This window comes from Hydrogenophaga sp. (assembly GCF_036675665.1).
Classification (GTDB): Bacteria; Pseudomonadota; Gammaproteobacteria; order Burkholderiales; family Burkholderiaceae_C; genus Hydrogenophaga.
The window spans coordinates 228,200-328,025 of sequence record NZ_JAKFEO010000010.1; the positions used below are offsets into that span (position 1 = coordinate 228,200).

The 99,826-nt window shown below is 65.4% G+C and carries 87 protein-coding genes, 1 tRNA gene and 1 pseudogene (1 of these 89 only partly in view); 37 read left to right on the top strand and 52 right to left on the bottom strand.

Annotated features, from left to right (window positions below; genetic code table 11):
- The 3 genes in view from V6M63_RS07190 to V6M63_RS07200 are tightly spaced (at most 26 nt apart) and all read right to left on the bottom strand, a layout consistent with a single transcriptional unit that may run on beyond the window.
- Nucleotides 1-306, bottom strand: the start of a protein-coding gene (locus V6M63_RS07190; protein WP_332740903.1) for a ribose-phosphate diphosphokinase. 609 nt of this gene lie to the left of the window's left edge; only the first 306 of its 915 coding nucleotides appear in the window; its start codon is at nucleotides 304-306; its stop codon lies off the left edge, out of view.
- A complete protein-coding gene (locus V6M63_RS07195; RefSeq protein ID WP_332740904.1) occupies nucleotides 306-1,871 on the bottom strand; it encodes a thymidine phosphorylase family protein in 1,566 nt (521 codons plus the stop codon). The genes V6M63_RS07190 and V6M63_RS07195 overlap by 1 nt, the downstream gene beginning before the upstream one ends.
- Before the next feature lie 26 nt (nucleotides 1,872-1,897).
- Nucleotides 1,898-2,617, bottom strand: a complete 720-nt coding sequence (locus V6M63_RS07200; RefSeq protein ID WP_332740905.1) for a GntR family transcriptional regulator — start codon at nucleotides 2,615-2,617, stop codon at nucleotides 1,898-1,900.
- 64 nt (nucleotides 2,618-2,681) lie between these two features.
- Between V6M63_RS07200 and V6M63_RS07205 the strand changes: the two genes are divergently transcribed.
- From V6M63_RS07205 to V6M63_RS07235, 7 genes are all read left to right on the top strand, one after another.
- Nucleotides 2,682-4,055 carry an aromatic ring-hydroxylating dioxygenase subunit alpha gene (locus tag V6M63_RS07205; RefSeq protein ID WP_332740906.1) on the top strand — a complete coding sequence of 458 codons (1,374 nt, stop codon included), beginning with the start codon at nucleotides 2,682-2,684 and terminating at the stop codon, nucleotides 4,053-4,055.
- Entirely contained in the window at nucleotides 4,052-5,530 is a 1,479-nt protein-coding gene (locus V6M63_RS07210; protein WP_332740907.1) for a glutamine synthetase family protein, read from the top strand. Before V6M63_RS07205 ends, V6M63_RS07210 begins: the two co-directional genes overlap by 4 nt.
- A 19-nt stretch (nucleotides 5,531-5,549) precedes the next feature.
- Nucleotides 5,550-5,873: a 2Fe-2S iron-sulfur cluster-binding protein gene (locus V6M63_RS07215; RefSeq protein WP_332740908.1), complete on the top strand. Its 324-nt coding sequence runs from the start codon at nucleotides 5,550-5,552 to the stop codon at nucleotides 5,871-5,873.
- A gap of 54 nt (nucleotides 5,874-5,927) precedes the next feature.
- Nucleotides 5,928-6,629, top strand: coding sequence for a fumarylacetoacetate hydrolase family protein (locus V6M63_RS07220; RefSeq protein WP_332740909.1), 702 nt, complete (start codon nucleotides 5,928-5,930; stop codon nucleotides 6,627-6,629).
- An 85-nt stretch (nucleotides 6,630-6,714) separates the two neighbouring features.
- Nucleotides 6,715-7,761 (top strand): TRAP transporter substrate-binding protein, encoded by a 1,047-nt coding sequence (locus V6M63_RS07225; RefSeq protein WP_332740910.1) that lies wholly within the window; start codon nucleotides 6,715-6,717, stop codon nucleotides 7,759-7,761.
- Nucleotides 7,762-7,938: 177 nt separating this feature from the next.
- A complete protein-coding gene (locus V6M63_RS07230; protein ID WP_332740911.1) occupies nucleotides 7,939-8,493 on the top strand; it encodes an NUDIX hydrolase in 555 nt (184 codons plus the stop codon).
- A gap of 30 nt (nucleotides 8,494-8,523) precedes the next feature.
- Nucleotides 8,524-9,726: an MFS transporter gene (locus V6M63_RS07235; protein ID WP_332740912.1), complete on the top strand. Its 1,203-nt coding sequence runs from the start codon at nucleotides 8,524-8,526 to the stop codon at nucleotides 9,724-9,726.
- Here the strand turns inward: V6M63_RS07235 and V6M63_RS07240 are convergent.
- Nucleotides 9,723-10,046: an ATPase with chaperone activity gene (locus tag V6M63_RS07240; protein WP_332740913.1), complete on the bottom strand. Its 324-nt coding sequence runs from the start codon at nucleotides 10,044-10,046 to the stop codon at nucleotides 9,723-9,725. The two genes, V6M63_RS07235 and V6M63_RS07240, sit on opposite strands and share 4 nt — an antisense overlap.
- Nucleotides 10,047-10,134: 88 nt before the next feature.
- Between V6M63_RS07240 and V6M63_RS07245 the strand changes: the two genes are divergently transcribed.
- The gene (locus tag V6M63_RS07245) at nucleotides 10,135-10,608 is read left to right on the top strand and encodes a hypothetical protein (RefSeq protein ID WP_332740914.1); all 474 of its coding nucleotides are present in this window, start codon (nucleotides 10,135-10,137) and stop codon (nucleotides 10,606-10,608) included.
- A 469-nt stretch (nucleotides 10,609-11,077) separates the two neighbouring features.
- On the opposite strand, the gene V6M63_RS07250 is transcribed toward V6M63_RS07245, so the two are convergent.
- The 5 genes from V6M63_RS07250 to V6M63_RS07270 are packed head-to-tail and all read right to left on the bottom strand — an operon-like array spanning nucleotide 11,078 to nucleotide 15,848.
- Nucleotides 11,078-11,896 carry a carbohydrate ABC transporter permease gene (locus tag V6M63_RS07250; protein ID WP_332740915.1) on the bottom strand — a complete coding sequence of 273 codons (819 nt, stop codon included), beginning with the start codon at nucleotides 11,894-11,896 and terminating at the stop codon, nucleotides 11,078-11,080.
- A gap of 10 nt (nucleotides 11,897-11,906) precedes the next feature.
- Complete coding sequence (locus tag V6M63_RS07255) at nucleotides 11,907-12,782, bottom strand: carbohydrate ABC transporter permease (protein WP_332740916.1); 876 nt, start codon at nucleotides 12,780-12,782, stop codon at nucleotides 11,907-11,909.
- A gap of 19 nt (nucleotides 12,783-12,801) precedes the next feature.
- Nucleotides 12,802-14,079: an ABC transporter substrate-binding protein gene (locus V6M63_RS07260; RefSeq protein ID WP_332740917.1), complete on the bottom strand. Its 1,278-nt coding sequence runs from the start codon at nucleotides 14,077-14,079 to the stop codon at nucleotides 12,802-12,804.
- A gap of 9 nt (nucleotides 14,080-14,088) precedes the next feature.
- Nucleotides 14,089-15,084: an ABC transporter ATP-binding protein gene (locus V6M63_RS07265; protein WP_332740918.1), complete on the bottom strand. Its 996-nt coding sequence runs from the start codon at nucleotides 15,082-15,084 to the stop codon at nucleotides 14,089-14,091.
- Nucleotides 15,081-15,848, bottom strand: coding sequence for a DeoR/GlpR family DNA-binding transcription regulator (locus tag V6M63_RS07270; RefSeq protein WP_332740919.1), 768 nt, complete (start codon nucleotides 15,846-15,848; stop codon nucleotides 15,081-15,083). The genes V6M63_RS07265 and V6M63_RS07270 overlap by 4 nt, the downstream gene beginning before the upstream one ends.
- Before the next feature lie 123 nt (nucleotides 15,849-15,971).
- Here V6M63_RS07270 and V6M63_RS07275 point away from each other — a divergent pair, with 123 nt between their 5' ends.
- The 3 genes from V6M63_RS07275 (at nucleotide 15,972) to V6M63_RS07285 (ending at nucleotide 19,280) form a co-directional block, all read left to right on the top strand.
- On the top strand, nucleotides 15,972-16,781 hold the full coding sequence (locus V6M63_RS07275) for a phosphodiesterase (RefSeq protein WP_332740920.1): 810 nt from the start codon (nucleotides 15,972-15,974) through the stop codon (nucleotides 16,779-16,781).
- A gap of 245 nt (nucleotides 16,782-17,026) precedes the next feature.
- Nucleotides 17,027-18,586 (top strand): methyl-accepting chemotaxis protein, encoded by a 1,560-nt coding sequence (locus tag V6M63_RS07280; protein ID WP_332740921.1) that lies wholly within the window; start codon nucleotides 17,027-17,029, stop codon nucleotides 18,584-18,586.
- Between the two features lie 340 nt (nucleotides 18,587-18,926).
- Nucleotides 18,927-19,280: a phosphatase PAP2 family protein gene (locus V6M63_RS07285; RefSeq protein ID WP_162258083.1), complete on the top strand. Its 354-nt coding sequence runs from the start codon at nucleotides 18,927-18,929 to the stop codon at nucleotides 19,278-19,280.
- A 76-nt stretch (nucleotides 19,281-19,356) separates the two neighbouring features.
- Here the strand turns inward: V6M63_RS07285 and V6M63_RS07290 are convergent, their stop codons facing one another.
- The 4 genes from V6M63_RS07290 to V6M63_RS07305 form a co-directional block, all read right to left on the bottom strand.
- Complete coding sequence (locus V6M63_RS07290) at nucleotides 19,357-20,328, bottom strand: SdiA-regulated domain-containing protein (protein ID WP_332740922.1); 972 nt, start codon at nucleotides 20,326-20,328, stop codon at nucleotides 19,357-19,359.
- A gap of 18 nt (nucleotides 20,329-20,346) precedes the next feature.
- Entirely contained in the window at nucleotides 20,347-21,018 is a 672-nt protein-coding gene (locus V6M63_RS07295) for a lamin tail domain-containing protein (RefSeq protein WP_332740923.1), read from the bottom strand.
- 177 nt (nucleotides 21,019-21,195) lie between these two features.
- On the bottom strand, nucleotides 21,196-21,771 hold the full coding sequence (locus V6M63_RS07300) for a PEP-CTERM sorting domain-containing protein (protein WP_332740924.1): 576 nt from the start codon (nucleotides 21,769-21,771) through the stop codon (nucleotides 21,196-21,198).
- A gap of 26 nt (nucleotides 21,772-21,797) precedes the next feature.
- Nucleotides 21,798-23,345, bottom strand: a complete 1,548-nt coding sequence (locus V6M63_RS07305; RefSeq protein WP_332740925.1) for an alkaline phosphatase PhoX — start codon at nucleotides 23,343-23,345, stop codon at nucleotides 21,798-21,800.
- A 324-nt stretch (nucleotides 23,346-23,669) separates the two neighbouring features.
- Here V6M63_RS07305 and V6M63_RS07310 point away from each other — a divergent pair, with 324 nt between their 5' ends.
- From V6M63_RS07310 to V6M63_RS07320, 3 genes are all read left to right on the top strand, one after another.
- The gene (locus tag V6M63_RS07310; protein WP_332740926.1) at nucleotides 23,670-25,052 is read left to right on the top strand and encodes an undecaprenyl-phosphate glucose phosphotransferase; all 1,383 of its coding nucleotides are present in this window, start codon (nucleotides 23,670-23,672) and stop codon (nucleotides 25,050-25,052) included.
- Nucleotides 25,053-26,294: an XrtB/PEP-CTERM-associated polysaccharide biosynthesis outer membrane protein EpsL gene (gene epsL / locus V6M63_RS07315; RefSeq protein ID WP_332740927.1), complete on the top strand. Its 1,242-nt coding sequence runs from the start codon at nucleotides 25,053-25,055 to the stop codon at nucleotides 26,292-26,294.
- A 242-nt stretch (nucleotides 26,295-26,536) separates the two neighbouring features.
- Nucleotides 26,537-26,791 carry a hypothetical protein gene (locus V6M63_RS07320; protein WP_332740928.1) on the top strand — a complete coding sequence of 85 codons (255 nt, stop codon included), beginning with the start codon at nucleotides 26,537-26,539 and terminating at the stop codon, nucleotides 26,789-26,791.
- A 24-nt stretch (nucleotides 26,792-26,815) separates the two neighbouring features.
- Here V6M63_RS07320 and V6M63_RS07325 read toward each other — a convergent pair whose 3' ends face one another.
- The 24 genes and pseudogenes from V6M63_RS07325 to phoB form a co-directional block, all read right to left on the bottom strand.
- Nucleotides 26,816-27,616 carry a DUF3047 domain-containing protein gene (locus tag V6M63_RS07325; protein ID WP_332740929.1) on the bottom strand — a complete coding sequence of 267 codons (801 nt, stop codon included), beginning with the start codon at nucleotides 27,614-27,616 and terminating at the stop codon, nucleotides 26,816-26,818.
- Nucleotides 27,617-27,686: 70 nt separating this feature from the next.
- Entirely contained in the window at nucleotides 27,687-28,340 is a 654-nt protein-coding gene (locus V6M63_RS07330; protein ID WP_332740930.1) for a hypothetical protein, read from the bottom strand.
- Nucleotides 28,340-29,200 carry an ankyrin repeat domain-containing protein gene (locus tag V6M63_RS07335; protein ID WP_332740931.1) on the bottom strand — a complete coding sequence of 287 codons (861 nt, stop codon included), beginning with the start codon at nucleotides 29,198-29,200 and terminating at the stop codon, nucleotides 28,340-28,342. Before V6M63_RS07335 ends, V6M63_RS07330 begins: the two co-directional genes overlap by 1 nt.
- Nucleotides 29,187-30,746, bottom strand: coding sequence for a putative porin (locus V6M63_RS07340; protein ID WP_332740932.1), 1,560 nt, complete (start codon nucleotides 30,744-30,746; stop codon nucleotides 29,187-29,189). Before V6M63_RS07340 ends, V6M63_RS07335 begins: the two co-directional genes overlap by 14 nt.
- Nucleotides 30,747-30,796: 50 nt before the next feature.
- The gene (locus tag V6M63_RS07345) at nucleotides 30,797-31,456 is read right to left on the bottom strand and encodes an energy transducer TonB family protein (RefSeq protein ID WP_332740933.1); all 660 of its coding nucleotides are present in this window, start codon (nucleotides 31,454-31,456) and stop codon (nucleotides 30,797-30,799) included.
- Nucleotides 31,457-31,568: 112 nt separating this feature from the next.
- A complete protein-coding gene (locus V6M63_RS07350; protein WP_291080831.1) occupies nucleotides 31,569-31,979 on the bottom strand; it encodes an ExbD/TolR family protein in 411 nt (136 codons plus the stop codon).
- Between the two features lie 279 nt (nucleotides 31,980-32,258).
- Entirely contained in the window at nucleotides 32,259-34,001 is a 1,743-nt protein-coding gene (locus tag V6M63_RS07355) for a DUF2341 domain-containing protein (protein WP_332740934.1), read from the bottom strand.
- Nucleotides 34,002-34,114: 113 nt separating this feature from the next.
- Nucleotides 34,115-44,329, bottom strand: coding sequence for a filamentous haemagglutinin family protein (locus V6M63_RS07360; RefSeq protein WP_332740935.1), 10,215 nt, complete (start codon nucleotides 44,327-44,329; stop codon nucleotides 34,115-34,117).
- A gap of 19 nt (nucleotides 44,330-44,348) precedes the next feature.
- On the bottom strand, nucleotides 44,349-45,962 hold the full coding sequence (locus V6M63_RS07365; RefSeq protein ID WP_332740936.1) for a ShlB/FhaC/HecB family hemolysin secretion/activation protein: 1,614 nt from the start codon (nucleotides 45,960-45,962) through the stop codon (nucleotides 44,349-44,351).
- A 131-nt stretch (nucleotides 45,963-46,093) separates the two neighbouring features.
- Nucleotides 46,094-47,566: a hypothetical protein gene (locus V6M63_RS07370; RefSeq protein ID WP_332740937.1), complete on the bottom strand. Its 1,473-nt coding sequence runs from the start codon at nucleotides 47,564-47,566 to the stop codon at nucleotides 46,094-46,096.
- A gap of 116 nt (nucleotides 47,567-47,682) precedes the next feature.
- Nucleotides 47,683-47,790, bottom strand: a pseudogene (locus tag V6M63_RS24550) (FxDxF family PEP-CTERM protein); the annotation flags it as partial.
- 1,103 nt (nucleotides 47,791-48,893) lie between these two features.
- Complete coding sequence (epsA, locus tag V6M63_RS07380; RefSeq protein ID WP_332740939.1) at nucleotides 48,894-49,682, bottom strand: XrtB/PEP-CTERM-associated transcriptional regulator EpsA; 789 nt, start codon at nucleotides 49,680-49,682, stop codon at nucleotides 48,894-48,896.
- On the bottom strand, nucleotides 49,679-50,215 hold the full coding sequence (locus tag V6M63_RS07385) for a type II secretion system protein (protein WP_332740940.1): 537 nt from the start codon (nucleotides 50,213-50,215) through the stop codon (nucleotides 49,679-49,681). Before V6M63_RS07385 ends, epsA begins: the two co-directional genes overlap by 4 nt.
- Nucleotides 50,202-50,588, bottom strand: a complete 387-nt coding sequence (locus V6M63_RS07390; RefSeq protein ID WP_442909556.1) for a type II secretion system protein — start codon at nucleotides 50,586-50,588, stop codon at nucleotides 50,202-50,204. Before V6M63_RS07390 ends, V6M63_RS07385 begins: the two co-directional genes overlap by 14 nt.
- Nucleotides 50,589-50,593: 5 nt before the next feature.
- On the bottom strand, nucleotides 50,594-51,070 hold the full coding sequence (locus V6M63_RS07395) for a type II secretion system protein (protein WP_332740942.1): 477 nt from the start codon (nucleotides 51,068-51,070) through the stop codon (nucleotides 50,594-50,596).
- Nucleotides 51,067-53,199, bottom strand: coding sequence for a secretin N-terminal domain-containing protein (locus V6M63_RS07400; RefSeq protein ID WP_332740943.1), 2,133 nt, complete (start codon nucleotides 53,197-53,199; stop codon nucleotides 51,067-51,069). The genes V6M63_RS07395 and V6M63_RS07400 overlap by 4 nt, the downstream gene beginning before the upstream one ends.
- The gene (locus tag V6M63_RS07405) at nucleotides 53,196-53,711 is read right to left on the bottom strand and encodes a hypothetical protein (RefSeq protein WP_332740944.1); all 516 of its coding nucleotides are present in this window, start codon (nucleotides 53,709-53,711) and stop codon (nucleotides 53,196-53,198) included. Before V6M63_RS07405 ends, V6M63_RS07400 begins: the two co-directional genes overlap by 4 nt.
- Nucleotides 53,711-54,250 (bottom strand): GspMb/PilO family protein, encoded by a 540-nt coding sequence (locus V6M63_RS07410; protein WP_332740945.1) that lies wholly within the window; start codon nucleotides 54,248-54,250, stop codon nucleotides 53,711-53,713. Before V6M63_RS07410 ends, V6M63_RS07405 begins: the two co-directional genes overlap by 1 nt.
- The gene (locus V6M63_RS07415) at nucleotides 54,247-54,768 is read right to left on the bottom strand and encodes a PilN domain-containing protein (RefSeq protein WP_332740946.1); all 522 of its coding nucleotides are present in this window, start codon (nucleotides 54,766-54,768) and stop codon (nucleotides 54,247-54,249) included. The genes V6M63_RS07410 and V6M63_RS07415 overlap by 4 nt, the downstream gene beginning before the upstream one ends.
- 2 nt (nucleotides 54,769-54,770) lie before the next feature.
- Entirely contained in the window at nucleotides 54,771-55,613 is an 843-nt protein-coding gene (locus V6M63_RS07420; RefSeq protein ID WP_332740947.1) for a hypothetical protein, read from the bottom strand.
- Nucleotides 55,600-57,282, bottom strand: coding sequence for a GspE/PulE family protein (locus tag V6M63_RS07425; protein WP_332740948.1), 1,683 nt, complete (start codon nucleotides 57,280-57,282; stop codon nucleotides 55,600-55,602). The genes V6M63_RS07420 and V6M63_RS07425 overlap by 14 nt, the downstream gene beginning before the upstream one ends.
- Nucleotides 57,279-58,466, bottom strand: coding sequence for a type II secretion system F family protein (locus tag V6M63_RS07430; protein ID WP_332740949.1), 1,188 nt, complete (start codon nucleotides 58,464-58,466; stop codon nucleotides 57,279-57,281). Before V6M63_RS07430 ends, V6M63_RS07425 begins: the two co-directional genes overlap by 4 nt.
- A 2-nt stretch (nucleotides 58,467-58,468) precedes the next feature.
- Nucleotides 58,469-58,900, bottom strand: coding sequence for a type II secretion system major pseudopilin GspG (gspG, locus tag V6M63_RS07435; protein ID WP_056277205.1), 432 nt, complete (start codon nucleotides 58,898-58,900; stop codon nucleotides 58,469-58,471).
- Nucleotides 58,901-59,090: 190 nt separating this feature from the next.
- On the bottom strand, nucleotides 59,091-59,777 hold the full coding sequence (gene phoB, locus V6M63_RS07440; RefSeq protein WP_332740950.1) for a phosphate regulon transcriptional regulator PhoB: 687 nt from the start codon (nucleotides 59,775-59,777) through the stop codon (nucleotides 59,091-59,093).
- 151 nt (nucleotides 59,778-59,928) lie between these two features.
- Between phoB and pstS the strand changes: the two genes are divergently transcribed.
- The 5 genes from pstS to epsG are packed head-to-tail and all read left to right on the top strand — an operon-like array spanning nucleotide 59,929 to nucleotide 65,097.
- Nucleotides 59,929-60,966 carry a phosphate ABC transporter substrate-binding protein PstS gene (gene pstS / locus V6M63_RS07445; RefSeq protein WP_332740951.1) on the top strand — a complete coding sequence of 346 codons (1,038 nt, stop codon included), beginning with the start codon at nucleotides 59,929-59,931 and terminating at the stop codon, nucleotides 60,964-60,966.
- A 43-nt stretch (nucleotides 60,967-61,009) separates the two neighbouring features.
- On the top strand, nucleotides 61,010-62,017 hold the full coding sequence (locus tag V6M63_RS07450; protein WP_332740952.1) for an EpsD family peptidyl-prolyl cis-trans isomerase: 1,008 nt from the start codon (nucleotides 61,010-61,012) through the stop codon (nucleotides 62,015-62,017).
- Nucleotides 62,017-62,850: a polysaccharide export protein EpsE gene (epsE, locus tag V6M63_RS07455; protein ID WP_332740953.1), complete on the top strand. Its 834-nt coding sequence runs from the start codon at nucleotides 62,017-62,019 to the stop codon at nucleotides 62,848-62,850. Before V6M63_RS07450 ends, epsE begins: the two co-directional genes overlap by 1 nt.
- Before the next feature lie 25 nt (nucleotides 62,851-62,875).
- Nucleotides 62,876-64,243, top strand: a complete 1,368-nt coding sequence (gene epsF, locus V6M63_RS07460) for a chain length determinant protein EpsF (protein ID WP_332740954.1) — start codon at nucleotides 62,876-62,878, stop codon at nucleotides 64,241-64,243.
- Complete coding sequence (epsG, locus tag V6M63_RS07465) at nucleotides 64,240-65,097, top strand: chain length determinant protein tyrosine kinase EpsG (protein ID WP_332740955.1); 858 nt, start codon at nucleotides 64,240-64,242, stop codon at nucleotides 65,095-65,097. Before epsF ends, epsG begins: the two co-directional genes overlap by 4 nt.
- Nucleotides 65,098-65,100: 3 nt before the next feature.
- Here epsG and V6M63_RS07470 read toward each other — a convergent pair whose 3' ends face one another.
- Nucleotides 65,101-65,511: a VanZ family protein gene (locus V6M63_RS07470; protein WP_332740956.1), complete on the bottom strand. Its 411-nt coding sequence runs from the start codon at nucleotides 65,509-65,511 to the stop codon at nucleotides 65,101-65,103.
- On the opposite strand from V6M63_RS07470, the gene xrtB reads away from it, so the two are divergent.
- The 17 genes from xrtB to V6M63_RS07555 are packed head-to-tail and all read left to right on the top strand — an operon-like array spanning nucleotide 65,510 to nucleotide 82,249.
- A complete protein-coding gene (xrtB, locus tag V6M63_RS07475) occupies nucleotides 65,510-66,415 on the top strand; it encodes an exosortase B (protein ID WP_332740957.1) in 906 nt (301 codons plus the stop codon). The genes V6M63_RS07470 and xrtB overlap by 2 nt on opposite strands.
- Nucleotides 66,416-66,419: 4 nt before the next feature.
- Nucleotides 66,420-67,130 carry an exosortase-associated protein EpsI, B-type gene (gene epsI / locus V6M63_RS07480; RefSeq protein ID WP_332740958.1) on the top strand — a complete coding sequence of 237 codons (711 nt, stop codon included), beginning with the start codon at nucleotides 66,420-66,422 and terminating at the stop codon, nucleotides 67,128-67,130.
- Nucleotides 67,127-68,245, top strand: coding sequence for a GDP-mannose 4,6-dehydratase (gene gmd / locus V6M63_RS07485; protein WP_332740959.1), 1,119 nt, complete (start codon nucleotides 67,127-67,129; stop codon nucleotides 68,243-68,245). The genes epsI and gmd overlap by 4 nt, the downstream gene beginning before the upstream one ends.
- Before the next feature lie 8 nt (nucleotides 68,246-68,253).
- Nucleotides 68,254-69,249 (top strand): GDP-L-fucose synthase family protein, encoded by a 996-nt coding sequence (locus tag V6M63_RS07490; protein WP_332740960.1) that lies wholly within the window; start codon nucleotides 68,254-68,256, stop codon nucleotides 69,247-69,249.
- Nucleotides 69,246-69,443, top strand: coding sequence for a hypothetical protein (locus V6M63_RS07495; RefSeq protein ID WP_332740961.1), 198 nt, complete (start codon nucleotides 69,246-69,248; stop codon nucleotides 69,441-69,443). The genes V6M63_RS07490 and V6M63_RS07495 overlap by 4 nt, the downstream gene beginning before the upstream one ends.
- Nucleotides 69,440-70,477 (top strand): CgeB family protein, encoded by a 1,038-nt coding sequence (locus V6M63_RS07500; RefSeq protein WP_332740962.1) that lies wholly within the window; start codon nucleotides 69,440-69,442, stop codon nucleotides 70,475-70,477. The genes V6M63_RS07495 and V6M63_RS07500 overlap by 4 nt, the downstream gene beginning before the upstream one ends.
- Nucleotides 70,474-71,775 (top strand): lipopolysaccharide biosynthesis protein, encoded by a 1,302-nt coding sequence (locus V6M63_RS07505; RefSeq protein ID WP_332740963.1) that lies wholly within the window; start codon nucleotides 70,474-70,476, stop codon nucleotides 71,773-71,775. Before V6M63_RS07500 ends, V6M63_RS07505 begins: the two co-directional genes overlap by 4 nt.
- Nucleotides 71,772-72,932 carry a glycosyltransferase family 4 protein gene (locus tag V6M63_RS07510; protein ID WP_332740964.1) on the top strand — a complete coding sequence of 387 codons (1,161 nt, stop codon included), beginning with the start codon at nucleotides 71,772-71,774 and terminating at the stop codon, nucleotides 72,930-72,932. Before V6M63_RS07505 ends, V6M63_RS07510 begins: the two co-directional genes overlap by 4 nt.
- Complete coding sequence (locus tag V6M63_RS07515; RefSeq protein WP_332740965.1) at nucleotides 72,929-74,569, top strand: hypothetical protein; 1,641 nt, start codon at nucleotides 72,929-72,931, stop codon at nucleotides 74,567-74,569. Before V6M63_RS07510 ends, V6M63_RS07515 begins: the two co-directional genes overlap by 4 nt.
- Nucleotides 74,570-74,572: 3 nt before the next feature.
- A complete protein-coding gene (locus tag V6M63_RS07520; protein ID WP_332740966.1) occupies nucleotides 74,573-75,775 on the top strand; it encodes a glycosyltransferase family 4 protein in 1,203 nt (400 codons plus the stop codon).
- Entirely contained in the window at nucleotides 75,772-76,938 is a 1,167-nt protein-coding gene (locus V6M63_RS07525; protein ID WP_332740967.1) for a glycosyltransferase, read from the top strand. Before V6M63_RS07520 ends, V6M63_RS07525 begins: the two co-directional genes overlap by 4 nt.
- Entirely contained in the window at nucleotides 76,935-77,885 is a 951-nt protein-coding gene (locus tag V6M63_RS07530; RefSeq protein WP_332740968.1) for a class I SAM-dependent methyltransferase, read from the top strand. The genes V6M63_RS07525 and V6M63_RS07530 overlap by 4 nt, the downstream gene beginning before the upstream one ends.
- Nucleotides 77,882-78,442 (top strand): putative colanic acid biosynthesis acetyltransferase, encoded by a 561-nt coding sequence (locus tag V6M63_RS07535; RefSeq protein WP_332740969.1) that lies wholly within the window; start codon nucleotides 77,882-77,884, stop codon nucleotides 78,440-78,442. The genes V6M63_RS07530 and V6M63_RS07535 overlap by 4 nt, the downstream gene beginning before the upstream one ends.
- Complete coding sequence (locus tag V6M63_RS07540; protein ID WP_332740970.1) at nucleotides 78,439-79,323, top strand: glycosyltransferase family 2 protein; 885 nt, start codon at nucleotides 78,439-78,441, stop codon at nucleotides 79,321-79,323. Before V6M63_RS07535 ends, V6M63_RS07540 begins: the two co-directional genes overlap by 4 nt.
- Entirely contained in the window at nucleotides 79,320-80,558 is a 1,239-nt protein-coding gene (locus tag V6M63_RS07545; protein ID WP_332740971.1) for a WcaI family glycosyltransferase, read from the top strand. Before V6M63_RS07540 ends, V6M63_RS07545 begins: the two co-directional genes overlap by 4 nt.
- A complete protein-coding gene (locus tag V6M63_RS07550; protein ID WP_332740972.1) occupies nucleotides 80,555-81,760 on the top strand; it encodes a glycosyltransferase in 1,206 nt (401 codons plus the stop codon). Before V6M63_RS07545 ends, V6M63_RS07550 begins: the two co-directional genes overlap by 4 nt.
- A 27-nt stretch (nucleotides 81,761-81,787) precedes the next feature.
- Nucleotides 81,788-82,249 carry a hypothetical protein gene (locus V6M63_RS07555; RefSeq protein WP_332740973.1) on the top strand — a complete coding sequence of 154 codons (462 nt, stop codon included), beginning with the start codon at nucleotides 81,788-81,790 and terminating at the stop codon, nucleotides 82,247-82,249.
- A gap of 6 nt (nucleotides 82,250-82,255) precedes the next feature.
- Here the strand turns inward: V6M63_RS07555 and V6M63_RS07560 are convergent, their stop codons facing one another.
- Entirely contained in the window at nucleotides 82,256-83,092 is an 837-nt protein-coding gene (locus V6M63_RS07560) for a trypsin-like serine peptidase (RefSeq protein ID WP_332740974.1), read from the bottom strand.
- A 292-nt stretch (nucleotides 83,093-83,384) separates the two neighbouring features.
- On the opposite strand from V6M63_RS07560, the gene V6M63_RS07565 reads away from it, so the two are divergent.
- Nucleotides 83,385-84,047, top strand: a complete 663-nt coding sequence (locus V6M63_RS07565) for a PEP-CTERM sorting domain-containing protein (RefSeq protein ID WP_332740975.1) — start codon at nucleotides 83,385-83,387, stop codon at nucleotides 84,045-84,047.
- A gap of 25 nt (nucleotides 84,048-84,072) precedes the next feature.
- On the opposite strand, the gene V6M63_RS07570 is transcribed toward V6M63_RS07565, so the two are convergent.
- The 13 genes from V6M63_RS07570 to thrS form a co-directional block, all read right to left on the bottom strand.
- Complete coding sequence (locus V6M63_RS07570; RefSeq protein WP_332740976.1) at nucleotides 84,073-84,840, bottom strand: PEP-CTERM sorting domain-containing protein; 768 nt, start codon at nucleotides 84,838-84,840, stop codon at nucleotides 84,073-84,075.
- Nucleotides 84,841-84,875: 35 nt separating this feature from the next.
- Entirely contained in the window at nucleotides 84,876-87,209 is a 2,334-nt protein-coding gene (locus V6M63_RS07575) for a 5'-nucleotidase C-terminal domain-containing protein (RefSeq protein WP_332740977.1), read from the bottom strand.
- A gap of 53 nt (nucleotides 87,210-87,262) precedes the next feature.
- Nucleotides 87,263-90,418, bottom strand: coding sequence for an ExeM/NucH family extracellular endonuclease (locus V6M63_RS07580; RefSeq protein WP_332740978.1), 3,156 nt, complete (start codon nucleotides 90,416-90,418; stop codon nucleotides 87,263-87,265).
- A 289-nt stretch (nucleotides 90,419-90,707) separates the two neighbouring features.
- Nucleotides 90,708-90,941, bottom strand: a complete 234-nt coding sequence (locus V6M63_RS07585; protein ID WP_332740979.1) for a hypothetical protein — start codon at nucleotides 90,939-90,941, stop codon at nucleotides 90,708-90,710.
- 400 nt (nucleotides 90,942-91,341) lie between these two features.
- Nucleotides 91,342-91,418 (bottom strand) — tRNA-Pro (locus V6M63_RS07590).
- A gap of 35 nt (nucleotides 91,419-91,453) precedes the next feature.
- Nucleotides 91,454-91,909, bottom strand: a complete 456-nt coding sequence (locus V6M63_RS07595) for a MerR family transcriptional regulator (RefSeq protein WP_332740980.1) — start codon at nucleotides 91,907-91,909, stop codon at nucleotides 91,454-91,456.
- Between the two features lie 226 nt (nucleotides 91,910-92,135).
- A complete protein-coding gene (locus tag V6M63_RS07600; RefSeq protein WP_056274982.1) occupies nucleotides 92,136-92,462 on the bottom strand; it encodes an integration host factor subunit alpha in 327 nt (108 codons plus the stop codon).
- A gap of 25 nt (nucleotides 92,463-92,487) precedes the next feature.
- Entirely contained in the window at nucleotides 92,488-94,920 is a 2,433-nt protein-coding gene (pheT, locus tag V6M63_RS07605) for a phenylalanine--tRNA ligase subunit beta (RefSeq protein ID WP_332740981.1), read from the bottom strand.
- Between the two features lie 21 nt (nucleotides 94,921-94,941).
- On the bottom strand, nucleotides 94,942-95,994 hold the full coding sequence (gene pheS, locus V6M63_RS07610) for a phenylalanine--tRNA ligase subunit alpha (RefSeq protein ID WP_332740982.1): 1,053 nt from the start codon (nucleotides 95,992-95,994) through the stop codon (nucleotides 94,942-94,944).
- A 120-nt stretch (nucleotides 95,995-96,114) separates the two neighbouring features.
- Entirely contained in the window at nucleotides 96,115-96,474 is a 360-nt protein-coding gene (gene rplT / locus V6M63_RS07615; protein WP_056274988.1) for a 50S ribosomal protein L20, read from the bottom strand.
- A 24-nt stretch (nucleotides 96,475-96,498) separates the two neighbouring features.
- Nucleotides 96,499-96,702, bottom strand: coding sequence for a 50S ribosomal protein L35 (gene rpmI / locus V6M63_RS07620; RefSeq protein ID WP_056275072.1), 204 nt, complete (start codon nucleotides 96,700-96,702; stop codon nucleotides 96,499-96,501).
- Between the two features lie 185 nt (nucleotides 96,703-96,887).
- A complete protein-coding gene (gene infC / locus V6M63_RS07625) occupies nucleotides 96,888-97,499 on the bottom strand; it encodes a translation initiation factor IF-3 (RefSeq protein WP_332740988.1) in 612 nt (203 codons plus the stop codon).
- A gap of 109 nt (nucleotides 97,500-97,608) precedes the next feature.
- A complete protein-coding gene (thrS, locus tag V6M63_RS07630; protein ID WP_332740983.1) occupies nucleotides 97,609-99,516 on the bottom strand; it encodes a threonine--tRNA ligase in 1,908 nt (635 codons plus the stop codon).
- Between the last annotated feature and the right edge of the window lie 310 nt (nucleotides 99,517-99,826).

A 99,826-nucleotide genomic window follows, 5' to 3' on the forward strand; every position in this document is an offset into this window, starting at 1 on the left:
GTCCTGCCGCATGTAGGCCAGGTAGGGCGACACCAGCGTGAGGTGCTTCGCGCCCAGCGTGCGCGCGGTCTGCGCGGCCAGCAGCACCTCCACCAGCTTTTCGTTGGGCTGCTGCAAGCCGCGCCAGAGCACCACGCGCGCGGGCAACTCGGCAGGCAAACGCAGGCGCATTTCACCGTCGGGAAAATGGTGGCGCTCCACCACGGCCAATGCCATGCCAAGGGCGCTGGCGGCCTGAGCGGCCAGTGCTGCCTCATCGTCGAAACAAAGCACACAACCCGCAACGGGTTTGCTTGAGGGGGGCATCAGAACTCCACAAAAACATGGGGGACCTGCGCAGCGGTGCCCAGGCTGAAACCGTTGGCGCGAGCGCAGGCCTGGCGCGCAAACTCAAGGTCGGCCGGGTAGCTGGCGTGCACGCGGTAAAGCACGTCACCCTGGGCCACGGGTGCGCCGAGTTTGACGCACAGGTCGACGCCCGCGCCCGGCGCCTTGGGCGCGCCGGCCAGCCGGGCAATCTGCGCGATCTGCAAGTTGTCGATGCCGATGACCACGCCCGCCGCGGGCGCCTTCACCTCCAGCGTGAGCGAGCCCAGCGCCGGTTGGTGATGGTCAAAACCGCGGTCCCCCTGGGCCTGCACGATCGCCCGCATTTGCGCCAGCGCCCTGCCCGAATCGAGGATGTCACGCGCAATGGCGAAGCCGTCGCCGCCCCGCACGTCGGGATTGCATTCGATCAGACGCCCGGCCAGGCGAAGCGATTTCTGCCGCAGGTCGTCCGGTGCCCGCGGGTCGTTTTCCAGCACCTGCATCACGTCGCGCGCCTCCAGCACCGGGCCCACGCCACGGCCGATCGGCTGGCGACCATCGGTGATCACCACGTCCAGCGAGAGATGCATGCGTTGCGCCACGTATTCGAACAAGCGGCGCAGGCGTTGAGCCTCGGGCATCGAGCGCACTTTGGCCGTGGGGCCAATGGGAATGTCGAGCACGAGGTGCGTGGCGCCAGCGGCGATCTTCTTGGACAGGATGGAGGCCACCATCTGGCCGGGTGAGTCGATCGACAGCGGCCGCTCCACGGAAATCAGCACATCGTCGGCCGGTGAGAGCATGGCCGCGCCGCCCCAGGCCAGGCACCCGTGGTGCTGGCGCACGATCCCGGTGAGCAGCTCGAACGGAAGTTGCACGTTCGCCAGAACCTCCATCGTGTCGGCCGTGCCGGCGGGCGAGGTGATGGCGCGTGACGAGGTCTTGGGAAACACCAGGCCATGGGCGGCGACGATGGGCACGACCAGCATCGATGTGCGGTTGCCCGGGATGCCGCCAATGCAATGTTTGTCGACCACCAGCGGCTCGTTCCAATCGAGCCTGCGGCCACTGGCCACCATGGCCTCGGTCAAAAAGAAGACCTCCTCGCGATCCAGCTCGCTGCGGTTGCAAGCCACGACGAAGGCGGTGAGCTCGATCTTGGAGTAGCGCAACTCGGCGATGTCGTGAATGATGTTGCGGAAGTCGTCGCGACCCAGGCGCTCACCGTTGATCTTGCGAAACAGGGCCGGGATGGACTCGGGCGGCTCTGCCGGCGACACCGCTGCCGAATGGCCGCCGGCCACGTCCAGCCGGGCAAACGCGTCTTCGGACACTCCAATTTCATTGCAACCCACGATGCTGCTGTCGTCAACCACGTTGAGCGTGGCCAGGATGCGCCGCCCGTTGGCCCGCACCTCCACCTTGGACAAGGCCTGAAAGCCTTCAGCCCGCACCACCTCACAGTCGCGGTGCAGGTAGGCCACGTTCTCGTGGTAGGTGTCGATGGCCACGCGCCGCAGCCTGAGACCGGGGGAGAGCGCGGGTTCGGTGGCGGGCTGCATGCCCGAGACGATACACCGCGGCAGTCTCAACCGACGACCAGACGCATGACCGGCATCACTCGCTCGGATTCCGTTCTTCGCTCCAGCGCCAGACGCATGTTCATCTGCGCCACCTCGGTGTGCTCCACCGCCAGCGCCTGTGCGCGCGCGCCCTCACCACGCTGCAACGCGTCGAACAGCATGTGGTGCTGGCGGTGCGCGTAGAGCATCCAGTCGCGGTCCAGCGCCACCGTGCCCTGCATGGGCAGCATGGCCGAGGCCGGTGCAAACGGCAGCTTGTCGTTGAGCGCCACGGCGCGCTGCAGCGCGCGGTTGCCGCAGGCCTCCAGCAGCAGCGCGTGGAAACGGTCGTTCATCACCGCGTACGCCGCGTAGCTCTCGATGGTCAGCGGGTTGTCGGCCAGCAGCCGGTCGCCTTCATCGAGACACGCTTGCAACTGCCCCTGCAACTGGCGCGGAACACCGTGCTCGGCCACCAACCGAGCGGCCATGCCCTCGAGGTGGCCACGCACCGCGATGGCGTCGCGCACTTCCTGCGCGGTGAACTGGCGCACCAGGTACTTGCCGGTGTCGTTGGCCTCGACCAGACCCTCTTGTTCCAGCGTCACCAATGCAGCGCGAACCGGCGTGCGTGAAGCACCCAGCCGCTCGGCGAGCTGCTGCTCGGCCAGGCGCTGACCGGGCTCGAACTGACCGCTCAGGATCAGGTCGCGCAGTTGCATCAACACGGTGTCTTGCAGGCTCATGGCGCAAACTGTACACTGAAACCACAAAACGGGATACCGTTTGAAATCCACCGATCGGAGCCCCATGAAAGCCGAACTCAACCAGCGTCTGACCCAGGTCGGTCCCCGCACCCCGGGTGGTGAACTGCTGCGCCGCTACTGGCAACCCGTGGCGTTGCTCGACGAATTCGACCCCGTGCTGGACCCGAACATGGCCGTGCGCCCGGTCAAAGCCGTGCGCGTGCTCGGGCAAGACTTTGTGCTGTTCCGCGACGCACAGGGCAGCTACGGCCTGCTCGACCGCGACTGCCCGCACCGCGGCGCGGACCTCGCCTTTGGACGCAATGAAGGCGACGGCCTGCGCTGCCCCTTTCACGGCTGGAAGTTCGACACCACCGGCCAGTGCATCGAGACACCCGCAGAGCCCGCGGGCAGCACGCTGTGCACGCGCATCAGGCAGCGAAGCTACCCGCTGGTGGAAAAAAGCGGCGTGCTGTTCGGCTGGTTCGGGCCCGAAGGCCAGACCCCGCCACCCTTCCCTGCCCTGGACTGCTTCAGCGCGCCTGCCTCGCACACCTTCGCATTCAAGGGCCTGTGGAACTGCAACTGGCTGCAGGCCTTCGAGGTCGGCATCGACCCGGCGCACGCCTCCTACCTGCACCGCTTCTTCAACGACGGTTCGCTCGAAGACAGCTACGGCAAACAGTTCCGCGGCGCCAGTGCGGGTGACGTGGGCGGCGAGCGCTGGCCCATGACGCGTGTGATGCGGGAGTTCGGCCAGCCATTGATTTCGTTCGAGGCCCGACCCCACGGCCTGCAGCTCACCGCCTTGCGGCCCATGACCGACGAACTCACGCACGTGCGCGTGACCAACGCGGTGTTTCCACAAACGTTCGTGATCCCGCTCTCCGAGACGATGACCATCACGCAGATGCATGTGCCGGTGGACGACACGCACAACCACTGGTTCGCCTTCTTCACCAGCTTCACCGGCCCGGTGGACAAAGCCGCCATGCGCGCTCCACGTCTGGCCGCCGTGACCCTGCCCGACTACACACCAAAGACCGGCCGCCACAACAACTGGGGTTTCAACCCGGAAGAACAGCAGACCCGCACCTACCTGGGCATGGGCGAGGACGACATCAACGTGCACGACCAGTGGGCCTGCGAGAGCATGGGCGCCATCCAGGACCGCACGCGCGAGCATCTGGGCACCAGCGACAAAGTGATCATGGCCAACCGGCGCCTGCTGCAGCAGGCCATCGACACGGTGGAGCAAGGCGGCACCGCACCCGGCATTGCCGACCCGGCCCTGCACGATCAGATCACCGGCCCCGAGACGGTGGACGGCATTGCGCCCGCGCAGGGCTGGCAGGACTGGTGGCAGGACGCGGTGCGGGCCCGGCGCGAAGGCGCGCCGTGGCACCACGCCTCCAAAGAAGCGGCGGACGTGAAATGACCCACTTCGCAGAACGCTGCGGCATCCACACCGCAGCGCGCGAAGCCGCTTGCGTGCGTCTGGTCAAACGCATCGAGGCCAGTGGCGTCGAGCTGGTGCGCATGGCCTGGTGCGACACCCACGGCATGTTGCGCGGCAAAACCCTCACCGCCACCGCCGCCATGCGCGCGTTGCTCGACGGCGTGGGCATGGTGGGCACCTTGATGCTCAAGGACACGGCCGACCGCACCGCGTGGAAGGTGTTCGAGCCCGGTGGTGCCACCGATCTGCCGGGCTTTGCCGGCGCGGCCAACCTCATGCTGCTGCCCGACCCCGAGAGCTTCACCGAGCTGCCCTGGGCGCCCCGCACGGGCTGGCTGCGCTGCCAGCCCTGGTTTGCTGACGGCAAGCCGGTGCCGCTGGACACGCGGCGCGTGTTGCAGTCCGCATTGGCCCGGCTGATGGATGCGGGCTACGGCCTGAAGACAGGGCTCGAAGTCGAGTTCCACATCTACCGCATCACCGACACCCGGCCCCAGCTCGACCCCGAGCTCGCAGGCTGGCCCGGACTGCCGCCCACGGTGGAAATGATCCACCCCGGCTACAACCTGCAGGCCGAGGCCATGATGGACATGGCCGACGAGCCGCTGCGCATCGTGCAGCGCACCGCGCAGGCGCTGGGCCTGCCGCTGCAGTCGCTGGAGATCGAGCTCGGCCCGAGCCAGGTGGAAGCCGTGTTCGACGCCACCGACGCACTCACCGCCGCCGACCAGATGGTGCTGTTCCGCAATGGCGTGCGCCAGGCGCTGCGCCGTGCCGGATTTCATGCCACCTTCATGTGCCGCCCGCCGTTCCCGCACATCATGTCCAGCGGGTGGCACCTGCACCAGTCGCTGGTGGACCTGAAGACCGGGCGCAATGCGTGCGCGCGCGACGCACCCGCGTCCGACACCACCGCACGGGATGCGCGGCACACCCTGTCCGACGTGGCCAGCCACTGGCTCGCCGGTCTTCTGGCGCACGCGCGCGGCATGACGCCACTGTGCACACCCACCATCAACGGCTTCGCGCGCTTTCGCCCCCACGCACTCGCCCCGCAGGCCGTGCTGTGGGGCCGCGACAACCGCGGCGCAATGCTGCGCGTGGTGGGTGCGGCGGGCGACAACGCCACCCGCATCGAGAACCGCATCGGCGAACCCGCCGCCAACCCCTACCTCTACATGGCGGCGCAGATCCACGCCGGGCTTGATGGCCTGCACAACCTGTTGCAAGCGCCGCCCGCCAGCGAAACGCCCTATGCCGAAGGAGGCGAGAAAATACCCACCTCGCTGTCCGAAGGACTCGACGCGCTGGAATCGGATCCGGCCTTGTGCGCGGGCCTCGGCAACGATGTCGTGCAACATTTCTGCCGCCTCAAACGCAGCGAGATCGAGCGCCACGCCCAGGCCGAGGACAAGACCGATTTCGAACGTCGCGAGTACTTCAGCCGAACATGAAACCCATCAAGTCGCCCACATGATTTCCATCCGGTTCATCAACCCCGACCAGACGCAACAAGACATCCAGGCCCGCCCGGGCGACAGCCTCATGAAGGCCGCGGTGGACGCCAACATCCAGGGCATCGAGGCCGACTGCGGCGGCAGCCTCACCTGCGCCACCTGCCACGTGATGATCGACGCACCGTGGTCCGATTTGCTGCCGGCCCCCGTGCCCGACGAGCTCGACATGCTCGACTTCGCCTCCAGCCCGGTGGTGCCGCAAAGCCGCCTGAGTTGCCAGGTCCGTCTCACCCCGGAGCTCGACGGTCTGGTGGTTCGCCTGCCGGCTTCACAACACTGATGGCACACTGACCGCGCCAGCGCCATCCACCGCAACCCACACACGCCGAACACCATGCCCGAGAACTACGCATTCGCCCCGCCCGTCACTGTCTCCGTGCCCGTGGTCGGCAGCACCGAGCGCTTCCCGGTCCACCGCATCTACTGCGTGGGCCGCAACTACGAAGAGCACGCCAAGGAAATGGGCTTCACCGGCCGCGAGCCGCCGTTTTTCTTTTTGAAGCCAGCCGATGCCATCGTGGTGGCCGAGCCCGGCCAGACCGCCAGCACACCCTACCCCAGCCTCACCAGCAACCTGCACCACGAGATCGAGCTGGTGGTGGCCATCGGCACCGGTGGAAAGAACATCAAGGCCGCCGACGCTGCCCGACACATCTACGGTTATGCCGTGGGCCTGGACATGACCCGCCGCGACCTGCAAGGCGAGATGAAGAAACAGGGCCGCCCCTGGTGCATCGGCAAGGCCTATGACCACTCGGCACCCATCGGGCCGATCACGCCGGCCGCCAACGCCGGTGACGTGAACAACGCGCCCATCTGGCTGCAGGTCAACGGCAGCGACCGCCAGCGCAGCAACGTCAACAAGCTGATCTGGAACGTGGCCGAAACCATCGAACATCTCTCGGCCGCCTGGGAACTGCAACCCGGCGACCTGATCTACACAGGCACCCCCGAAGGCGTGAATGCCGTGGTGCGCGGTGACACCATGGTCGGCGCCGTGGACGGCCTGACCCCGATCTCGGTGCAGGTGGTCTGAACCCGAGGGTAAGACCTCTGAAACGACCCTCGGTCCCCCGTTTATCCTTTCCCCACTTTTTCCACAGCTCTCAGGAGACCTTTTCATGATCCAACGCAGAACCCTGCTCCAGACCGGTGCCGCCGTGGCACTCGGCGCACCCGCCCTGGTGGGCATGGCCCAGCAGAGCGTCACGCTCAAGTTCCACACCTTCATGGCACCGCAGTCCAACGTGTGGCTGAACATGCACAAGGCCTGGATGGACAAGGTCGAGAAGGACTCGGGCGGTCGCATCAAGTTCGAGGCCTACCCCGCCATGCAGCTCGGTGGCTCGCCGGTGCAGCTGTACGACCAGGCGCGCGACGGCATCGTCGACGTCGTCTGGACGCTGCCGGGCAACACGCCGGGTCGATTCCCGCGCATCGAGGTGTTCGAGCTGCCGTTCATGATGAACAACGCCGAAGCCACCTCCAAGGCCTATTGGGAATACGTGCAGACGGTGGCCAAGGACGAGTTCAAGGAAGTCCAGCCCATCGCTTTGCAGGTGCACGGTCCGGGCATGTTCCACATGCGCAGCAAGCAGATCAAGACCGCAGAAGACCTGCGCGGCTCCAAGGTGCGCGGCCCCACCCGCCAGATCACCAAGATGCTCGGCTACCTCGGTGCCACACCCGTGGGCATGCCGCTGCCGCAAATTCCTGATGCCCTGTCCAAAGGCGTCATCGACGGCTGCGTGATCCCTTGGGAAGTCGTGCCCTCGGTCAAGGTGCAGGAGCTCACCAAGTTCCACAGCGAGTTCGACCCCGCCGGCGGCGCGCTCTACACCACCACCTTCGTGATGGCGATGAACCGCAACAAGTACGCGTCGTTGGCGCCCGACCTCAAGGCCATCATCGACAAGAACTCCGGCATCGAGACCTCGGGCTGGCTGGGCAAGGTTCAGCAGGGTGGCGATGCCGCAGGCCGCGAGTCCGCGGTGAAACAGGGCAACTCGATCTACACCATCCCGGCCGCCGAAGCGCAGGAATTCCGCCGCAAGGCGCGCCTGGTGGAAATCGAATGGACGCAGGACATGGACAAGCGCGGCTTCAACGGCAAGCAGTTGCTGGAAACCGCCAAGGCTCTCATCGCCAAGCACGGCAAGAAGGCTTGAGCCTTCCCGTGATGTGCACAGGCCGGGTTTGCGCCCGGCTTTTTCTTTGGTCGACACGAAACGCCACCCATCCAGAAACACCGCGGAACCGGCTTTGCCGGGCCGCAGGTGTTGCCCCCAAGGGGGTCGCGCGAAGCGCGGCGGGGGTGGGTCATCTTGTCCCGCTAAACTGACCCGATGCTTCGCCCACCTGCCAAACACTGCCGCAACTGCGGCACCCCGGTCGTGATGCGCCTGCCCGACGACGGCGACACCAAGACCCGTGCGGTCTGCCCGTCCTGCCACCTCGTGCACTACGACAACCCGCTCAATGTGGTCGGCACGGTGCCGGTGTGGGGCGAGTCGGGCCAGTACGTTTTGCTCTGCAAACGCAACATCGAGCCGCGCTTCGGCAAATGGACCCTGCCCGCTGGTTTCATGGAACTCAACGAGACCACCGCCGAAGGCGCGGCCCGCGAAACCATCGAGGAAGCTGGCGCGCAGTTCGAGATGGGCGAGATCTTCACGCTGATGAACGTTGTGCGTGTGGGCCAGGTGCACATCTACTACCGCGCCCGCCTGCTGAGCGACATCTTCGAGCCGGGGTACGAGACCATTGAGGCCCGGTTGTTCACGGAAGATCAGATCCCCTGGGACGAGATCGCGTTTCGCACCGTCAAGGAAACGCTGGAGCACTACTTCGCCGACCGCCGCCAAGGTCGCTTCGGTTTTCACGCGTTCGACATCACCTGACGTCGGGCAACCGCGCCAGACCTTCACCGCATGAGCACCCGCCCGGCCGCTCCACGCACCTGGCCCTTGGTGTTGCGCCTGGGCACGGCGCAAACGCTGGCCTGGGGCTCCACCTACTACCTGCCCGCGCTGCTGGCCAAGCCCATGGCCGATGGCCTGGGCCTGCCGATCTCGCAGATCTGGATCGCCTTCACAGTGGCCTTGCTGGCCTCGGCAGCACTGGGGCCCTTCGCCGGCCGCGCCATTGATCGCTGGGGTGGTCGACCGGTGCTCATGGGCACCAGCGTGCTGTTCGCCCTCGGTCTGGCCAGCCTGTCGCAGGTGCAAGGCACCACCAGCCTCATGCTGGCCTGGCTGCTGATCGGCGTGGCCATGGGCAGCGGGTTGTATGAGGCAGCGTTTGCCGCACTGGTGCGCCTGCAAGGCACCCAGGCCCGCGCCTCCATCACCGGCATCACGCTCATCGCCGGCTTTGCCAGCACCGTGGGCTGGCCCCTCACCGGCTTGCTGGAGACCGAGTTCGGCTGGCGCGGCGCGTGCCTCGCCTGGGCCGGCCTGCACCTGCTGGTGGGGCTGCCGCTGAACGCGAGCATTCCACGCGCCACCGCCTTGCCCGAGCCACCGCAGGCGCTGGGGGCAGCAGCGCCCGCCGCTTCAGCAGCTTCCCAAACACCGCCACCGACATACACCGCCTGGGTCCTGTCCTACGTGTTCGCCGCCACCTGGTTCATCAGCACCGCCATGGCGGCGCATTTGCCTCAACTGCTGGTGGCCAGCGGCGCCACGCTGGCCGGTGCGGTCGCCATCGGTGCACTGGTCGGCCCGGCGCAGGTGGCCGGACGCATGCTGGAGTTCGGCTTTCTGCGCCGCCTGCATCCGCTGCTCTCGGCCCGGTGCGCCGCACTGGCTCACCCGGTGGGGGTGGTCTGCTGGATGGTGTTCGGCCCGGTGGCCGGGCCGGCATTTGCGCTGCTGCACGGCGCGGGCAACGGCATCCTCACCATCGCCAAGGGCACGCTGCCGCTGGTGTACTTCGGCCCGGTCGGCTATGGCCAGCGGCAGGGCATCATGATGGCGCCATCGCGCGTGGCGCAGGCTTTTGCACCCCTGCTGTTCGGCCTGTGCATCGAGCGCTGGGGCGCCGGGGCACTGTGGATATCGGGCGGTCTGGGTCTCAGCGCGCTGGCGGCTCTGCTGTGGCTGCGCACCAGTCCCCCGGAAACACCGCACTAACGCGGCAACGCCTGCAGGCCTGCATCGCTCCAGCCGAGCAGCTCGGCCAGCCGTCGCGCCACCCACACCGACTCGACCTCACTCACCACCACAGGCTCCACCCGCAGACCTTGCAGGCAGCGCGTGAGCACATCGCTTTCGGCCAGACCGAGACTGAACTCCATGTTGCGCGCCGTTTCGGTCAACAGCTGGGCCATGTCTTCGCACAGCTCGTAGCGAGCGGCCAGTTCATCGCGCGGCAGGCTGGGCTTCTGGCGGCCGGGCTGCACATACAAGGCCACGAAGGAGGCGGGAATTTCGATCTGGTATTCGTCGGACATACCGCACTGTAATTGCACCGGCCTGGGTCCGGCGCCTGCGCCATTACAAGGTATGGTTGACCCATTCAACCGCTTGCCACAACGAAGAATGACCGACACCAACGAACCCGTACACGAAGACCGCCTGTGGAGCGATGGACACTGGACAGCCCGCGTGATCAAGAACGAAGACGACGATGGATGGGCAGTCGCCATGCACCTGGATGGCGGGTCAGAGCCTGCTTTGGTGGGGCCCTGGACCATGGGTCGCGACAAGAAGAATCCCAAACCACTGGACACGGCAGCCTTCAACACGCTGGTGAAGACAGCCAAGGAGGTCATCCGCCGCTCCGAGCAACAACTGCATGCACAGCTCAACAAGAGCGTCAACGTGATGGTCGACGGCAGCCGCCTGCGGATCGCGCTCTCCATCGTGCCCGACGAAGAAGGTGCGACCGCGACCCTGAGCGCCCTGGACGAATTCGACGAAGAACTGGCTCGTGTGCCGGTGCCGCCCACCTTCAAGCTGAATGTCGACAGCGCTCAGGCCTGGGTTGCGGCGGGGTTTGAACGTCCACGCTGAGATTCAGGCAGCAGAAACTGAAAAAGCCCACAACCTTTCGGTTGCGGGCTTTCAGTACGCAATGGTCGGCGTGGCGGGATTCGAGCAGGAGCTGTTGCCTGCGCGGTGATCTTGAGCAGACCTGATCGGCTTCAGTGCCGCCACCGGCGAGGCGACTTCATTCCCGGCTGCAAGGTGGAACTGCAATCACAGTGTCATGCGAGCCCGATACGCTCAAAACATTCCGCGGGTCCTGACGGGTAGAAAGTATCGGGACACCAGATTCCAACCGAACGCAGCCGCCTTGGCTCGGATGTTCGGGCCATGCTCAACGCTACCAGTGCCGACAGGGTTTTGGACCCGGGGCTCCCCGGGTTCGACCGAATGGATTTTCTGGCCGTTTTGGCTGCGAGCGTGTGACCTCCAACGATCAGTTGAATGACGACGCGGCACCAGCGGCCAGCAAGTCCTTGTGGGTTCATTTGAACGGTCAGCGGATGCCCGCACGCAGAAAACTCTGGACGAAGTGCCGTTGAAACAGAAGGAACGCCACCAGCAGGGGCGCGCTGGAGATCAGCGTGGCGGCGTTGATGATGGCCCAGTCGATGCCTTGGTCCGTGCCGGCAAACACCGACAGCCCGACCGTCAAGGGACGCGTCTCCACCGAGTTGGACATCACCAGAGGCCAGAGAAAGTTGTTCCAGTGGTAGCTCACGGAGACCAGGGCATAGGCCAGATAGACCGGTGTGGCGAGCGGGATGTGCACGCGCCACAGCACGCCCATGGCGCCACAGCCCTCGACACGCGCGGCCTCTTCCAGTTCCTTGGGTACGGTCTTGAACGTCTGGCGCAGCAGAAAAATGCCGAAGGCCGACGCCATGTAGGGCAAGGCCATGGCGCTCAGCGTGTCCGTGAGGCCGAGCTGGTGCAAGGTGCGGTAGTTCTCCACCAGCACCACGTCGGGCATCACCATGAGCTGCACCAGCACCAGACCGAAGGCGATGTCCCGGCCAGGAAACGAGAAGCGCGCAAACGCATAGGCGGCCAGGGTGCACAAGACCATCTGCCCGACCAGGATGCCGCTCACCAGGGCAAAGGTGTTGAGGAAATATCGAGGAAAGGGCGCGGCCGCCCAGGCCGCACGGAAGTTGTCCAGCGTGAGCGGTGCCAGCGGGTCAAAGCGGGCAGAAAACTCGGCGGCGTGGAACGCCGACCAGACCGCATAGGCCAAGGGCAGCAGCCACAGCATGGCCAGCGTCCAGGCGCCGGCGGTATTCAGCCAGGTGTCGGTGCGACTCGGGTTCAACATGGGGTTCGCGTCATTGGTAATGCGTGCGGCGCTCGAGCAGACCGAACTGGAGCAACGCCAGCAGGGCCAGCACCGCCAGCAGCACGGCGGTGAGTGCAGCGGCGTAGCTGGCGTCCCAGAATTTGAAGCCGGTCTCGTAGATGTGGAACAGCAGCAGCGAACTGGCGTTGTCGGGTCCGCCCCGCGTCATGACCACGATGTGGTCGATCAGGCGGAAGGCGTTGATCACCGCGTTGATCAACACGAACAGCGTGGTGGGCATGAGCAGTGGAAAGGTGACGCGCCAGAAGAACTGCCAGCGACCACATCCCTCCAGCGCCGCGGCCTCGCGCAGCTCGGGCGACTGCTGCTGCAGCGCGGCGAGGTAGAAGATCATGAAGAACCCGGCCTCCTTCCACACCGCCACCACCATCACCGCGCCCAGCACCGTCTCGCGCGAGCCCAGCCAGTTGTGGGCTGCGCCGCCGACCAGGCTGCGGATCTGGTCGAGCAGGCCGTAGTCGGGCGTGTAGAAAAACAGCCAGATGTTGGCCACCGCGATCATGGGCAGCACGGTGGGTGTGAAGTACGCCAGTCGCAAGAGGCCACGGCCAGCGAGCTTGCGGTCCACCCACAGCGCCATGACGATCGCCAGCGCGACCGCCGGCACGATGGTGCCCAGCGCGTACCAGGCGTTGTTGACCAGCGAGTTCCAGAACACCGGGTCGTCGGCCAGCGCGCGGTAGTTGTCGATGCCGATCCAGCGCGCCGGCCGGTTGGGACGGGCGGTGCTGAACAGGCTGTGCCACAGCGTGGCCACCGCCGGGTAGTGCGTGAAAGCCAGCAGCAGCAGCGCTGCGGGCATCAGCAAGAGCCAGCCCACCACGGCGCTGCGGCGATCAAGCATCACAACACCCGGCCGAGCTTCAGCGGTACGGCCGCAGGATGCGGTCGGCTTCGCGCTGGGCGTCCTGCAGGGCTTGTTGTGCGGGCTTGGCGCCGGTGAGCGCAGCCTGCAGGCCGTCGTTGAGCGCCTTGGTCACGCGCTGGTTCTCGTGGGTCGAGAGTTCGGCCACGGCGTGCTTGAGTTGGTCGCGCGCCACGATGGGTGCGGGGAAGTCGGTCAGGTACTTCTTCATCTCGGGGGTGTCCCAGGCTGCGGGGCTCACGGCCACATAGCCGGTGGCAATGGCCCATTCCGCCGCGCGCTTCGGCGAGGTCATCCACTGGATGAATTTCATCGACGCCTCGCGCTCGGCCGCGCTGGACTTCTTGAAGACGTAGAAGTTGCCACCGCCCGTGGGCGTGCCGCGTTGTTTGCCGGCCGGCAGCATGGCCACGCCGAAGTCGAACTTGGCGTTGCTGCGGATGTTGGTCAGGTTGCCGGTGGTGGTCCAGATCATGGCCGCCTTGCGCTCGAAGAAGTCCTTGGGCGTCGTGCCCCACTCCACCACGCCGGGTGGGTGAACCTTGTGCTTCTGCGACAGGTCCATCCAGAACTGCAGCGCCTGCACGACCTCGGGCTTGTCGTAGTAGGTCTGGGTGCCGGCGGGGTTCATGAGCTGCGTGCCGTTCTGGGTGGTGAAGCCCTGGAACAGCCAGTACGGAAAGCCCGACGAAGGCACCTGCACGCCCCAGGTGCTGACATTGCCGGCGGCGTCCCGCTTGGTGAGCTTCTGGCCGAAGTCCACCAGCTCGCTCCAGTTCTGCGGTGGCTTGTTCGGATCCAGGCCGGCTTCCTTGAACAGGTCCTTGTTCCAGTACATCACCACGGTGGAGCGCTGGAACGGAATGCCCCAGGTCTTGCCACCGGTCTGGCTGTTCTGCATGAAGCCGGGGTAGAAGCTGTTCATCCAGGTCTTGTCGGCGGAGCTCTTGGCCATCTCGTCGAAGGGCACCACCACATCCTCATCGATCAGGGTGTACATGTCGGTGGACAGCATCACCGCGACGTGCGGAGCGTCGCCACCCTTGGCTGCCGTCAGCACCTTGGTGATGGTGTCCTGGTAGCTGCCCGAATACACCGGCTTGATTTTGATACCGGGGTGCTCCTTTTCGAAGTCGGCCGCCATGCCGTCGATGATCTTGGTGACCGGCCCGCCCACGGCGACCGGGTAGTAAAAGCTCAGCTCCTGCGCGAGCGCAGGCACAGACAGGGTCGCGCTCAAGGCAACGGTAGCCAGGTTCAGGGTCCAGGGTTTCATGGTTTCTCCTCAGGGTTGGGGAAGTCGCAGACCGCTGTCGCGGTCGAATGGGTGCAAGGCAGCGTCTGGCCAGCCGAGGCCGACCGTGTCGCCTTTGCGGGGCAGGTCATGGCCGCCGACGCGCAGCACCACACGCGCCGATCCGGTTTCGCAAATCAGCAGACTCTCGGCGCCGAGGTACTCCACCGCCACCACGCGGGCGGGCAAACCTTCGTTGGCGGCACGCAGCAGCATCTGCTCGGGGCGCACGCCCCACAGCGCTTCGCCGTGGGGAGCAGGAAACAGGTTCATGGCGGGCGCGCCGATGAAGCCGGCCACAAAGGTGCTGGCGGGACGCTCGTACAAGTCTTGCGGCGTGCCTTGCTGCTCGATGCGTCCGGAGCGCATCAACACCACGCGGTCGGCCATGGTCATGGCCTCGGTCTGGTCGTGGGTGACATAGATCATGGTGATGCCCAGGCGCTGTTGCAGCTCGCGGATCTCGCTGCGCATTTGCTGGCGCAGCTGCGCATCCAGGTTGGACAGAGGCTCGTCCATCAGGCACACCGGCGCCTGGGCCACGATGGCCCGACCCAGTGCCACCCGCTGGCGCTGGCCACCCGAGAGCTGCGAGGGCTTGCGGTCGAGCAAGGCTTGCAGACCCAGAAGCTCCGCGGTGTGCGCCAGTCGCCGCGCGCGCTCGGCCTTGTCGACACGGCGCACCGTGAGGCCGAAGACGATGTTCTCGGCCACGGTGAGGTGGGGAAACAGCGCGTAGTTCTGGAACACCATGGCAATGCCGCGCTGGGCCGCTGGTGCTCGCGTGACATCGACGCCTCCGATGACGATGCGACCGGCATCGGGCTGCTCCAGCGCCGCGATCAGGCGCAGCGTGGTGCTCTTGCCGCAGCCCGAGGGTCCGAGCAAGGCAACGAACTCGCCCGCCTCGGCCACGAGATTCACATCCTGCACCGCGGCGTGGTCGCCGAAGCGCTTGGCGATGCCGTGCAGTTCGACGCGGCTCATGCGACGTGCACCTGCGGCCGAGACTGCTTCAGGAGCGCGCGAAACGCCGCGGCGGGTCGCTCGTCGATGAAGAGGTGGTCCATGTCCGCCAGGCGTCCGCCTCTGGCCATGGCCGCGCGTCCGAACTTGCTCGCATCGGCCACCAGCAACGACTGCCGGCAGTTCAGCCGCATGGCTTCGCGGGCGGCCACCTCGGCCGGGTCGAAGTCCAGCAGCATGCCGTCGGCATCGATGCCTCCCACGCCAAACACCGCGAAGTCGGTCTTGAACCCGTTGAAACAACGCACGGCCGCCTCACCCACCACGTCCAGATCGGCCGGGCGCAGAAAACCGCCGGCCACCGCGATTTCCAGCTCGTCGCTGCCAGCCAGCGCAAACACCACGCGCAGGCTGTTCGTCACCACGCGCAGGCGTTTGTGGGAGCGCAATGCCAGTGCAACCTGGTGCGGCGTGGTGCCCAGGCCGATCGACACCGACGCGCCGTGGGGAATGTGCGCCGCCACCGCAGCCGCGATGCGCCGCTTGCCTTCGAGCTGCTGGTCCTGGCGCGCCTCATAGGGCAAATTGACGCCCTTGACCGGCAGCGTGACACCTCCGTGCACGCGGCGCAGGAGCCCGAGCTCGCTGAGTTGGTTCACACCGCGACGGATGGTCTGCGGCGTGACATCGAACTGGCGCGCCAGCTCGTTGATGTCCACCAGACCCCGCCCTTTCACCAGGTCCAGGATCTGCTGGGCACGGGAGTCCTGCTTCAATTCAGGCATGTTCGAATGAATGCATCTGGCAAGTTCATACGAACAGCGTAGAAGCCGAATGTGACCCGTTGATGTCACTCGGGCCGTTGCGTTTCGGGTTCCAATGTGGTGCCCATTCAGGAGAACACCACCGTGCTTGTGCAACTGTCAGACCCCCACATCGTCGCGCCCGGGCGCCTGCTCATGGACCGCATCGACACCCCCGCTCTGCTGGCCAGCGCCGTGGCGAGTGTGCGAGCCCTTCAACCGCCGGCCACTGCCGTGGTGCTCACCGGCGACCTGGTCGATCGGGGCAGCGCCGACGAGTACGCGCACCTTCAGCGACTGCTGGCGCCGCTGACCTGCCCTGTCTGGCTGATGCCCGGCAACCACGACTCGGTCGAAGCGCTGCGGCTGGCCTTTGCGGACCACGCGGAGCTGAGGCCCGTGAACGATGAGGCGCTATCGCCCTACGTGCTGTGGGTGCGCGAGGTGGCTGGCATGCGCCTCATCGCGCTGGACACGGCGGTCGCGGGCGCGGCCCACGGCTCGCTGTGCGAACACCGCCTCGCCTGGCTGGACCGTACGTTGGGCCTGGAGCCGCAACAGCCCACGATCGTGGCCATGCATCACCCACCGTTTGCCACCGGCATCGGGCACATGGACGGCATCGGACTTCGGCAAGGATCCGATGCCTTGGCCGACGTGCTGCGCCGACACCCGCAGGTCGAGCGCGTGATTTGCGGACACCTGCACCGCCCCATCGTTCGGCGCTTTGGTGGAACGATTGCCATGACGGTGCCGTCCACGGCGCACCAGATCGTGCTCGATCTGCGCGCAGATGGACCACCCGCCTACCGACGCGAGCCCCCCGGGTATGCGCTGCACGCAATCGTGGGAGGAACGGTGGTTACACATGGGGTCACCGTGGGTGAGTACGGCCCTTCAGAGCTTTACGCTTGATCGCAAGGACCTGTCAGGCCGATTGTTCGGGTCGCGAAATCTTCTGGTCACCGTCGCCGGCAACGAGCGCGTGAGAGTGTCATGAAAACTTCATGAAAGCTATCAATTTCATAGCCTAAAGTCCATGCCAGCCGGTGACTTCAGGCACTTCAACCAGATCATCAAAACTCAAGATGTTGTGGTTCGAGTCGATATCCAAACCAAGCCGTCAATTGTTGAACCCCAAACCTCACCGACCCTTCACCATGAACTGGATCTCACACATCTCCACGCGAGCCAAGCTCATCCTGTTGGTCGGCGCATGCGCGCTGGGCATCGCCGTCATTGCCATCACCGCGCTGCGCGGCCTCCAGCAGGCCGTCGGTGCAGGTGAACAGCTCGCACAACAGGAGGTCTCAACCGTGCAGGTGTTGGGTGACCTGCGCGCGAACGTGGGGAATATGCGCCATCTTGAAAAAGACATGTTCCTCAACCTCGCAGATGAGGAAGCACTGAACCACGATCACAAACTGTGGCGCGAACAAGTTGCCCTGGGAGCTCAACGAGTTGAAGACCTTCGCCCCCTGCTGAGCTCCGAAGAGCGGCAGCTGACCGATGATTTGATCGCCGCGTTGGCGGGCTATTCGAAAGTTGTTGAATCCATCCATGTGGGTATCACCCGAGGTGAGGTGAATGACCCTTGGCGAGCCAACCAGGCACTTGAACCTGCCTTGGTGCAGGTGCGCTCCATCGATGAGGCGCTGAGCACCATCAGCAACAAGGTGTCAGCGCGCGTGGCAGTGACGACAACCCAGTTGTCGACGATTCAGAAAAGCGCGATTCAACTCACGCTTCTGGTGTCGGTCGCATCACTTTCCGTGATGCTGGTGCTGGGGTACGCCATCGGTCATCGCATCATCCTGCCGCTAGGTGCGGCTGCCGCAGCCATTGAACGAGTGGCTGAGGGTGATCTCGGCACGCGGGTGAGCTCTGGAGGCTCGGATGAGATGGGTCGCGTCCTCGGCGGCATTCAGCGCATGCAGGACAACCTCGGAATGCTCGTGACGGAAATTCGTGATGGCGTGCAGAGCATCAATGCGGCGTCGCTGGAAATTGCAACGGGCAACCAGGACCTGAGTGCTCGCACGGTGCAGTCGGCAACCAGCCTGCAGCAAACCTCCGCCAGCATGGAGAAGCTCACCAGCACGGTGCGCCAGAGCGCCGATGCCGCACGACAGGCCAATGAACTGGCGTCCAGCGCGGCGGCGATCGCCGCGCGCGGTGGTCGGGTGGTGGGACAAGTGGTTGCCACCATGGACGAGATCAATCACAGCAGCAAGAAGATCAGCGACATCATCGGCGTCATCGATGGCATCGCCTTTCAGACCAACATCCTTGCCTTGAACGCGGCGGTGGAAGCGGCGCGTGCCGGCGAGCAGGGTCGCGGCTTCGCCGTCGTGGCTGGAGAAGTGCGCAACCTCGCGCAGCGCAGCGCACAGGCGGCCAAGGAGATCAAGGAGCTGATCGGGGCGAGCGTGGACAAAGTGGAGGCCGGCAGCAAGTTGGTTGCAGACGCTGGGCTGACGATGAGCGAGATCGTCGGTTCGGTGCAGCGTGTCTCGGACATGATTGGCGAGATCACCGCTGCTGCATCAGAGCAGAGCGATGGCATCGGGCATGTCAACACAGCGGTCAGCCAGTTGGACAAGATCACGCACCAGAACGCGGCATTGGTTCAAGAAAGCGCGGCCGCTGCGCAAAGCATGCAGGATCAAGCCACTCGGCTCTCGGCAACCATGGGCCGTTTTTCAGCCGTTGCAAGTTGACCTGCATCCGTTCGAATGCTTTGAGGGAGACCCGCGGATGAGTGGGATTCTTCTGCACGGCCTTCAAACCACGCGCGACCCATAAATGCGAAGGAATCTCGCCTGATTCACGTCTTGGTCACAGGGCACCGGCACGCTCTGCTGCATGCAGAACCCGACACCCTATGCACTCCCCGCACCGGCTGTGACCTTGCTGAACCTGGATATCAGGTGCTTTCGGTGGATAGGGGCCGGCCGGCCGGATCGACCAAAACGGCTGCACCTTGCGATCCAGTTCGCGCGCTGGAGTTGGGTGCCCTTGCTGGCCGTGATCAGCGCAACCCTCGCCTTCAGAGACCACATGCTCCCACCCGTGCTGACCGCCCTGTTGAGTGCTGGCGTGCTGCAACTGCTGGTCAAACGTGCTTCAAAACGGTGGTGCGCGAAGCGCCCTTTTGCCGTCGGTCTGTGCGACAACCACCTGGGCCATTCGGACCGGGGCGGCATGCCCAGCACCCATGCAGCCGTCATGGGCTGTGTGGCGGGAGCCCTGATGCCGTGGGTGGGCGTCGGCTCCGAGCTGGTGTTGATACCTGTGATCGCGGTGCTCACGGGCTGGGCCCGCGTTCATGCCGGTGCTCATTTTCCTTCGGACGTGGTCGCCGGCCTGTTGATGGGCATGGCATTTGGCTGGGGAACGAGCCACTGGTTGTGATCGTTCGGCGGGGCCGGCGGGAAACACAATGCGCCTCCCACCGGTCAATCGACAACCGCTCACCGGCGCGGAGCTGTCACTTCTTGCTGCGTCGGCGCTGCGTCGTGGCACCCATCAGGAGCAGGCCTGCCAACAGCATGGCGTACGTCTCGGGCTCCGGCACGGGTGCTGCCAGCACGAACAGGCGCGAGTTGGCTGTGCCGGAGTCCTCGGCCACCAGGTACAGGTTGCCCAGATCGTCGACCGTCACGCCTTCGATGGCCTGGCTGGTGATGCCCGCCAAGTTCAGGCTGCTCAGCACCTGCCCGCTTCGTGTCACTTCCAGCAGCCTGCGCGAATCCAGGCTCAGGATCAGCAGGTTGTCGGCGCCGTCGGTGCCCGCCAGTGCCGAGACAGGTGAGAGTGTCTGCACATCGGACAGGCTGGTCACGCCCAGCAGCGCCGGATCAAACAAGGCACCCATGGTGGACGCACCGGTGGTGAAGTCCAGTGTGCCGCCCAGCACGGCCTGGGGCAGGGCCTGCTTCACAGACACAAAGCTGCCGTCGCGGGCATCGTACGAAAGGCCTTCAAGACCGTTGTTGCCCACACTGCCGCTGCCGATCGAGGCCGACGGCGCGGTGGCCAGATTGGCGCTGCCACCCGCCACGTAGGTGAATCTGAAAGCATCCTGCAGGCGCTCTTCGGCCACCACCAGAACGCCGTTGCCCAGGTAGGTCAGGCCTTCGGAGTCGCGGTTGGTGCTGGTGGTGGGCCAGCCGAGGTTGGTGCCGCCACTGAACGACATGCTGCTCAGCGTCTGGCCAGTGAGAGAAATCTCGACCACGCCGGTGCCTTCATCGCCCACGAAGAACAGCGTACCGTTGGTACCGCGATCGCGGGCGAACGTGATGGCAGAGGCTTCCAGGCCCGACACGCCGTTGCCCGGGTTGGCGTCCAGCGTGTAGTTGCCTGTGACCTGGTAGGCCGACAGATTGATGCTGGTGGCCGCAAATGCATTGAAGCCGAGCGCGCAGGACGCGGCCAACAGGGTTGAAATCAGTTTCATGGCAGTTCCCGGTGACGCTCAAGCCTGGCGGCGGCGGATGGCTGCACCCATCAGGCCCAGGCCAGCGAGCAACATGGCGTAGGTTTCGGGTTCGGGGACCAGGGAGGGCGAGCCGATCTCGAGGCCCGAAGCGATCACAAACGCGCCATTGACACCCGCCGTGCTGAGCGTGCCCAAGGTCACGTTGTTCAAGCCAGCCGAGTTGTCGAACGTCTGATAGGGCGACGAGGCGTCGGATGCACCGAAGTCAACACGGGCTTGAAGTGCGCCCGCTGCGTTGAAGATGTTCACCGCGTCGCCACCAGTGCCAAAACCAATGCCAGAACCGCTGTAGGTGCCGACCACCACGCCTGCAAAGGATGGGGAACCGAACCAGTTGCTCAGGAAGCTGCCGGCGGTCGCCGCGCTGCCTTCGATGAAGATCACCGACTGGCCTGCACCGATGCTGGACACACCGGTCAGCGCCAGCGCCGAGCCAAATGCATTCGAGTTGTCGTCCACTTTCCAGCCGGTGATGTCGACAGCGGAAGTGCCAAAGTTGGTCAGTTCGAACCAGTCGGCTGACACCACGGAGTTGCCGCTGCTCCAGGGCGCGACTTCGGTGATGCGGACTTGTGCCGTGGCGGCAGTGGCCGTGAGGACAAGCGCAGACAACAGGGCGGACAGGGAGAGTGAGGAACGCAGCGACATGGTGACCCTTGAAAAGGTGGTGGAATGAAATGGCGACGCCGCCGTGCACGGCCTGCCTAGACTAGGCGGGGAGTGCAACGGCGGTTTGAAAGAGTTCCCTCGGTGGAATGGTCCGAATGGATCATTCCCGAGGAAGGCCGACGGCCAACGCGTGCGCAAGGCGCCCGGGCGCTGAACTCAGCCCTGGCGGCGGCGGCGCGTGATCCAGCCCACCATGCCCAGGCCGCTGAGCAGCATGGCCAGGGTCTCGGGCTCCGGCACGGCCGACGTCACGGTGATGTTCAGGCTGTCGCCCACATTCAGACCCGCAATGGTCCAGTTCACACCACCATTGCCGAGCGGGTCACCGATTTCTACGTCCAAAAACTCCAGTGGCGAAAACGTCACGATGGCATCTGCGCCGTTGAACGCAATGTTGCTGCTGTAACCGAACTGCCGCGTCACGGTGCCCAGGTTGCCGAAGCTGCCCGAGCTCAGGCCGAATGTGTAGCGGTCGATGCCCCCACCCGTGTAGTTGCGCAGCACAGCGTTGAAGGACAGGCCGCTCAGCACATCGGCCGCGTCAATCGTGTAGCCCAGCGTGGCCGATGTGAGCGACGAGAAGTCGATGTCGAAGGAGATCAGGCCATCGGTGCTGAAGTCTGCAACGCCGGCTGAGGTGCTGCCGACGACACCGGTGAAGGTGGCGGCTTGGGCGGGAGCAAGGCCAGCCAGCGAGGCTGCCGCAACCAGGGCGAGAAGGTGTTTGTTCATGGTGGTCGGTCTTCTGTTGAGATGGTTCAAAGGGTGCCCTTGCTCCACGGGCCGGTGATGGCCAGCGTGACGCCGGTGTAGATGTTCACGAACAGCACACGGCCATCGGGGCTGAACACGCTGCCGGCCCATTCGGTGTTGAGCTGGTTGCCGCTGTTGGCACCCGTCTTGCCCACCGCGTCGAGCTGGGCGCGCGTGAAGTTGTAGTTGTTCTTGGCGAAGATGTAGCTGCGGCCGTTGGGCGCCAGCACCTTGAGGTGTTGCGACGCGATGGGGGCGCTGGTGGGGCTGCCGTCGCCGCCGTCTTCGTTGAACAGCAAGCCGCCGCGTGGGCTGATGCAGATGTTGTCGGGCGAGTTGCCCACCACACGATCGCGGCTCACGAAGATGGCCTTGAGCACCATGGTGGCCAGGTCCAGCGACCAGATCACGCCGGCGCGCGCCGGTGTCGTGGCGGTGGCAGAGCCGGTGGCCTTGTCGGTGAAGAACACTACGCCGTTGGCAACCCAGCAGCCTTCGTTGGCACCGAAGATGGCGCCACCGTTGGCATAGGCGCCGCGAAACGGGCCGCTGCCGGTGACGGTACTGACGGTGGTGGTGATGGACGCGCGGTCCGCATCGGGATCGGCCACTTCAACCCACTCGCACTGGAATTCCTGGCACAGCGTGGGGAAGCGCAGATCGGCGCCAGGCTGACCGGTCACGGCCAGACCTTGCAAGCGACCTCCTTCGTGCAGCGAGCCCAGGCCACCGTTGATGTTGTTGGGCAGGAAACGGTACAAGGTGTTCGCGTTGCCCGCGTCTTCGGTGAGATACCAGTATCCGGTGTCGAGGTCGAGGGCACTGGCCTCGTGCGCCATGCGTCCCATGTCGATGATGGGGTTCACGTTGGCCGCGTTCTGGCTGGTGTCGGCCGGAATCTCGAAGATGTAGCCGTGCTTCTTGCCGGTGGAGCTGATGTTGTTGCTGCCGATTTCCTCGTTGCTGAGCCAGCTGCCCCAGCTCGACGAACCGCCTGCGCAGGGGCGGTAGATACCGCCGAAAGATGCGTAGCTCTCCACCCAGTTGCCATCGCGGAACACCAGGTTGGTGTTGCCACCGATCTGGTAGCTGCCGCCCGTGAGGCCGGTGTCGTACTTGGCCACGTTGGCGCGGTCGTTGCCGATGACGTTGTTCACGTTGGTGGACAACGACTGCTCGTGGTTGCGCACAAGGATGATCTCGTTGCTGCGACCCACACGGCGAGACACCACCACACCCATGCCGTCGTGCGCACCCGGCGTTGGCAAGCCGTCGCTCATGATGTCGCCGCGCCAGCCATAGCTCTTGTAGGTGAAGCCAGCCGGCAGCTCGATCAGGGGCAGGCCGGTGGTCAGGTCTTTCACCGGCGCCGTGGGGCCGTAGGGGCTGGCCATCAGTGAGGAAGCATCGGCCGGCGCGCAGTTGGCGCCGTAGCCTTGGTCGATGGTGTTGGCCATCGCGGTGACGGGACCGGTGAACGCTGCGGTGATGGCCGCAGCGCCTCCGCCGATCAGCAGATTGCGACGGGAAAGTTCGGGTGTTTGGTCGGACATGGGGCTGACTCTTTCTGTGGGTTGAAGACAGCCACAAGCTTGCTTTGGTGTGTTGAAACTGCAGTGACATGCCCGCTGACGTTTGGACCTGCTCTTTGACAGCGTTTCACATTGCATGAGCCGATCGGCTCATGCCGGAGCGCCCATCACCAGCCAGCATTCATGCGACCGAATTCAAGGTGTCACATACGGCCTTCAAACTGCCTGCTCCGATCCGGCCGTCGTCGACGACAGACACCTGCATTCCCGCCCGTTGCGAACGTCCGCTGTACCGAGGGAGCGCCCTTGAACCACACAACTTCCTCAGCTCCCCCCTCCGGCACCATGGCACGCAGCGCACAGGGCGCGTCCAGCCGGGGCAGCCTGTTGCACGCGCTCGAGACATCGCTGAGTCCCCTGGTGGGCGTGAGCTGCCTTTGGGCGCTGGCCATGGGCATGGACGGAGGCATCCACACGGAGTATTTCCTGCTCGGTCTGGCGGTGTTCGCTCTCACCTATCCCGGACCATCACGCCTCACCCTGTCGGCACAGGCCACGTTCGTCGACCTGCTGCTCAGTTGGGGCACGACGATGGGCCTGCTGTTTGCCGCCGGCTGGGTGACCGGCTATGTGCGCATCTTCCCGCTGGACGTGATCCTCACCTGGTTGGCCGTCACGCCCGTGGTCGACTTCGCGGCCTGGATGCTGCTGCGCTGGAAGGCACCGACGCTGGTGCGCCTGCAGGGTCCTTCGGAGCGTGCACTCGTGGTCGGGATGAACCACCAGGGTCTGGCACTCGCCAGCAACCTCGCGGCCACACGATTCAACAACATCGAGGTGGTCGGCTTCGTGGACGACCGCAGTCGCGAGCGGTTGGAGGCAGGCGATCGGTTCACCCTGCTGGGCCGCTTCGATCACCTGGTCGAAGTGATCAACAGCCAACGCATCAACCTGATCTACATCTCGCTGCCCATGGCCTCGCAGCCACGCATCCTGAAGATTCTCGATGACCTCAAGGACACCACGGTGTCGATCTACTTCGTGCCCGACATGTTCGTCACGGACCTCATTCAGAGCAAGCCCACCGTGCTGTGTGGCGTACCCGTCATCTCGGTCTGCGACACACCCTTTCACGGAATCAACGGCGCGCTCAAACGAGGCAGCGATGTGGTGCTCTCCTCGTTCATCCTGCTGGCACTGGCGCCGCTGCTGCTGGCGATCGCAGCCGCGGTCAAGCTCGGCTCGCCCGGGCCCGTGATCTTCAGGCAGCGCCGCTACGGCCAGGACGGTGAAGAGATCGTTGTCTACAAGTTCCGGTCGATGACCGTGGCCGAAGACGGCCTCGAAGTCCGCCAGGCGCAACGCGACGACAAGCGCATCACCGCCCTGGGCGCCGTCCTGCGCAAGACCTCGCTCGACGAACTGCCCCAGTTCATCAACGTGCTGCAGGGACGCATGAGCATCGTGGGGCCGCGCCCGCACGCCGTGGCGCACAACGAGCTCTACCGCAAGCTCATCAAGGGTTACATGGTGCGTCACAAGGTCAGGCCGGGCATCACCGGCTGGGCCCAGGTCAACGGATTTCGGGGCGAGACCGACACCCTGGAAAAGATGGAGGGGCGCATCGAGCGCGACCTCGACTACCTGCGCAACTGGTCGCTCAAGCTCGACGTGTTGATCATCCTCAAGACCATCCGCCTGGTGTTCCGCGACCAGCAGGCCTATTGAATGAAACACCTCCCGCATCGCCTTCGGCCGCTCGGGATCTGCCGGACCATCTGGGTACCCGCACTGCTGGCCTGCGGCGTCCCGGGCACCGCCACCGCCCAGGAAGCCGATGGCCTGACCCTTCGGGCGGGCTATTCGCTGCAGCGCGACGACAACCTCTTTCGCCTGCCCGACGGGGTGGATCCGCAGACCGTGCTGGGACGCCCCAGCGCGGCCGAGAGTGTCGGCATCGGCACGCTGGGCATGAGCTATGCGCACAACCACAGCCTTCAGCGACTGGAGCTGGATGTCAGCCTGATGGACTACCGCTACCGCACCTACAGCCGCCTGGACCTGCTCGCCACCAACTACGACGTCACCTGGCGCTGGGCACTCACGCCGCGCTTTCGCGGGACCCTGACCGCCGAACGCGATGAAAGCGTCAACAGCTTTGATGACACCAGCGTCCTCACGCGCGGCAACCAACGCGTTCGCCGCCACGAGGGCTTCGATGCGCTCTACGAGCTGGACGGCGTCTGGCGACTGGTGGCGGGCGTCCAGAGCACACGCAACCAGAACGAGCAACCCCTGGTCGGGGAAGACAGCTATGTGTCCAGATCGGCCAATGTGGGGCTGCGATTTGACGCGCGCTCTGGCAGCTCGGTCACCGCGAGGCTGCGAAACGGCAGCGGCAACACCACCACTGGCGCGACGCTTCCCGCCCCGCTGAGCGACCCGGATTTCCATCAACGCGAGCAGGCGCTCGACATCCGGTGGCTGCTCAGCGAGAAGACCACCGCCGACCTCAGCCTGGTGCGAATCGATCGCACGCACGCACGCCTGGCCACCCGCGACTACAGCGGCACCAACTCGGCGCTGTCGCTGCGCTGGGCCGCCACCGCCAAGACCCAATGGACGCTGCAGTGGGCCTCCGATCTGTCGAGCTACCAGACCACCAACGCCAGCCACGCACGCACCGACCGCATCACCGCTTCCCACGTCTGGCAGATCGCGGCACGAACCAGCCTGCAAGCCAGTGTGAGCGAGTCGCGCCGCCGGTTCCTGGGCCCACCACCCGGGCAACTCCCCGACCCTCAGCGCGACACCACCCGCGACGCGTCGCTGGGCCTGCGCTGGAACGCCACCCGCAACATCGCACTCAACGCCTCGGTGCAGCACACGCAACGCCGCAGCAACCGGCCCGGGCTGGCGTTTTCGAGCACGCAAGCCGTGGTGGGTATGAGCGTCTTCACGAACCAGTGAACCACCCGTCGTCGTACATGGCTTGACGTCTCCCCCACATCCGGTCACTTCTCGACTGGCGTTGGGCAGCTTTCCAACTGTTGATCTGACCTCTTTCTGACGCACGGCACCGCAAGAACCGGTCGTCCAGAGCGGGTACTGGTAAGGGTTTACCCGGTTAGCATACAAACAGGGAGGCAGGAGCAGCCGTTCCGCACAATGCGTCCCCCCTTGGTCCCCCCCTTGTTCTCAGAGGAGCCCCCATGCTTGCTGTCAAGAAAGTCCGCAAACTCATTCACACCAACCCCGACAGCCCCAGCGCCAAAGTGCTTTCAGCGCTGGTGATTGCGCTGGAATCCAACCAGGCATTTCCCCTGAACCAGCTCTACACCTTGAACTACTCGCAGTTCGAACTGGCGCTTGAGGTTCTGTCTGAGTGGCGACTGGACCGTTACTACAGCAGCAAAGGTCGGTTGCTGGATCTGTCGGTGCAGGCTGCGGAACTTCACAGCGCATGAACCTGCGGGCCGGGTGAGCTCCATTCAGTCCCGTCGAGCTGCCACCCCGGCGTCAGAGCGAAGTGGCGACAGCACCAACGGACCGAACCAGGCACTGACCCGCTCACCGGTGTTGTTGGAGTCGGTCATCACTCCCATCGCCGTCACGGGGCCTGGCGGCTCGCCAAACACCAGACGGTAGTCGGCCTCGATGTCGCGTTCGTGGTCGACCCACTGGTTGAGCCGTCGCGGCCCCGAGTCGATCACCAGCTTGCGGATGCGCTGGGTGTGGGGGTTGGGAATCACGCTGCCCACGGGGTATCGGTGATCCCACACGTACATGAGCGTGGCAAACGGCAGGGGTTCGCCGGTGACCAGGTTCGCCAGCTCCGAGAGCATGTTGTCACGCACGCTCAGGCGGTCACGGTCGCCATCGAAGGTGACGATCACCCGCACCACCGCATCGTCGATGTCCTGGTCTCGCAGATCGGCCCGTTCGTTGAGCGCCGGAACGAACCACGAAAACGCCAGTCGAGCAGATGCGGGTTGGCCGTCAGCGGGCAGGCGAAGGCGCAAGGTGCTGTTGCCCGCATCGCTCTGCGCATGCACCGCCAGCCGACCCTGGTGCACCGTGGGCAGGTAGCGGGTCGGCCTGTGGTTGCCAAAGCGTCGGTGCACCCAGGTGCCCGTGGCGTCGCCGCCCAGGCTCTGGCTGGCCTTGGCCCAGGCCGATCCGGCCAGTTCCGCGGCCTCGGCTTCCCGCAGGGCATGTTGCGCGGCTTCATCGGCCTCTTCCAGATCTTCGTTCGACAACGACGCACAACCGGTCAGCAGGATGAGCGCCAAGGCAGGCATCCACCGCAGGCACCGCATACGCATCACGGAAGCTGGTGTGCCATGCATGGGCTGGCAGGTCTCAGGGGGCGGCGCGGCTGGCGGCCGGCGTCTTGTGCTCGTCGAGCTTGTCGCGGTGTGTCTCCAGCATGTTCTCGATGCCCACGCGACCCATGCCGGTGAAAGGTTCCAGGCGCAGAACGGTGTCCCTGGCGCTGCGGTCGCGGCATTGTTCGATCAGCGAACGGCCCGTGGCGTAGAGCTGCGTGTTGCGCCCCTCGCAGGCCGCCACCTGCTCGCGCAACCCGGCGCCCTGGGTGTCGAGCTGCTGGCCACGTTGCCGTGCGCTGGCCAGGTCGCGATCCAGTTGCGCGAGCTTGGCGGTGAGTTCCTGCAGCTTGCGCTCCTGCTCGGCGTTGCGCGCCTGCAGTGCATCGCGCTCGCTGATCGCGGTCTGCAGGTCGCGCTGCAAGCGCTGGGCTCTTGCGGATTCGTTTTGTGCGCGGCTCTGTGCGCCACCCACCTCCTCGGTCAGTTTGGCGCGCTCCTGCTCCGCTGCGTCGAACTTCTGCTGCAGCGCACTCAGGTCCTGGGCCGACTTTTGCACCTGCTGCTGGGCGCGGCGCAAAGCCTCGCGCTCGCGGCTGGCCCGTTTGTCTTCCTGCGCCATCGAGGGGGAGGTCAGGCTGACCAGGAGCACTGCAAGCAGGGAGGCACGCAGAAAGGTGGGCAACATCAGAAATCCTCCTTGGGGTAGGGGCGACTGGCACGCAAGGTCTGCCGCTTCAGATCGTCCTGGGCACCTGCTTTCACAAGCTGTGCGGCCAGTGCTTCGCGCTTGAGCTGGTGGGCCCAGTACAAGGGCACGAGGCCATCGGCGTCTGGCTGGTTCGGATCCAGCCCATGGCGGAGCAACACCGCCAGCACCTCCGGCAGGTTGTCGTTGATGGTCACCAGCAGCAGGCCGGCACCGGTGCGGTCCTTCACCTGCGTGCTCGCGCCCGCCTTGAGCAGCAAGCCGACCACCTCGGGGTGGTTGAGCTTGGCCGCGTTCATCAGGGGCGTGTGTTCGTTCAGTCCGCTCGCGTCCACCTGCGCACCGGATCGCAGCAGCAGCCGCACCATGTGCGTGTGGCCGCGCAGCGCTGCTTGACCCAGCGGCGTGAGCGGTCCACCGCGTCCGTCCACATCGGCGCCCGCGCGCAGCAGCGCACGCGCGGTCTCCACATCACCTTCACGCGCGGCCAGCAACAGGGCCGTGTTGCCCCACTCGTCCACCGCATTCACCTGCGCGCCGTCCTTGACGAGCTGGCGCAGGGCCACCACGTCGGCACGGCCGGCTGCGTCGATGAGTTGCTGGTCGAGCCTGCTGGCCAGACGAACCACCGGGTCGCTCGCGCTGGCCACCACCGCCTGGCGCTCGCGCTCCGAAGCGTGAAAGCGCACGCTGTCTTCGGGCATGAGCCCCCCCTGCTCGATGCGGTCCCGCAGCGCGAGCTGCTCGGCCCCGTGCCGCGCGCAGCCCACCAGAGCGACACACACCGCGCCGACAAGCCATGCCCGCCCGATGGGGGTCACCAGGTCAGAACTTCGCATTGAGGTACACCTGCATGGTGTTGATCGACAAGGGCAGACCCCTGATCTCGCGGCTGGAGAGCCAGCGTGCATTGATCCAGGTGTTGCGGCTCAGGCCGTACTGCGCACCCACGATGAAGCCCTTGCTGTTGGTGCCGCCCAGGTGGAAGTCGGAATCGTTGAAGGCGTCCAGCGTGGCATCGGCTTCCAGGTAGCGGTAGGCCAGCGAGAGCTGCCAGTCGTTCTTGAGCAGCATGGCGGGCATGCCCACCGCGACGCGCACCATGTAGCCGGTGGTCTGCGGCGTCACGTTCAGACCGGAGCGCGCGAGCGCCTTGCTGCTGCTGAAGCCGATGTTGCGCACATAGTCGCCACTGACGATCAGGTGAACCGGGTTGTAGAGGTTGAAGTCCACCGCGCCGGTGAGGTTGAGCACCTGGTAGTCGGCAGCCAGGCCATACAGATTGGTGTTGGGATCGCCGTCGTTGTCGATGTTGAAGAGCGTGTTGCCCTTCTGCCGGTAGTCGGGCGCGGTCTCGTTGGTGGTGGTGCTGTTGAAGGCATTGCGCACACCGCTGATGTTGCGGTAGTCGTACACGCCCAGCCCCACCTTGGCCCGCAGGTCGTTGCTGGGCACCCATTCCACACCGCCCTGCGCACCGATCAGCCACTTGCTCCTGGCCTCGTTGCTGAGCGAGCGCTGCACCTCCTGCAACGGGAACACGCCGAGTGTGGCAAACGGCCGCCAGACCCGGGCCGCCGCCGTGGGGTCTTCGTACTGCAGAGCCAGGCCGTCGAAGTTCAGATCGTCGTCCCACACCAGATCGGTGCTGAAGAACGGATTGGGCATGCGCCCGGCCGTGGTGGTCAGCCACGGCAGGAAGTCCTGTGAGCGGCCCTTGAGGAAAGCGCGATCGAGCGAGAAGTTGGACTTGTTGTTGAAGTTGCCCAGTGTCTGGTTGGTCGACACCGGTTCGAACTGGCTGCCGGTGGCCAGTCGCAAGCCGGCCGTGATGTCGGGGGTGACACGCGCGGTGAACCCGAAGCGGGCACGCAGGCGGGCACGGTCGCGGTCTTCGATGGTGTTGTCGATGTCCTGGCCCTGCACCTGGAAGAACACCTCGGGCGCATTGGATTCGGAGAACATGTCGCGCTGCAGACCCAAGCGCAGGTCGCCCTCGAACTTGAAGCGGTCCACCCACTCGGGCACCGCGTTCACGTCGCCCCAGCGCTCGGCCTTGGCCTGCGCCACCACCTCTTCGCGCACCTCGTCGGCGATCTGCTTGCGCACGGACTCGGGCACGAATTGCACGCGCACCGTGGACTGCTCGGTCTTCTTGGCCTCGGCCACCGACGCCTTGGCCTTGGCCTCGGCTTGTTTGACCAGCGCATCGGCCTTGTCGGCCGGCAACACGCCTTGCTGCACCAGCGCCTGGATGAGGTTGATCGTGGTCTGCTTGAGCGTCTCGAGGTCTTCTCGCTCGTCGGCCTGGGCTGCACCGAGGCCAACGGTGATCAGGGCCGCCAGGGTCACTTGGCGCATGGCGTGGTGCAAAGGTCGTTTCATGGGATGTCTCGCAAGGGGCGGTGTTTGAATGGAACGCTGGACCGCGTGTGTCAGGAGCGGGTGGAGATGCGCAGTCGAATCGGTTGTGGCATGTCGCCCGGTGCGCCCTCGCGCACGGGCGGGAGGTTGCGCAGGGCCAGGCGCAGCGCCTCGTCGAGTTCGGGTTTGTCGCTGGTACCCACCAGCTCGACCCGGGTGACCAGACCACTGCTGTTGACCCACACATTGACCACGCGCTGGTACTCGGCGGCTTCGCGCAACTTCTTGTCGCGCTGCACGGCGTCGCTGATGCGGTCCTTCACCAGCGCGCCGTACCAGGCGAAGCGGTTGCCGCCACCACCTCCACCGCTGCCGATCAGGTCGCCACCGCCCGGTTTGCCCACCAGGCCGAAGTTGTCTCCACCACCGCTGCCGGCGGCATCCACGCCCAGGTCCGGGCCTGGTGGTGGCGCCTCTGAAGGCTGATCGGGTGCGGCTTCCGGCTTGGGCACGTCGATCTTTTCCTGCTTCTGCTCGGGTGGGGGCGGAGGCGGTTGTGTCTTGGGCGGGGGTGGCGGTGGCGGCGGCTTGAGCAGCGAGATCTCCTGCACCGTGCGCTTCTTCGTCGGCTCGGTGGGTTTGGACAGCCACTGGTAGAGCCAGACCGCCAGCGCGATCACGCCAGCCACCAGCAGCACCATGACCGCCAAGCGCATGAATCTCTGGTTCACGGCCACACCCTCGAGCGAGATGACTCGGACCAGGGACACCGCGGAACTGGCTCCGCCAGGCCGCGGGTGTCGCCCCCATGGGGGGGTCGCGCGAAGCGCGGCGGGGGGGTGTTCATTTGACGAGTCGCTGTGTCACCAGACCGATCTGGTTGAGTTCGAGCCGTCCGAGCAGGTCGAGCACTTCAACCACTTTCTCGTATTGCACGGCAGAGTCGCCCTTGACCACGATCGGGAACTCGGGCGTGCCCGCCTTGAACTGCAGCAGGCGCGCCTCCAGATCGGCCAGCGTGGCCATGGGGTAGGCGTCGAGGTACAGCGCACCGGTCTCGGTGATGGTGATGGCGCGCGTGGCCGGCTTGGCCAGGCTGGGGGTGTCGCTGGCTTTGGGCAGGTTCACCTTGATGCCTTGCACCGAGGCTGTCGTCATGAGAATGAAAATGACCAGCAGCACATACGACAGGTCCAGCATCGGGGTGATGTTGATGTCGTCGTAGATCGCACCGTCTTCCTGGGCTTTGGACATGTTCGTGTTTCTTAGGGTCTGTTCACACTGTTTTTGCAAGTGCGAATGGGCTGAAAACAGCGCCAATCAAGGCGCGCGACGACGGCCAGACTGGGCGTCTGGCCTGGGAGTGCAACGAAGAGTGGCGCTGTTTTCAGCCCATTCCCTTCGGGTTGCAGCCAAAAAGGCCATGCGCGGCGTTGCGAAGCCTGGCCGGGGGGAAGCCCCGGCTGCGTTTCGCGCCTTGCGCATGGCCTTTTTGATCCGCAACGCATCTTGGAAAAACAGTGTGAACAGGCCCTAATCGCCGTAGGTTTCGGCCATCTTGGTCACGAACTCGTCCACGAACACGTTCATGTCGTTGGAGATCGACTTGATGCGCGTCTGCAGGTAGTTGTAGCCAAACAGCGCGGGGATCGCCACGCCCAGGCCGGCCACCGTGGCCACCAGCGCGGCGGCAATGCCGGGCGCAATCGCGTTCACGTTCACGTCGCCCGCCGCGGCGATGGCGGCGAAGGTGATCATCACGCCCACCACCGTGCCCAGCAGGCCCAGGAACGGGCCGCCCGAGATGGCGATGGTGAGCATCACCATGCCCTTGTCGAGCCGCTGACGTTCGCGCGTGAGCTGCGCGTCCAGGCTGGAGCGCACCGCGAGCATGGCGCGCTCGCCCACCGAAGGTGCCACCACGCCGTCGTGTTCCACCGTGGCGCCCGGCGAGCCGTCGGCATGAAAGCGCGACTTGAGTTCGCGCGCACCCACCTGGAAGATGCGGTGCAGCGGCGAGTCCTTGTACTGATCGCCCTGCGAGGCCAGCTGGTCGAGCTGGCTGGCGTGCAGCGACGGGCCACCTTCGAGCGTGCGCAGGCGGGTGGCGAGCTGGTCAAAGGCCTCGGTGAAGCGGGGATTGCTGCGGTCCTGGCGCGTCAGCAGCACCGCCTTGGCCCACATGATGTAGATCGCGATGAAGAACATGAACACGCAGATCACCACCACCACCCAGCCGTCAACGGTGAGGTTGTTCATGGTGGCCATGAAGTAGCCGGTCTGTGCGCCCTGCTCGGTGGTCTCTTCCTCACCCATGCGCACCAACTTGCCCGCCTGGCCCTGGCTGTCTGCCTGCGCGGCGATCCAGGCCTCGGGGCGCTGTTCGGTGGAGATCTGCACCTCGTCGATCTCGCCCACCAGGCCGGCGCCCACGCGCAGGGCGCCCGCCGGTACAAAAGCGGTTGCAACATTGGCGACGGCTTTGCCATCGAGGTACAGCACGGCATTCGTTCCAGAGCTCACGGCCACATGGCGCCAGGCATTCAGCGCCAGTGGCGCCCCGCCCTGGGCCACCGTGCCGCCTGCGCTCAGCTCCGGCACACCGCCCCGAAGCGAGAGCATCAGGCCACCAAAGGCCAGCAACTCGCCGTCGACCCGCTCCGGCTTGATCCAGGCCGAAAACGTGAAGCCGGTGGCCGCCTGCAACGTGGCGTCGCCGACCTGCAAACCGCCGTCGGCATTGAGCCGCGCCGATCCACCGATCAGCCCACTGGGCACGAAGGTGGCGGTGCCACCCGACACGTGATGGCCGGCGGCGGTGGTGTCTTGCGGCAGGCCGCTGGCGTCGCTGAGGTGGTACACGGCCCACTGCGCGGCGTCGTACAGGCCCGATGCCGGCACCGGTTGCGCTGATTCGTTGCCGTAGTACAGCCACACGTGCTGCACGGCGCTGCTCCCGGCCACGCGCGGCACCTGCACCCACACGAAGGCCAGTTCATTCGTGCTGTCGAAGCGCTCGATGTGGTGCGCGAGCACCGTCTTGTCGTCCTCGGCCACGAAACGCAGGTCGGAGCCGTTCTCGTTGGCGGCGAGGAAGTCGAAGTTGCCGGTGGACAGGCGCACCAGCACGGGCACACCCGTGGCCTCGGCCGTGATGCCGGCGGCCTGCGTGTCCAGCGTGATCTTCTTGCGGATCGTCCAGCCCTCATCCCACCAGGCGTGGGCAGAGAGCGGCAACATCAACACGCAGAGAGCGAGAGCAAAAAAGCGTTTCATGGGAAGACAGAAAAGATGGCGTGCCGCCCGCGGCGCGGGACATGCACGAAAGGTACGAAGGAACGATGGCGGTGGCGTTACAAAAGAGAAGGAACCATCCGTTCGGACTACGCTCATGGCGCGTCGCCAAAGCCCAGCACGTCGACCCGCACCACCGAAGGGCGCAAGGCCGAAGCCATCTCCTGCGCCGCCTTGGCCGACTCGGCCGCCGCCTGGTTGAGCGACTCGACCACCTTGCCGGTGTCGTCACCACCCGAGGTGGCGCCCGACGACGCGGCCGAGACGGCGCTGGTGTCGGCCACGGGCGTGCCGGCGCTGGAGCCCGAAACAGAGATGTTGTCGGCGCCCAGCACCACCAATGCGGCGATGTTGAGGTTGCCGGCCCGGATGCCGGCGTCGCCGGCGTTGACCGTGCCTTTGGGAGCGATCAGGTCGACGTCGCCGGCGATGATCCCGTTGGTGGACAGTGCCCCGATGCCCGAGCCTGCCGCAGCGGCCTGGATCTCCTGGGTCACATTGCCATCGCTGTCGGTCTTGATCACCGGGGGCGGCACCGCCGTCGCCGTCTTCTTGCCCTTGCCGGCATCGATGTCGCCCTCGCTGGACCAGATCAGGACATCACCACCGGCGGCGGTGAGCACACGCGACTGGTTCACCAGCACATCGTCCCTCGCCAGCATGCGGATGTCGCCGGCCCCCACGGTGATGATGCCCAGCGGGCCGGTGTCCTTGCCGCTGTCCAGCGGCGTGACCAGTGCCTCCGGCGTGTTGCTCAAGCCGACCACCACCCCGCCGCCGGGCACCAGCAGTTCGATGTTGCCGCCTTGCTCCGTCTTGATCCGGCTGGCGAACACATCGATCGTGCCCTGGTAGGCACCCGTGGCCAATGAGGTCCCCATGCCTGGAAACGCCATTTCCAGAGCCCGATAGGCGCGAGTGAAATCACCCGCGTACGGGTTGGGTTTTTCCGGCTTGTTCGGTATGTTGGCGATCCGACCAGTCTGCCGGATGCCGTTGAACAGCATCTCGCGCACCCGGGTGCGCTGCACATCGGGAGCCGCCGCAGCGACCTGCTGCACCCGCTGCAGGGCCTGCTCGCGTGAGAGCGTGTCGTCGCCTGTCAGCCAGCGCGCCAGCCACAGCGTCTCGTCGCTGAACACCCCGTCGGCCAGTTCGGTGGCAAGCCTGTTCACCGCGCCTGCGGGGTCCAGACCTGCGGCGCCCACACCCGCTGCCAGATGCAGGTCTGCACCACCATCGGGCAACGCCGGGTTGTCCAGCGTGCCCCGGCTGAGCACACCGGCAGAAGCGCCAAGGTCAATGTCATGCCCCGCCGTCATTTCAAGCCGGCCGGGACCTGACACCGCCACGTAGCTGTTGCTCGAACGGATCGGACTCAGGGCAATGTCTTTCCCGGCCTCCACCACGCTGACGTCGCTGGCCGACACATGCTGGACGTCCATCGGCAGGTTGAGAATGTCATCGCCAGCACGAACACCCACCCGCTTGGCCGACTTGAGCACCTGGTTGTTGCCGAGGATCGACCCGTTCACGGCATACAGCTGCACCGGATCGGCATCGTTGGCGTGCACCGGCACCGCCGCATGTGCCTGCGTCGATCTGGCGCTGTATGCGTAGCTGAAAACACCCGAGGCCCGGGCATCCGAGCCGGGGTTCACCGCATCGGGCAGGGAAGCGGTGTCCGACAGCGTGATCCTGGCCGGCACATTCAGGTTCTCGCTGGCCAGCAGCTCGAGCTTGCCCTGTGCTGCCGGGCTGAGCTGCGCGCTGGACAACAGCGACACATCACCAGACATTGCAATGGCGGACAGGGAAGGCGGCAGCACCGTCAAGAGCACGTCGTCCGCGTAGGCGCCCAATGCCAGGTTCACCGGAGACTTGTAAGCGTTGGCCAGCGACTGCGCCTGCGCGGTGCTGCCGACGCCACCACCAAAGAGCCGAACGTTCCCGGTCGCACTCAGCAGCGATGCTGAACTGTCTTCGGCGTAAGTGGAAAACACGCTCCACTGCGCGTTCGCTGCCTGAGTCGTTCCGATGTTGAATCCCGCCGTGGACGACTGCACCACCAGGTGCGGGTTGATGATGGCGTGCACATCCACATCGCCCAGCGCAGTGGCGGTCACGGCCCCGTCGCCCACCGCCAGGATGGTGTGCACGGGGCGGCTTGAGACCGAGTAGCCGCTGCGAATGCTGCCACCTGCCTTCAGGTTCACATCTCCCAGATCGGCGTAGTACTGACCGCTCAGCACATCGCCACCGGCCGTCACGTTCACATCGCCGCCGCCCGTGCGCACGGCCGCCGAGGCATCGGCCACCGCCGAAGTGGTGTACCCCTGCGTAGCGGCAGACGCCGACAGGTTGGACACCTTGCCCCCCGCGGTGATGCTGACATTGCCTCCGCCCAAGGTAGCCACACCCTGCTCGAACTTGTCGAATCGCACCCACCAGGCGGGCTGGGCATTCGCGACATAGCTCACGCCATCGGCGCCCAGCCTGCCCTGACGGAACAGCCAGTTGCTGTACAGCTGGGCTGAAGCAACGCCCTGCACATCGCGCTGCGCCGACATCATGATGTCGCCGCCACCCTGGCTGAACTGGGCGAGGGCTGGCACGGCAAAGCCCGCCGCTGGCGTGTACCGGGTGCCCGCCGTGTAGACGGCCGAAGCGTTGGACTTGAGCACGATGTCCTGTCCGGCCGCCATGCGGATATCGCCAGAACCCGTGCGAATGAGCTTGGCCGCGGCCAGCGTCAGGTCGCCCGCCCCCGCCCGGGTGTTCATCACGTCCGCCGAGCCGGCATCTGCACCGGCCACGAGGTTGAACGACCAGGCCTTGCCGCCCCTGACCGTCGCGTCCTGCAACGCGGCGGGGTTGGCGCCGTCCAGCTTTGTCGCTGTGGAGAAGCCGTCCGACAGGTTGTTGTTGATGTTCAGGTTGCCGCCAGCGCGCAGCGTCAGCACGCCGGCCTCTCCGCCCGCGGTGGCGTCCTGAAAGTTCCAGTCCGCGCCCAGCGTCATGGCGTCCGCAGAACGGACCTCCGCGCCCGAGACAATATGGAACGCCGGGTTGCCCGCCTGGCCCAGGCGGCCCTTGATCGCACCGTGGTTGCCGGCGTAGGCGTTGTTGTCGTTCTTGATCCTGGTCAGGCCCAGCGTGGTGCCTGCATCGGTGGTCGATACGTCGAGGGTCTCTTTGTTGTCGTAGACCCGTACCGCCTCCAGCGTCACCTCGCGTGCCCCGGTGATCGTGCTGTCCAGCGCGGTCACAGCCACGTCGTTGCCTTTGCGCTGGGCACGCAGGTGCACCTCGCCGCCTGCGCCTCCGCTCACGTCGATCACAGCGCCGGCCTGCAGATCGATGCCCTGCGCGTCGGTTTCACTGGCCTGCGTGGCCGCGCCGAGTTCAACCCGGCCACCTTCGCCGCCCACAGAGGTGGCGGCCGCCTCCACCCGGGCCGTCCCGGTCAGCGTGACCGACTGGCCGTACAGCGCCACCTGGCCCCCTTCAACACCCGAGGCCGAAACCGTTCCGTTCACGGTGAGCGCGCCGCCATCGGCGGTCAGCGTCACCTTTTGAGCTTTCACCACATCGGTGGCGGCCACTGTCAGCGCGCCGGTTCTGGCACGCAGGCTGCGTTCACCCTCGAAGCCGCCGGCGTTCAACTGTGCATTGAGCGCGGAGAAGTTGGCCAGCGATTTCGCGTCGATGCGCACCTGGGCCGCCTTTCCGGTCTGGCCGCCTCCATCGGCAGGGGTCTGACCCGCCAGCGTCGCCCCTTCAAGGTCCACGGTGCCCTGCACCGCCGTCGCCACCAGCGCGCCGCCGTCGGCGCCCGCGCCACCCGACACATCGATGCGTGCACCCGCCTTCGCCTCGATCTTGCCGGTCGCGCTGCTCAGCGTCACATGGCCGCCCCCGATGCTGCGGGTCTCGTCGAAGAACGCCACCGAGCGACCCGACACGTCGATGTCGGCGTTCGCGCCCAGCGTGACGTCACCGCTCACCGCTGCCAAGGTCAGCGCACCGCCGCCCAGGTCGGCCTGGGTATCCAACAGAACCGAACCCGCCTTCAGCTCCCAGGCAGCGCCCAGAGAAGTCGTTGCGACCAGTGCCGTTGATGGCGTCATCTTGCCCAGGGTCAACGCCTGGGTGCCGGCGTCCAGCGTCTGGCTGGCGCCGGTGCTGCCGGTCAGCCGCGCGGTGGTGATCGAAGCCCCGTTGCCGAGCTGGGTGCTGCCGGTGCCCGAAGCCACCAGCTCGTCGGCGGTGATGCCCACGTTGGCAAAACCGCTCACCGCCTTCTGGCCCTGGCCCAAGGTGAGGGTCTGCGCCTGTACCTCCAGCGATCCGCTGCCCAGGGTCAGTCCAGCCGGTGTGGCGTTGGGCACGCCCGCGGTGTTGGCCAGGGTCAGGTTGCGGGCGCGCAAGCTGGCGGTCTGCCCCGCCCCACCGAAGCCCGCGAGTCCTGCGCCTTGCAACGTCAGGTTCTTGATCAAGGGTTTCCCATCGCTGCCCACCCCGCCGACGTCCACATCCCCGTGGAAATCAAACGTGGAGTAGCTGGTCAGCGCCAGGCTGTCCAGGCTCTGCAGCCCGTCCAGTTCCGACTGGCTGAACGTCAGGCCATCCACCGGCTGGGCCGGGCTGCCGAAGTTGATGCGTGAACTGCCCGCGCTCAATTCGCCGGCCACGGCAACACCCTCTTTGACAAAGGCCAGCTGGCCCGCGAAGGCGTTGTCCTGCGTGGCATCGATGGCGATTGCCTTGGCCGCCTGAAGCACGCTGTCGGCTGCGCCGATCAGCGTGCCCTGGCTGCGGTCAGGCGACCCGGTGCGCGTGAAGCTGGCCGACGAGGATGCGGCCCGCACGAAGGCGCCATTGCCCGCCGTGCTGATGCTGCCCGCGTTGCCGCCTGCACCCTGTGCGTTGATGGCGCTGCCCGCGGCCAGCGTCAAGGTGTCCCTGGCCGCCAGCATCACCTCGGGCGCAGTCAAGGCGCTCCGCGCATCGTTGGCCAGGGTCAGGGTATCGGTCAACACGGTCAGATCAGTGCCCGTCTGCGAGCGGGAGCGCGCACCGCCCAGCAACAGACTCTCGGCACCCAGGTCGTTGATCCAGCCCGTCGCGACCCAAGCCTCGTCCGGGGCCGCCGCATCGGCAGAGCCCGAGACCCGCAAGTTGGCGGCAGCAATGTCAACGGCCGCTCCCGCACCCCCGGCGGCGCCCTGCGTCGCCACCGTTCCATTGAGCCGCAGGCTGTCCGGGCCCGTGCCCAGGCTCACCACGGCCAGCCGCCCGGCGTCCTGGGGCGAAAAGCGGGAGTCCGCGAAGAACGAAGACGCTGCCGCGAGCGTGTACTCGGACCGGTCCCGCACCTGGTCCCGTGTGAGCACCTGAATGCCCTGCCAGTCACCCGCACGAGGAGCTCCAGAGCGGCTGTCGGTGAGGTAGCCCGAGGCCACCTGCACACCGTCCGCGCGGGTGTAGCCGCTTCCCGGCAACACGGGTGATTCGCCCGGGTTCAACCGCACTGCAAAGGCCCCCGGCAACAGGGCGTAGTGCGCAGGCAGCAAGGTGTAGACGCCATCGGCCAGACCGGCCACGCCACGCAGGTACACGGCGGCACCTCCGTCGGGGGCAAAGCCTTCCTGCGCATCGTTGGGTGCGAAGCCATCTGTGTAGCCGGGCATCACCGCGAAGGTGTCTGCCTGGGCCAGGAAATCCTTCGAACCACCGGGCCCCACGGTGAACTCGTGGGCCTGGGCATCGCCACCGCCGGCCACCGAGACCTGGGCACCGGACTGGAAGTCCACCTGGGCGCCCTTGAGGCTGACCGACTTTTCGGGGAGATCCGAAAGAATGTCGCCGCCGTAAGACCACTCCCGGCCATTCACCACGGAGCCGAAAGGCAGCACGGTGCCCGCCTGGGCAGACACCGAGGTCAGACTGCCCGGCGCCAGGGTCAGCGATCCGCTGGCCTCCAGCTCGATTTGGCCCAGGGGCGCCCAGATGCTGCCTTGCTGCGAGATCTGGCCCGCCTCGATGCGCAGGCGACCAAAAGCGGACAGCGGCTGCTGCGCCGCGCCGGCTGACTGAACAATGCGCACCGTCTTCCCGGGCGCGGACACCTTGAAGTCGCTGTAGGTTGCCGGCGCCAGCACCTTTGCGGTGAACGTCAGATCGCCCGCCGTGTCGAGCGCACCGGCGAGAGGGCCCACAGCGTCCACATCCACACCCGACAGCTCGATCTGCTCGGAAGCGGTCAACCGGGTTTCGGCCACGCCGCTCAGCGTGGACTTGCCCACCACCTCGATGCGCGTGGCGTCCACATTGAGCGCACCGGTGCCAGCCACCGGCGTGTTGACCACGCTCTGGCGCAACGTGGATTGGTTGCCCATGCGGACCCGTGCAGCCGTCACATGGGCGGTGCCTCCCGCCATGTCGATGAGAGGGGTGTCCAGACTCACCGAGCGCAGCGGCATGGTGCGACCACCCCCGATGTTCACACCGTCTTGCAGGCGGATCGCATCTTTGGACCCAAGAGCGATCTGCTCGAAACCCGCCGCCTCGATGCGGTTCATGTCCAGGCGCGACCGGTCGCTGAACGCGGCCGGTATGGCTTGCCCGGCTTGCAACGCCTGCGCCTGCGCGGGAACGGAGGACTCGACGCTCAGCACACTGGGGGCCACCGGAAAGGGGATCGGGCTTGGCGTGGGCGCGTTGTCATTGCCCAGGTGGATCGTCAGGCTGCCGCCGTACTGGTCTGGTGCGCCGGCCTGGGCCAGCAGCGTGCCATCGAGCACCATGCCTTCACGCGCTGCAATGGACACAGAACCCGCGCCGCTGCCCAGGTTGCGACCCAGACCCCCCGCCTCGTTGCGCTCGGCCAGGTAGACCGGCGCAGCACCGGAGACGTTGATGCTGGAACCCTCCTTGGCGATCACATGACCGGTGGACGCGTTCAGGCTCACAGAGCCTCCGTCCAGCACCCGGCCAACTGGCTGGCCCGTGGCATCGGCATGGGTCAAGGCCGTGCCGGACACATCCAGGCTGGCGGCTTCACCCAGGAAGATGCTGCTGGAAGCGTCGAAGTCCTTGTCGAGGGGCGCTGACAGCCTCGCCTCGATGCGACCCGCATGGGCCTGCGCCGAACCGAGGATGCTGACCTGGTGTGCCGCATTCAGGGTCAGCGAGCCACCCGTGTCCAGGACCGTGCGCGAGCCCGTACCCAAGGTGACATCGCCCAGAAGATTGGAGTCGGCCGCCAGGGTCAGGTTGACCGGGCTGCGCTCATGGGGCGGCAAGGCCCGCAGCGACGCCATGGAAGCCACATCGGTGCCCGACGTCTGGACCGCAAACCCCGGGTTGAGCTCGCGCGACTGCAGCTGTGGCGCCAGCACGGCACCTTCGGCCAGCGTCACACCCTCGCGACCCGTGACAGCGATGTTCTCGAAACCGCCCGACGAGAACCACTCGGGCCGCAGGAAAAGCGCGTTGCTGGCGCCCGTGGGTTCGCCACCGATCTGGACCGACCCCGACGACAGCTTCAAGGTGCCGCCATCCTGGAAGCCAAAGCCCAGCAGGCGACCATCCAGCTCGACCCGACCCGGCATCGAGCCATCGGTCCTCAACGTTTCGTTGGCGACCAGCGTGGCGGTGCCACCACTGCCATATTTCAGTGTCCCGTCGCGTTGAAGCCAGGCCGCACCCGACACATCGACGGTGGAGCCGCTGCCCAGAACCGCGTCACCGATGGCCGACAGCGTGACGGAGCCACCGTCGATCACCACGCTGCGGCGCGCCGAGTCGTCGAAGCCCACCTGTTCGTTCACCCATTTGCCAGCCGTCGAGAGCGTGACCCCGGGGGCCACCACCACATCGGCTGTTTCGAGCACGAATGCGTTGGTCGGATCGGCCTGGTTGCCCCGCGTGTTGAATTCGATGACACCCCCCGCGGCACTGACGTCGGCGTTGACCGCGACCGCGCTGGCCGTGATCGACAACGACCCCCCGTCCGGCAGAGCCACCGCCTGTTCCACCACGGCGCCCTTGTTCGAATGGATGGTGAGCCCGGCGATCAGATCTTCACCGAGCATCCTGGTGTCGATGAGCAGTTGGTTCTTGAGGTCGGCCGCCAGCACGTCGCCAAAGTTGAAGTTGATGGGCAACTGCTGGAACCCATGCCCCAGGCGCACCTGCTGAAAGTTCTTGAAATCATTTTCAACAGCTGAGGACCCCACCTGCAAGCGCGCACCCTGCGGTGCGGTGCCGGCGGCCAGCTGCCGCTCACCCACCACGGTCTTGCCCTGGATGGTCGACTGCAGCACCGTGCCGCCCATGCCCACGATGTTCATGGCACCTGCGGCTTTGCCATCGGTGTAGCCGGGGTCGTATTTCATGTACTCGCCCAGGTCGATGGTTTCCTTCTGGTTCCAGCGTCCGTAGTCGATCACGTAGCGCGTGGCGATGCCGTCGTAACGCACGTTGGCATCTGCCTCGCTCACCTCAACCCGCTGGCCGTTGGAAAACAGCAGCGTGGACTTGACGGTGGCGGGCGTGTACTCGACGCTGCCTCCCGAGAGGTTGATGGTCGAACCCGTCTCCAGGATCACCTCGCCCTGCGACCGGATGTTCACCGTGCCGCCCTGGGTGGACCGCTCCGCCACCGTGCGGCCCAGGCGGGCCTGGTAAGCCTCCAGGCTGTCCTCGGCGATCAGGGTGGACTCACCACTGCGGGCTCGGGCCAGCGCACGCTCCACGTCCAGGTACACCTTCTCGCCGCGCAGCACACCGTTGCGGTTGGCGGGCGAATCCTTGAGCTCATCCCCCCGAAGCTCCACTTCCACCGTGTTGCGCTCCCCCGAGACCTGCACACCCGACAGGCCGGACACATCGATCACGGCACCCTCGGCCACGTGCACGCGCGCCGTGCCCGACACCTGATCGATGCCCACCGTGGTGAACGGGTTGACCCCCAGACCATCCACGTTGAGCGGTTTGTCCACCGCGGTGATGTCCACCACCCCGCTCGCCGCGCGAACCGTGGAGCCTGTCGCCAGGCGCACGTCGTTGCCCAGGATCTGTACCCGGGACTTGTTCTCCAGATCGGACTTCAGCGTCTTGACCGTGCCCACCTGCTCGATCCAGTCCAGCGAGGTGGTGGCGTCATTGACTTCAGGCAACACCTCGGTCACGCTGCCGGTCCCCAGGGTCACACGCCCGGCGCGCTCGGTCCGGCTGCCAGGACTGTTCAGGTTGGCGGCCCCCGGGCTTTTGTAGCTGTCGCTGGCCATCAGGTACACCGTCCCGTTGGCCACCACCGAGGTCGTGGCACGGGCCAGACCGAGCTGGTTGACGGCCAGTCCCACCATGGTCACGTTGCCGGTGGTCGCAGTGAGTTGGCCCAGATTGGTGGCATTGCCCAGCAGATCCCGGGCCGGGTCCGTCAGATCCACCGCCTGCCCATCCAGCAGGCCGTCCTTGACGCTGGTGTTCGCCGCGTCGTAGCTGTTCAGGCCGGCCGGACTGTCCACCTCCACCATCAGGCCACGCACGTCGTTGTCGCCAGCGGCCGAGGCCGTGCGCAGGTAGGCCTTGGTGCCCGCCGCCAACACCACCTGGCCGCCCGGCGCCGAGATGCTGCCCTGGTTGATGACCGTCGGCGCGATCAGCATGATGCGCCCCTGCTCGCCCGCCGTGATCTGCGCGCCCTCGAACACTTTCACGAACCCGCCCGTGCCCTGGTACTGCGGCTGATCGTCACCCGGCAGCAGCGTGTTCAAGATGTATTTGTCCGCGATGTCCAGGCTGCTGGCCGTGAAGCTGTTGAGGTTCACCTGCGACCCGCCCATGAAGGCGATGCCGTTGGTGTTCACCATGATCACGTTGGCTTTCTGGCCGGCCGCCTGCGTGATGCTGCCCGCGATCACGCTGGGGTTGATGTCCCAGATGCGGTTGAGCGTGGTGAAGCTGGCACCTTGCACGAACTGGTTGTTGACCAGGTCGTTGACCTGACCAAATTGCACCGTCTTGCCGGCACCCACGTTGAAGGTCTGCCAGTTGTGGATGGCCTTGTTGCCCACCTGGTTGACGAACGCCCGGTTGCCAATGACGCTGTACCCCGCATTCGCACCCTGGGGCACGGGCAGCTCGGCCAGCACGGGCGCCGCCAGCAGCAAGCCGCCCAGCAACACACTGGCGCTGCGCGCGCCACTGGCCGACTTGCCACGGCCCCGTGTGCTTTCGGCGGCGGGCACCAGGCCCCCCACGCTCTGGCTGAAGACGAGGCGGTAGCGTTGGCGGTTCATGGGGTTCTCCTGCGCTGCATCACCACTCGTAGGCGACGCTGAAATGAAAGCGGTGGTCACCGCGGGCGGTGTTGCCCACGGCTTTGAGGGGGTACGCCCATTGCAGGGCGGCATCGAGACCGTTGAAGCCTTTGAGGCGCAAGCCCAGACCCAGACTGGCCAGGGTGAAGCGGCTGGTGGCGGTGATGGGTTCGAGCACGCGCACGGTGCCCGCGTCGACAAAGGCAATGGCGTGCAGGTCGGTCACCGCTTCGCCCAGCGAGGGGAAACGGCCCTTGAAGTTGGGCGACTTGCCCTCCAGCGACACCGCCAGGCCGGTCTCGCCCAAGGCGGCCGATTCCAGGTAGCCACGCACCGTGTCCACACCGCCGATGGCGAACTGCTCGTTGGAAATGAGCGGCTGCCCGGCCACCTGCCATGTGGTGCGCAAGGCAAGGCCGTAGTCGTTGGCCAACGTGCGCTCTTGCGAGGCATTGCCGCGCAGGTAGGCGTAAGACGGACGGCCCTTGAAGCGCTTGTCGGCGAACTCCTGCTCGTCGCTGCCCAGGCCCTGCACGTTGAAGTTGAACGACAGGCCCAAGCGTGTCGTGCCCTGCTCGGTCAGGCGCGTGCCGTCCCAGCCGATGGTGAACGGCGTGTATTTGATCGGCGTGTTGAAACCGCCACTGCCGATGAGGTTGACCGACTGGTCGAAGTCCTTGACGTCCACGCCGAACGAGGCGCTGTGGAAGAACGAATCGCTGCCCGGCAAGGGCTTGATATAGCGCGCGCCCAGGATGGTGCCGCGGCCGACCACGTTGAGCGTGCCCACGGCCGACACGTCGGAATCGGACTTGACGCCATAGAGCGCGAGAAACTCACCCCCCGCCAGCGGAATGGTGTAGTTGACCGAGAACACCTGGCTCTCGCTGGGATTGCTGGGCGCGGTTTGCAGGCTCAGGCCAATGCTGTGCTGCTTGCCCCAGAGGTTGTCGTAGCGCACGCTGGCGTTGAGCCGGGTGCGCGACGTGTCGGGGCTGTAGCGGTCGTTGAGCTCCACGCTGCCGTGCAGCGGCAGCTTGTCCTGCACCTTCAGGTCCACCTCCACCGTGCCCGGCGTCTTGCCCGGGCGCAGCACCGGCGTGACACGCCGGTCGGCGTTGCGGTTGAGCGCGGTCAGCTCGGTCTGCATGTCTTGAAAATTGGGCACATTGCCTTCGGCCAGCTCGGGCGCACCGGCGCGGATGGCGCCCTGGTCGAAGTAGCGCGACTCCACCACCCGCAGGCGGTCCACCGGTGCTTCGGTCACGGCCAGACGCACCACGCCTTCGTTCACCCGCTGCTGCGGGATCGTCACCAGCACGGTGAGGTAGCCCACACCGTGGTAGGCCTTCTCCAGCGCCTCGCGCGCTTTCTCCACGTCGGCCAGCGTCTTCTGCTCGCCCATGTGCGGGTACACCGCTTTCTCCACGGTCAGCGCGGGGATGAGGGTGGTGCCTTCGACGCGGTATTCGAAGATGTCGAATTTCGCTTCCTGGGCCTGGGCAGAAGTTCCACAGAACAAGGCCCCGACCAACAGGCTGAGGGCCGCTGCACCACGGCGCAGGAATACGAAGGAGCGTCCTGGCGCGGGTCTGAACAAACACAGCAGCATGAAACGCCTGTTAAAAAAACAAATTCACAAAACAGGATCGGGACAGCCATCGCTGGCTGTCCCGGATACCGGTTCAAGACACCGGCCACACCGGGCGTGGAGCACGCCCGGGTGTTGGTCAGGTCGTCGGATTACTGGATCGATGCCGAGCAGGCATTGCCGCCCTTGTAGCCCTTGGACACCTGGGTCGGGAAATCGACGTTGGCGAAACCAGACAGCGGCGTGGCGAACAGACCGCGCAGATCGGTCACGCTCGGGTCGCCCAGAACCGTGGCCAGACCGGTCATCAGGCCAGCGCCTTCGGCCGGTGCGGTGGCAGCGGTGAAGGCCACCAGCTCGTACCAGAACTCGTAGTCGCCGTCGATGGCGGTCTGGCGCTGCTTGGCGTCGGCCGTGGGCGACACGCTGTTCAGCTTGGTGAAAGCAAACTTCTCGGTGCCGGCTGCCGCGTTTTCCAGCGACAACACGCCGATGGCGTAGGCGTTCGCGTTGGAAGCAGCGGTGATGTTGGCCTTGACGTCGCCCGAACCGTTGTTGGAACGGATGGTGACGCTGGGGTACACCGTGGAGCCGACCAGGTTGGAGCCGTCCGGCGTCAGCGCACCGGCACCCAGACCCGTGGCGCAAGGAGCGTTCAGGAAGAAGGCGTTGGACGACGACTGGGTGCCCGACGTGCCGACCCGGCGCTCGACCTGCAGCGGCGCGCCGGCCAGCGTGCTGGCCAACAGGCCAGCGTCCTTGTCAGCGGCCCCACCGCCCACCAGGGAAGCGTACTTCTGGCGGCTCACGTTGGGCTGGCAGGCCGGGGTGGTGTTCACCGCGGTGATGGCGGCACCGGAGCCGGTGGCGGCGCATGCGGGGCTGGTGATGCCCTGCGACTGCTGCATGGCCACATACAGCGGGTAGCTCACGGCCAGGCCAAAGCCCTGGGCCACGTTGGTGGACACTTCGCTGCCGATGTCGGTCAGGCTCTTGATCACGCCCAGGTTGAGCTGGTTCAGGGTGTACTCGGTGTCCGACACACCGCCCACGGGCAGGGTGGGCACGGCGTTCACGCTGGCGTTGGGCGCCACGGTCACGGCCAGACTGCCACAGTTGAGGTAGGTCGGGTCTTGCGTGGCAAAGCCGGTCAGGGCGCAGGTGTTGCCGGTGGTGGCAGCGATGTTCTTCAGGCGCTTCACCGAGCCGCTCACGCTGGGGTTCACTTCACCCGCCAGGAACAGGTGCGGGGTGTAGGCCTCAAACGAGCCCACGTCGAAGGTGTGGTAGACGACGGTCTTCTTGCCTTCCAGATCGGCACCGGCCGCAGGGCCCATGGTGCAGGCGTAGGCGGCGAACTTGCCGGCGGCGCTCTTGCCGGGGGCCGCATCGGCAGCGGTGGTCACCGACTTTTCCAGGTACACGTGCAGGTCGTCAGGAGCGCCGTTGCTGTTCGCGTCAACGCACAGCTTGCGGATGCCGCCGTACACCGAAGCGGTGGGGGCGGTGGCGCCGTTGATCCACAGCTGCACGGTGGAAGCGTCGATCTGCGCGGGGGTCAAGGCGAAGGAAGAAGAAGCCACGCAAGCCAGTGCAGCGGCCAGGGAGATGGAACGGATTTTCATGATGAAGTCCAAAGGATGGAAGACTGGAGGAAGAGAGACCGAGGGAAAGAGAGACCACCCGCCCATGGGCGAGCAGCCTCACCTGAAACCCAGGAACGTGAGGCCAGGCGCGCGCTTCAGGCGGCCTTGTTGTTGCGGCGGCGGGCGATGGCACCCATCAGGCCCAGACCAGCCAGCAACATGGCGTAGGTTTCGGGTTCCGGCACGGCGGTCACGCTGAAGGTCAGCACGTCGCCTTGCAGGGTCCACAGGCCGTATTCGGTGCCGCCAACGGTGGCGCCGTTGTTGTCGAACTCGATCACACCGTCACCGTCGAAGTCGTAGCCGATGGCCGTGAGCTTGGCCTTGGCGGAGCCGGTCAGGCTGCTGGAGACCTGGTTGAAGAAGGCCACGGCCTGCTGCTGGCCCGCGAAGGTGGTGCTGCCGTCGGCGTATTGGCCGTTGTACTGGCCGTTGGTGTCGAACATGGAGGTTTGTGCAATCTTCTCCATGCCGGTGCCGTTGTTGAAATAGGCAGCACTCCCTGCGCTGGCCAGGTTGGCTCCGTTGGCGTCGGTCGCATGCGTGCCGCTGACGTTCACGTTGTTGAAGAAGCCAACCACTGTCGAGTTGCCAGCAAGGCCATTGTTGACCGTGTTGGTAGACGAGGTGACCGCCAGCGCGGCGCCGGTGGTGGCGTTGATGGCGTTGCCAGAGGCGTAAATGCCACGCGAACCCACTGCGGTGCCCTCACCGTCCAGAGCCATCACCTGCAGCTGTGCCGTGCTGGTGGCGCCTGCACCGGCAGCCGCGGCATTGAAGTCGGTCAGGACGGTGCCGTAGTTGCCGATCACGGAAGCCGTCAGGCCGGTGCCGCTGTACTGGCCCGTGCTCAGGTTCCACGAACGGAACCACTCCGTGCCGCCACCGGACAGCGTGGTGTTGATGTCGACTTGCCAGGTGGCCAGCTGGGAATACGACAGACCCAGGTCGAACGAAGCCGAGGAGCCAGCGGAGGCATTGCCGAAGGACACGGAAGCCAGGAAGGTGCCGTCGCCAGACGCAGCGCCGGAGTCAACAGCGGCGTGGGTCAGGCCGGTGGCGGCCAGCAAGGCGGCCGCTGCGATGAGTTTGAGTTTCATGTGTGATTCCAATCTGAAGTGAAGTGACAAGGAAGGGGGGAACTTTTCGCCGGTTGCAGCTCCAAGCCATCGGCTGCACAGGAGGAACTGTAGAAATCCAACGTTGCACCGCATTGGTTCGGTTCCCGTGTCCGCGTAGTCCGTTCAGGTAGTGAAATCCGTCACACACCGGGCTTCACCCGCCCTCTCCCCTCCCACACCCCGTTTCAGTTCAGATCGCTGTGCGCCATCAACCGCAAGGTGGCGCTCTTGCCCACGGCCTGGGCGCGGTTGTTCACGTTGAGCTTGCGCATCACCTTCTGCAGGTGGTTCTTCACCGTGGGTGGGCTGATGCCCAGGATCTGGCCGATCTCCATGTTGGTCTTGCCGTTCTTCACCCAGTGCAGCACCTGGATCTCGCGCTTGGACAACAGGGTCACGGGCGCCAGGTCCACCGCGCTGCCCGAGGCTTCGCGCATGCGCATGCGGTGCAGCGCCAGGTGCATGTGGGGCATGAGCAGTTCCAGCAGATAGGCGTCGCGCTCGCTCGGCAAATGGTCCATGCCGGCGAAGACGAAGAAGCTGCCGTAGCTCCCCTGCATTTCACGCACGCCGTGCACGGCCACATGATTGAAGCCGCAGTGCTTGAGGTCGCTGATGAGCTGGCGCCGGCCCACCTGGTCGCCGCCTTCGCTGCTGAGCAGGCGCGGAATGCGCCCGCCGCGCAGCCAGTCGTCCACCAGGCGGGGCAGCAGGCCATCGGCGCGGTCGGTCACCAGCGCGTCCACCCGCTCGCTGGTCAGGCCGTTGGAGAAGCACTCCACCCGCAGCTGCATGCGCTCGATGTCGCCGTGCGCGCACCACAGCGATTCGTGGGCGATGAAGCCTTGCAAGGCACCTTGCGCCCACAGGAAGAACTGCGCGCGGGTCTGTACCTCGAGCGCGCGCTCCATGGTCATGAGCAGGTGTTCAAGATCGCTGGCGTTCAAACGGACAAACGATGTATTCGTTCTCATGAGGCTCCTCTGGAAGCTGTGTTGTTGTCGGTTGCTGTTTCCGCAGGTGCAGCCATGGCTGGCGCGGCTTCAAAAACCCACTGGCTGTAGGCCGTGGTGCCGTTCAGGGCGGCGTCTTGTGGTTCGTGCGCCTTGCGCAGCGACTCGCCGCCATGGCGGGTGTGGATGCCGGTGATGCGCCCGCCGGGTTTGACAAGCACCCACTCGGTGCTGTTGGTCATGGGGTCGCGCCAGAGGCGGCGCAGGTGCGGCACGGGCGTTGGAAAGCGCTTGTCCTGCAGCAGGTCGTCCAGCGTGGCCGGCGTGTTGGGCGAGCCGTCGGGGCTGCGGTCGCGGTAGGACGCCAGCGCCAGCCGGAACTGCTGACCCACGAACAGCAACTGCGCTTCTTTCTCGCGTTGCGAAGCGGTGCGCCACACCTCGCCCGCGCCGGCCAGCGTGATGCCCATGACAGCGATGGCGAACAGCACCATGAGGTAGCCAAAGCCCCCTTGTCGGCGACGGCCTGGCGAGTGGCGTTCACCACTGGTCATAGGTCTTGCCCTCCTCCACCGCGCCGCTGCGCAGGTCCCACACGCCGCTGGTGGTCTCGGCTGTCTCGCCCTGCAGGCTGCTGGGTGGTGGCAGCAGGGTCCAGGTGTCGCTGCTCTCGGTGATGGGGTCGGTGGGCAGGCTGCGCAGGTAGCGCTTGTCCACCAGTTCGTCCAGCGTGGCGGGGTAACGGTCGTTGTCGGCCGCAAACTTGTCAATGGCGTCGCGCGTCACGGCCAGCGTTTCGCGCAGCGCCGTTTCCCTGGCGCGGTCCAGGTGCGCAAAGTAGCGCGGCGTGGCGATGGTGAGCAGCGTGGCAATGATGGCCATGACCACCATGAGTTCGATGAGGGTGAAGCCGCGGCGGGTGTTCATGCTGTTCACCATTCGCGATAGGGCTGGCCGTTGAGGCCGGTGCGCCGGGAGCGCGAATACACGTCGTACACGTCTTCGCCTTCGGCGGGCGCATCGGGCGGGCTGCTGTAGGCGCGCAGCCCCCAGGTTTCGGCGGCGCTCAGGCTGCGGTCGGTGTTGAACGGGTCGCGCGGCAGGCGGCGCAAAAAGTAGATGCGCGCGGTGGTGGCACTTTTCGCGTCGGCCACCCCGTCCACCAGTTCGTCCAGGTTGCGCGGGTAGCCGCTGCCACCTGTGCGCGCCAGCACCCGGCCTTCGTCGGTGGCGCGCTTGTGCGCGTCGAGTGCGCCGCGGATCTGGCGCAGCGCGGTGCGCAGTTCGTGCTCCCGGGCCCGCTGCACATTCAGCTCCACCAGAGGCACCGCCACCGAGGCCAGCACGGCCACGATGGCCACGGTGACCACCAGTTCAATGAGCGTGAAGCCGCGGGCCCGGTGTTTCATGGGGCCTGCCCTGCGGGACGTGCGGGTGCGAGTGGCGCCACCGGTGTGAGCGTCATCGACGACGGGGCTTCGGTGGCCGCCGCCGGGGCCGCCGGCACGGCGGGCGGCGGTGGGGCAGGAGCGGCCGCGCCCGGCGATGGCGTGGCACCTCCCTGCCCGGCCGCGGAACTGGAGTCGCCTGTTTCGGTGCTGGCTTCTTCGGGCGGCTCGGTGTTGACAGGCGCGCGGGCGGCTGGCGGCGCACCGGCGGAGCGCGGTGCGGGGCGGGCACCGGCGCCGCCACCGGACAGAGAGAGCGTGCGCGGCGCGGCTCGCTTGAGCACCAGCGGTGGCGCGCCCACGTCGGACTCCGAACCTGCGGGCTCGTTGACGGCGTTGGCGTCGGGCCGGGCCACGTTGCGCACGATGCGCGGCGTGATCAGCAGCACGATCTCGGTCTTGCTGTTGTTGTCGCGCGTGCTGGAGAACAGCCGCCCCAGCGTGGGGATGTCGCCCAGGCCGGGCAGGCGGTTGGCGCTGCTGCGCTCTTCGTCGCTGATGAGCCCGGCCAGCACCTGCGTTTCGCCGTCCCGCAGGCGCAGCACGGTGGCCGCGCTGCGTGTGCCGATCTGGTAGGCCAGCGAGCCCGCCGGCCCGGTGACTTCGCGGGTCACCGAGCTCACCTCCATCTGCACCTTGATGCCGACCTCGTCGTCCAGGTAGACATTGGGCTCCACGTCGAGCTTGAGGCCCACGTCCAGGTAGGACACCGAAGCCGACACGCCCACGTTGGCGGTGGAGGTGGTGGTGAACACCGGCAGCTTGTCGCCGATGTGGATCTTGGCCTTCTCGCGGTTCTTCACGCGGATGCGAGGGTTGGCCAGGGTGTTGCCGTCGCCGGCCTCGCTGCGCAGGTTCAGCGTGAGCGCCGGGTTGGACACGAACGAGGTCAGGCCATTGCGGTTGCGCAGGTCCACAAAGCCCTGGGCCAGCGTGCCGCCCAGCGTGGTGTTGCTTTGCGTCACGCCGTTGTTGACGATGGTGGTGTTGAGGTCGGGCTGCAGGCGGCCATAACCAATCTGGTCGGGGAAGCGGATACCGAGCTCCTGCAAACGGCTGCGAGTGACTTCCAGCACCTCCACGTCCAGCATCACCTCGGGCTCGGCCATGTCGAGCGATTCGATGAGCTTCTCGGCCAGGCGCACCGCGTCGGCCGTGTCCTTGATGATCACGAGGTTGAGCTTTTCGTCGACAAAGATGTCCTTGGTCTTCACCAGCGTGCGGATCATGGTCTGCGCCTGCTTCACGTCGGTGTTGGCGAGGTAGAACGTGCGGGTGACCAGGTCCTTGTAGTCCCGCGCCTTCACCGGCGTGTCGGGATAGATCATCAAGGTGTTCTGGTTGAGCAGCTTGCGTTCGAGCTGGTTGGTGGTGAGCACCAGGCCGATGACTTCTTCCACGCTCGCATCGCGCACGAAGATGGTCACGCGGGTGTCGGAGCGCACGTCCTTGTCGAACACGAAGTTCACGCCCGAGGTGCGGGCGATCACGTCGAACACCGATTTGATCGGCACGTCCCGGAAGTCCAGCGTGATGGGCTTGGACAGGGCCGCGGTCAGAGCCGTGGGGGGCGCATCGGGGCGCGGTGCGTCGGCCCGCAGCCGGGCCAGCAGGCGACGCGCTTCGGCCTGGGTTGGCGCCACGGACAGAACCTCGCGCAGCACACGCTCCGCGCCTGCGCTGTCGCCCTTGGCGAGCAGGGTGCGGGCCTGGGTCATGCGGGTGGCCACGCGGCGCTCGTTCTCCAGCGCGATCATGCCGTCGCGCACACGCGGGTTGTTCGCGTCCAGGCGGGTGGCGCGTTCGTAGAGTGCCTGCGCTTCGTCCAACCGGCCTTGCAGGCGCTCTGTCTCTGCGAGTGCCACGAGCTGGGCCGACACCCGGTCGCGCTGGCGGAAATACAGGGCGCGCAGCTCGGTGTTGTTACCCGATTCGCGCACGCCCAACTCAAGGCGCTGCACGCTTTCGTCCAACTGGCCGGCTTCCATCAGCGCCTGGCTTTCCCGGATGGCGGGGTGGGTGGCACAGCCCGCGCACACACACAGGATCAGCATGGCCGCCATGCGACTTGAAATGAGCAAGGGGTTCAAGGGGTGCTTCCAAACAGCAGGCGCTGTGGTTCGTTCAAAGGCAGGTAGGTCAGGCGCATGCCCAGCGGGGTGATTTCGTCCACCCGGTAGTTGGGCAGCAGGTCGCCCTGGCGCACCACGCGCGGCAACTGCTGCGCGCCCTCGGCGAGAAATGCGATCACGCGGCCGTCCTCTTCCATGCGGCCGAGGTAGCGGTAGGGCAATTCAGGGGCGCGTGGTGGCGGCGCAGGGGCCACCGCAGCGGGCGGTGGTGGTGGGGGTTGCCAACTCAGGGTGGCGAACAGATCACCACCCTCTCGCGTCATGCGCTGGGCCTCGAGCTCGCGCGGGGCGCTGGGGTTTGTGCTCGCCACCGCAGACACGCCGGTCACCCGAGGTCGGGCCGTTGATGCGGTGCGCTGCGGCGCGGCCAGCAGTTCCTCGCCAGCATCGTCCACACCAGCGGCGTACCAAGTGGCCGCCAGCGTGAGCACCAGGCTCGAACCCAGCCAGAGCGATCGGCGATTGGCCATCACGGTGCCTTGAGGTAGAACGACCAGCGCACCCGCGCCTGGACCCTGGATTCGCCCACGGTATTGCGCTTGAAGCTGAGTTCATCCAGCGCCATGGTCGGCAGCTCGTTGAGCACATCGGCCATCCAGGCCCGCAGATCGGGGTAGGTGCCGTCGGCAGGCAGCGTGATCTGGTAGCGCTGCAGGCGACCACCGGGCTCATCGACCAGGCGGTATTCACCGGTGGACAGCACCACACCGTGTTCGCTGGCGCTGCGGTGGATGTGCCGTACCGCCTGCAATGCGCCAGCGGTCCGCGGCAGCCCCGCTTCGAACGTGGCCAATTGGGTGGCCTGGTCAAGCTGAGGATCGGGCTGGCGGTCCCGGCGCTCACGCTCGGCCATCTGCGCCTGCTGCAGGGCGCGTGTCTCGGCGCGGGTGCTGTCGGTGCCAAAGTGGGCGATGGGCCACACCAAGGCCATGAACACCAGACCCACCGCCGCCGGCCAGCCGTGGCGGTGCAACAGGAAGGCCATCCGGGTGGTGAGCGGAACTCTCAAGACGCGCCTCCCCAGGCGATGTCGACCGAAAAGCGGATCACCGACACGCCGTCTTGCAAGATCACCTCGTGCGAGCCGAGCACCACCGAGCTGGACACCGGCGACAGGCGCAGGGTCTCGACATAGGCGATCACCTCGGCCATGGTCCGGGCCTCGCCGGTGATGCGCAGCTGGCGTGTGGTGCCCTGTGCCTCGAACCCGAGCAGCGCAATGCCGGGTTCGGCCAGGCGTTCGAGCTCCTTGAGCAGTTTGCCCCAGGGGTGTGCAATGGCCTTGCCCACGCGGGCGTTGGCCACCACCACGGCGGGTGCCAGCGTGGGCGCCGCGGTGCGGGGCTTGGCCTTGGCGCTGCGGGACTGCCGCTCGGCGTGGTCCAGCGTGGACTGGAATTCTTCGCGCGCCTGGGCGTAGTCCAGCGCGGACAGCAACAGGCCCACCAGGCCCGCGAACATCAGTGCCCAGCCCAGCAGGGAAGCACGCGGGCGACGGCGCAGAAAGTCGATGCGAAGTGGTGGCATCGTCAGGCTCCCCAGGCCATGCGTTCAATGCCGGACTGTGCAGGGGACCGGTCGTCACGCTCACCCGCCAGCCAGACCAGACGCGGATCGCGCTCGCGCTCGCGCTCGGCTTCGGCGCCACAGCCCACGAGGTAAACCGTGGGCGGCTCCCTGGAGAGATCGAATCCACTGGCCAGCTGAATCTGGGCCTGCAGGGCCGGCAACACGCTGCGCCAGCCGGCCGCCGACGGGTCGTTGTGGCGCGCTGATCGCAGCCCGTGCCACACACCGCGGTGCAACAGGCCCAGCGTCAGGCTGCCCGGCTCGGCCACACCAAACCAGGCCATCTTCTGGCCCACGCTGCTGCGCCAGTGGTCGAACGCAGCCGAGAAGTACGGCACCACGCTGGCCACGCTCGTCTCGCCAATGCTCTGCAGGCTGTCGAGCTCGGCCAGCAGCGTCTCATCGATCGCACACGCAGGCAGCGCCCGCCCGGGCAAGGGCTCGGTGTGCACGACACGCCAACTGTCGGCCACGGTGCCGAAGGTGGCGCGAAACCGAAGCCGGGCGTAGGCTTCCAGCTCCTGGGGACGCACCAGTTGGGGCTGCCATTCCAGCAACTGCCAACGCACCAATTGACTGCTCAGGAACACGTGCAGTCGGGCGCGCTTCAGATCGTGTTCTCGCAACCAGGTGGACAAGGCCGCCATCGCGGGGTGCCAGGCCGGCGCGTGCATGCCGGACGGGGCAACAGCCACCACCTCTGTCTTGCCATCGGCTTCACCACGCCGGCGGCCCGCACGGCCGATCACCAGCCGGTTTTCAAGCAAGGCCACCTGCAGCACAGGGCGTTCAGCGAACAACACGGTTGAGCTCCTGCAAGGTGGTTTCTCCCATGCGCACCAGGTCCATGCCCACATCGCGCAGCACGCGTGTGCCCTTGCGGTGTGCCGCCTCCTTCACCCGGCGCACCGGCTCCTTGGTGACGATCATTTCGCGCAGTTCATCGTCCAGCAGCAGCACCTCGGCCACCGCCTTGCGGCCCTTGAAACCGGTGCCACGGCAGCTCGCACAACCGCGACCCGCGCGGAACTGAAAGCCGCTCACATCACCCAGCCGGCTCTCGGCCAGCAGTTCGGCCGGAGGCGTGTCGTGCACCGAACAGTCGGGGCAGTTCACGCGCACCAGGCGCTGCGCCACGATGCCATTGAGCGCGGCCACCAGGCTGTAGGGATCCACGCCCATGTGGGTGAAGCGGCCCAGCACATCGAACACGTTGTTGGCGTGCACGGTGGTGAGCACCAGGTGGCCGGTGAGCGCGGCCTGCACAGCGATCTGCGCGGTCTCGCCGTCGCGGATTTCACCCACCATGATCTTGTCGGGGTCGTGTCGCAAGATGGACCGCAGCCCGCGCGCAAACGTCAGCCCCTTCTTCTCGTTCACCGGGATCTGCAACACACCGTTGAGCTGGTATTCCACCGGGTCCTCGATGGTCACGATCTTGTCGTGCCCGTGGTTGATTTCGTTGATGGCGGCGTACAGGGTGGTGGTCTTGCCGCTGCCGGTGGGGCCGGTGGCGAGCAACATGCCGTAGGGTTCCTGGCACAGCGCCCGCAGCGCGCCCATGGTTTGCGCATCGAAGCCCAGCGCTTCCAGCCGCAGGCCCGTGACCTGGTCCGAGAGGCGCTCCTTGTCGAGCACACGCAGCACCGCATCTTCACCGTGGATGCTGGGCATGATGGACACGCGGATGTCGATGTCGCGCCCGAGCGCGGCCACTTTGAAACGCCCGTCCTGCGGCACACGCCGCTCGGCGATGTCGAGCTCGGCCATCACCTTGATGCGCGAGATCACCTGCTCGGCGTTCTCGCTGCCGTGGATGCCGCCCACGCTGGCGAGCACACCGTCGATGCGGTACTTGATGTAAATGCCGCCCGTGCCGGTTTCCAGGTGGATGTCGCTGGCGCCGGACTTGAGCGCGTCGTACAGGGTGGAGTTGACCAGCCGCACCACGGGGCTCGCATCTTCGCTGATACTGCGCAGCGAGATGTCTTCCAGGCCCTGGCTGGAGGCCGTGGCCTGCTGCATGGGTGCCAGGCTGTCCATGGCGCGCAGGCTGTCCTCGTGGCGGGCCAGGTAGGCCGCGATGTCGGCGCGCCTGGCCAGGTGCACTTGTTTGGGCTGTCGCACGCGCTCTTCGGCCCAGGCCATGAGGTCGGCGTTGAACGGGTCGCCCACAACCAGCAACAAGTCGCCGCCTTCAGCGCTGCGCATCAGCAGGCATTCGCGCTGCAGGGCTTCGCCGTAGGGCAGCAGGTCGAAGGCCGGCACCAGGGCGTGCAGTTCGTCCATGTGCAGTGCGGCCATCTGCGCGGTGGCGGCCAGCCGGCTCACCCACTCGCCCGGCGACCCCGATTGGGCATCCAGCCAGTCGATCAAGCCCATGCCCTGGCTGTCCGCCGACGCGCGCGCTCTCTGCAGCTCGGCGGCGGTGTACGGATGGGCCAGGTGGGGGAGTTCGTGGCGCGCGTTCATTGCACGCTCTCCGCCAGTTGGAAGATGGGCAGGTACATCAGCACCACGATGGCGCCGATCACCAGACCCATGATCAGCATGAGCGCGGGGCCCAGCAAACGCGTGGCCCATTCGGCCCAGCGCGAGAGTTCTTCGTCGTGGAACGCAGCTGCGCGCTCCATCATGTCGCCCATGTTGCCGGTGCGCTCGCCCACCCGCAGCATGCGCAACGACACCGCCGTGCTCAGCCCCTGGCTCTCGAACGCGTGCGACATGGGCTGGCCTTCGCGGATGCGACTGGTGGCTGCGACCAGACGCGGTTGCAATGCGGGCGACAGCAGTCCACTGACCATGTCGAGTGCGGGCACGATGGCGATGCCACCGCGCAGCAACATGCCCAGCGTGCGGTACAGCCGGGCCAGCTGGAACACCCGCATGTGTTCACCAATGGCCGGGATGCGCCAGAGCTGCCCCATCAAACGTTGCCCGAGCCATCGACCGCCCCCCATGAACAAGCCCACCACCACCGCCACCATCAAACCCAGGAGCACCGGCCAGTACTGCTCGACCGCCTGCCCCCACTGCAACATGAGGCGCGACATGAAGGGCAGTTCGTCGCCCATGTCTTCATAGATGTGCGAGAAGCGTGGCACCACATAGCCCATGAGAAACAGGATGACCAGGCTGCTCACGCCGATCAGCATGACGGGGTAGATGGCCGCACTCACCAGCTTGTTGCGCAGGGTCTCCAGCTGGTTGCCATAGGCGATATAGCGGCCCAGTGCCTCGCTCAGGTCGCTGGTGCGCTCGCTGGCACGCACCGTGGCCACAAACAAGGGGGGAAAGGTCTGGGGCATGGCCTGCAGCGCGCTGGAAAACGTGTGGCCTTCGCGCAGGCTCAGCAGCAGCTTTTGCAACACCGTGCGCACCGGCGCTCTCGATTCCTTCTCGGCCAGCGTTTCCACCGCCTCCACGATGCTCACGCCCGAGCTCAGCAGCGACAACAGTTCCTGGCTGAACAGCAACAACGGGAAATCCGCCCGGGCTGGTGAGCCCACACCACCCAACCCACTTTCGCGCGAGATGGACACCACGGCGTTGCCCAGCGCCTGCACTTGTCGACGCACATCGTCCACGGTGTCGGCGTCCACGACGCTGACCGCCATCGACATGTCCGCCTGCAGGAACTTCACGCGGTAGCGCATGGCTACCAGCTCACCAGGTCTTCGGCTTCGCCCGTGCCGCCGGGCTGGCGGTCCTTGCCGTAGGACAGCAGGTCGTATTCGCCCTGCTCGCCCGGCGAGCGGTAGATGTAGGCCAGACCCCAGGGGTCCAGCGGAACGCCCTTCTTCAAATAGGGCCCTGACCACTTGCTGTCGTTGGCGGGTCGCTCGTTCAAGGCGGCCAGCCCTTCGTCGCTGGAGGGGTATCGCCCGACATCCAGGCGGTACTGGTCCAGCGCCTTGCCCAGCGCATCGATCTGCGCGCGTGCGGTCTTGACTTCGGACTTGCCGATCTGCGCGAAGAAGCGCGGACCGACGAATCCCGCCAGCAGCCCAATGATGACCATGACAACCAGGAGTTCGAGCAGGGTGAATCCACACTGCCTCCGATTGCGAGGCGCGGTTTGTCGAGACATGGGGTGCTCCGGATCGAGTGAACGTTGCAAGCGCACTTGCGTGAAGTCAGCTTAAAAAGGTCATATGTAACCCGGGTTACACGTAGACGTTGGGCGCTTGAATTTCGATGAGCAAGAGCGCGATTGGTCCGAACGGACTACGCGGATGGGTCTGACTCGTTACAAGCCCAACACACCGCGACCGGTGGGTTCAGGCGCCAGACAGGCTGTAGCCGCTGCCGCGCACCGTGCGAATGACGTGATCCAGACCCGAGGGCAACAAGGCATTGCGCAGGCGACTGATGTGCACGTCCACCGTGCGGTCGTCTCCCACGAATTCGGGGCCCCACACGTGGTCCAGCAACTGACTGCGGCTGTACACGCGGTCGGTGTGGGTGACGAGAAAGTGCAGCAGGCGGAATTCGGTGCTGCCCAGTGACAAGGGCTGGCCTTTGGCGATCACGGTCTTGGCCGCCGGGTCCAGCACCAGCCCAGCCACGCGCACCACCTCGGCCGTGACCTGTGGCACGCGGCGGCGCAGGATCACCGCAATGCGGGCGATCAGCTCTCGCGGTGAGAACGGTTTGGTGATGTAGTCGTCGGCGCCCACTTCCAGCCCCGAGATCTTGTCGCGCTCCTCGATGCGGGCCGACAGGATGATGATGGGGATGTCGCGCGTGCGCGCTTCGGAGCGAAGCATGCGGGTGAACTCCACGCCGGTCATGCCGGGCAGCATCCAGTCCAGCAACAGCAGGTCGGGCAAGGAGCGCTGCATCATGTCGCGCGCGACTTCGGCGTCAGGTGCGCAGCGGACCGAGTGTCCCGCGCGGGTGAGATTGATGGAGATGAGCTCCTGTATGTGCGGCTCGTCTTCGACAACCAGAATTTGAGCAGCCATGTTGCGTCCGTCGATGAAGTGGCGCGATCCTAGGTGCCTGGAATGACGGTTTGATTGCAGCGTTTGTCCAAACGGATCATGGTCGGTCACAGATCTGACGTACTGGCTACCTAGACTCGCGGTCTCTTCAGTCAACAGGCGTTTGTGTCACATGAAGCTCCACCACTTCAGAGGTCTTCTGATCGCAGCCGGCACAACGCTTTGCACCTTCGCGGCGTCGGCGCAAGACATCACCGGCGCGGGTGCCACCTTCCCCGCACCAGCCTACGCCAAGTGGGCCGATGCCTTCAAAACAGCGGCGGGCGCCAAGGTCAACTACCAGGCGATCGGGTCGAGTGGCGGCATTCGACAAATCGATGGTCGAACAGTGGATTTCGGCGCCACCGACGCACCGCTGAAGGACGACGAACTCACCCGCAAGGGGCAGATCCAGTTCCCCACCCTCATCGGTGGTGTGGTGCCGGTGGTGAACCTGCGCGGCGTCGCAGCGGGTCAGTTGCGCTTGACGGGCGCGGTGCTCGGTGACATCTATCTGGGCAAGATCAGCCGCTGGAGCGACCCGGCCATCGTGGCGCTCAACCCGCAACTCCCACTGCCCGACACAGCCATCACCCCGGTGTTTCGCTCAGATGGGTCGGGTACCTCGTTCATCTTCACCAACTACCTGAGCAAGGTGAACGCCGACTGGAAATCACGCATTGGCGAAGGCACCCAGGTGGGCTGGCCCACCGGCAGCGGTGGCCGCGGCAACATCGGTGTGGCCGCCATCGTCTCGCGCACGCCCAACGCCATCGGCTATGTGGAATACGCCTACGTGAAGCAGGCCAAGCTCAACTTCGCGCTGTTGCAAAACGCATCGGGCGCATTCGTCGCACCGGGCACCGAGGCGTTTCGCGCTGCCAGCACCGGCGTGGACTGGACCACTTCCCATTCCCACATGCTGACCCAGCAACCCGCACCCGAAGCGTGGCCCATCACCGGCGCCACCTTCGTGCTGATGTACGCCAGGGCCGACAACGTGGCCAACGCATCGCAGGCGCTGCGCTTCTTCCACTGGGGTCTCACCACAGGCGAATCCATGACCACCGAACTGGGCTACGCGGCCCTGCCGAAACCGGTGGTGGATTCGATCGAAGCGCTGTGGTCCCGGGTGCGCGATGCCTCTGGAAAGTCTGTTGCCTACAAGTGATCCGGCGCCTTCTGCGCGTCAGCCTTCTTCTTCGAACCCAAGCATGAACCACCTCAAACGCAACCCCATCACCAGCCTGCTGCAAACCACCGCACTGGCCTTCTCTTTGACCGTGGGCCTGAGCGCCTGCGGCAGCGAAGAAGACGGCACCAAGGCCACCCAGGTGGCCGCCAAGGTCGGCTCCAGCGAAATCTCGGTGCACCAGATCAACCAGGTGCTCAGCCGCACCCCCGTGGGCAACGCCTCCAAGGACGCGGTGCAGGCCGCCAGCCAGCAGGTGCTGGAGCGATTGATCGACCAGCAACTCGCGGTGGACCAGGCGACCGAAGCCAAGTTGCACCGCTCCCCCGACGTGGTGGCCCAGCTCGAAGCGGCACGGCGCGATGTGCTCGCGCGCGCCTACCTGCAGCAGCTCACCGGCAACGTGCCCAAGCCGACCCCGGAGGAGATCAAGAAGTACTACCAGGACAATCCCGCGCTGTTCGCCGAACGCCGGGTGTTCAACCTGCAGGAGATCCGCGTGCCCAAAGCCATCGGCATCGTGGACGACCTGAAGAAGCTGGCCGAGCAAGGCCGCCCGATCGAGGAGGTGGCCGGCTTCCTGCGCACGCGCAACGTGCAGTTCGGTGGTGGCAGCGCCACCCGCACGGCCGAACAGATTCCACTGGAGTTGCTGCCCCGCGTGCATGCGCTCAAGGATGGACAAAGCGCCGCGGTGCAGGCCGGCGACAGCGTCACGTTCTTGCGGGTGGCCTCGTCGCAGCAGGTGCCCGTGAGCGAGACCGTGGCCACGCCCGGCATTGCCCAGTTCCTGAACAACCGGCGCACGGCAGAGATCGTCACCGGTGAAATCAAGCGCCTGCGCGCGTCCACCACCATCGCCTACCTGGGCGACTTCGACCAGGCTGCCGCCAGGAGCGCGGAGTCGGCGGACAAACCGGCCGCCCCTGCCGAAACCCTGCCGCTCACCACTCCGCTGGAGAGCGGCGCCAAACCTGCGGCGAGCGCGGAACAAGGCGCCATTGAACGTGGCATTCAGGGCCTGAAGTGATGACTTCTGCCGTGACGTCGTTTTTCATGCTGGCCGTGCAGCGCTCGTGTCTGCTGCTGGTCGCACTGCTGCTCGCCAGCATCGATGCTCACGCCCAGGCGGCCCCGGTGGATTACCCGCTGGCTGCGGGAGATGCCGTGCGAGTCCAGGTGTTCCAGAACCCCGACCTCACCCTGGAGACCCGCATCTCCGAAAGCGGCACGATCTCGTTCCCGCTCATCGGCACCATTCGCCTGGGTGGGCTGGCGGTGGGTGCCGCGGAGAAAAAAATTGCAGACGCCCTGAAGAGCGGCGGCTTCCTGCAGAACCCGCAGGTCACCCTGCTGCTGACGCAGATCCGCGGCAGTCAGGTGTCGGTGCTCGGCCAGGTGGGCAGACCGGGTCGATTTCCTCTGGAAACTGCGAGCACCCGCCTGAGCGACATGCTTGCCAATGCGGGTGGCGCCACGCCCGGGGGGGACGATGTGGTCATCGTGACGGGCCAACGCGCCGGCCAGCCATTTCGCAAACTGGTCGACGTGCCATCGCTGTTCCTGCGCGAGCGAAGCGAAGACGACATCGTGCTGCAAGGGGGCGACGTGATCTATGTGCACCGGGCACCGGTGTTCTATGTGTACGGCGAGGCACAACGCCCGGGCTCTTTCCGCATCGAACGCGCCATGACGGTGATGCAGGCGCTGGCCCTGGCCGGTGGCCCGACCGCGCGCGGCTCCCGCGACCGCTTGCAGCTCCATCGCCAGCAGGACGATGGCAGCGTGGCACTGCTCACACCGCGGATGAACGACCCGGTCATGCCCAACGATGTGATCTACGTGCGGGAAAGCCTGTTCTGAAGCGCCGCTGCAACAGCCACATCCCATGACACCTCAACAACTCTTCATCATCCTGCGCGCCCGCTGGCTCGTGGTGTTCATCGCCTTCATGCTCGTGGTGGCCACCACGGCCACCGTCACGCTGATGTCCGGCAAGCAATACACCGCAACAACGTCGGTGGTGCTGGACATCAAGCCCGACCCCGTCACGGGCACCATGGCCGGCATGGCCGCCACCGGCTACATGGCCACCCAGGTCGACATCATCAAGAGCGACCGTGTGGCCAAGCGCGTGGTGAGCAACCTGCGCATGGACACGAACCTCTCCGTGCAGTCGCAATGGCGCGAAGCCACCAACGGCCGCGGACAGCTGGTCGACTGGCTCGCTGCCCTGCTCAAGGGCAACCTCGATGTGAAGCCCTCGCGCGAGAGCAACGTCATCAACATCGAGTACGTGGGCGCCGACCCCGATTTCGCTGCCGCCGTGGCCAATGCGTTCGCGCAGGCCTACATCGACGTGAACCTCGAACTGCGCGTGGACCCGGCACGCCAGTACACCGGCTTTTTCGACGAGCAGACCAAGGCGGCGCGCGCGCGCCTGGAATCGGCACAGAAGGCGTTGTCCGACTTCCAGCAGGCCAACGGCATCACCTCGACTGACGAGCGGCTGGACCACGAAACAGCCAAGCTCAACGAGACCAGCAGCCAGCTCACGGCCATCCAGGCCGCCACCACCGACAGCCGCAGCAAGCGCTCGCGCACCGACGGCGACACCGTTGCCGAGGTCATGCAGAGCCCGCTCATCAACGGCCTGAAGTCCGACATTGCAAGGCTCGAGGCCAAACTGATCGAAGGCAGTGTGAACCTGGGCAAGAACCATCCGCAAACCATGCGTGCGGAGTCCGAACTGGCCGAGCTGAAAGCACAGCTGGCATCGGAAACGCAGCAGATCACCAACTCGATCAACACCACCTACGAAGTGAACCGCCAACGGGAGTCGCAGTTGCAGGCCGCGCTGTCCGCACAGAAGTCACGCGTGTTGCTGCTCAATCAGCAACGAGACGAGATCCGTGTGCTGCGCGGTGACATCGAGTCGGCCCAGCGGGTGTTCGACTCCGTCAGCCTGCGCGCCTCGCAGAGCAGCCTGGAGAGCCAGACCAGTCAGACCAACATCGCGGTGCTCAACCCCGCGATCGCACCGGCCTTTCCGTCCGGCCCCCGGGTGAAGCTCAACATCGCGATCGCCATGTTCCTTGGCGGGCTGCTGGGCGTGATGCTGGCCCTCTCGCTGGAGTTTGCCAACCGCCGTGTGCGCTCGGCCGACGACCTGCACGAGCTTCGGGACGTGATCCTGCTCGGCAGCATCGGGCCCGCGCGCGGCATGATGAAGCCCGCCGCTGGAGCGGCGGCATGAACGCACCCGAACGCCTGAAGCCGCACGGAACGATTGGCGATCTGTTGGTGGCGCGCGGCGTGCTGCAACCCGAGCACATCAACACCATCATCGAACGCCAGCACAGCCACGATGAGCCCTTCGGCGAAGCCGCCATCGCCCTCAAGCTCCTGCAGCGCAGCGATCTGGATGCCGCGCTCTCCACCCAGTTCAACTACGGCTACCTGCACGACAACGACACCCACCTGAGCCGCGAACTGGTCACGGCCTTCAAACCCTTCTCCAGCGTGTCTGAGGAAATGCGCGCACTGCGCGGGCAGATCATGTTGCGCTGGCTCAACGACGATCGCCGCCGCCGCATGCTCAGCGTGGTGAGCCCGCAGGCGCAGGACGGCCGCAGCTTCATCGCGGCCAATCTGGCGGTGGTGTTTTCACAGCAGGGCCAGCGCACGCTGCTGATCGACGCCAACCTGCGCCAGCCCCGCCAGTCCCAGTTGTTCCACACCGGGCACAGCGCCGGACTGGCCGGCATCCTGGCTGGGCGCGCGCGCCTGGAGGTGATCGAGGCCGTGCCCGGCTTGCCCGGTCTGCGTGTGCTGCCTGCTGGATCGTCCCCACCCAACCCGCAGGAGCTGGTGGGCATGGCCAGTTTCGGTGATCTGTTGCAGCAGGTGAGTCAGAACTTCGACGTGGTGCTGATCGACACGCCGGCATGTGATCGCTTTGCCGATGCGGAAATCATCGCAGCGCGCACCGGTGCGGCGCTGGTGGTGGCACGCAAGAACCGCACACCGATGCGCCGCGTGAACGACCTCGCCAGGCGGCTGCAGGACACCGGCGTTGCGGTGGTGGGCTCCATCCTCAACCAGCACTGAGCATCAAGACCGCTCGACCTCTTCATGCGCAGCCACCCACGCCCTCACCTGAATGCGGACCGCGAGCACGATCGTGCCCAGGCCAGCGCCCACCGCATCGGCCACCAGGTCGTCGAACTCGGCGGTGCGCCCGGGCAGGTGCATCTGACTGAACTCATCCAGCCCGCCCACCAGCAGGGCGCCGACGAAGCCAATCAGCATGGCCGATGCTCCCTGGCGCCGACTTGCAAACCCGATGGCGCAGGCCAGCACGGCATACACCGACATGTGGGCCAGCTTGTCCCAGGGTGCGGGCACCAGGCCCACGGCAAATGGTTGTGCGCCGCCCACGAGCAGTGCCAGCGGAATGGCCGTCGCCAGCAAAAAGGCCATCCAGCGCGCTGCACGCTGAAGCCGCACAAGTGAAAAAACCATGACTGCCACCACCCCTGTTTCTGAAGCGACCAGCGCATCGATGGTGACGCGCCTGGTGCCGTATTCGCCGATTATGGTGGGCCTCGCCCTGCTCTATCTACCCAGTCTCCATGACTTGTTCACCGGGATCTGGGCCGAGGACGAACAGTTCCACGGCCCCATCGTGCTGGCCATCTCGCTGTGGCTGCTGCAGCGCAACTGGGCCCGGATGGAACAGGCTTCCCAGGGTGAACAAACCAGCGCCTGGGGCTGGCCGCTGGTGGCGATCGCGCTGTTCCTCTACGCGCTGGGCCGTTCACAAGGCATCGGCATATTCGAAGTTGGATCGGTGATCTGGCTGCTCGCCGGTCTGCTGCTGCTGCTGCGCGGCGGCAGAGCGCTCAAGGCGCAATGGTTCGCGCTGTTCTTCATGCTCTTCATGGTGCCCCTGCCGGCGCAGGTGGTCGATCTGGTGACCATGCCCATGAAGATGGCCGTGTCGTATGTGGCCGAAAACGTGCTGTACCACGCGGGCTACCCCATTGGCCGCAACGGGGTGGTGCTGCAGATCGGCCAATACATGCTGCTGGTGGCCGACGCGTGCGCGGGTCTCCATACCCTGCTGACACTCGAAGCCCTGGGCCTGCTCTACCTCAACCTCGTGCGGCGCGACTCGCTGTTTCGCAACGTCACGCTGGCCGTGCTGATCGTGCCGATCTCCTTCACCGCCAACGTGATCCGGGTGATGGCACTCAGCCTGATCACCTACCACTTCGGCAACGAGGCTGGTCAGGGCTTCCTGCACGGTTTTGCCGGCATGGTGCTGTTTCTCAGCGCCTTGCTGTTGATCATCAGCACCGACACCGCGCTCCAGTTCTTCGACGGCCTGCGCATGCGGGCGCGCACCCAAACCCCAAAGGCCTGACGCCATGGTCTTCCCGCTCAAGAACCTGCTGCTGTTGTCCCTGATGATGGCTTCTGCCGCGCTGGCCGCTGCCATGCGCCCGACCGCCAGCCTGGCCGATGAGCGGCCGACCATCGACCTGGCCGCCATGGTGCCCAGCGAGTTTGGCGACTGGAAGGAACAGTTCAATGTGGCGGTGCAGATCGTGGACCCGGAGCAGCAAGCGACCATCGAAGAGATCTACACGCAGACCCTCACGCGCAACTACGTGCACACCGACGGCTACCGCGTCATGCTGTCCATTGCCTATGGCAAGAACCAGAGCGACAACCTGCAGCTGCACAAGCCCGAGGTCTGCTACCCGGCGCAGGGCTTCAAGCTGGAGAAAGTCGAACGCGTGCCGCTCAACCTGCTCGATCAGTCCATCTCCAGCACCCGCCTGGAAACCCACTTGGGCCAACGCTTCGAGCCCGTGACCTACTGGACGGTGGTGGGAGATCACATCACCACGACCGGCATCGACAAGAAGCTCGTCGAGATGCGCTACGGACTGAGCGGCCGCGTGCCCGACGGCATGCTGGTTCGCGTGTCCTCGATCGACCGCGACAGCCCGCGCGCCCATCGCATACAAGCCGAATTCGCCGCCGCCATGGTGGCCGCCATCGCCCCTGAGAACCGCAGCCGTTTTGCCGGCGTCAGCCCCACCAGCGGCGTTCGCGCCACCACCGCACCATGAAAAAGAAAGTCGCACTCATCACCGGCATCACCGGTCAGGACGGTTCGTACCTGGCCGAGCTGCTGCTTGACAAGGGCTACGAGGTGCACGGCATCAAGCGCCGCTCCTCGTCGTTCAACACCGACCGCATCGACCACCTCTACCAGGACCCGCACGAGAGCGACCGGCGACTGGTGCTGCACTACGGCGACCTCACCGACAGCAGCAATCTGATCCGCATCATTGGCCAGGTGAAGCCGGACGAGCTCTACAACCTGGGGGCCATGAGCCATGTGGCGGTGAGCTTCGAGAGCCCCGAGTACACCGCCGACGTGGACGCCACCGGCACACTGCGACTGCTGGAGGCCATCCGGCTGCTCGGCATGCAGAAGACCTGTCGCTTCTACCAGGCCTCCACCAGCGAGCTGTATGGCCTGGTGCAGGAAATCCCGCAGAAGGAAACCACACCCTTCTACCCGCGCAGCCCCTACGCAGTGGCCAAGCTCTACGCCTACTGGATCACGGTGAACTACCGTGAGGCCTACGGCATGTACGCCTGCAACGGCATTCTGTTCAACCACGAAAGCCCGCAGCGCGGCGAAACCTTCGTCACCCGCAAGATCACTCGCGCCATCTCGCGCATTGCGCTGGGCCTGCAGAAATGCCTGTACCTGGGCAACATGAGCGCGCTGCGCGACTGGGGCCACGCCAGGGACTACGTGGAAATGCAGTGGCTCATGCTGCAACAGGACAAGCCGGAAGACTATGTGATCGCCACCGGCGTGCAGTACAGCGTGCGCCAGTTTGTGGAGCTGGCAGCGCTGGAGCTCGGCTTCACACTGGACTGGCTGGGCGAAGGCAGCGACGAAGCCGGTGTGGTGGCGGCCGTGCACCGCAAAGATTTGCGCGTGCAGGTGGGCGACGTGGTGGTGCGGGTGGACCCACGCTACTACCGCCCCACCGAAGTGGAAACCCTGCTGGGCGATGCGAGCAAGGCACGCACCCAGCTCGGCTGGACGCCCAAAATCACCCTGCCCCAGCTGGTGCAGGAGATGGTGCAGTCCGACTACCGCATGGCCCGGCGCGACGCCATGGTCAAGCTGGCCGGCTTTCCGGCTTTCGAGTTTCACGAGTGAGCCTCGCCATGCACACCGATGCCCGGATTTACGTGGCTGGCCACCGCGGCCTGGTGGGCTCGGCCATCGTGCGCCAGCTGCGCGCCGCCGGCCACCACAACCTGCTGCTGCGCACCCACGCGGAGCTGGACCTGACCGACGCCGCAACCACCCGTGAGTTCTTTGCGCTTGAGAAACCCGAACATGTGTTTCTGGCGGCAGCGCGCGTGGGCGGCATCCAGGCCAACCAGCAGTTCCCGGCCGCTTTTGTGCGGGACAACCTGCTGATCCAGACCAACGTGATCCACGAAGCCTGGCGCACCGGCGTGCAGCGGCTGCTGTTCCTGGGCTCCAGCTGCATCTACCCCCGCCTGGCGCCGCAGCCCATGCAGGAAAGCGACCTCCTCACCGGCCCGCTGGAGCCCACCAACCGGCCCTACGCGCTGGCCAAGATCGCCGGCATTGAAATGTGCTGGAGCTACAACCGGCAACACGGCACCCGTTTTCTGGCGGCCATGCCGACCAACCTGTACGGCCCGGGCGACAACCATGACCTGGACACCAGTCACGTCATCCCGGCGTTGCTGCGCAAGTTCCACGAAGCGCGGGTGCAGGGCAAGCCCAGCGTCACCGTGTGGGGCAGCGGCGAACCGCGGCGCGAATTCATGTACAGCGACGACATGGCCGCGGCCTGCGTCTTCCTCATGAACCTGCCCGAACGCAGCTTCGATTCATTGCTGGGCAGCGACGAAGCCCTGACCGGCCGCTTCGAGCCACCCCTCATCAACATCGGCGTGGGCGAAGACCTCAGCATCCGCGAGCTGGCCGAGACCATCCGCCAGGTCACCGGCTACCAGGGCGACATCGTCTTTGATCGCAGCAAGCCCGACGGCACGCCGCGCAAGCTGATGGATGTGTCGTGCCTGAGTGCACTGGGCTTTCAGCCGACGGTGTCGTTGCGCGAAGGACTGCGCCGGGCGCTGGCGGACGCGCCCTACGCGCAGCCCCAAGTGAGCCTGGCATGAACGCAGGGCGATCACGCCTCGCACGTGGTGCGCGCTGGCTCTGCGCAGGGGACGTGGCCTTGTTCCTGGTGGCCGAGCTGGTGGGCCGCACGTTGCTGGGCCTGGGTACGCCCCCTCTGTACGAAGCCGATGCCGGCTTCGAATACACGCCCAACCCCGAACCGACGACTGTCGCCGCAGGTGCGCGTTCATGAACATGGCGGGCTTCACCGTGTTGTACCTGGGTCCCGGGAGCGGCACCTGCCTTGACCGGGCCAACGCCTTGCGCCGCATCGGGTGCACCGTCGAACACCTGGACCTGCGCAGCCTGCTGCCCCGGCAACGCTGGGTCGACCGCTGGGCGTGGCACGTGGGAGGCCACTGGTTTTCCCCCGTCATCGCCAAGGGCCTGGCACGCTGGCTTGGCCACAAGCGCTTTCACCTCTGCCATGTGGACGGCGGCGAATGGGTGACGCCCGCGGTGCTGAGGGTGCTGCGCGGGCACACCGAACTGGTGGTGAACTACAACATCGACGACCCCACCGGGCCCCGAGACGGCGCGCGTTTCACCGCGTACCGCCAGTCGGCTGCGCTGTACGACCTGCTGGCCGTGGTGCGCGAAGACAACGTGGCCGAGTTGAACGCCCTGGGCGCGAACAACGTGGTGCGCGTGTACCGCAGCGCCGACGAGGTGACCCACGCACCGCGCCCGCTCACAACGAGCCTGCGGCTGGCATGGATGTCGGAGGTGTTGTTCCTGGGCAGCTGGTTCCCCGAACGCGGCCCGTTTCTGCGCGACCTGATTCGCCTCGGTGTGCCGCTCACGATCCGTGGTCCGAACTGGCACAAGGCGCCCGAGTGGCCCGAGCTCAAGTCGCACTGGGCCGGTGGCGCCATTGGCGGCAGCGAGTACGCCCTGGCCATCCAGTGCGCAAGGGTGAACCTGGGCCTGCTCTCGCACGAGAACCGCGACCTGCACACCACGCGCTCGCTCGAGATTCCCGCCCTCGGCGGACTGCTGTGCGCCGAGCGCACACACGAACACCTGGCCATGTACGAGGAAGGTGTCGAGGCGTTGTTCTGGAGCAGCGCTGAAGAGTGCGCCGCCACGTGCCTTCAAGCCCTGGCAGACGAACCACGCCGCGCCCGCATTGCGCAGGCGGGCCACGAGCGCTTCAAGTGCGATGACCACCGCAACGAAGCGGTGATGCGGTCTTTGCTGGAAGCGGTGGAGGAGCTGGTCGAATGAGCCGGGCCATGCGTCAGCGCGTGATGGCCGCCATGGGCGCCCACTCGATGGGCATGGCGATTTCGGTGGGAATCCAGCTCGCGTCATTGCCTCTGTTTCTGGCGACCTGGGACGCCTCCGCCTACGGCATGTGGTTGCTCCTGTCGGCCCTGCCCGCCTACCTCGCCATGGCCGATGTGGGCATGGTCACAGCCGCCGGCAACCGCATGACGATGGCTCTGGGCGCTGGCGACACAGCGATGGCCAGCCGGGTGTTCCAGAGCGCACAGATGTTCATGCTGTTCGTCTGTGCGGTACTGGCCGCGCTGGCCTTGCCAGCCATCTGGTGGTCGCCTTGGCCAGCCGAGGCGACCCTGGACCAGCGCGTGGCCCTGATGGCCCTGACGCTCAGTGTGCTGATCGCGTTTGCCGGCGGGCTTTCCGAACAGCTCTTCAAGGCCACGCACCGGTACGCGCTGGGCACCCTGCTGGGCAACTTCACGCGCCTGGCCGAGTGGGCGGGCTGGATGCTGGGCTTGTTGTTGGTGGGCACCTTCAGCGCGGTGGCATTGACGGGCCTGGCGTTTCGCGCGGTCGGCACCCTGCTGACCATGGCGGTCGCACGCGCGGGCGAACCCGGGCTGCAATGGGGCTTGCGCCACGCCACCGCGGCCACGGTCCGGGACATGGTGCGCCCGGCAGCGGCCTTCATGGCTTTTCCGTTGGCCAATGCGCTGAGCTTTCAAGGTGTCACGCTGCTGGTGGGCGTGTTGCTCGGCCCGTTGGCAGTGGCCGCTTTCAGCACCTACCGGACCCTCGCACGCACCGCGGTGCAGGTCACGGCCATGTTCAGCCACTCGCTTTGGCCCGAGTTTTCCCGCCAGTTCGGGCAGGGATCGCTGGCTGAACTTCGGCAACTCGCCAGGCGCAGTGCCGCGCTCAGCGCGGTGCAGGTGCTGCTGCTGTGTGCTGCGCTGTACGCCATCGCTCCCTGGCTGCTCAGCGCCTGGACACACGGCAAGATCGCCTTTGACCCCGCGGTGATGGGCCTGCTGATCGCTTATGCCGCCGCCAGCGGCCTCTCGCATGTGCCGCGTGTGCTGCTGATGTCGACCAACCAGCACGGCACTCTGGCCCTGTGGACCGTGCTGGGTGGAGCTGTGTGCGTGATGCTCACCGCCTGGTGGGCGCCCCGGGCCGGACTGAACGGCGTGGGACTCGCCATGCTGTCGAGCGAACTGCTGGTGGTCATTGCATGTGTCACGTTGGCGCTGCGCGCGTTGGGGCATGGCGGGCCAGCACGGACGGTGATGCCATGAAGGTTGCACTGTCGGTGCTGGGCAAGTTCCACACATTTGACCTGGCGCGCGAACTGCACGCCCACGGGGTGCTGGCGGGCGTGCTCACGGGGTATCCACGCTTCAAGCTGCGCGCCGAGCGTTTGCCCGATGCTTCGATTCATACCTTTCCCTGGGTGATGGGGCCGTACATGGCCAACCCGATCAAATCCAGAATGCCGCGCAGTTGGATCCGGGAGTGGGAGAACCTGGCCGCCACCTCGTTCGCGCAATGGACGGCACACGCGCTGCCCGAATGCGACGTGTTCGTGGGGCTGTCGGGCAGCGCTCTCAAGGCTGGCAAGGTGCAGCAGGCCCGGGGTGGGCATTACGTCTGCGACCGGGGGTCTTCGCATATCCGCGTACAGGACGCGTTGCTGCGCGAGGAACACCAGACCTGGGGATTGCCGTTTGACGGCATCGACCCGCGAGCCATCGAACGTGAAGAGGCCGAGTACGCGCTTGCCGACTGCATCACGGTGCCGTCCACCTTCGCATGGCGATCGTTTGTTGATCAGGGCATTGCTCCGGACAAGATGCGCTTGCTCCCCTACGGCGTCAACCTCTCCCGCTTCGCTCCATGCGATGCACCCGATCCAGCGCGCTTTGATGTGTTGTTCGTGGGAGCGATGACCCTCCAAAAGGGGGTGCCGTACCTGCTGCAGGCCTTCAACGCCGTTCGCCACCCCGGCAAGTCCCTCACGTTCGCAGGGACCGTCTCTCAACAGGTCATTGAACGCATGAAGGCGCAAGGTCTGTGGTCCGATGCGATCCAGGTTCTGGGACATGTGCCGCAACCCGAACTCAAGCGCTGGATGAGCAAGAGCCACGCACTGGTGCTGCCCAGCGTTCAGGAAGGCTTTGGAATGGTCATGACCCAGGCCATGGCCTGTGGTTGCCCCGTGATCGCCAGCGAGAACACCGGCGCGCGCGATCTGTTTGACGATGGGCAGGAGGGCTTCATCGTCCCCATCCGGGACCCACGGACGCTCACCGCCCGCCTGCAGAGACTGGCCGAGGAGCCGGACCTGCGCGCGCGCATGGGCCTCCGGTCGCTGGAGCGGGTGAAGCGCATGGGCGGATGGCGAGACTACGGCCAAAGAGCCTTGAGCACCTACCAGGCGATGGTGCAGGCATGAGCTCCCCCACATCCCACCGCGATCCGCGTCCGAGGCCTGAGACGCAGCACCTGAGCAACGGTCGTTTTATCTTGCTGGGCCTGATGGCACTGAATCTGCTGGCGTTGCTGGCGCAGATCGCCATCGACTTTTCGGCAGAGAACCTTGCCTCTGCAAGCATCGTGTTTGCATCCTCCATGGTGGTGCTGCTGTACCTGCAGTGGACGCCTGCGCTGCAGACCCACCCGCTCTCGACATTCGCGGTGTTCGGCTTTGGCGTCACCACTCAACTGGGCGCGCTGCTCGGGCAGACCGCGTACTGGACATCGCTGGCCGACAACCTGCGCGTACCCATGGCCACCTTCGCGCTGCTGGCCGGCTTTCAGCTGCTGGCGTTGATCGCGCACACCGGCTACCGCTGGCTCATGCCTTCGCCCGCTGCAGACCAAGGGTCGCTGCCCCGCCAGATCGTGCAGAAGCTGGGCCTCTACGACACGCCCACCACCGGCGTGCTGTGGTTCATGGGCTATGTGGGCCTGATCGCGTTCTTGCTCGGCGCGGGGCGCGAAGGCACCTTTGGCAAGGTGATGCAAGGCCTGACCTTTCTCACCTGGGCGCCCTTCCTCATTCCCATGTATCTGATCCAGCTGGGCGATTCCTACACCAGTCTGCGCAAGCAATGGCCCTATCTGCTCTTCTTTGCGGGGCTGGTGGTGCTGTTGGGTCTGGCGGCCAATGCAAGGCAGGTGATGCTCTCTGGCTTTGTCACCATCGCGCTGTTTGCCTTGCTGGGTGCGCTGCGCAGCGCCACGGCGGTGTCGGGCAAACGCGTGTTGAAGCTTGGCGTGCTGGGTCTGGTGCTTGCCGCTCTGGCCATCCCGCTGAGCGATCTGGCCACCGCCATGGTGGTGGCGCGCAAGGTGCGTGGCAATGTCTCGGCGGTTCAGATGGTGATGGAAACCTTCTACTACTTCCAGCGGCCTGAGGCACTGGCCGAGCAGAACGAGGAGCAACGCAACGCAACGCGGGGAAAGTACGACGAGCATTACTTCGAAAACCCCTTGCTGGCCCGACTGGTGGAGACCAAGTTCCACGACAACTCGTTCTACTTCGTCTCGACCTTCTCCCAGAGCGATACCGAGCTGCTCGCCGAGACCACCGCAGACATGTTCTGGGTCGCGCTGCCCGAACCGTTGATCAAGCGCCTGGGGGTGGACATCGACAAGAAGGCGTTCGAGTTCTCCATCGGCGACTACCTCAGCCACCTGAGCCAGGGCGGGCCGCTGGGCAGTCGTCGCACTGGTTCGATGCTGGCGCAAGGTGTTGCGCTTCTGGGTGCTGGTTTTGCGGTGGTCTACATCGCCTTCTGCCTGGTCACCTTCGCCATGATCGACCTGCTCTCGTTCCGCAATCGGGGAGGGCAGGTGGTGCTCTCAGCCGTGGGCATGCTGGCGGTGTGGAAGCTGTTCCAGAACGGCATCACCAACGATTCCTTGCACGCCTGGATCACGGGCACGCTGCGCACCATTCCGCAGAACATCGTGCTGTTCCTGCTCGTGGCCACGACGGCCCGCGCCTTCGGCATGTTGCTGGGCGGTCGGTCCCATGCTGCAAACAACACGCCAGACCACCCCGATGGCCTGCGCACGCCGGTTTGATCCATGCGCATCGTCCTCTTCACCCACCCCTCGTTCATGGCTTCACAAAGCATGCCGCGGTTCGCGCGCATGCTGCAGCAGGCTTACCAGGCGCTGGGGCACGAGGTGGATGTCTGGTCGCCCACGGCAAAGGTGCATGCCTGGGTGCCTTCCGGTCGTCTGTCCAAGTGGGCCGGGTACATCGACCAATACCTGCTGTTTCCCTTGTGGGTGCGACGCGCGGCTGCGCGAGAGCCGGCCGACACGCTGTTCGTGATGGCCGACCAGGCCCTGGGGCCGTGGGTACCGCTGGTCAAACACCGCGCGCTGGTGGTGCATGTGCACGACCTGCTGGCGCTGCGATCGGCGCTGGGAGAGGTCCCGCAGAACCCGACTCGCTTCACCGGACGCATGTACCAGCGCTACATCCGCCGGGGGTTTGCGCAGGCGCAGCACTTCATCTGCATCTCGCAACGCACGCTCGACGACCTGCGACGCGTGGGCGGGGTGGCGCCCGTCACTTGCAAGGTGGTGCACAACGGGCTGAACCAACGCTTTGCACGGACGCCTGCACTCGAAGCCCGCGCGCTGTTGCGCCGCGCAGGCCTCCCGGTGCCCGACGCCGGCTTGTTGCTGCATGTCAGTGGCAACCAGTGGTACAAAAATGTAGGCGGCGTGATCCGCATCTATGCCCGGTACGCCACCGCGCAAGCGAATCCCCTGCCGCTGTGGCTGGTGGGCGTGTCCCAGACTGACGCGGTGCGAGAGGCACTGAATGAAGTCCCCGCGCAGGGGCAGGTGCACTTTCTCCACGGCATCGACCACGCCCTGCTGCAAGCCGCCTATTCGCTGGCGCGGGCCTTCCTGTTCCCCAGCCTGGCCGAGGGATTTGGCTGGCCCATCGTCGAGGCGCAGGCCTGCGGCTGCCCTGTCATCACCACCGACGACGCGCCCATGAACGAGATCGGTGGCCCCCACACCGACTACCTTCCCCTGCTTCGCAGCACCGACGACATGGCCCTCTGGGCAGCCCGCGGAGCACGGGTGCTTGAAAAACTGCTGAACGAACCAGCTCAGGCGCAGAGCGAACGCACCGACGCATGCATGACCTGGTCTCGGCGCTTTGAGTCAGAGCGGGCCATTGCGGCCTACCTGCAGATCTATGAGGGCGTGATGGCCCGCCATCCAACCAACGCGGACCATGCACTGGCCCGGATTCCTTCATGAACATCCTCCATGTGATTTCGTCTGCCAATCCCACGGGTGGCGGGCCCATTGAAGGGGTGCGCAACCTCGGGCAACGGATGAAGGAGCTCGGCCACCACACCGAGCTGGTCACCCTGGACAACCCGGCTGACGCCTGGCTGCAGAACCAAAACTACACCGTGCATGCGCTGGGCCCCACGCGCGGCAACTACGGTATGAACAATCGGCTGGTGCCCTGGCTCGTGGCACACGCGCACCGGTACGACTTCGTGATCGTCAACGGCATCTGGCAGTACCACAGCTTCGCTACCTGGCGCGCCCTCACGCGACTCAAGCTGCCCTATGCCGTGTTCACCCACGGCATGCTCGACCCCTGGTTCAAACGCACCTACCCACTCAAACACCTGAAGAAGTGGCTCTACTGGCCGTGGGCCGAATACCGTGTGCTGCGAGATGCCGCAGCGGTGCTCTTCACCTGCGAAGACGAGCGCCTGCTGGCCCGTGAATCTTTCTGGATGTACCGGGCGCGTGAGCAAGTGGTCGCCTACGGTACGCGCCCTCCACCCACCGACAAGGCCCCACTCGCCGGGTGCTTTCTGGACGCCTATCCGGAACTCAAGGGCAAGCGGCTGCTGCTGTTCCTGGGCCGCATTCAGGAGAAGAAGGGCTGCGACCTGCTGATCAGCGCGTTCGCCACGGCGGCGACTCAGACACCCGATCTGCACCTGGTGATGGCCGGGCCCGACCAGACCGGCTGGGTCGTGGCCTTGCAAGCGCAAGCCCGGCAACTCGGAGTGGCCGACCGCATTCACTGGCCCGGCATGTTGCAAGGCGATATCAAATGGGGCGCGTTCCATGCCGCCGAGGCTTTTGTGCTGCCATCGCACCAGGAAAACTTCGGCATTGCGGTGGCGGAGGCGCTCGGCTGTGGCCTGCCCGTGCTGATCTCCAACAAGGTCAACATCTGGCGGGAGATCCGGAATGCCGGCGCTGGTCTGGTGGAAGAAAACACCACAGAAGGTACCCACGCACTGTTGATGCAATGGCTGGCGCTGGAGCCGGCGGCTCGCGCGAGCATGGCAAAGGCAGCCAACGAGTTGTTCAACGCGCGGTTCACCGTCAGTGCCATGGCGCAGAGCCTGCTGCACATCGTGGGTCAGCACCAGAAGAGGACCGCCCCATGAACAAGGCCAGCAATTCGGTGGGGCACATCGGCTCTGCATTCGACTGGGGTTGGGAAAACTTGCAGTTCCTGCGGATGCGCCTGCAAGGGCTTCAAAACAAGGAGGCGGACGTGGCCAGGCTGGTCGCCGAGCTGGACGACTATCGGTCGATCTTTGAGACCACCACAGGTTTTCCGTTCCACCAGGCGTCCATCTTCGAGGTGGGCTACGGCGCGCGCCCGTTGCGTCTACTGGCACTCATCTCGATGGGGCTGAATGCGCGGGGCATCGATCTGGACGCACCCATGTTGCGTGTTTCCGCGTCCGGGTTGTTGCGCGTCCTCAGGGCCAATGGCTGGCAGCGCTTCATCAAGAGCACGGCGCGCGCGCTGATTTTCGACTCGCACGAACGCCAGGCGCTGAACCGCGTGCTGGTGCGTCGGGGTGCCCGACTTCGCGTGCAAGCCGCACGCTTTCTGGTGGGTGACGTGGCCGATGTTTCGTTGCCGTCAGCGTCGATCGATTTCATCTACTCAGAGGATGTCTTCGAGCACATTCCCCGCGAGGCGCTGGACGGCGTGTGTGCCAACCTGGCGCAGGCACTGACACCGCAGGGTATGGCGCTGATTTCTCCGGCCGTGTTCACCGGGATCAGCGGTGGGCATCTGGTGGAGTGGTACCCACACACGCTGAAGGCCGACAGGGACCGTCGCTCCGACCCCTGGGAACACCTGCGGCAGCGCCGGTTCACGGCCGACTGTTTCCTCAACGAGATGCGGCTTCACGAGTACCAGCGGCTGTTCGAGCGTCATTTCACGGTGGTGGCGGTGCACAACCTGCAGGCTGGGCATGGGCGGTCGTTCCTGACCGAGGACGTGCGAGAAGAACTCGCGGACTACGGCGTGGACGAGCTCCTGGGGGACAAATGGCGTTTCGTGCTGCGCAAGAAGCCCGAGGAGCTGGCGTGATCCTCGAAGGCAACGACCCCGCCACACAGCCCTCGTTCACGATGGGCAACCGCCTGGCGCGTGCGCTCTGGGGCATGAGCTGGCTGCTGCTGTTCAGACCCAGTCCAAGACCTCTGCACGCTTGGCGGCGTGCGTTGCTGCGCCTTTTTGGTGCCCGTATGGGCGAGCATGTGCATGTGTACGCCGGGGTGCGCATCTGGGCACCGTGGCAGCTCACGCTGGGCGACCGCGTGGGCATCGCTGATGGCGTGACGCTCTACAACATGGCGCCCATGACCATCGGCAACGACTGCACGCTGTCGCAAGGTGCCTATCTGTGCGGCGGCTCACACGACATCAATTCCGTCAACTTCCAACTCATGGCCCACCCCATCACACTGGCCGATCACGTGTGGGTCTGCGCTGAGGCATTTGTGGGCCCGGGTGTCTACATCGCGCCTGGCTGCGTGGTGGGTGCACGCGCAGTGGTCATGAAAGACATCAATCAACCCTGGACCGTTTGGGGCGGACACCCGGCGGTTCAACTCAAGACACGGCGACCACGGAGTTCGACATGAAAGCCCACACGCATGCACCCATGCACGCGCCGGTTTCGGTGCTGATCCTGACCAAAAATGAGCAACAAGATCTGCCAGGATGTCTGCAAAGCGTGGCATGGAGCGACGACATCCATGTTTACGACTCGGTGAGCACAGACCGCACCGTGGAGATTGCGAAGGCTTTTGGCGCCACCGTGACACAGCGCCCATTCGACAACTGGGCCAGCCACCAGAACTGGGGCTTGGCGAACCTTCCGTTCAAGCATCCATGGGTGTTCTACATCGACGCAGATGAACGCATGACACCCGAACTGGTGGAAGCAGTCCGCGCGGCGGTGGTCGCACCGGGGGACAGGGTCGCGTTTCGTCTCCAAAGGCGTGACTTCTTTCTGGATACCTGGCTCAAGCACGTGCAGACCTCGGCGTTTTACATGCGCCTTTTCCGACCCGGAAACATGCGCTACGAACGGCTGGTGAACCCCATCTCGGTGGCCGACGGCCCGGTAGGCGATGTAACGGGCTTCCTCGACCACTTTCCGTTCAGCAAAGGCATGGGGCACTGGTTCGAACGGCACAACAACTACAGCCGTCTCGAGGCTGAGCAGATCATGTTCAACCGCGGCAACCAGACGCCGTTTTCGATGATCAAGGCTTTCACAGAGAGAGACTTCCACGAGCGCCGCTTCTACCAGAAGGAACTGTTCTACCGGCTGCCGCTGCGCCCGCTGGTGAAGTTTGTCTTGCTCTACGTCGTGAAACGCGGTTTCCTCGATGGCCGCGCGGGCCTGCGCTACGCCGTGCTGCAAGCCATCTATGAATACATGATCGTCCTCAAGGTCCAAGAGCAGGAACAGCTGGTGCCGCATGCAGCCACGCCCACGGCGCTCAGGCAGCCATGAAGATCCTGATCCACAGCGCCAACTTCGCGCCGGAGCCCACCGGCATCGGCAAGTACTCGGGCGAGATGGCCGAGTGGCTGGCCGCGCAGGGGCACGAGGTGCGCGTGGTGGCCGCCCCGCCCTACTACCCCGCCTGGAAACTCGACGAGACCTACCGCTGGCCGCCCTGGCGTCACGAGGTCTGGCGGGGTGTGAACGTGTGGCGCGCACCGCTGTGGGTGCCGCGCAAGCCCGGCGGCCTCAAGCGGGTGTTGCACCTGTGCACCTTTGCGCTGTCGTCCCTGCCCGTGATGCTACGCCAGACACTGTGGCGGCCCGACGTGGTGCTGACCGTGGCACCCGCTCTGGTGTGCGCGCCCACAGGCTGGCTCACCGCGCGTCTGAGCGGTGCGCAGGCCTGGCTTCACGTGCAGGATTTCGAGGTGGACGTGGCACTGCAGATGGGCCTTCTCAAGGGCGCGGTCTTCGGTCGCGCGATCCGTGCTGTGGAATCTGCGTTGTTCAAACGCTTCGATGTGGTCTCCACCATCTCGGAGCGCATGCGCCAGCACCTGCTGCGCAAAGGGGTGGCCCCCGAGCGCACGCACCTCTTCGTGAACTGGGCCGACGTGGACCGCATCAAGCCCTTGACCCAGCTCAGCAGCTACCGCGCCGAACTGGGCCTGGCCGCCACCACGCGCGTGGCCCTGTTCTCCGGCACGCTGAGCGCAAAGCAGGGCCTGATGGTGATCCCGCAAGCAGCGCGCCTGCTGGCGCACCGGCACGATGTGTTGTTTGTGGTGTGCGGCGGTGGCGCCATGCAAGCCGAGCTGGAACAGGCCGCGCGCACGTTGCCCAACCTGCGGCTGCTGCCTCTGCAACCGCTGGAGCGGCTGGGTGAATTGCTCGGACTGGCCGACGTGCACATATTGCCCCAAAGCCAGGAGGCCGAAGACCTTGTGCTGCCCAGCAAGCTCTCCGGCATGCTGGCCAGTGGCCGGCCGGTGGTGGCCACCTGCCGGGCAGACACCGAGCTGGCCGCAGTGGTGGGCCAGTTTGGCCGCGTGGTGCCACCGGGAGATGCCAAAGCGCTTGCACAAGCCGTCACCGATCTGTTGGCCGACCCGGCACACCGACAAGTCCTGGGCGAACGGGCGAGAACACACGCCCTGCTGCACCTGGCCCGCGACGGCGTGCTGCAGACGCTGGTGCGCCGCATGCAACCGGCCGTGCCGCAAGCCCAGGCCAGCACATGAGCGCCGCGCCGGGCCGTTCCCAAGCCAGCTCGCACCGCAGCCCGCAGGGCGAAGGCACCCCAGTGAGCGCCGAACCTGCCGCCCAGCCATTTCCGCCACCGGGCGACATCGTCATCTTTCAACCGGAGTTCGAGGAGTTCGGCGGTGAAGAACGCGTGATCCTGTCGCTGTCTGCCGGCCTGCATGCGCAAGGCAAGGCTCACAGCGTGCTTTGTTACCACGACCGCATTGGCCTGGCGCGGCACGCGCACCTTCCACTGCCGGTGTTTGAACTCAAACCGTCGGGCGGCGGATGGGCCAAAGCCATGGCACTTCGGGCCGCGTTGGCACGGCTGCATGCTCGGGGCGATCCCACACCCGTGCTGTTCAGCATCCAGTCGGCCTTGCACGCAGGCATGGCCAACCTGCGGGGCCAACTCCCCTACTTCCTGCGCATTCCCGACACCTACAGCCTGCTGAACTACGAGACCGCCAAGGGTGGGCCCGGAAGCTCGGAACGGCTCTCTGCAAGGCACTGGCTCACGCGCCACGGCATCCGCTCAGCACGAGGCTTTGCCACCAACACCCTTGCGCTGGCCAACGAGATGCATGCCTTGTATGGACGAAGAGCCGAGGTGGTGTACCTCGGCGGCTTTGGCCAGCAGCCGCTGGCACAACTGCCGGCGCGCGCAAGCCAACCCATCGAGTTGCTGAGCGTTTCGCGGCTGCAGAAAAGCAAGCGGGTGGACTGGATCCTGCAGAGCCTGGCGGAGATCGTTCGACGACCCGAGGGAGGGCCCGATTTTGTGTTGCATGTGGTGGGCGCTGGACCCGAAGAAGCTGCATTGAAGTTGATGAGCCAGGAGCTCGAACTTGGAGAGCGCGTGCGCTTCCATGGCTTCGTCTCGGACGATGCCTTGACACACCTGTACCAGCGATCCCACGTGTTCCTGATGCCAGCATGTCAGGGCTACGGATTGCCCGCCATTGAAGCGCTGTACCGCCGGCAAGGCGTGGTGCTCAACCACGAATCGGGCGTGGTGGAGCTGCTGGCCGACTCACAGTGGGCGGTGGTGGCAGAACCCGGACCGTTGGGCTTCACCCAGGGCGTTCGCGACATGTTCAAGCGCGTCTGCGATCCGCGCTTCTTTGCCCATCCCCTGCCCTCGCTGCCCACCGAAGGTGACTGGGCCAAAAAGATCATCGCGTCGTTTGGCTGGTAAAACCCTCTGCATGACAGAAAGGTTGGCATGAGCATTCAATCCTGGTTTTCGCGCAGCTTGGGTCGAGTCCGCGAGGGGACCAAAGCACACCTGGTGAGCTCTGCCGAGCTTCTCGACTTCACGGGTGACGTGCTTCACGCCATGCGCGAAGCAACAGACGACGAATGTGAAGCCTTGTTCGTCGAGCATGTCTCCCGGACTTGTGGGGGTACCGTCGATTGGAGGGAGCAGCCACAGGACATCGCCGACACCCTCGCCGAATTTCTCAGCGCAGACGAAGCTTCTCTGATCCAGGCATCGACGTTCAATGATCGAACAGGGCCCCCGCAGGCCATTCAGGGATTTGACGAATCCCTGAAGGGTTCACCGCGGGGAGTTCGGGCCCTGGAGTCGTTCGGAGATTTCTACATCGTGCTGGTCTTGCCACGCCATCTGCTGCCACGCTTTGATGAAATCAACCAGCACTGGATTGCAGCAGGCGGGCCATGACAGGCGTCACGGCTTCTGGGGCTTGAGGAGCAAACGCGCCGGTACATCGGCGGTTCCAGCCGCTGGTGCCGGTTCACTCAACACCTCTCGCAGCCAGACGGCGTGTTCGCCCAGCACCACGCCCCCGCCACCGGTGGCCGGCAGCCGTGGACTTGCGGTGGTGGAACCGAAGGTGATGTTGAAGGTGTTGACGCCGGCGAGATACCACCGACCATCGACGTGCACAAAGGCCGCGCTGCCCGAGTCGCCGTTGGCCAGCGTTGCCTCGCGATCAAGCCCCAGGGTGCCGTTGGCGGGCACCGCAGGTCCCAGGCGGTTGGTGGCGAGGTCGGGGCCATCGAAGTCGAACAGGTAGGTCGCGGGGCGCCCGAGGAAGTCGGGAAACACCAGGTCGGCGCGGTTTTCCCCGGTTGTAAACAGCGTGGTGCTGCCGCCGTGGCTCACGAGGGTCAGGACGCGCCCCAGCACAGGCCCGGTGAACACGCGTGCGACCGGCATCTTCGACGGTGCCGGTGTGGCCAACCGCACGATGGCCAGATCGGCATGCACGGAGGGATCGCCCGGGCTGTTGTTGGCACTGCTGCCGGTGTAGCCCGGGTGCACCTGCACCGAGGTGCCCACACTTGTAAATCCCTCGGCGGCCGCGCTGCGAAAGCGGATGTGCGCCGGATGGGCGCCCGCCACCACATGAGCCGCCGTGATCACATGCTGCCGGCCGATCAAGGTGGCACTGAACAGCCGTCCACCCACGTCCAGGCTGCCCACGGCGGCCCAGGCCGGGTCCGCCGGTTCCTCGCGGGGACCAGCGCCACCGGTGAGCGCATGGGCGACACCCATGGCCATGCCAACGCAGGCGCAAACGCTTCGCCGCAGCCATGCGCGGGAGGCACGGACACGCTCCGCCCGTCGACCGGCAGCCAAGCTGCGCGCACCACCATCCAATCGGACCATGCCAGCACCCCTACCCAACGTGAAACGAACGAACAACCGCGTCAGCCTCCCCGCAAAATCGGAAGCTCGTGGCTGACTCACGTGGTGACCATACCCAGGCTGGTGTGACTTTGCTATCGCGTTTCAGTCTTTCATTTGTTGGCACCGTCCCGTTGCAATCCCGGGGCGATGAAAGGTGATCACCATGTTCCGTTTGAAAACCCTCTGCCGGGCCCTGTGCCTGGCCACCGGCCTGATCCTCACGGCTGGCGCCGCCTCCGCGGCGACTCCTCTGTCCGCCCTCGGTGGCACCTCCACCGACCTGCTCGATTCCGCTGTGTCGTTCAACCCTGCCTGGTACGACGACGTATCGTCGTTCGCCAGCCGCAGCGCCAGCAGCTTCGACCTGAGCTCGATGCTCATGGGCGCTTCCCTGCTGCTGACGCAGCCCGCCAACGTCACATACACGCTGATGGGGTTTGAGGCCGGCTTCAACAACGCTTTCGTGTCAGGCACTGAACAGCTGACCAACCGCAGCGGCTCGACGCCCCGGCTCGGCACCTCGATGAGCTTCAGCCACGTCACGGCCTCCCCGCTGGACTTCGGTTTCCTGTCCAACGGAAGCGGCACGCTGTTCGGCAATGGCAGCTCGCGCACGGGCCTGGTGATGTCCAGCGACGGCCAGAGCGCGCTGATCCTGTTCAACGACATGTACTCGGGCGACATCGACTTCGACGACATGGTGATCCGTGTGTCGATTTCGGCAGTGCCAGAACCCGAGATGCTGGGCATGCTGCTGGCCGGCCTGGGCCTGGTCGCAGCAGTTGCACGGCGTCGTTTGAAGCGCATGGGAACGTTGGCCGTTTGAGATGTGATGCGGGCGGCCGGTCTGTTCAGACCGCCGTCACGCCGCCCTTGTTCTGGCGGCGGCGGATGTAACCCCCCATCAGTCCGAGACCGGCCAGCATCAGTGCATAGGTTTCGGGTTCGGGCACGGCACTCACGCTCACGTTGTCGATGCGCAGTTCGCTGGTGCCCAGGTAGTCACCAATGTCGGCGACGCCAATGACGAGCGACACCGCGCCGTCGCTGGCAGCGGTGTAGGTGTAGCTGTTCTCGGTGAACACCCAGCTGGCCGAGCTGAAGTCACCGAAATTCCCGGTGAAGCTGCTGACCAGAGGGCTGCTGGCGGTGTTCACGAAGCTGACCACGGTGTCGTTGATGGCGATGAAGCCGAAGTCGGCATTGAGCGTGTCGGACGACAGGAAAGCCCAGTCGAACTTGACGGTGATCTGCTGGCCGGCGGTGGCCATGAAATTCTGGCGCAGGGCCGAACCTTCGTATGCGAAGCCACCGATGTCCAGTGAGCCCACGGCCACACCGGCGAGGTTGTTGTTGAAAGAGAAATCAACCGCTGCGGTGCCCGAATTGTTGTTGAAGCCGGCGCCCAGGGGAGCGTCGTCCTCATAGTCGAGCGAGGCGGTGGACAGGATGCCGATCTTGCGGCCGCTGGTGGTGACGAGAACATCACCATCGGTCGACCAGTGGGTCAGGCCGGATTCGAAGCTGCCGTTCTGAAAAGTGGTGCTCTGGGCCATGGCCGAAGCGCTGGCCAGTGCAAACACGGCGGTGGCAGCCAGGCTGCGAGGGATTGATTTCATGAGAGGCCTTTGTTGAATGAGGAAGGATCAAGGATTCAAGGAACGACAGGGGCCACCAGATCACGACCAGGCGCCATCTGCGCGGCGGTCAGACCTTTGAGCAGGACGAAAGGACGCGCCACGGCGGGGCCGGTGGAGCCGTCGGCGTCAAGGGACAACTGCACGCCACCGATCACATCGACGAACGCCACGTGTCCGCTGGCCACGCCGTTGCCCGCCACACCCAGGCTGACCAGCAGCGGGGTGAGGTCGAGCTTGTCGGCGTAGGGCGTGAAGTCGGTGATGGTGTCGCCCGCATCGCGGGTGCTGGTGAAGCGGAAGACGTCACCGCCAGCCCCACCCGTGAGCATGTCGGCACCGGCGCCGCCGATGATGATGTCGTCCCCTGCGGTGCCCACCAACGTGTCGCGGCTGGTGGTACCGGCGCGCGTGACGCCGGGGGTGGCCTTGGCGACGGCAGCATCGATCAAGCGGCCGTGTGAGTCGAACGCGTTTTCTTCGCCGTACATGTTCACGGTGATTTCGTCGCCATCGGCAGGGCTCACGCGCTGCAGGCCACCGGCTGCCTTGGGCGCCTTGATGAAGTTCGCCAGTGCTTCCTGGTAGGTGATGGTGTTGACCGTGTTGTTGAACACCACGTTGTTGGCCGCGAAGGGGTAACCGTCGCCACCGTTGGCGGTGAAGTCGATGGTCGCGAAGGAGAAGACACGCGGCGACACGACCACCCCGTTGTCGACCAGCAAGGTGCCGTCGTCGAGCTTGATCTTGCGGATGCGCTCGCCGGTGCCGAGCGTGGATCGGGCCGTGCGGGTGGTGTCGTACGTCACCTGCATGCCGGAGATCTGGGCGAAGCGGCCCTGGGCCGAGCCACCGGGCGTGGATGCCGCCACGGAGTGCTCCATCAGATCCTTGAGCTGAACCGCATTCATGGCCGGCGCGGTTTTCACCAGGTTGGTGAAGGGCAGCACGTTGAAGGTGTCACCGGTGGTGACGTTGCCCGGACCGGTGATGCTGGTGCGGATCCCGCCGCCGTTCTGGATGGCCACTTCGGCGCCACCGGCAAAGCGCATCGCGTCGGCCACGAGGTTGCCCAGGCCGGTGTCGGCGTTGCGCACGCCCTCGGTGTATTCGCATGGCAGCGGTGTGCAGGCCACGTGGGTGGGACCGTTGAGCTTGGTGGCGGTCGTGCCGATGATCTCGGCGTTGAGGGCCGCGATGAAGTTGGAGATCGGCGTGATCACCGAAGCCTGCAGGGCGGGGTCGCCACCGACGCGGTCGGCATCGGCGGCAGCACCCGAGACGCGGATCATGCGGGTGGCGAGCACGGCAGTCACCGCGCCGCTGGTGTCATCGATGTCGAGCTGGACTTCACCCACGTAGCGGTTGCCGAAGTGACCGGTGACCATGGGCACGGGTTTGCCGGTGGCGTCGTTGCGGTAGGTGGGATGGGTGCTGTAGGACGGCGCCACGCCGCCGTTGATCAGCAGGTCGTCCGAGTCGACCATCAGTTCGTGTCCACCGCCCGAGATGACCATGTCCACGCCGCTCAGGGCAGGAATCATCACATTGAGTTCGTTGGCGGCATTCTGCAGGTGGCTCATCACGATGATGGCGGTCACCCCCTGGTTGTTCCTCAGGTCGTCGATCTCGGCCTGCACCAACGGCAACAGAGCCTGGAGGTTCTGCAACTCGCTGTTGCTGGAACTCCAGTTTTTCATGATGCCGGCCGGTGGGGATGAAATGCTGGGCAGCAGGGGCGTGGTCACGCCGATCACGCCAACCTTCTTGCCCGCCGCGGTGGTGAGGATCTTGGAAGCGCGCACCTTTTGCTGGGCGGCCAGATTGGCCAGCGCAGGGGTGACGCTGAAGTCGAGGTTCACCGACAGGTAGGTGGTGCCCGAGACCTCGGCGAAGCGCGCTGCCACCGGGCCGGTGTTGTCGAGGTCGAATTCGTGGTTGCCGAAGGTGGTTGCATCGATGCCGATGGCGCGGTTGGCGATGGCGTCGTAGAAGTCCTGGCCACCGTCGGCCGCTGCCGTGGCGAGGTTGGTGAAGCTGGCGGTCAGGCGCGGGCCGGGCAGGAACGAGTCGCCGGCGTTGAGCGTGATCACGGTGCTGCCAGCGGTGGCGGCAGCGGCCTTGCGGGCTGCAACCACGCTGGCCAGGCGGTCGATGCCGCCATAGAACGAGATCGCCTGCGCGGCGTCATTGCGCAGGTTGCCCTGTGCCGACAACAACCACGACTCCTGGTCGCCGATGTGCAGCACGGTCAGGGTTTCGGCCCAGGCTGCGTTGAAGCCGGTGGCCAGGGCGAGCGAGACCGCGAGGGTGCAGGCGCTGCGGCGCAGAGGGCTGCGGGTTGTTTTCATGAGTAGAAGGCTCCGGGTTGGTGTTCAGGTGAGTCGGAATGGGTGCGGTCCGGTCACAGGCCGAGGTCGCGTGTCGGCACGATCTGGACGGCCGAGACGTTGCTGAGCGTGAGCAATGGCCGGCTCACGGCTGGGCCGGCGTTGCCATCGGTGTCGATCTGCACGACCAGCCCGGCGGCGCTGTCGACCAGTCGCACGATGCCGTCGGCGATGGCGTTGCTGCCGGTGTAGCCAATGCCCTGCAGGAGCGCGCTGATGTCGATGCGATCGGTACCCGGGACGAAATCGGTGATGCGGTCGGCAGCGTCGCGGGTGCTGGTGTAGATGAAGGTGTCGGCTCCGGCGTTGCCGGTGATCACGTCGGCGCCAGCGCCACCGCTGATGCGGTCATCGCCGGGTGTGCCCACCAGCGTGTCGCGACCCGTTGTTCCCTGCAAGGACTTGACCAGCGACAGGCCCAGCAGCACGGCGTCATGATCGGAAGAGCGGTACACCGTGGCCGTGTAGTGGTCGGGGCCGCAGGTGGCGCAGGCGGGCTGCTTGAACTCGAGGTTGTAGTCAATGATCGACGGCTCGTCCGCATTGATGTGCCAGTGCACCGCGCCCGTGACCAGCGGGCTCAGGCTGGCGGTGGTCAGACCATGGTCGAGGTAACCTGCCTCACCGTCGAACACATACGAGTAGCTGTCGGCGCCGCGCCGGGCAATTTCGTCCACCAGGCCCTGGGCCGCCAGTTCGAGGATCGGGTCTTCCTTGCCGTAGGCGTTGAGGTCACCCACCACCACCACATCGGGGTCGATCGCCTTCAAGGTTTCGACGAAGGTGCCCAGGGCACGGGCCTGATCCACGCGGGTGGCGTTGAAACACCCCTGGCCATCGCCCGTGTCCAGATCGGCAGCGTCCGAACCGGCTGCGCAACCCTTGGACTTGAAGTGGTTGACCACGACCGAGAACTGTTCGCCGTTGGCTGCGGCAAAGGTCTGCGCCAGCGGCGGGCGGTTGTGCACGGGGTCGGTGTCGCTGCGGGCCTGGCCCACCAGACTCAGACGGCCGGGCTTGTAGATCATGGCCACGCGGATCGCGTCGGTGCCGGCACCGCCCACAGGCATGGCGACGGTGGCGTAGGCGCCGGCGCCGGCCACGGCGTTCAAGCCGTTGACCAGGTCCTGCGCGGCCGTGTTGCCGTTGTTCTCGATTTCCATCAGGCCCACCACGTCGGCATTGAGGCCGAGGATGGCGGGAATGATCTTGTTGCGCTGGCGCTGGAACTCGGCAGCGCTGTCGGCACCGCGGCAGTCGGATCGGGTGCCGGTGGGGTAGCAGCTGGCACCGGACTGGTCGATGGTCGTGAAGTAGTTCAACACGTTGAAGCTGCCCACACGCACATTGCCGCCCACCGAGGGTGGCGTGGCCAGGCGCGGATTGGCGCGGGTGAACACGACGGGCTCGGTCGGGTGGATCTTGTAGTCGCTCAGGCCGTCGGTGTTGTTGGTCGCCAGTCCGTAGTCGATGACACCGGTGATGCCGCCCGGCAAGGTGTCGCCGGCGCGCAGTGTGTTGTCGGCGCCCATGTAGGGCGTGGGGTTGGGGTTCTGCAGGCTGGTGCCGTCGTCCAGGATGATGCGGCGGCGTGCGTTCTCGTCGGCCAGCGCGATCGCTTCGACCGAGCCTGCCGGGTGCACGTTCGTTGGCTTGATGAGGCGACCGTCAGCGCCCAGGGTCACCTGCCCGTATCGGCCCTGGAAGAAGTTCTGCGCCGCGGTCAGGGGCGTCTGGATGTAGAGCAGCATGCCCTCGTAGCGTTCGAGTTCACCTTCGACCACCTCGGGCAGCGTGATGACGGTGGGAGAGATGCTGTTGCCGCTGGAGACCATGCTGATCACGGGCGAGGTGAGTTGCGTCACGGGCTTGTAAGCCGCGTTGACGCCGGTGGGTGCAAATTCACCGACCGTGCCGCTCACGCGCACCTCCTGGCCCACCGCCACCGTGGGCGCGACACTGGTGAAAACGAAGATGCCATCGGAAGTGGCGGCATCGCCGTCGCCCAGCGGGTCCTGCATGTAGAAGCCGTTGTTGAGCAGCCTGGTGACCACACCCTGCGTCGCGACGGTCTGCCCCACGCGCGGACTGATGTCGCCGCTGCCCTGGATCTGGGGGATGCTCACGACACCATTGACCGTGACGGTGAAATCACAGGCCACCGATTGCAGCTCGTTGTTGGTGAAAGTGATCTGCACCGGATAGGTGCCCACGGGCACACTGCCATCGACCTGCACCGACGTTGTCGCCTCGCCGCCATCGCTGGTGGCCGAGCTCACCGGGCCCAGGGAGATGCCGGCCACCGCGGTGCTGGTCAGGCTGGCGCCATTGACCACGCTGTCGGCGTCGGTGGCGCTCAGGTTGACCACACCACCCACACCCGAGTCGAACACCGCAGGGGCCGGACAAGTGGCGGAGATCGGCAGGTTGACGCCGCCGCCCAGCGGCGAGCCAGTGATGGCGATGTCGTCGATGCCGATCCATTCGTCAGAGCCAGCCGCATCGGTCGTGATGATGCGGACCTGCACTTCGGACTGGTTGTCGGCAGCGGCCGGCAGAACCACCGACACAGGGAAGATCGCACCCGTCAGGCTGGGTCCCTGGCTGGCATCGGCCACGAAGCCGGCCGGCAGGTTGATGAAGTTGCCGCTGTTGCCAACCCGGTATTGCAGCGCGACGGGCTGGATCGCGTTGTCGGTGGCGCCGTCCACGTCGCGCAGCACGTAGCTCACCTGCACGGCCTGCTGTCCGCTCGTGTTGAGATGGATGACGATGTGAGGGGCCTTGGCCGTGCCCGAGCCTGCGAGCGCCAGCGTCGGTTTGGCGATGGCGAACTCCGTCACACCGCCGGTGGTGAAGGTGTTGGGATTGCTCTGATTGGCGTTGACGTCGACCACGGGGGTGCCGACTCCGACAACGGTCTGGGGGTCGGCGCCCGTGCCGCCTGCCAGGCCGTCTCCGCGGTATCCAACGATGCCCGGAACGCCAGTCCAGTTGTCGCTCACCGAAATGAGACCGGCATTGCTCCAGTCCTGGGAGAACGGAAGGACTTGGGGAACCGAGTCCGCCCAGGCAGGCAATGCCGACAACACGCCCAAGGCCATCAGGCAGGCAGAAAGACGCTGGGGAGCCAGCGACAGGCGGGGGGTGGTCGTGCGCAAAGTGGTCATGAGCATTGTTTCGTAGAGAGAATTCGGAGGCGAGCAATGCAACGCCAATGTGCGTTGGATCATGCAGAGCGTCGATCACGGGATTGCGATCTCCCACCCCGGCTTTACTGGTCCGAACGGATCACGAGTTCCTGCCCGGTTGAACTTTCTTCACCTGCCGGATGTGGCGTGCCGCGGACGAAGCCGAGGCGACGGCCAGGGCTGCGCCCGGTCAAGCACCCAGACGCGATGAAGCAAAAAAAAGAGCGGCAGGAGGCTGGCTCGCCCAACCGCAGTGCGGGGCTGTCCGCTACTGGGGAGATCGATCGGAGAACATGATTTCGCGCCGACCGCTGTGCGTGACGCGCCCCAGCAAACCGCCGTCCAGTACGGGCGATGCGAGCAGCCAGATGCCGGGCTCAGCCCCCAGCAAGGCGTCCAGCGGCCGTTGGCCCGGATGGACGTCGAGGATGCCCATGTAGGCGTCATCGGCGGTGGGATGCAGCATCTCCAGATGCGCAAGCCGATTTTTGAAAGAGTCCATTCCGGGTCCTGTGGGGTGGCGCTTGGGGCCGGCTGAATGCGCCGATTCAATGTGATGCACTCGCCGTGTCGCTGCACACGATTTCGCGAGACCGTCTATGCATCCGGCAGTCTGAACAACCAGGATTGCAGCGGCTTGACAACGATCGACACTCGCATAGGCCGAACGGGTATCGAGATCAGGAATGGCTGGCTTCGGCAAGCCTCCTGCGGAGCCGGGGGGAGACAGCATGCCTGGCCAAGGCGCTCGAATCCCGTGGGTTTCGTGTAGAGCTGCGGATCAGAGATCAGCGGAATTCGACACGTGCTCGCAACACGTCGATTCGTATTGGTTTTACCCAGCATTGGGCGTGAAAAACAAAAAAGCCCGGAGTCGTGAAACTCCGGGCTCTATGCGTTATTGGTCGGCGTGGCGGGATTCGAACTCGCGACCCCTTGCACCCCATGCAAGTGCGCTACCAGGCTGCGCTACACGCCGACAAGCCTCGAATTATAGCTGCCAAAGAAGGGGTTTCAGGCTGTGTGACGAAGAAGCTCGCGTATTTCAAGCAGCTCGCGGCGCACCTCGTGAACCAGCAACCCCGTGCCTGCAATCACTTCGTGTGCCCGGTCGTTGGACGCGGTTGGGGCTTCGTCGTGGATCACGGCATCGAGATCGATCACATCGATCGCTTCGTCCTCGTCGTCACCACGGCGCTTTTCGCGTTCGGCCTGCACGAGCTCCTGCAACTTGTTGCGGGCACCGCTGATGGTGAAACCCTGGTCGTACAACAGCTCACGGATGCGGCGGATCATGAGCACCTCATGGTGCTGGTAGTAGCGACGGTTGCCCCGCCGTTTCATGGGCCGCAGCTGCGTGAACTCCTGCTCCCAGTAACGCAGCACGTGCGGCTTGACACCGCACAGTTCGCCCACCTCACCGATGGTGAAGTAGCGTTTGGCTGGGATGGGAGGAAGCGTTTTTTCCATGAAAATCAAGGCGGTACAGACCGAAGCTTGAATTTACTCTAACAAGCACGGGCGCGCACAGGTGGAGGCGGAATTCTGTGTGAAATGTTGCAAACGCCACCGAGGTCGGCGCAATGCGACCGTTCGAGGCCGCTAGCTGACCGTCTGGCACCCAGCGACCAAGCCGCATGGGTCTGGCGTCAAAAGACAACGCCGCTTCGATCTGAAAGCGGCCTGGAAGCGAGGTTCAACCACCGATGACGGCGGTCTGCACCTGTTCCTTGAGCTTGGGGCTGGCGTGGAACGTGACCACGCGACGCGCCTCGATGGCCACCGGTTCCCCGGTGCGCGGATTGCGACCGGGACGCGGTGCCTTGGTGCGGATCTGGAAATTGCCAAAGCCCGAGATCTTGACGTCCGTGCCTTCGACCAGGCTGTCGGTCACCAGATCGAAGAAGGCATCGATCATGTCTTTGGACTCTCGCTTGTTCAGACCGATCTGGTCAAACAGCATCTCGGCCAGTTGGGCTTTGGTCAGTGCTGGTGTTTCCAGACTTTCAACAGCGAGTTCCATGCGGGGCTTCTCCATCCTCGGTCGATCAGGCGCGCAGCCGGGCGGCCACACGTGTTTGCAGGGATTCAAGGGCCGCTTTCACGGTGGCCTCGATATCTTCGTCGGTCAGTGTAGCGTCGTCGCGGTTGAGCACGAGTCGGACCGCAAGGCTTTTTTCGTCGGACGCCAGCGCGCCCGGTGCTGCGGATTCCGACTGCTTCTTGGGACGGTAGACGTCAAACAGCACCACGTCGCGCAGCCAGGCACTGGAAGGTGCACGAATCGCCTCGACCACGGCCGCGTGACTCACGCTCTCCTTCACCACGATGGCCAGGTCGCGCTCAACGGCCTGATGGCGACTCACGGCCTGATAGACCGGAACGTCCCGCACGAGCACCGCATCGAGCTCCAGTTCGAACAGCACGGGCGCCTGCGCGAGGTCGTACGACTGGCGCCAACGGGGATGCAATTCACCCACATGGCCAACGCGGCGGCCTTGCAGCCAGACGCTGGCACAGCGGCCGGGGTGCATCGCGGGATGCTCGTCGGCGCGGAACTCGGGCTTGAGCGGCGCAAGCAAGGCCTGCACGTCGCCCTTGGCGTCAAAGAAGTCGGCCACGCGCTCCTCTGCGCCCCACTGCAGCGTGTCCACCGCCCCAAAGCTCAGGCCGGCCACGCGCATCGGCTGATGGAACCCGGCCACGCTGGTGTCGCTGTCGACCACCGACGCATCCTTGTGGAACACACGCCCTACTTCAAACAGACGCACGCGCTCGGCGCGGCGATCGGTGTTGAACTTGAGCACCGACACCAGACTGCCGATCAGGGACGAACGCATCACGCTCATCTGGCTGGCAATCGGGTTGAGCAGGTGGATCGGATCGGCGTTGCCAGCGAGTTCGCGCTCCCAGCGTTCTTCCACGAAGCTGAAGTTGATGGTTTCCTGATAGCCGAGCTGGGCCAGCATCCGACGCACCGCAAACGGTCCACGCTTGGCTTCAGGCCGGATCTTGGCGGTGATGGGCGCCAGCGGCGGCGTCTCGGGCAACTGGTTGTAACCCACCACGCGCGCGACCTCTTCGATCAGGTCTTCCTCGATCTGGATGTCGAAACGGTACGCAGGCGGCGTGACCGTGACGGTGCCGTCGCCCTCTTCCAACGTGAGTCCGAGCCGACGCAGGGCGCCCGCGCACTGCGCCTGCGTGAGCGGCATGCCGATGACCTTGTTCGCACGCGCCACACGCAAGGTGACGGGCTTGGCCACCGGCAGATTGACCACGTGGTCATCCATCGGACCCGCCTGACCACCGCAGATGTCCAGCACCAGTTGAGTGATGCGATCGATGTGTTCGACCGTCGTCGAAGGGTCCACGCCGCGTTCAAAACGGTGCCCTGCGTCGGTGGAAAAGTTGTAGCGGCGCGAGCGGCCGGCAATGGCCTTGGGCCACCAGAAGGCGGCTTCAATGTAGATGTTCTGTGTGTCGTCGGACACGGCGGTCGCGTCGCCGCCCATGATGCCGGCCAGCGATTCCACCGCCTGGTTGTCGGCGATCACGCCCACCTGCGCGTCCACCGAAACGGTGTTGCCGTTCAGCAATTTCAGCGTCTCGCCCTCGCGGCCCCAACGCACCTCCAGACCCCCGTGGATCTTGTCGAGATCGAAGATGTGCGAGGGGCGGCCCAACTCGAACATCACGTAGTTGGAGATGTCCACCAGCGGCGAAACACTGCGTTGACCGCAACGCGCGAGACGCTCGACCATCCACGCGGGTGTGGCGGCGCGGGTGTTGACGCCGCGCACGATGCGGCCCGTGAAGCGACCGCACAGGTCGGGCGCGCTCACCGCCACCGGCAGGCGGTCGTCTTGCAGCGACACGGCTGCGGCCGCAAATGCAGGCTCGATCAAGGGCGCACCGGTGAGCGCGGACACCTCGCGCGCGATGCCGTACACGCTCAGGCAATGCGCCAGGTTGGGCGTGAGCTTGAGCGTGAACAGCATGTCATCGAGCTGCAGTTGCTCGCGGATGTTGCGCCCCACCACCGCGTCGGCGGGCAACTCCAGCAAACCACCGTGATCTTCGCTCAGCTTGAGTTCGCGCGCCGAGCACAACATGCCCTGGCTCTCAACGCCGCGCAGTTGCCCCAGCTTGATCAGGAACGGCTTGCCGTCTTCCCCCGGTGGCAACTCGGCACCCACCAGGGCACAAGGCACCTTGATGCCCGCGCGGGCGTTGGGCGCGCCACACACGATGTTGAGCAGGCTGCCCTGCCCCACGTCCACCTGGCACACGCGCAGGCGATCGGCATTGGGGTGCTGCTCGGCGGATTTGATCTCGCCCACGACGATGTGGGAGAACGGCGGCGCCACGGCCTCCAGCTCTTCCACCTCCAGACCAGCCATGGTCAAGGTGTCGGCCAGTTGTTGACTGCTCAGAGGCGGATTGCAGAAGGCACGAAGCCAGGATTCGGGGAATTGCATGTCGGGTCTCGGCGCGGTGGATCAGCGGAACTGGGCGAGGAAACGGACGTCGCCGTCGAAGAACAGGCGCAGGTCGTTCACGCCGTAGCGCAGCATGGTCAAGCGGTCCGGGCCCATGCCGAAGGCAAAGCCAATGTATTTTTCAGGGTCCAGACCCATGTTGCGCACCACGTTCGGGTGCACCTGACCGGAGCCCGCCACCTCCAGCCAGCGCCCGGCCAGCGGTCCGCTCTGGAACTGGATGTCGATCTCGGCGCTGGGCTCGGTGAACGGGAAGAAGCTGGGTCGAAAGCGCAGCACCAGGTCGTTCGATTCGAAGAAGGTGCGGCAAAAATCGGTGAAGACGAACTTCAGGTCCTTGAAACTCACGTTCTCGCCCACCCACAGGCCTTCGCACTGGTGGAACATGGGCGAGTGCGTGGCGTCGCTGTCGACACGGTAGGTGCGGCCGGGCGCGATCACGCGGATCTCGGGCATCGGTTGCCCCGCGTCCAGCGCGGCGCGGTGCCGCTTGACGTGCTGCACCGCATGGCGGATCTGCATGGGGCTGGTGTGGGTGCGCAACAGGTTGGGCGCCTTTTCGCTGCCGCCTTCCACATAAAAGGTGTCGTGCATCGAACGCGCCGGGTGATCCTCAGGCGTGTTCAGCGCGGTGAAGTTGAACCAGTCGGACTCGATCTCGGGGCCCTCGGCCACCTCGAAGCCCATGGAGCCGAAGATCGCCTCGATGCGCTCGAGCGTGAGGCTCACCGGGTGCAGGCCGCCCTGTCCGCGCTGGCGGCCTGGCAAGGTCACGTCCAGCGCCTCGGCCTTGAGCTGTATCTGCAGTTCGGCATCGGCCAGAGCCTGACGGCGATCCGTCAGCGCGGCCTCGATGGCCTGCTTGGCCAGGTTGATCGCAGCACCCCGGGTCTTTTTCTCGTCCACCGGCAGCGCGGCCATGCCTTTCATCAGCTCTGTGATGCGGCCAGACTTGCCCAGGTACTGCGCCTTGGCATTTTCCAGATCGGCCGGGGTAGCAGCTTGCGCGAACCCTGCGCGGGCGCTGTCGACCAGTGCGTCCAACTCGTTCATGTGTGTACTTGAATCGTTGCAAACAAAAAAGGGGTTGAAGCCAGCGAGGGAATTCCCTCAAGCTTCAACCCCTTTGAGCGACCGGAGATCACCGCGCTGACGCGGTGTCCCTGTCGTGAATCAAGCGGCCAGCTTGGCTTTGACTTGCTCCACGATGCTGCCAAAGGCAGCCGGGTCGTTCACGGCCAGATCGGCCAGAACCTTGCGGTCGATTTCGATCGAAGCTTTCTTCAGACCGTTGGCGAACTGGCTGTACGTCAGGCCGCATGCGCGAGCACCGGCGTTGATACGGGCAATCCACAACTGACGGAAGACGCGCTTCTTGGTGCGACGATCGCGGTAGGCATATTGCCCAGCCTTCATCACCGCCTGTTTGGCGATGCGGAAGACGTTACCGCGGCGGCCGCGGAAACCTTTGGCCAGAGCCAGTACTTTTTTGTGTCGGGCGCGAGCCGTGACACCACGTTTGACGCGAGGCATTAGTGTTCTCCTGTTCGTCGTTGATCAAATACCCATGCCGGGCAGCATCTGTGCCATGTGACCCATGTTGGTCTCATGAACAGTGACTGATCCGCGCAGATGGCGCTTGTTCTTGGTGGTCTTCTTGGTCAGGATGTGACGTTTGAAGGCTTGACCGCGCTTGACGGTGCCACCGGGACGAACGCGAAAACGCTTTTTCGCGCTGCTCTTGGTCTTCATTTTGGGCATCTTCATGCTCCTTTTCGTTTGTGCTCGTGAGGCGCTGCGAACCTTCCGCAGACTTGTTGGCCCCGAGCCACTTTTTATGGAAAACCTTTCGGCTTTCCGGTTCGGCGTCCGGCTTTTCAGCCAGCGCCTCGGACCGGCAGGAGACTACCCTGCCCGTCCAATGCTGTTCTTCTCGCCAGCAACCTTCAGGCTGCCGACTGTCCCGCCACAGGCGCTGCCACCTCAGCAGGTTTCGCCGCACCGCCACCGGTCTTCTTGCGACCGGGCGCGATCATCATGATCATCTGGCGGCCTTCCAACTTGGGAAACTGCTCCACGATGATCGAATCGGCCAACTCGTCACGAATGCGGTTCAACAGGGCCAGACCCAGATCCTGGTGGGTGATCTCACGGCCGCGGAACCGCAGCGTGATCTTGCATTTGTCACCATCGTCCAGAAAGCGCCGGATGTTGCGCATCTTGATGTTGTAGTCACCGTCGTCGGTACCAGGCCGGAACTTGATTTCCTTGATCTCGATAACCGTCTGCTTGGCCTTGGCTTCCGCCGCCTTCTTCTGCTCCTGGTACTTGAACTTGCCGTAGTCCATCAGGCGACACACGGGAGGCACGGCCGTGGCCGCGATTTCGACCAGGTCCACGTCCAGTTCACCGGCCATGCGCAGCGCTTCTTGCAGACTGACGATGCCCAGTGGCTCGTTTTCCGGGCCGTTGAGGCGAACCTCGGGGGCCATGATTTCACGGTTCAGTCGGTGTGCGCGCTCTTCACGTTGGCGGCGGTCGCGAAAGTTGGTAGCTATGGTGAGTTCCTTGATGTGGGCTGTTCAGGCGAAAGGGCGGCCCCTCGGCCGCCCACATGCACATGAAGTGCGCCACGGCAGCGAGGGCATCAACCTGGGATGTTTGAAATCAAACCTTGGATGAAACGTCTGCCGCAATGAGTTTGGAAAAGGCTTCCAGCGGCATGACACCGAGGTCTTTGTTACCCCGAGCCCGCACAGCCACGGCACCAGCTTCTTTCTCTTTGTCGCCCACGACAACGATGAAAGGCAGCTTTTGCAACGCGTGCTCTCGTATTTTATACGTTATTTTCTCGTTGCGCAGGTCTGTGATGACCCTAAGCCCTTGATTCTGCAATGATTTCGCGATTTCCCGACAGTAATCGGCCTGGGCGTCGGTGATGTTGAGCACCGCCACCTGCACGGGCGAGAGCCAAGTGGGCAGCGCGCCGGCGTGTTCTTCGATCAGGATGCCGATGAAACGCTCCAGACTGCCGACGATGGCCCGGTGCAGCATCACGGGACGGTGGCGCGCGCCATCTTCACCCACGTATTCGGCGTCCAGGCGCTCGGGCATGGAGAAATCGACTTGCATGGTGCCGCACTGCCACTGCCGGCCGATGGCGTCCTTCAGCGTGTATTCGATCTTCGGGCCGTAGAACGCGCCGTCACCAGGCGATATCTCGAATTCGCAGCCCGAGGCGCGCAGGCTTTCCATCAGCGCGTGCTCTGCCTTGTCCCAGACCTCGTCGGAGCCGATGCGCGCGTCCGGTCTCGTGGCGACCTTGTAGATGATGTTCTTGAAGCCGAAGTCGGCGTAGACCTTCTGCAGCAATGCCGTGTAGGCCAGGCACTCGGGCAGGATCTGTTCTTCGGTGCAGAAGATGTGGCCATCGTCCTGCGTGAAGCCGCGCACGCGCATGATGCCGTGCAGGCCGCCACTGGGCTCGTTGCGGTGGCACTGGCCGAACTCGCCATAGCGCAGCGGCAGGTCGCGGTAGCTCTTGATGCCCTGCTTGTAGATCAGGATGTGGCCCGGGCAGTTCATGGGCTTCAAGGCGTAGTCGCGCTTTTCACTCTCGGTGGTGAACATGTTGTCGCGGTACTTGTCCCAGTGGCCGGTCTTCTCCCACAGCGACTTGTCGATGATCTGCGGGCCCTTGACCTCCTGGTAGCCGTTGTCGCGGTAGACGCGGCGCATGTACTGCTCGACCTCCTGCCACAGCGTCCAGCCCTTGGGGTGCCAGAAGACCAGGCCGGGCGCGTGCTCGTCGATGTGGAACAGGTCCAATTCGCGACCGAGCTTGCGGTGGTCGCGCTTCTCGGCCTCTTCGATCATGGTCAGGTGTTGCTGCAGCTCGTCCTTGGTGGCCCATGCCGTGCCGTAGATGCGCTGCAGCATCTCGTTGCGGTGGTCGCCGCGCCAGTAGGCGCCGGCCACCTTCATGAGCTTGAAGTGCTTGAGCTTGCCGGTGCTGGGCACGTGCGGGCCGCGGCACAGGTCTTCGAACGCGCCCTCGCGGTAGAGCGACACATCTTCGTTGCTCGGGATGCTGGCGATGATCTCGGCCTTGTAGTGCTCGCCCATGCTTTTGAAATGCGCCACAGCTTCGTCGCGCGGCAACACGCGGCGCACCACCGGCTCGTCCTTGTTGGCCAGCTCGGTCATGCGCTTTTCGATGGCGACCAGGTCGTCAGGAGTAAAGGGCCGCTTGTACGAAAAGTCGTAGAAGAAGCCGTGCTCGATCACCGGGCCAATGGTCACCTGCGCGTCCGGGAACAACTCCTTCACGGCATAAGCCAGCAGGTGGGCGGTGGAGTGGCGGATGACCTCCAGGCCGTCGGCATCCTTGGCGGTGACGATGGACAGTGGGCTGTCCTGCGTGATGAGGAAACTGGTGTCGACCACCTTGCCGTCGATCTTGCCGGCCAGCGCGGCCTTGGCCAGACCGCTGCCGATCGAGGCAGCGACGTCGGCCACGGTAACCGGGCCGGGATATTCGCGTTGGGAACCGTCGGGGAGCGTGATGTGCAACATGGGGAGGTCCAGAAAACAAAAAAGCGCGGCAGGGGCCGCGCTGGTGTGGGTCAAAAGGGAATCGGGCAGGCGCGAACTGCAGGCCTTAGAAGGCCGGGAGGGTGATCTCCTGAGTTCGCGGTGTCATAACCAGATTGCCTTTCTCGCTCTTGCTGATTCAAAGAGGTGTCGATTTTCCCATAAAAATGCCACCCCGAAGGGTGGCGATTCTTGTCTCCTCCAACCGCTCTGGGGCGGACTCGGGGATTTCAGTGGAACTGCTCTTCTTCGGTCGAGCCGGTCAGGGCCTTCACGCTGGAGGAGCCGCCCT

Excerpts from the sequence above, each read along its gene's own strand:
- V6M63_RS07530 (WP_332740968.1), top strand. The coding sequence starts at position 76,935 with ATGAACAAGGCCAGCAATTCGGTGGGGCACATCGGCTCTGCATTCGAC.
- V6M63_RS07495 (WP_332740961.1), top strand. The coding sequence starts at position 69,246 with ATGAACGCAGGGCGATCACGCCTCGCACGTGGTGCGCGCTGGCTCTGC.
- epsA (WP_332740939.1), bottom strand. The coding sequence starts at position 49,682 with ATGAGAACGAATACATCGTTTGTCCGTTTGAACGCCAGCGATCTTGAA.
- V6M63_RS07300 (WP_332740924.1), bottom strand. The coding sequence starts at position 21,771 with ATGAACAAACACCTTCTCGCCCTGGTTGCGGCAGCCTCGCTGGCTGGC.
- V6M63_RS07265 (WP_332740918.1), bottom strand. The coding sequence starts at position 15,084 with ATGAGCCGCGTCGAACTGCACGGCATCGCCAAGCGCTTCGGCGACCAC.
- V6M63_RS07365 (WP_332740936.1), bottom strand. The coding sequence starts at position 45,962 with ATGCTGCTGTGTTTGTTCAGACCCGCGCCAGGACGCTCCTTCGTATTC.
- V6M63_RS07575 (WP_332740977.1), bottom strand. The coding sequence starts at position 87,209 with ATGAAAACAACCCGCAGCCCTCTGCGCCGCAGCGCCTGCACCCTCGCG.
- V6M63_RS07505 (WP_332740963.1), top strand. The coding sequence starts at position 70,474 with ATGAGCCGGGCCATGCGTCAGCGCGTGATGGCCGCCATGGGCGCCCAC.
- V6M63_RS07390 (WP_442909556.1), bottom strand. The coding sequence starts at position 50,588 with ATGAACACCCGCCGCGGCTTCACCCTCATCGAACTCATGGTGGTCATG.
- V6M63_RS07600 (WP_056274982.1), bottom strand. The coding sequence starts at position 92,462 with ATGGAACTCGCTGTTGAAAGTCTGGAAACACCAGCACTGACCAAAGCC.
- V6M63_RS07330 (WP_332740930.1), bottom strand. The coding sequence starts at position 28,340 with ATGTTGCCCACCTTTCTGCGTGCCTCCCTGCTTGCAGTGCTCCTGGTC.
- phoB (WP_332740950.1), bottom strand. The coding sequence starts at position 59,777 with ATGGCTGCTCAAATTCTGGTTGTCGAAGACGAGCCGCACATACAGGAG.
- V6M63_RS07545 (WP_332740971.1), top strand. The coding sequence starts at position 79,320 with ATGAAGATCCTGATCCACAGCGCCAACTTCGCGCCGGAGCCCACCGGC.
- V6M63_RS07215 (WP_332740908.1), top strand. The coding sequence starts at position 5,550 with ATGATTTCCATCCGGTTCATCAACCCCGACCAGACGCAACAAGACATC.
- V6M63_RS07290 (WP_332740922.1), bottom strand. The coding sequence starts at position 20,328 with ATGAAACTGATTTCAACCCTGTTGGCCGCGTCCTGCGCGCTCGGCTTC.
- V6M63_RS07270 (WP_332740919.1), bottom strand. The coding sequence starts at position 15,848 with ATGCCTGAATTGAAGCAGGACTCCCGTGCCCAGCAGATCCTGGACCTG.
- V6M63_RS07235 (WP_332740912.1), top strand. The coding sequence starts at position 8,524 with ATGAGCACCCGCCCGGCCGCTCCACGCACCTGGCCCTTGGTGTTGCGC.
- V6M63_RS07570 (WP_332740976.1), bottom strand. The coding sequence starts at position 84,840 with ATGAAATCAATCCCTCGCAGCCTGGCTGCCACCGCCGTGTTTGCACTG.
- epsE (WP_332740953.1), top strand. The coding sequence starts at position 62,017 with ATGACTTCTGCCGTGACGTCGTTTTTCATGCTGGCCGTGCAGCGCTCG.
- epsL (WP_332740927.1), top strand. The coding sequence starts at position 25,053 with ATGAAACACCTCCCGCATCGCCTTCGGCCGCTCGGGATCTGCCGGACC.
- xrtB (WP_332740957.1), top strand. The coding sequence starts at position 65,510 with ATGACTGCCACCACCCCTGTTTCTGAAGCGACCAGCGCATCGATGGTG.
- V6M63_RS07340 (WP_332740932.1), bottom strand. The coding sequence starts at position 30,746 with ATGAAACGACCTTTGCACCACGCCATGCGCCAAGTGACCCTGGCGGCC.
- V6M63_RS07585 (WP_332740979.1), bottom strand. The coding sequence starts at position 90,941 with ATGGACTCTTTCAAAAATCGGCTTGCGCATCTGGAGATGCTGCATCCC.
- thrS (WP_332740983.1), bottom strand. The coding sequence starts at position 99,516 with ATGTTGCACATCACGCTCCCCGACGGTTCCCAACGCGAATATCCCGGC.
- V6M63_RS07285 (WP_162258083.1), top strand. The coding sequence starts at position 18,927 with ATGCTCCCACCCGTGCTGACCGCCCTGTTGAGTGCTGGCGTGCTGCAA.
- V6M63_RS07350 (WP_291080831.1), bottom strand. The coding sequence starts at position 31,979 with ATGTCCAAAGCCCAGGAAGACGGTGCGATCTACGACGACATCAACATC.
- rpmI (WP_056275072.1), bottom strand. The coding sequence starts at position 96,702 with ATGCCCAAAATGAAGACCAAGAGCAGCGCGAAAAAGCGTTTTCGCGTT.
- V6M63_RS07310 (WP_332740926.1), top strand. The coding sequence starts at position 23,670 with ATGGCACGCAGCGCACAGGGCGCGTCCAGCCGGGGCAGCCTGTTGCAC.
- epsG (WP_332740955.1), top strand. The coding sequence starts at position 64,240 with ATGAACGCACCCGAACGCCTGAAGCCGCACGGAACGATTGGCGATCTG.
- V6M63_RS07295 (WP_332740923.1), bottom strand. The coding sequence starts at position 21,018 with ATGTCGCTGCGTTCCTCACTCTCCCTGTCCGCCCTGTTGTCTGCGCTT.
- rplT (WP_056274988.1), bottom strand. The coding sequence starts at position 96,474 with ATGCCTCGCGTCAAACGTGGTGTCACGGCTCGCGCCCGACACAAAAAA.
- V6M63_RS07245 (WP_332740914.1), top strand. The coding sequence starts at position 10,135 with ATGACCGACACCAACGAACCCGTACACGAAGACCGCCTGTGGAGCGAT.
- V6M63_RS07360 (WP_332740935.1), bottom strand. The coding sequence starts at position 44,329 with ATGAACCGCCAACGCTACCGCCTCGTCTTCAGCCAGAGCGTGGGGGGC.
- V6M63_RS07560 (WP_332740974.1), bottom strand. The coding sequence starts at position 83,092 with ATGGCCATGGGTGTCGCCCATGCGCTCACCGGTGGCGCTGGTCCCCGC.
- V6M63_RS07525 (WP_332740967.1), top strand. The coding sequence starts at position 75,772 with ATGAACATCCTCCATGTGATTTCGTCTGCCAATCCCACGGGTGGCGGG.
- V6M63_RS07255 (WP_332740916.1), bottom strand. The coding sequence starts at position 12,782 with ATGCTTGATCGCCGCAGCGCCGTGGTGGGCTGGCTCTTGCTGATGCCC.
- V6M63_RS07220 (WP_332740909.1), top strand. The coding sequence starts at position 5,928 with ATGCCCGAGAACTACGCATTCGCCCCGCCCGTCACTGTCTCCGTGCCC.
- V6M63_RS07320 (WP_332740928.1), top strand. The coding sequence starts at position 26,537 with ATGCTTGCTGTCAAGAAAGTCCGCAAACTCATTCACACCAACCCCGAC.
- V6M63_RS07225 (WP_332740910.1), top strand. The coding sequence starts at position 6,715 with ATGATCCAACGCAGAACCCTGCTCCAGACCGGTGCCGCCGTGGCACTC.
- pstS (WP_332740951.1), top strand. The coding sequence starts at position 59,929 with ATGAAGCTCCACCACTTCAGAGGTCTTCTGATCGCAGCCGGCACAACG.
- V6M63_RS07430 (WP_332740949.1), bottom strand. The coding sequence starts at position 58,466 with ATGCGCTACCGCGTGAAGTTCCTGCAGGCGGACATGTCGATGGCGGTC.
- V6M63_RS07470 (WP_332740956.1), bottom strand. The coding sequence starts at position 65,511 with ATGGTTTTTTCACTTGTGCGGCTTCAGCGTGCAGCGCGCTGGATGGCC.
- V6M63_RS07305 (WP_332740925.1), bottom strand. The coding sequence starts at position 23,345 with ATGTCCGACCAAACACCCGAACTTTCCCGTCGCAATCTGCTGATCGGC.
- epsI (WP_332740958.1), top strand. The coding sequence starts at position 66,420 with ATGGTCTTCCCGCTCAAGAACCTGCTGCTGTTGTCCCTGATGATGGCT.
- V6M63_RS07205 (WP_332740906.1), top strand. The coding sequence starts at position 2,682 with ATGAAAGCCGAACTCAACCAGCGTCTGACCCAGGTCGGTCCCCGCACC.
- V6M63_RS07555 (WP_332740973.1), top strand. The coding sequence starts at position 81,788 with ATGAGCATTCAATCCTGGTTTTCGCGCAGCTTGGGTCGAGTCCGCGAG.
- V6M63_RS07520 (WP_332740966.1), top strand. The coding sequence starts at position 74,573 with ATGCGCATCGTCCTCTTCACCCACCCCTCGTTCATGGCTTCACAAAGC.
- V6M63_RS07490 (WP_332740960.1), top strand. The coding sequence starts at position 68,254 with ATGCACACCGATGCCCGGATTTACGTGGCTGGCCACCGCGGCCTGGTG.
- V6M63_RS07250 (WP_332740915.1), bottom strand. The coding sequence starts at position 11,896 with ATGTTGAACCCGAGTCGCACCGACACCTGGCTGAATACCGCCGGCGCC.
- V6M63_RS07580 (WP_332740978.1), bottom strand. The coding sequence starts at position 90,418 with ATGACCACTTTGCGCACGACCACCCCCCGCCTGTCGCTGGCTCCCCAG.
- V6M63_RS07595 (WP_332740980.1), bottom strand. The coding sequence starts at position 91,909 with ATGGAAAAAACGCTTCCTCCCATCCCAGCCAAACGCTACTTCACCATC.
- V6M63_RS07395 (WP_332740942.1), bottom strand. The coding sequence starts at position 51,070 with ATGAAACACCGGGCCCGCGGCTTCACGCTCATTGAACTGGTGGTCACC.
- V6M63_RS07355 (WP_332740934.1), bottom strand. The coding sequence starts at position 34,001 with ATGAAACGCTTTTTTGCTCTCGCTCTCTGCGTGTTGATGTTGCCGCTC.
- V6M63_RS07240 (WP_332740913.1), bottom strand. The coding sequence starts at position 10,046 with ATGTCCGACGAATACCAGATCGAAATTCCCGCCTCCTTCGTGGCCTTG.
- V6M63_RS07230 (WP_332740911.1), top strand. The coding sequence starts at position 7,939 with ATGCTTCGCCCACCTGCCAAACACTGCCGCAACTGCGGCACCCCGGTC.
- pheT (WP_332740981.1), bottom strand. The coding sequence starts at position 94,920 with ATGCAATTCCCCGAATCCTGGCTTCGTGCCTTCTGCAATCCGCCTCTG.
- V6M63_RS07195 (WP_332740904.1), bottom strand. The coding sequence starts at position 1,871 with ATGCAGCCCGCCACCGAACCCGCGCTCTCCCCCGGTCTCAGGCTGCGG.
- gspG (WP_056277205.1), bottom strand. The coding sequence starts at position 58,900 with ATGTCTCGACAAACCGCGCCTCGCAATCGGAGGCAGTGTGGATTCACC.
- V6M63_RS07565 (WP_332740975.1), top strand. The coding sequence starts at position 83,385 with ATGTTCCGTTTGAAAACCCTCTGCCGGGCCCTGTGCCTGGCCACCGGC.
- V6M63_RS07405 (WP_332740944.1), bottom strand. The coding sequence starts at position 53,711 with ATGGCCAATCGCCGATCGCTCTGGCTGGGTTCGAGCCTGGTGCTCACG.
- V6M63_RS07510 (WP_332740964.1), top strand. The coding sequence starts at position 71,772 with ATGAAGGTTGCACTGTCGGTGCTGGGCAAGTTCCACACATTTGACCTG.
- V6M63_RS07370 (WP_332740937.1), bottom strand. The coding sequence starts at position 47,566 with ATGAAAATCCGTTCCATCTCCCTGGCCGCTGCACTGGCTTGCGTGGCT.
- V6M63_RS07450 (WP_332740952.1), top strand. The coding sequence starts at position 61,010 with ATGAACCACCTCAAACGCAACCCCATCACCAGCCTGCTGCAAACCACC.
- V6M63_RS07280 (WP_332740921.1), top strand. The coding sequence starts at position 17,027 with ATGAACTGGATCTCACACATCTCCACGCGAGCCAAGCTCATCCTGTTG.
- V6M63_RS07515 (WP_332740965.1), top strand. The coding sequence starts at position 72,929 with ATGAGCTCCCCCACATCCCACCGCGATCCGCGTCCGAGGCCTGAGACG.
- V6M63_RS07540 (WP_332740970.1), top strand. The coding sequence starts at position 78,439 with ATGAAAGCCCACACGCATGCACCCATGCACGCGCCGGTTTCGGTGCTG.
- epsF (WP_332740954.1), top strand. The coding sequence starts at position 62,876 with ATGACACCTCAACAACTCTTCATCATCCTGCGCGCCCGCTGGCTCGTG.
- pheS (WP_332740982.1), bottom strand. The coding sequence starts at position 95,994 with ATGAACGAGTTGGACGCACTGGTCGACAGCGCCCGCGCAGGGTTCGCG.
- V6M63_RS07425 (WP_332740948.1), bottom strand. The coding sequence starts at position 57,282 with ATGAACGCGCGCCACGAACTCCCCCACCTGGCCCATCCGTACACCGCC.
- V6M63_RS07500 (WP_332740962.1), top strand. The coding sequence starts at position 69,440 with ATGAACATGGCGGGCTTCACCGTGTTGTACCTGGGTCCCGGGAGCGGC.
- gmd (WP_332740959.1), top strand. The coding sequence starts at position 67,127 with ATGAAAAAGAAAGTCGCACTCATCACCGGCATCACCGGTCAGGACGGT.
- V6M63_RS07385 (WP_332740940.1), bottom strand. The coding sequence starts at position 50,215 with ATGACCAGTGGTGAACGCCACTCGCCAGGCCGTCGCCGACAAGGGGGC.
- V6M63_RS07260 (WP_332740917.1), bottom strand. The coding sequence starts at position 14,079 with ATGAAACCCTGGACCCTGAACCTGGCTACCGTTGCCTTGAGCGCGACC.
- V6M63_RS07210 (WP_332740907.1), top strand. The coding sequence starts at position 4,052 with ATGACCCACTTCGCAGAACGCTGCGGCATCCACACCGCAGCGCGCGAA.
- V6M63_RS07550 (WP_332740972.1), top strand. The coding sequence starts at position 80,555 with ATGAGCGCCGCGCCGGGCCGTTCCCAAGCCAGCTCGCACCGCAGCCCG.
- V6M63_RS07335 (WP_332740931.1), bottom strand. The coding sequence starts at position 29,200 with ATGCGAAGTTCTGACCTGGTGACCCCCATCGGGCGGGCATGGCTTGTC.
- V6M63_RS07200 (WP_332740905.1), bottom strand. The coding sequence starts at position 2,617 with ATGAGCCTGCAAGACACCGTGTTGATGCAACTGCGCGACCTGATCCTG.
- V6M63_RS07415 (WP_332740946.1), bottom strand. The coding sequence starts at position 54,768 with ATGCCACCACTTCGCATCGACTTTCTGCGCCGTCGCCCGCGTGCTTCC.